The organism is Ruegeria sp. AM9 (assembly GCF_056540565.1).
Genome location: NZ_JBQFWY010000001.1, coordinates 111,173 through 224,869 on the forward strand (window position 1 = coordinate 111,173; position 113,697 = coordinate 224,869).

109 protein-coding genes, 3 tRNA genes and 1 pseudogene (1 of these 113 running past the window's edge) are annotated in these 113,697 nt (G+C 59.1%); 49 read left to right on the forward strand and 64 right to left on the reverse strand.

What is annotated here, in order from left to right; genetic code table 11:
* Window positions 1-2: 2 nt before the first annotated feature.
* Window positions 3-79, reverse strand: a tRNA-Asp gene (locus tag ACR0DO_RS00595).
* Window positions 80-636: 557 nt separating this feature from the next.
* Here ACR0DO_RS00595 and ACR0DO_RS00600 point away from each other — a divergent pair.
* From ACR0DO_RS00600 to ACR0DO_RS00610, 3 genes are all read left to right on the forward strand, one after another.
* Complete coding sequence (locus ACR0DO_RS00600) at window positions 637-2,517, forward strand: M10 family metallopeptidase (RefSeq protein ID WP_480556153.1); 1,881 nt, start codon at window positions 637-639, stop codon at window positions 2,515-2,517.
* A 123-nt stretch (window positions 2,518-2,640) separates the two neighbouring features.
* A tRNA-Val gene (locus ACR0DO_RS00605) sits at window positions 2,641-2,715 on the forward strand.
* A gap of 128 nt (window positions 2,716-2,843) precedes the next feature.
* Entirely contained in the window at window positions 2,844-4,430 is a 1,587-nt protein-coding gene (locus tag ACR0DO_RS00610) for an APC family permease (RefSeq protein WP_480556154.1), read from the forward strand.
* A 32-nt stretch (window positions 4,431-4,462) separates the two neighbouring features.
* On the opposite strand, the gene lon is transcribed toward ACR0DO_RS00610, so the two are convergent.
* The 3 genes from lon to ACR0DO_RS00625 form a co-directional block, all read right to left on the reverse strand.
* Window positions 4,463-6,871: an endopeptidase La gene (gene lon, locus ACR0DO_RS00615; RefSeq protein WP_480556155.1), complete on the reverse strand. Its 2,409-nt coding sequence runs from the start codon at window positions 6,869-6,871 to the stop codon at window positions 4,463-4,465.
* Between the two features lie 213 nt (window positions 6,872-7,084).
* Window positions 7,085-8,215, reverse strand: a complete 1,131-nt coding sequence (tgt, locus tag ACR0DO_RS00620; protein WP_480556156.1) for a tRNA guanosine(34) transglycosylase Tgt — start codon at window positions 8,213-8,215, stop codon at window positions 7,085-7,087.
* 64 nt (window positions 8,216-8,279) lie between these two features.
* A complete protein-coding gene (locus ACR0DO_RS00625; RefSeq protein ID WP_480556157.1) occupies window positions 8,280-9,191 on the reverse strand; it encodes a nucleoside hydrolase in 912 nt (303 codons plus the stop codon).
* Between the two features lie 184 nt (window positions 9,192-9,375).
* Between ACR0DO_RS00625 and ACR0DO_RS00630 the strand changes: the two genes are divergently transcribed.
* The 3 genes from ACR0DO_RS00630 to ACR0DO_RS00640 all read left to right on the forward strand — a co-directional run bounded on the left by ACR0DO_RS00630 (window position 9,376) and on the right by ACR0DO_RS00640 (window position 11,003).
* On the forward strand, window positions 9,376-10,266 hold the full coding sequence (locus ACR0DO_RS00630; protein WP_480556954.1) for an SPFH domain-containing protein: 891 nt from the start codon (window positions 9,376-9,378) through the stop codon (window positions 10,264-10,266).
* Window positions 10,266-10,544 (forward strand): NfeD family protein, encoded by a 279-nt coding sequence (locus ACR0DO_RS00635; protein WP_480556158.1) that lies wholly within the window; start codon window positions 10,266-10,268, stop codon window positions 10,542-10,544. The genes ACR0DO_RS00630 and ACR0DO_RS00635 overlap by 1 nt, the downstream gene beginning before the upstream one ends.
* A 96-nt stretch (window positions 10,545-10,640) precedes the next feature.
* Window positions 10,641-11,003 (forward strand): SUF system Fe-S cluster assembly protein, encoded by a 363-nt coding sequence (locus tag ACR0DO_RS00640; protein WP_170324781.1) that lies wholly within the window; start codon window positions 10,641-10,643, stop codon window positions 11,001-11,003.
* Between the two features lie 224 nt (window positions 11,004-11,227).
* Here ACR0DO_RS00640 and ACR0DO_RS00645 read toward each other — a convergent pair whose 3' ends face one another.
* Window positions 11,228-11,554, reverse strand: coding sequence for a hypothetical protein (locus ACR0DO_RS00645; protein WP_480556159.1), 327 nt, complete (start codon window positions 11,552-11,554; stop codon window positions 11,228-11,230).
* A 180-nt stretch (window positions 11,555-11,734) separates the two neighbouring features.
* Here ACR0DO_RS00645 and ACR0DO_RS00650 point away from each other — a divergent pair, with 180 nt between their 5' ends.
* Window positions 11,735-12,100: a HesB/IscA family protein gene (locus ACR0DO_RS00650; protein ID WP_480556160.1), complete on the forward strand. Its 366-nt coding sequence runs from the start codon at window positions 11,735-11,737 to the stop codon at window positions 12,098-12,100.
* On the opposite strand, the gene ACR0DO_RS00655 is transcribed toward ACR0DO_RS00650, so the two are convergent.
* On the reverse strand, window positions 12,097-13,008 hold the full coding sequence (locus ACR0DO_RS00655; protein WP_480556161.1) for an isopenicillin N synthase family dioxygenase: 912 nt from the start codon (window positions 13,006-13,008) through the stop codon (window positions 12,097-12,099). The two genes, ACR0DO_RS00650 and ACR0DO_RS00655, sit on opposite strands and share 4 nt — an antisense overlap.
* Before the next feature lie 124 nt (window positions 13,009-13,132).
* Between ACR0DO_RS00655 and tpiA the strand changes: the two genes are divergently transcribed.
* A complete protein-coding gene (gene tpiA, locus ACR0DO_RS00660; protein ID WP_480556162.1) occupies window positions 13,133-13,882 on the forward strand; it encodes a triose-phosphate isomerase in 750 nt (249 codons plus the stop codon).
* 175 nt (window positions 13,883-14,057) lie between these two features.
* A complete protein-coding gene (locus ACR0DO_RS00665; RefSeq protein WP_480556163.1) occupies window positions 14,058-14,873 on the forward strand; it encodes an FkbM family methyltransferase in 816 nt (271 codons plus the stop codon).
* 29 nt (window positions 14,874-14,902) lie between these two features.
* On the opposite strand, the gene ACR0DO_RS00670 is transcribed toward ACR0DO_RS00665, so the two are convergent.
* The 6 genes from ACR0DO_RS00670 to ACR0DO_RS00695 all read right to left on the reverse strand — a co-directional run bounded on the left by ACR0DO_RS00670 (window position 14,903) and on the right by ACR0DO_RS00695 (window position 21,989).
* Entirely contained in the window at window positions 14,903-15,214 is a 312-nt protein-coding gene (locus tag ACR0DO_RS00670; RefSeq protein ID WP_170442463.1) for a DMT family transporter, read from the reverse strand.
* Between the two features lie 275 nt (window positions 15,215-15,489).
* Complete coding sequence (locus ACR0DO_RS00675) at window positions 15,490-16,866, reverse strand: TRAP transporter large permease (RefSeq protein WP_170442459.1); 1,377 nt, start codon at window positions 16,864-16,866, stop codon at window positions 15,490-15,492.
* Window positions 16,866-17,543, reverse strand: coding sequence for a TRAP transporter small permease (locus tag ACR0DO_RS00680; protein WP_480556164.1), 678 nt, complete (start codon window positions 17,541-17,543; stop codon window positions 16,866-16,868). Before ACR0DO_RS00680 ends, ACR0DO_RS00675 begins: the two co-directional genes overlap by 1 nt.
* 112 nt (window positions 17,544-17,655) lie before the next feature.
* The gene (locus ACR0DO_RS00685) at window positions 17,656-18,657 is read right to left on the reverse strand and encodes a DctP family TRAP transporter solute-binding subunit (RefSeq protein WP_480442541.1); all 1,002 of its coding nucleotides are present in this window, start codon (window positions 18,655-18,657) and stop codon (window positions 17,656-17,658) included.
* A gap of 372 nt (window positions 18,658-19,029) precedes the next feature.
* Window positions 19,030-20,259 (reverse strand): sigma-54-dependent transcriptional regulator, encoded by a 1,230-nt coding sequence (locus tag ACR0DO_RS00690; protein ID WP_480556165.1) that lies wholly within the window; start codon window positions 20,257-20,259, stop codon window positions 19,030-19,032.
* Window positions 20,256-21,989, reverse strand: a complete 1,734-nt coding sequence (locus tag ACR0DO_RS00695) for a sensor histidine kinase (RefSeq protein ID WP_480556166.1) — start codon at window positions 21,987-21,989, stop codon at window positions 20,256-20,258. The genes ACR0DO_RS00690 and ACR0DO_RS00695 overlap by 4 nt, the downstream gene beginning before the upstream one ends.
* Before the next feature lie 47 nt (window positions 21,990-22,036).
* On the opposite strand from ACR0DO_RS00695, the gene ACR0DO_RS00700 reads away from it, so the two are divergent.
* The gene (locus ACR0DO_RS00700; RefSeq protein ID WP_480556955.1) at window positions 22,037-23,209 is read left to right on the forward strand and encodes a cytochrome P450; all 1,173 of its coding nucleotides are present in this window, start codon (window positions 22,037-22,039) and stop codon (window positions 23,207-23,209) included.
* 6 nt (window positions 23,210-23,215) lie between these two features.
* On the opposite strand, the gene ACR0DO_RS00705 is transcribed toward ACR0DO_RS00700, so the two are convergent.
* Window positions 23,216-23,695: an Lrp/AsnC family transcriptional regulator gene (locus ACR0DO_RS00705; RefSeq protein WP_170329947.1), complete on the reverse strand. Its 480-nt coding sequence runs from the start codon at window positions 23,693-23,695 to the stop codon at window positions 23,216-23,218.
* Window positions 23,696-23,866: 171 nt separating this feature from the next.
* On the opposite strand from ACR0DO_RS00705, the pseudogene cobA reads away from it, so the two are divergent.
* From cobA to infC, 7 genes and pseudogenes are all read left to right on the forward strand, one after another.
* Window positions 23,867-24,613: pseudogene (cobA, locus tag ACR0DO_RS00710) on the forward strand (uroporphyrinogen-III C-methyltransferase); the annotation flags it as partial.
* Window positions 24,613-24,927 (forward strand): DUF2849 domain-containing protein, encoded by a 315-nt coding sequence (locus ACR0DO_RS00715; protein WP_170442440.1) that lies wholly within the window; start codon window positions 24,613-24,615, stop codon window positions 24,925-24,927. The pseudogene cobA and the gene ACR0DO_RS00715, both read left to right, overlap by 1 nt.
* 65 nt (window positions 24,928-24,992) lie before the next feature.
* The gene (locus ACR0DO_RS00720; protein WP_480556167.1) at window positions 24,993-26,657 is read left to right on the forward strand and encodes a nitrite/sulfite reductase; all 1,665 of its coding nucleotides are present in this window, start codon (window positions 24,993-24,995) and stop codon (window positions 26,655-26,657) included.
* Window positions 26,647-27,408, forward strand: coding sequence for a phosphoadenylyl-sulfate reductase (locus ACR0DO_RS00725; protein ID WP_480556168.1), 762 nt, complete (start codon window positions 26,647-26,649; stop codon window positions 27,406-27,408). Before ACR0DO_RS00720 ends, ACR0DO_RS00725 begins: the two co-directional genes overlap by 11 nt.
* Window positions 27,405-27,812, forward strand: coding sequence for a DUF934 domain-containing protein (locus ACR0DO_RS00730; protein WP_480556169.1), 408 nt, complete (start codon window positions 27,405-27,407; stop codon window positions 27,810-27,812). Before ACR0DO_RS00725 ends, ACR0DO_RS00730 begins: the two co-directional genes overlap by 4 nt.
* 108 nt (window positions 27,813-27,920) lie before the next feature.
* Window positions 27,921-28,754: a ferredoxin--NADP reductase gene (locus ACR0DO_RS00735; protein ID WP_170442956.1), complete on the forward strand. Its 834-nt coding sequence runs from the start codon at window positions 27,921-27,923 to the stop codon at window positions 28,752-28,754.
* A gap of 246 nt (window positions 28,755-29,000) precedes the next feature.
* Entirely contained in the window at window positions 29,001-29,462 is a 462-nt protein-coding gene (gene infC, locus ACR0DO_RS00740; protein WP_480442666.1) for a translation initiation factor IF-3, read from the forward strand.
* 63 nt (window positions 29,463-29,525) lie between these two features.
* Here the strand turns inward: infC and ACR0DO_RS00745 are convergent, their stop codons facing one another.
* Window positions 29,526-30,842, reverse strand: a complete 1,317-nt coding sequence (locus tag ACR0DO_RS00745; RefSeq protein WP_480556170.1) for an aspartate aminotransferase family protein — start codon at window positions 30,840-30,842, stop codon at window positions 29,526-29,528.
* Window positions 30,839-31,618, reverse strand: coding sequence for a beta-keto acid cleavage family enzyme (locus ACR0DO_RS00750; RefSeq protein ID WP_480556171.1), 780 nt, complete (start codon window positions 31,616-31,618; stop codon window positions 30,839-30,841). The genes ACR0DO_RS00745 and ACR0DO_RS00750 overlap by 4 nt, the downstream gene beginning before the upstream one ends.
* Before the next feature lie 87 nt (window positions 31,619-31,705).
* On the opposite strand from ACR0DO_RS00750, the gene ACR0DO_RS00755 reads away from it, so the two are divergent.
* Entirely contained in the window at window positions 31,706-32,605 is a 900-nt protein-coding gene (locus ACR0DO_RS00755) for a MurR/RpiR family transcriptional regulator (protein WP_480556172.1), read from the forward strand.
* A 43-nt stretch (window positions 32,606-32,648) separates the two neighbouring features.
* Here the strand turns inward: ACR0DO_RS00755 and ACR0DO_RS00760 are convergent, their stop codons facing one another.
* From ACR0DO_RS00760 to ACR0DO_RS00780, 5 genes are all read right to left on the reverse strand, one after another.
* Window positions 32,649-33,440 (reverse strand): FAD binding domain-containing protein, encoded by a 792-nt coding sequence (locus tag ACR0DO_RS00760; RefSeq protein WP_170442420.1) that lies wholly within the window; start codon window positions 33,438-33,440, stop codon window positions 32,649-32,651.
* Window positions 33,441-33,534: 94 nt separating this feature from the next.
* Window positions 33,535-35,895: a xanthine dehydrogenase family protein molybdopterin-binding subunit gene (locus ACR0DO_RS00765; RefSeq protein WP_480556173.1), complete on the reverse strand. Its 2,361-nt coding sequence runs from the start codon at window positions 35,893-35,895 to the stop codon at window positions 33,535-33,537.
* A 54-nt stretch (window positions 35,896-35,949) separates the two neighbouring features.
* The gene (locus ACR0DO_RS00770) at window positions 35,950-36,435 is read right to left on the reverse strand and encodes a (2Fe-2S)-binding protein (protein ID WP_480556174.1); all 486 of its coding nucleotides are present in this window, start codon (window positions 36,433-36,435) and stop codon (window positions 35,950-35,952) included.
* 139 nt (window positions 36,436-36,574) lie between these two features.
* Complete coding sequence (locus ACR0DO_RS00775; protein WP_480556175.1) at window positions 36,575-37,573, reverse strand: molybdopterin-binding protein; 999 nt, start codon at window positions 37,571-37,573, stop codon at window positions 36,575-36,577.
* Window positions 37,570-38,538: an XdhC family protein gene (locus ACR0DO_RS00780; protein ID WP_480556176.1), complete on the reverse strand. Its 969-nt coding sequence runs from the start codon at window positions 38,536-38,538 to the stop codon at window positions 37,570-37,572. Before ACR0DO_RS00780 ends, ACR0DO_RS00775 begins: the two co-directional genes overlap by 4 nt.
* A 234-nt stretch (window positions 38,539-38,772) precedes the next feature.
* On the opposite strand from ACR0DO_RS00780, the gene ACR0DO_RS00785 reads away from it, so the two are divergent.
* Complete coding sequence (locus ACR0DO_RS00785; protein WP_480556177.1) at window positions 38,773-39,276, forward strand: hypothetical protein; 504 nt, start codon at window positions 38,773-38,775, stop codon at window positions 39,274-39,276.
* Here the strand turns inward: ACR0DO_RS00785 and ACR0DO_RS00790 are convergent, their stop codons facing one another.
* Window positions 39,277-40,533, reverse strand: coding sequence for a vWA domain-containing protein (locus ACR0DO_RS00790; protein WP_480556178.1), 1,257 nt, complete (start codon window positions 40,531-40,533; stop codon window positions 39,277-39,279). It lies immediately after the preceding gene.
* Window positions 40,534-40,591: 58 nt separating this feature from the next.
* On the reverse strand, window positions 40,592-41,500 hold the full coding sequence (locus tag ACR0DO_RS00795) for an AAA family ATPase (protein WP_480556179.1): 909 nt from the start codon (window positions 41,498-41,500) through the stop codon (window positions 40,592-40,594).
* Window positions 41,501-41,622: 122 nt separating this feature from the next.
* Here ACR0DO_RS00795 and pyrC point away from each other — a divergent pair, with 122 nt between their 5' ends.
* Window positions 41,623-42,660: a dihydroorotase gene (gene pyrC, locus ACR0DO_RS00800; protein ID WP_480556180.1), complete on the forward strand. Its 1,038-nt coding sequence runs from the start codon at window positions 41,623-41,625 to the stop codon at window positions 42,658-42,660.
* On the opposite strand, the gene ACR0DO_RS00805 is transcribed toward pyrC, so the two are convergent.
* Together ACR0DO_RS00805 and ACR0DO_RS00810 are read right to left on the reverse strand one after the other, a co-directional pair.
* A complete protein-coding gene (locus tag ACR0DO_RS00805) occupies window positions 42,657-43,952 on the reverse strand; it encodes an MmgE/PrpD family protein (RefSeq protein WP_480556181.1) in 1,296 nt (431 codons plus the stop codon). The genes pyrC and ACR0DO_RS00805 overlap by 4 nt on opposite strands.
* Window positions 43,953-43,989: 37 nt before the next feature.
* Window positions 43,990-44,436, reverse strand: coding sequence for a type II toxin-antitoxin system RatA family toxin (locus tag ACR0DO_RS00810; RefSeq protein ID WP_480556182.1), 447 nt, complete (start codon window positions 44,434-44,436; stop codon window positions 43,990-43,992).
* 72 nt (window positions 44,437-44,508) lie between these two features.
* Between ACR0DO_RS00810 and hpt the strand changes: the two genes are divergently transcribed.
* Window positions 44,509-45,051, forward strand: a complete 543-nt coding sequence (gene hpt, locus ACR0DO_RS00815; protein ID WP_170442387.1) for a hypoxanthine phosphoribosyltransferase — start codon at window positions 44,509-44,511, stop codon at window positions 45,049-45,051.
* On the opposite strand, the gene ACR0DO_RS00820 is transcribed toward hpt, so the two are convergent.
* On the reverse strand, window positions 45,038-46,195 hold the full coding sequence (locus ACR0DO_RS00820) for an amidohydrolase (protein ID WP_480556183.1): 1,158 nt from the start codon (window positions 46,193-46,195) through the stop codon (window positions 45,038-45,040). The two genes, hpt and ACR0DO_RS00820, sit on opposite strands and share 14 nt — an antisense overlap.
* Window positions 46,192-47,142, reverse strand: a complete 951-nt coding sequence (gene lipA / locus ACR0DO_RS00825) for a lipoyl synthase (RefSeq protein WP_480556184.1) — start codon at window positions 47,140-47,142, stop codon at window positions 46,192-46,194. The genes ACR0DO_RS00820 and lipA overlap by 4 nt, the downstream gene beginning before the upstream one ends.
* A 264-nt stretch (window positions 47,143-47,406) precedes the next feature.
* Between lipA and ACR0DO_RS00830 the strand changes: the two genes are divergently transcribed.
* Window positions 47,407-47,955: a peroxiredoxin gene (locus tag ACR0DO_RS00830; RefSeq protein WP_170442379.1), complete on the forward strand. Its 549-nt coding sequence runs from the start codon at window positions 47,407-47,409 to the stop codon at window positions 47,953-47,955.
* Window positions 47,956-48,007: 52 nt separating this feature from the next.
* On the opposite strand, the gene ACR0DO_RS00835 is transcribed toward ACR0DO_RS00830, so the two are convergent.
* Window positions 48,008-48,931: a LysR substrate-binding domain-containing protein gene (locus tag ACR0DO_RS00835; RefSeq protein ID WP_480556185.1), complete on the reverse strand. Its 924-nt coding sequence runs from the start codon at window positions 48,929-48,931 to the stop codon at window positions 48,008-48,010.
* A gap of 44 nt (window positions 48,932-48,975) precedes the next feature.
* Window positions 48,976-50,085 (reverse strand): DUF6456 domain-containing protein, encoded by a 1,110-nt coding sequence (locus ACR0DO_RS00840; RefSeq protein ID WP_480556186.1) that lies wholly within the window; start codon window positions 50,083-50,085, stop codon window positions 48,976-48,978.
* A 241-nt stretch (window positions 50,086-50,326) separates the two neighbouring features.
* On the opposite strand from ACR0DO_RS00840, the gene ACR0DO_RS00845 reads away from it, so the two are divergent.
* Window positions 50,327-50,626 (forward strand): DUF6477 family protein, encoded by a 300-nt coding sequence (locus ACR0DO_RS00845; protein ID WP_170442370.1) that lies wholly within the window; start codon window positions 50,327-50,329, stop codon window positions 50,624-50,626.
* Here the strand turns inward: ACR0DO_RS00845 and ACR0DO_RS00850 are convergent, their stop codons facing one another.
* Complete coding sequence (locus ACR0DO_RS00850; protein ID WP_170442367.1) at window positions 50,627-52,171, reverse strand: trimethylamine methyltransferase family protein; 1,545 nt, start codon at window positions 52,169-52,171, stop codon at window positions 50,627-50,629.
* 154 nt (window positions 52,172-52,325) lie between these two features.
* Between ACR0DO_RS00850 and ACR0DO_RS00855 the strand changes: the two genes are divergently transcribed.
* Window positions 52,326-53,027: a DUF2270 domain-containing protein gene (locus ACR0DO_RS00855; protein ID WP_480556187.1), complete on the forward strand. Its 702-nt coding sequence runs from the start codon at window positions 52,326-52,328 to the stop codon at window positions 53,025-53,027.
* A gap of 5 nt (window positions 53,028-53,032) precedes the next feature.
* Here ACR0DO_RS00855 and ACR0DO_RS00860 read toward each other — a convergent pair whose 3' ends face one another.
* Window positions 53,033-53,470, reverse strand: coding sequence for a GNAT family N-acetyltransferase (locus ACR0DO_RS00860; protein WP_480556188.1), 438 nt, complete (start codon window positions 53,468-53,470; stop codon window positions 53,033-53,035).
* 81 nt (window positions 53,471-53,551) lie between these two features.
* On the opposite strand from ACR0DO_RS00860, the gene guaA reads away from it, so the two are divergent.
* From guaA to ACR0DO_RS00905, 9 genes are all read left to right on the forward strand, one after another.
* Window positions 53,552-55,111: a glutamine-hydrolyzing GMP synthase gene (gene guaA / locus ACR0DO_RS00865; protein ID WP_480556189.1), complete on the forward strand. Its 1,560-nt coding sequence runs from the start codon at window positions 53,552-53,554 to the stop codon at window positions 55,109-55,111.
* A gap of 73 nt (window positions 55,112-55,184) precedes the next feature.
* The gene (locus tag ACR0DO_RS00870; RefSeq protein ID WP_480556190.1) at window positions 55,185-56,087 is read left to right on the forward strand and encodes a DMT family transporter; all 903 of its coding nucleotides are present in this window, start codon (window positions 55,185-55,187) and stop codon (window positions 56,085-56,087) included.
* A gap of 125 nt (window positions 56,088-56,212) precedes the next feature.
* Entirely contained in the window at window positions 56,213-57,388 is a 1,176-nt protein-coding gene (locus ACR0DO_RS00875; protein ID WP_170671229.1) for an outer membrane protein transport protein, read from the forward strand.
* A gap of 100 nt (window positions 57,389-57,488) precedes the next feature.
* Window positions 57,489-58,385 (forward strand): DMT family transporter, encoded by an 897-nt coding sequence (locus tag ACR0DO_RS00880; protein WP_480556191.1) that lies wholly within the window; start codon window positions 57,489-57,491, stop codon window positions 58,383-58,385.
* A gap of 47 nt (window positions 58,386-58,432) precedes the next feature.
* Window positions 58,433-59,305: an ATPase gene (locus tag ACR0DO_RS00885; protein WP_480556192.1), complete on the forward strand. Its 873-nt coding sequence runs from the start codon at window positions 58,433-58,435 to the stop codon at window positions 59,303-59,305.
* A gap of 39 nt (window positions 59,306-59,344) precedes the next feature.
* Complete coding sequence (gene metA, locus ACR0DO_RS00890) at window positions 59,345-60,283, forward strand: homoserine O-acetyltransferase MetA (protein WP_480556193.1); 939 nt, start codon at window positions 59,345-59,347, stop codon at window positions 60,281-60,283.
* A 37-nt stretch (window positions 60,284-60,320) separates the two neighbouring features.
* Window positions 60,321-61,238 carry an alpha/beta fold hydrolase gene (locus tag ACR0DO_RS00895; protein WP_480556956.1) on the forward strand — a complete coding sequence of 306 codons (918 nt, stop codon included), beginning with the start codon at window positions 60,321-60,323 and terminating at the stop codon, window positions 61,236-61,238.
* Between the two features lie 49 nt (window positions 61,239-61,287).
* Window positions 61,288-62,157 (forward strand): polyphosphate kinase 2, encoded by an 870-nt coding sequence (gene ppk2, locus ACR0DO_RS00900; RefSeq protein ID WP_480556194.1) that lies wholly within the window; start codon window positions 61,288-61,290, stop codon window positions 62,155-62,157.
* A 79-nt stretch (window positions 62,158-62,236) separates the two neighbouring features.
* Window positions 62,237-62,851 carry a TetR/AcrR family transcriptional regulator gene (locus ACR0DO_RS00905; protein WP_480556195.1) on the forward strand — a complete coding sequence of 205 codons (615 nt, stop codon included), beginning with the start codon at window positions 62,237-62,239 and terminating at the stop codon, window positions 62,849-62,851.
* Between the two features lie 3 nt (window positions 62,852-62,854).
* Here the strand turns inward: ACR0DO_RS00905 and ACR0DO_RS00910 are convergent, their stop codons facing one another.
* The 11 genes from ACR0DO_RS00910 to ACR0DO_RS00960 all read right to left on the reverse strand — a co-directional run bounded on the left by ACR0DO_RS00910 (window position 62,855) and on the right by ACR0DO_RS00960 (window position 74,619).
* Window positions 62,855-63,913 carry an adenylate/guanylate cyclase domain-containing protein gene (locus ACR0DO_RS00910; RefSeq protein ID WP_170671219.1) on the reverse strand — a complete coding sequence of 353 codons (1,059 nt, stop codon included), beginning with the start codon at window positions 63,911-63,913 and terminating at the stop codon, window positions 62,855-62,857.
* Complete coding sequence (locus ACR0DO_RS00915; RefSeq protein WP_170442332.1) at window positions 63,910-64,278, reverse strand: group I truncated hemoglobin; 369 nt, start codon at window positions 64,276-64,278, stop codon at window positions 63,910-63,912. The genes ACR0DO_RS00910 and ACR0DO_RS00915 overlap by 4 nt, the downstream gene beginning before the upstream one ends.
* 118 nt (window positions 64,279-64,396) lie before the next feature.
* The gene (locus tag ACR0DO_RS00920) at window positions 64,397-65,239 is read right to left on the reverse strand and encodes a glycosyltransferase family 25 protein (protein WP_480556196.1); all 843 of its coding nucleotides are present in this window, start codon (window positions 65,237-65,239) and stop codon (window positions 64,397-64,399) included.
* A 110-nt stretch (window positions 65,240-65,349) separates the two neighbouring features.
* Window positions 65,350-66,570: an aminopeptidase P family protein gene (locus tag ACR0DO_RS00925; protein ID WP_480556197.1), complete on the reverse strand. Its 1,221-nt coding sequence runs from the start codon at window positions 66,568-66,570 to the stop codon at window positions 65,350-65,352.
* A 160-nt stretch (window positions 66,571-66,730) separates the two neighbouring features.
* Window positions 66,731-67,942, reverse strand: coding sequence for an ABC transporter permease (locus ACR0DO_RS00930; protein WP_480556198.1), 1,212 nt, complete (start codon window positions 67,940-67,942; stop codon window positions 66,731-66,733).
* Window positions 67,943-67,947: 5 nt separating this feature from the next.
* On the reverse strand, window positions 67,948-69,219 hold the full coding sequence (locus ACR0DO_RS00935; protein WP_480556199.1) for an ABC transporter permease: 1,272 nt from the start codon (window positions 69,217-69,219) through the stop codon (window positions 67,948-67,950).
* A gap of 66 nt (window positions 69,220-69,285) precedes the next feature.
* Window positions 69,286-70,377, reverse strand: coding sequence for an extracellular solute-binding protein (locus tag ACR0DO_RS00940; protein WP_480556200.1), 1,092 nt, complete (start codon window positions 70,375-70,377; stop codon window positions 69,286-69,288).
* 111 nt (window positions 70,378-70,488) lie between these two features.
* The gene (locus tag ACR0DO_RS00945) at window positions 70,489-71,580 is read right to left on the reverse strand and encodes an ABC transporter ATP-binding protein (protein WP_170442313.1); all 1,092 of its coding nucleotides are present in this window, start codon (window positions 71,578-71,580) and stop codon (window positions 70,489-70,491) included.
* Between the two features lie 149 nt (window positions 71,581-71,729).
* Window positions 71,730-72,437 (reverse strand): maleate cis-trans isomerase family protein, encoded by a 708-nt coding sequence (locus ACR0DO_RS00950; RefSeq protein WP_480556201.1) that lies wholly within the window; start codon window positions 72,435-72,437, stop codon window positions 71,730-71,732.
* Window positions 72,434-73,579, reverse strand: coding sequence for a M24 family metallopeptidase (locus tag ACR0DO_RS00955; RefSeq protein WP_480556202.1), 1,146 nt, complete (start codon window positions 73,577-73,579; stop codon window positions 72,434-72,436). The genes ACR0DO_RS00950 and ACR0DO_RS00955 overlap by 4 nt, the downstream gene beginning before the upstream one ends.
* Window positions 73,576-74,619 carry a pyridoxal-phosphate dependent enzyme gene (locus tag ACR0DO_RS00960; protein ID WP_480556203.1) on the reverse strand — a complete coding sequence of 348 codons (1,044 nt, stop codon included), beginning with the start codon at window positions 74,617-74,619 and terminating at the stop codon, window positions 73,576-73,578. Before ACR0DO_RS00960 ends, ACR0DO_RS00955 begins: the two co-directional genes overlap by 4 nt.
* A gap of 86 nt (window positions 74,620-74,705) precedes the next feature.
* Here ACR0DO_RS00960 and ACR0DO_RS00965 point away from each other — a divergent pair, with 86 nt between their 5' ends.
* Together ACR0DO_RS00965 and argE are read left to right on the forward strand one after the other, a co-directional pair.
* Window positions 74,706-75,890: a M24 family metallopeptidase gene (locus tag ACR0DO_RS00965; RefSeq protein WP_480556204.1), complete on the forward strand. Its 1,185-nt coding sequence runs from the start codon at window positions 74,706-74,708 to the stop codon at window positions 75,888-75,890.
* On the forward strand, window positions 75,887-77,044 hold the full coding sequence (gene argE / locus ACR0DO_RS00970) for an acetylornithine deacetylase (RefSeq protein WP_480556205.1): 1,158 nt from the start codon (window positions 75,887-75,889) through the stop codon (window positions 77,042-77,044). Before ACR0DO_RS00965 ends, argE begins: the two co-directional genes overlap by 4 nt.
* Here argE and ACR0DO_RS00975 read toward each other — a convergent pair.
* Genes ACR0DO_RS00975 through ACR0DO_RS01000 form a run of 6 tightly spaced genes read right to left on the reverse strand, consistent with a single transcriptional unit; the run spans window position 77,041 to window position 82,725 of the window.
* The gene (locus tag ACR0DO_RS00975) at window positions 77,041-77,907 is read right to left on the reverse strand and encodes an urea carboxylase-associated family protein (RefSeq protein ID WP_480556206.1); all 867 of its coding nucleotides are present in this window, start codon (window positions 77,905-77,907) and stop codon (window positions 77,041-77,043) included. The two genes, argE and ACR0DO_RS00975, sit on opposite strands and share 4 nt — an antisense overlap.
* A gap of 28 nt (window positions 77,908-77,935) precedes the next feature.
* Window positions 77,936-79,414, reverse strand: a complete 1,479-nt coding sequence (locus tag ACR0DO_RS00980) for an aldehyde dehydrogenase (protein WP_480556207.1) — start codon at window positions 79,412-79,414, stop codon at window positions 77,936-77,938.
* Between the two features lie 8 nt (window positions 79,415-79,422).
* Window positions 79,423-80,457 (reverse strand): LLM class flavin-dependent oxidoreductase, encoded by a 1,035-nt coding sequence (locus tag ACR0DO_RS00985; protein ID WP_480556208.1) that lies wholly within the window; start codon window positions 80,455-80,457, stop codon window positions 79,423-79,425.
* A gap of 12 nt (window positions 80,458-80,469) precedes the next feature.
* Window positions 80,470-81,378 (reverse strand): flavin reductase family protein, encoded by a 909-nt coding sequence (locus ACR0DO_RS00990; protein ID WP_480556209.1) that lies wholly within the window; start codon window positions 81,376-81,378, stop codon window positions 80,470-80,472.
* Window positions 81,375-82,154, reverse strand: coding sequence for an alpha/beta fold hydrolase (locus ACR0DO_RS00995; protein ID WP_480556210.1), 780 nt, complete (start codon window positions 82,152-82,154; stop codon window positions 81,375-81,377). Before ACR0DO_RS00995 ends, ACR0DO_RS00990 begins: the two co-directional genes overlap by 4 nt.
* Complete coding sequence (locus ACR0DO_RS01000) at window positions 82,126-82,725, reverse strand: amino acid synthesis family protein (RefSeq protein WP_170671205.1); 600 nt, start codon at window positions 82,723-82,725, stop codon at window positions 82,126-82,128. The genes ACR0DO_RS00995 and ACR0DO_RS01000 overlap by 29 nt, the downstream gene beginning before the upstream one ends.
* A gap of 109 nt (window positions 82,726-82,834) precedes the next feature.
* Between ACR0DO_RS01000 and ACR0DO_RS01005 the strand changes: the two genes are divergently transcribed.
* The 5 genes from ACR0DO_RS01005 (at window position 82,835) to ACR0DO_RS01025 (ending at window position 88,821) form a co-directional block, all read left to right on the forward strand.
* Complete coding sequence (locus ACR0DO_RS01005) at window positions 82,835-83,698, forward strand: LysR family transcriptional regulator (protein WP_480556211.1); 864 nt, start codon at window positions 82,835-82,837, stop codon at window positions 83,696-83,698.
* Between the two features lie 77 nt (window positions 83,699-83,775).
* Window positions 83,776-85,026: a sarcosine oxidase subunit beta family protein gene (locus tag ACR0DO_RS01010; protein ID WP_480556212.1), complete on the forward strand. Its 1,251-nt coding sequence runs from the start codon at window positions 83,776-83,778 to the stop codon at window positions 85,024-85,026.
* Window positions 85,027-85,038: 12 nt separating this feature from the next.
* Window positions 85,039-85,326, forward strand: a complete 288-nt coding sequence (locus tag ACR0DO_RS01015) for a sarcosine oxidase subunit delta (RefSeq protein ID WP_480556213.1) — start codon at window positions 85,039-85,041, stop codon at window positions 85,324-85,326.
* Window positions 85,323-88,268: a sarcosine oxidase subunit alpha family protein gene (locus ACR0DO_RS01020; RefSeq protein WP_480556214.1), complete on the forward strand. Its 2,946-nt coding sequence runs from the start codon at window positions 85,323-85,325 to the stop codon at window positions 88,266-88,268. Before ACR0DO_RS01015 ends, ACR0DO_RS01020 begins: the two co-directional genes overlap by 4 nt.
* A 40-nt stretch (window positions 88,269-88,308) precedes the next feature.
* Window positions 88,309-88,821 carry a sarcosine oxidase subunit gamma gene (locus ACR0DO_RS01025; RefSeq protein ID WP_480556215.1) on the forward strand — a complete coding sequence of 171 codons (513 nt, stop codon included), beginning with the start codon at window positions 88,309-88,311 and terminating at the stop codon, window positions 88,819-88,821.
* An 8-nt stretch (window positions 88,822-88,829) separates the two neighbouring features.
* Here ACR0DO_RS01025 and ACR0DO_RS01030 read toward each other — a convergent pair whose 3' ends face one another.
* From ACR0DO_RS01030 to ACR0DO_RS01040, 3 genes are read right to left on the reverse strand one after another with little or no spacing between them, the layout of a single operon-like run.
* The gene (locus tag ACR0DO_RS01030) at window positions 88,830-89,828 is read right to left on the reverse strand and encodes a GlxA family transcriptional regulator (RefSeq protein ID WP_480556216.1); all 999 of its coding nucleotides are present in this window, start codon (window positions 89,826-89,828) and stop codon (window positions 88,830-88,832) included.
* Window positions 89,829-89,877: 49 nt separating this feature from the next.
* Complete coding sequence (locus ACR0DO_RS01035) at window positions 89,878-90,126, reverse strand: hypothetical protein (protein ID WP_480556217.1); 249 nt, start codon at window positions 90,124-90,126, stop codon at window positions 89,878-89,880.
* A 3-nt stretch (window positions 90,127-90,129) separates the two neighbouring features.
* Complete coding sequence (locus ACR0DO_RS01040; protein WP_480556218.1) at window positions 90,130-90,972, reverse strand: alpha/beta fold hydrolase; 843 nt, start codon at window positions 90,970-90,972, stop codon at window positions 90,130-90,132.
* 106 nt (window positions 90,973-91,078) lie between these two features.
* Between ACR0DO_RS01040 and ACR0DO_RS01045 the strand changes: the two genes are divergently transcribed.
* Entirely contained in the window at window positions 91,079-91,948 is an 870-nt protein-coding gene (locus ACR0DO_RS01045; protein ID WP_480556219.1) for a LysR family transcriptional regulator, read from the forward strand.
* 13 nt (window positions 91,949-91,961) lie between these two features.
* On the opposite strand, the gene ACR0DO_RS01050 is transcribed toward ACR0DO_RS01045, so the two are convergent.
* From ACR0DO_RS01050 to gcvA, 6 genes are all read right to left on the reverse strand, one after another.
* On the reverse strand, window positions 91,962-92,573 hold the full coding sequence (locus ACR0DO_RS01050; RefSeq protein ID WP_170442254.1) for a YrbL family protein: 612 nt from the start codon (window positions 92,571-92,573) through the stop codon (window positions 91,962-91,964).
* 145 nt (window positions 92,574-92,718) lie between these two features.
* On the reverse strand, window positions 92,719-94,128 hold the full coding sequence (locus tag ACR0DO_RS01055) for a hypothetical protein (RefSeq protein ID WP_480556220.1): 1,410 nt from the start codon (window positions 94,126-94,128) through the stop codon (window positions 92,719-92,721).
* Window positions 94,125-94,871 carry a methyltransferase domain-containing protein gene (locus ACR0DO_RS01060; RefSeq protein WP_480556221.1) on the reverse strand — a complete coding sequence of 249 codons (747 nt, stop codon included), beginning with the start codon at window positions 94,869-94,871 and terminating at the stop codon, window positions 94,125-94,127. The genes ACR0DO_RS01055 and ACR0DO_RS01060 overlap by 4 nt, the downstream gene beginning before the upstream one ends.
* A 9-nt stretch (window positions 94,872-94,880) precedes the next feature.
* A complete protein-coding gene (locus ACR0DO_RS01065) occupies window positions 94,881-95,267 on the reverse strand; it encodes a GtrA family protein (RefSeq protein ID WP_170671182.1) in 387 nt (128 codons plus the stop codon).
* Window positions 95,264-96,223 (reverse strand): glycosyltransferase family 2 protein, encoded by a 960-nt coding sequence (locus ACR0DO_RS01070; protein ID WP_480556222.1) that lies wholly within the window; start codon window positions 96,221-96,223, stop codon window positions 95,264-95,266. The genes ACR0DO_RS01065 and ACR0DO_RS01070 overlap by 4 nt, the downstream gene beginning before the upstream one ends.
* A 305-nt stretch (window positions 96,224-96,528) precedes the next feature.
* On the reverse strand, window positions 96,529-97,398 hold the full coding sequence (gene gcvA / locus ACR0DO_RS01075; RefSeq protein ID WP_480556223.1) for a transcriptional regulator GcvA: 870 nt from the start codon (window positions 97,396-97,398) through the stop codon (window positions 96,529-96,531).
* Between the two features lie 120 nt (window positions 97,399-97,518).
* Between gcvA and ACR0DO_RS01080 the strand changes: the two genes are divergently transcribed.
* The 8 genes from ACR0DO_RS01080 (at window position 97,519) to ACR0DO_RS01115 (ending at window position 105,662) form a co-directional block, all read left to right on the forward strand.
* Window positions 97,519-98,226: an SDR family oxidoreductase gene (locus tag ACR0DO_RS01080; protein WP_480556224.1), complete on the forward strand. Its 708-nt coding sequence runs from the start codon at window positions 97,519-97,521 to the stop codon at window positions 98,224-98,226.
* A 210-nt stretch (window positions 98,227-98,436) separates the two neighbouring features.
* Window positions 98,437-99,651, forward strand: coding sequence for a tyrosine-type recombinase/integrase (locus ACR0DO_RS01085; RefSeq protein ID WP_480556225.1), 1,215 nt, complete (start codon window positions 98,437-98,439; stop codon window positions 99,649-99,651).
* 277 nt (window positions 99,652-99,928) lie between these two features.
* Window positions 99,929-100,162, forward strand: a complete 234-nt coding sequence (locus ACR0DO_RS01090; RefSeq protein WP_480556226.1) for a helix-turn-helix transcriptional regulator — start codon at window positions 99,929-99,931, stop codon at window positions 100,160-100,162.
* A 3-nt stretch (window positions 100,163-100,165) separates the two neighbouring features.
* Entirely contained in the window at window positions 100,166-100,465 is a 300-nt protein-coding gene (locus tag ACR0DO_RS01095) for a hypothetical protein (protein WP_480556227.1), read from the forward strand.
* A 98-nt stretch (window positions 100,466-100,563) separates the two neighbouring features.
* Complete coding sequence (locus tag ACR0DO_RS01100) at window positions 100,564-101,346, forward strand: DUF7146 domain-containing protein (protein ID WP_480556228.1); 783 nt, start codon at window positions 100,564-100,566, stop codon at window positions 101,344-101,346.
* Entirely contained in the window at window positions 101,343-102,842 is a 1,500-nt protein-coding gene (locus ACR0DO_RS01105) for a DUF3987 domain-containing protein (RefSeq protein ID WP_480556229.1), read from the forward strand. The genes ACR0DO_RS01100 and ACR0DO_RS01105 overlap by 4 nt, the downstream gene beginning before the upstream one ends.
* A 1,807-nt stretch (window positions 102,843-104,649) precedes the next feature.
* Window positions 104,650-105,339 carry a hypothetical protein gene (locus ACR0DO_RS01110; protein WP_480556230.1) on the forward strand — a complete coding sequence of 230 codons (690 nt, stop codon included), beginning with the start codon at window positions 104,650-104,652 and terminating at the stop codon, window positions 105,337-105,339.
* 74 nt (window positions 105,340-105,413) lie between these two features.
* On the forward strand, window positions 105,414-105,662 hold the full coding sequence (locus ACR0DO_RS01115; protein ID WP_480556231.1) for a ParB N-terminal domain-containing protein: 249 nt from the start codon (window positions 105,414-105,416) through the stop codon (window positions 105,660-105,662).
* Here the strand turns inward: ACR0DO_RS01115 and ACR0DO_RS01120 are convergent.
* From ACR0DO_RS01120 to ACR0DO_RS01155, 8 genes are all read right to left on the reverse strand, one after another.
* Window positions 105,654-106,667 (reverse strand): fatty acid desaturase, encoded by a 1,014-nt coding sequence (locus ACR0DO_RS01120; RefSeq protein ID WP_170328728.1) that lies wholly within the window; start codon window positions 106,665-106,667, stop codon window positions 105,654-105,656. The two genes, ACR0DO_RS01115 and ACR0DO_RS01120, sit on opposite strands and share 9 nt — an antisense overlap.
* A gap of 72 nt (window positions 106,668-106,739) precedes the next feature.
* Window positions 106,740-106,946: a cold-shock protein gene (locus ACR0DO_RS01125; protein ID WP_170328727.1), complete on the reverse strand. Its 207-nt coding sequence runs from the start codon at window positions 106,944-106,946 to the stop codon at window positions 106,740-106,742.
* Window positions 106,947-107,576: 630 nt separating this feature from the next.
* Window positions 107,577-107,666 (reverse strand) — tRNA-Ser (locus ACR0DO_RS01130).
* A gap of 90 nt (window positions 107,667-107,756) precedes the next feature.
* Window positions 107,757-110,198: a DUF3772 domain-containing protein gene (locus ACR0DO_RS01135; protein ID WP_480556232.1), complete on the reverse strand. Its 2,442-nt coding sequence runs from the start codon at window positions 110,196-110,198 to the stop codon at window positions 107,757-107,759.
* A complete protein-coding gene (locus tag ACR0DO_RS01140) occupies window positions 110,198-111,232 on the reverse strand; it encodes a cysteine synthase A (RefSeq protein ID WP_480556233.1) in 1,035 nt (344 codons plus the stop codon). The genes ACR0DO_RS01135 and ACR0DO_RS01140 overlap by 1 nt, the downstream gene beginning before the upstream one ends.
* 69 nt (window positions 111,233-111,301) lie before the next feature.
* Complete coding sequence (locus ACR0DO_RS01145; protein WP_480556234.1) at window positions 111,302-112,417, reverse strand: NUDIX domain-containing protein; 1,116 nt, start codon at window positions 112,415-112,417, stop codon at window positions 111,302-111,304.
* A 31-nt stretch (window positions 112,418-112,448) separates the two neighbouring features.
* Window positions 112,449-112,889 (reverse strand): TrgA family protein, encoded by a 441-nt coding sequence (locus ACR0DO_RS01150; RefSeq protein WP_480556235.1) that lies wholly within the window; start codon window positions 112,887-112,889, stop codon window positions 112,449-112,451.
* A 16-nt stretch (window positions 112,890-112,905) separates the two neighbouring features.
* Window positions 112,906-113,697: the 3' portion of a class I SAM-dependent methyltransferase gene (locus tag ACR0DO_RS01155; RefSeq protein WP_480556236.1), read on the reverse strand. It continues 417 nt past the right edge of the window; the window shows 792 of its 1,209 coding nt (coding positions 418-1,209); its start codon lies beyond the right edge, outside the window — the gene reads right to left on this strand; the stop codon is at window positions 112,906-112,908.

Here is a 113,697-nt window from a genome sequence, read left to right on the forward strand (position 1 = left end):
GATGGCGCGGTTGACGGGGCTCGAACCCGCGACCCCCGGCGTGACAGGCCGGTACTCTAACCAACTGAGCTACAACCGCCCGCTGCCCGTTCGTTGCTGAACGTTGGGGTGTATTATGGCTACGGTCGGGCAGCGTCAAGCGGCGTTTTGAAGTTTTTTTCCAGATCGCAAAATTTGTTCCCCGCCGCCGGCGCATATCCCCTGCCAACCGCGCCATTCACGCATTCATCGTGCATTGGGATATGCCACAGCTAAGGGCTGGAATCATTTACCCCAAACACCTGCCGAAATCCCATGAATTCGACCCTGCACGGCACCACATCAAACACGCATAAGATGTGCATCTTTGCATTAATCCGAGCATAAGGATCAATAGAACCACTCCTGTTCGCGACGTCATCCTGCACTCTCTTTTCTGTCGTCATTTTTCGGCCACATTGCGTGTGCATGAGACGACACAGTGTATCAAAACAAAAAAATCTCGGACTATCGGCTTGCACCGGCAAGTTTCGAAGTGAAAGTATCCGAGGAAAAAAGCAGGCCCCGATTTTCCGGGGTGAAATGGAAGGTTAACACAATCCAAGACAGTGCATTGTAGCTGCCCTCTGGTTGTGTTGTGTAAAATGGAAGTAGGAAATGTCAGCTGTAAATGAGTTTTACCCCGGCGCCAGCCTAACCGGTCATGAATATGTCGACGGATTGATTTGGGGGACGTCTTGGAACTTGGGCACTTCGGCCGGAGGCCCCCCCGGTACAATCACGTATTCCTTTGCGGACAGTTCCATACAGGGTTTCGCGAATATGCACGAATACGAAAAGCAGGCCTTCCGCCAAGCCCTGGCCATTATCGAAACCTTCATCCCGATTAAATTTGTCGAAGTTGGGTTCCTCGCGCCTCAGGGCACACCTTATTACGAGAATATTTCGTGGGGTCTTGTGCACTCAGACATCCTTGGCGGAGGCCTGGGCTTTCACCAGGTTCCTGGCGACGAGGGCATCTTTGAACCAGACTTCAACATTCCGACATTGTTCGGGATGTTCTCCTATAACACCCCCCTGTTCAGCCAGGAAGCGCTGGCCATGGGCGGTGAAGGGTTCGCAACCATCGTGCACGAAATCCTGCACGGCCTCGGCCTGGCCCACCCGCATGACGAAGGCGGAAGCTCGACCATTTTCGACGGCGTGACGGAGCCCTTCGGCGATTATGGCACCGATGGCCAAAACCAGGGTGTCTACACGATCATGTCCTATAATTCGGGCTATGCATCGAATGTTCCGGTCACGGACTACACCTATGGTCAGGCAGCGGGACCGATGGCCCTGGATATCGCCGCTTTGCAGGCCATTTACGGTACGGTCGCGCATGCCACAGGCAACGACGTCTACCAAATCAAGGGTACGAATGGCGCGGGAACGTTCTGGAAGGCCATTTGGGACACCGGTGGAAATGACTCGATTTCTGCGATTGGCGTATGGGGCGATGTCTACATCAACCTCAACGATGCCGATCTTGAAGGCAGCGACGCAGGCGGGCAGATTTCATCTGCGGCTGGCGTTGCTGGCGGGTTCACCATCGCCAACACCGTAGTCATCGAAAACGCGTTCGGCGGGTACGGAAATGACTGGTTGGTCGGTAACGAAGTCAACAACTACCTGGGCGGCGGCGTTGGCAACGACACCCTTGCCGGGGCGGGCGGCAACGACTGGATTTTCGGCGGCGCAGGCAATGACACAATTACCGGCGGCATTGGCGATGACACCTTGTCGGGTGACAATGGCAACGACTGGTTTGTAAACAAAGACGGCGACGGCAACGACACGATCGACGGCGGTCAGGGTTTGGACTGGTTGCAGTATACAGGCTCTAACGGGGCCACCGTGGACCTGTCGAACGATGGCGCTCAGAACACCGGCTATGGCATCGACACCATCCAAAACATCGGGCACGTGATCGGTTCCGCGCAGAACGACAGCATCACCGGCGACGAGCTGACCAATTATTTGGTGGGCAATGCCGGCAACGACTTTCTGGACGGCGGCATTAAAAATGACGTCCTGAGAGGTGGTGCCGGCAACGATGCCGTGCTTGGCGGCCGAGGCTGGGATACTCTATACGGCGGCAAAGGTGATGACATCCTGGTCGGTGGCGTCGGGCGGGACGACATGACCGGTGGCGCCGATAGCGACACCTTCGTCTTCAACTCGATCGACGAGGGGTCTGCCATCCGTCAGACCGCCGATCTGATCCGTGACTTCACCCGTGGTGAGGACAAGATCGACCTGAGCGCCATTGATGCCAGCACGGTACTGGTCGGCAACGACGCCTTTGTCTTCAACGGAGAAACCCCGGCGACGAACTCTGATCAGGGCGAGATTTATTTCGTACACAGTGACCTCGAAGGCACCCTGTATGACAGGACTTTCGTCTATGTGGATACTGATGGCGACGAAGAACCTGAGATGATGATCAAACTCGTCGGACTGCACGACCTGACTGCAGACGATTTCATCCTGTAAAGACCTGCCGAAAGGTAACAGGCAGCAGGCTTCTGCTGCCTGTTTTTTGTGTCCGCAATTTCAAGAATTGCGCGTTTGGTGCTCTTGCAAGCCTGTAGAACTCTCTGTATTACGCGTCCTCACGGGTGATTAGCTCAGTGGTAGAGCGCTTCGTTCACATCGAAGATGTCAGGAGTTCAAATCTCTTATCACCCACCATTCCCCTACTTGTACGGCTGCGCTGGTTTTGCCCTGTCCTGACAGGCGCTTGCCAGAAATTGTCGCAACTGCGTATCCTGCCCTGAACGGCCGCATCACCATGCGGCGATGATGGATGGGGTACGGTCGTGGCCAGATTGAAACGGGATATCGGCCTGCTCGGCCTGACCTTCATTTCGGTCGGCGGCATCATCGGGTCCGGGTGGTTGTTTGGCCCTCTTCTCGCCGTTCAGCACGCAGGTCCGGCTGCCGTGATCTCGTGGATCATCGGTGCCGTGGCCATGTTCGTGCTGGCGATCACCTTTGCCGAGATCTCGGCCATGCTGCCGATTCCCGGCGGCATTGCGCGGGTGCCGCAGTTCTCGCATGGCAATATCGTCTCGATGGCGATGGGGTGGACGGCCTGGATCGGCTATAACACCACCGCTCCGATCGAGGTTGAGGCCATGCTGAAATACCTCGCCCCCTATGCTCCGTGGCTGCACACGGCCGAAACCGGAGACCTGACCGGAGCGGGCATCACCGTCGCCCTGTTCTTCATGTTGCTCTTCGTCGCGGTCAACGCGTTGGGCGTCAAGTTTTTCACTCAGGTAAACGCGGCGCTGACTTGGGCCAAAATCGCGATCCCGGTCGTTTTGACTACCTTGCTGATCGTCAATCGTTTCGACGCGCAGAACTTCACCCAGCCAGACGGCTTCGCGCCCTACGGGTTGCAGGGCATCATGGCCGCCGTTTCGACCGGAGGGGTTATCTTTTCCTTTATCGGATTTCGCCACATAGTCGACATGGCTGGTGAGGTCCGAAATCCGAAATTCGCCATCCCCGCTGCGCTGGTCCTGTCCATAGTGCTGTGCGCGGCCATTTATCTGGGCCTGCAAATCGCTTTTGTCGGGGCACTGGATGCCGACATGCTGAAAAACGGCTGGGCCAGCCTTAGTTTCGGCGGCCAAGGTCCGCTGGACGGGGTTATCATCTCGGTCGGGTTTGTCTGGTTTTTGAGCGTTTTGAACATCGGGTCGGTGATCGGGCCGTTTGGCAACGGGCTGGTTGCAACGGGATCAAACGCCCGGATCGCAATGGCTTTGTCGAAAAACGGATTTCTGCCGGAACGATTGATGACGCTTTCTTCATTCGGTGTGCCTTTGTGGGCGCTGGCACTGAACTTTCTGATCGGAGTGCTGTTTCTGCTGACGGTTCCGTTCACCACTGTCATCGCGCTCAACGGTGCCGCAATTGTGTTGTCGTTCGCGGTTGGCCCGATTGCCGTCGTGTGCCTGCGCCATCTGATGCCGGACCACCCACGATCCATCCGCATCCCCGCCGTAAAACTTGTCGCGGTGTCGGCCTTCGCCATCGCAACGCTGGTCGTCTACTGGAGCGGCTGGGACACGGTCTGGCGTCTTGGCATCGCGCTGATTATCGGAATGATCCTGCTGCTGGCGCGGTTCCGTAATCGGCTGGATGAGATGGACGTGACCGAAGCCCTGTGGCTGTTGCCGTACCTGATCGGGATCGGCTTAATTTCCTATCTCGGTCAGTTCGGGGACGGCGCGCTGAAGCAAATCCCGTTTGGGTGGGACATCGCGCTTTGCGTGCTGTTTTCCGCTGTGATCTTTGGGCTCGCGGTACGCTCGGCTCTGCCCGCAGAAAAGTTTCGGGAATACATCGCCGAGGAAGAGATTCTGGACCCAAAAAAACCCATTGTCGGGTTGTAAAAAAGGCGGGGGTGCCCCCGCCTTTGATCTGTTTAATGTGCTGTTGCGGATCGCCCGGCATCTTCGGCCGCCTTGGCCGCCGCTGCTGCGGCCTCTTCCGCCGCCTCATCCCATTCAACCGGCTCCGGCTCGCTGATCAGCGCGTGTTTCAGCACTTCTGAGACATGCGTGACCGGGATGATCTCCAGCCCTTCTTTCACGTTGTCCGGAATCTCGGCCAGATCCTTTTCGTTCTCTTCCGGGATCAGAACGGTCTTGATGCCGCCACGCAGGGCCGCCAGCAGTTTTTCTTTCAAACCACCAATCGGCATCGCGTTGCCACGCAGCGAAACCTCACCAGTCATCGCGATATCCTTGCGCACCGGAATGCCGGTCAGCACCGACACGATCGAGGTCACCATCGCCAGACCGGCACTTGGGCCGTCTTTGGGCGTCGCCCCATCCGGAACGTGGACGTGGATGTCCAGCGTGTCGAATTTCGGCGGCTTCACCCCGATCTGAGGCGAGATTGAGCGCACATAGGACGAGGCCGCGTCGATGGATTCCTTCATCACATCGCCCAGCTTACCGGTGGTCTTCATCCGCCCCTTGCCGGGCAGCTTCAGCGCCTCGATATGCAGCAAGTCGCCACCGACCGATGTCCACGCCAGACCGGTGACAACACCGACCTGATCGTCCTGTTCAGCCAGCCCATAGCGGTATTTCGGAACACCAAGGAACTCATCCAGATTGTCGGGCGTCACGGTGACGTCTTCCGCTTCTTTCTTGATGATCTTGGTCAGCGACTTCCGCGCTACTTTCGCGATCTCTCGCTCAAGATTCCGCACGCCCGCTTCACGGGTATAGGTGCGGATGATTTTTTGCAGCGCCTCATCGGTCAGTTCAAATTCTTTGGCCTTGAGGCCATGGTTCTTGACCTGCTTGCTGATCAGGTGCTGCTTGGCGATCTCGCTCTTTTCCTCTTCGGTGTAACCGGCCAGCGGGATGATCTCCATCCGGTCCAGCAGAGGCCCAGGCATGTTATAGCTGTTGGACGTGGTCAGGAACATCACGTTGGACAGGTCATATTCGACCTCAAGATAGTGGTCCATGAATGTGCTGTTCTGTTCCGGATCCAGCACCTCAAGCATCGCTGAGGCCGGATCGCCACGGAAATCCTGACCCATTTTGTCGATTTCATCCAACAAGATCAGCGGGTTCGTGGTTTTCGCCTTTTTCAGCGCCTGAATGATCTTACCGGGCATCGAGCCGATATAGGTCCGACGGTGGCCCCTGATCTCGGATTCGTCGCGCACACCACCCAGCGAGATGCGAATGAATTCGCGCCCCGTGGCTTTGGCAACCGATTTACCCAAGCTGGTTTTACCCACGCCCGGAGGGCCGACAAGGCACAGGATCGGGCCTTTCAGCTTTTTCGAACGCTGCTGAACCGCGAGGTACTCGACAATCCGTTCCTTGACCTTCTCAAGGCCATAATGATCGGCGTCCAGAATATCCTGCGCCCGGCCCAAATCCTTTTTGACGCGGGATTTGGTGCCCCACGGCAGCGACAGAATCCAGTCCAGATAATTGCGCACAACGGTGGCCTCAGCCGACATCGGGCTCATGTTGCGCAGCTTTTTCAGCTCGCCTTCGGCCTTTTCACGCGCCTCTTTCGACAGCTTGGTCTCGTTGATCTTGGCTTCCAGTTCGGCGACTTCGTTGCTGCCGTCCTCGCCATCGCCAAGTTCCTTTTGAATGGCCTTCATCTGCTCATTCAGGTAATACTCGCGCTGCGTCTTCTCCATCTGGGTTTTGACGCGGGTCTTGATCTTTTTCTCGACCTGCAGAACCGACATTTCGCCCTGCATCAGGCCATAGACTTTCTCAAGCCGCTCGCTGACACTGAGCGTCTCAAGCAGTTCCTGCTTTTGTTCAACCTCGATGCCCAGATGACCTGACACGAGGTCGGCCAGCTTGGCAGGTTCAGTGGTCTCACCGACGGCGGTCAGGGCTTCCTCGGGGATGTTCTTGCGCACCTTGGCATAGCGCTCGAACTCATCCGCGACGGTGCGCAGCAGCGCTTCGGTCGTGGTGACATCGCCCGGAATTTCGGTCAGATACTCGGCGCGGGCTTCGAAAAACTCTTCGTTTTCAAGGAAATCCGTGATCTGCACACGTGCCTGCCCTTCGACCAGCACTTTGACGGTGCCATCGGGCAGTTTCAGCAATTGCAATACATTTGCCAGGACGCCCGACCGATAGATGCCGTCCACAGTCGGATCGTCATCACCCGGATCAATCTGACTGGACAACAGAATCTGCTTGTCGTCCTGCATCACTTCTTCCAAAGCGCGGACGGATTTTTCCCGACCCACGAACAGCGGCACGATCATGTGCGGGAACACCACAATATCGCGCAGCGGAAGTACGGGGTACGAGGAATTCAGAGGCTCTTGCATGCTCAATCCTTATCGTTGGCAAGATGGCTCCGGTCCCTGAATAAGGCAACGCTCGGCCATCTCCTGTCTTGGACGATAAAGGTGGGGCCTCATCGCCCTTTTTCAACCTTACCGTCGTGTATCACGATTCAGAATGACCCGAGGTTTTCCGGACTGCAAGGTATCGCGCCGACATATCCACCATTTTTGCAAAATGGCGCTATCGCGGCGTGATTAGAGCGGCTCGATATCCCCCTGCGCCCGTTGCGCATGAAATTCGGCCTGCCAAGCCTCAAACGTGCCCGCCGCGATGGCGTCGCGCATACCCTGCATGATTTCCTGGAAATAATGCAGGTTGTGCCAGGTCAGCAGCATGCCCGAGATCATCTCGTTCGAGCGAAACACATGGTGCAGATAGGCGCGAGAGTAATTCGAACAGGCCGGGCATGTGCACTGCTCGTCCAGCGGGCGCGGGTCGTCGGCGTGGCGGGCGTTCTTGATGTTCACGACACCATGCCGGGTAAACACCTGCCCGGTGCGGCCCGAACGTGAAGGCAACACACAGTCCATCATGTCGATACCGCGTGCAACGGCGCCAACGATGTCGTCCGGTTTCCCAACCCCCATCAGGTAGCGCGGCCTGTCGACCGGCAGGAAATCGGGGGCGTAGTCGAGACAGTCGAACATGGCCTCCTGCCCCTCGCCCACAGCCAGACCACCGACAGCATAACCTTCGAATCCGATCTGCTTAAGCGCCTCGGCGCTTTCTTCGCGCAGGTCCTTCTCCAAACCGCCCTGCATAATGCCGAACAGCGCGTGGCCGGGGCGATCTCCAAACGCTTCACGCGACCGTTCGGCCCACCGCATCGAGAGGCGCATCGACTCGGCGATGCGCTCCCGATCCGCAGGCAAGGCCGGGCATTCGTCGAAACACATGACAATGTCAGAGCCCAGCAGCCGCTGGATCTCCATCGACCGTTCCGGTGTCAACTCATGCTTGGACCCGTCGACATGGGATTTGAACGTCACGCCCTTTTCGGTCAGCTTACGCAGTCCGGCCAGCGACATGACCTGAAACCCGCCCGAGTCGGTCAGAATGGGCCGATCCCAATTCATGAACTTGTGCAGCCCGCCCAATCGGTCAATGCGTTCAGCCGTAGGGCGCAACATCAGGTGATAGGTGTTGCCCAGCAGGATATCTGCTCCGGTTGCGCGCACGCTTTCGGGCATCATCGCCTTGACTGTCGCCGCCGTGCCGACGGGCATGAAGGCAGGCGTCCGCACCTCGCCGCGCGGCGTCTTGATCACGCCGGTTCTCGCCTTGCCGTCGGTGGCTTTCAGGTCAAAAGAAAAACGCTCGGTCATGGGGTTGCCTCGGGGTCGCTGAACCGGGTGGGATGTGCCCGATCTGCCGGGCCATTGCAACCCGTCAGGGCAGTGACGCGACACGCTCGGTAAACAGTTGCACGACCCCTGCCCCGTCCACATCCCGGCACACGCGGACCGCAGGCCGCGATGGATCGGGACGGGTAGCGCCAATCTCTGGCCCTTCGGTCACCACGCTCAGCCCGGTTTCGACCATGTCGAACATCGGCTCGTGCGTGCAGGCAATCACCGCAGTTGAATCGTGCAGGCCGCACCCTTCGAGCCCGCCAACCTCTTTGTAGAACTTCAGATAGAACTTGGAGATATCGCGCAGAAATCCACCCATATCTTTGGATCGCTCGGCTAGCGCTTCGAAATCGGCGGTCTCATAGAGGGTTTTCAGAGTCACATCCAATCCCACCAGAACGGTTTCCGGCGGCGCGGCAAAGACGATATCCGCGGCCCGGGCGTCGTGATAAATGTTGGCCTCGGCATGAAGGTTCACATTGCCGGGGCAATACACTGCACCGCCCATCACGACCAAACGGCTGATATTGTGCGAGAACTCAGGGTCCAACTGCATCGCCAGGGCGATATTGGTCAGCGGGCCAACCGCACAGACGACCAATTCGCCCTTATGGCGACGCGCCGTATCGACAAGGAACTCGGCCGCAGACACATCGTGGTTTGTGCCGATATCAGGGATTTCAGTAATGTCGCCAAAACCTTCCGGGCCATGCACGTGCTCGGACGGGGTATGATGGCTCTGCCCCAGCGCGTACGAGGCCCCCTCGGCAACCGGTGCGTCCAGACCCAGTTTATCCAGCAAAAACCGCGCGTTGCGGCTGGATTGGTGCACATGCGTGTTGCCAAATACCGTGGTCAGCCCGATCAGGTCGATTTCGGGTGCGGCTGCGGCATAGGCGATTGCCATGGCATCGTCGATGCCGGGGTCTGTGTCGATGATCAGTTTCATCCCTGCCCGATACCGCAAACACCTTGGGATGCAAAGCGGTCACAATCCGAATTTTCCACCCCGCATCCACAACTTCATAGATTTGCATCCACGCCTGTTCACCCCATACCAGAGTTGAAATCGGGCGACTCAATCCCCATATGTATACTATAGTACACAATAAAAGAGGACAGAAATGATAGGCATGAACGAAGACCAGATCGTTGGATTGTTGACGTCGAACATAATTTACGTGTTGGCGGCGGTGCTGATCGTCGTTGTCATTTTCAAGGGCATCAAAATCGTTCCGCAATCTGAGAAATATGTGGTCGAACGGTTCGGGCGCTTGCATTCGGTGCTTGGCCCCGGCATCAACTTTATTGTTCCTTTTCTGGATGTTGCCCGCCACAAGATATCCATTCTTGAACGCCAGCTGCCAAACGCAACGCAGGACGCGATCACCAAGGACAACGTGCTGGTGCAGATCGACACCTCGGTGTTTTACCGCATTCTCGAACCGGAAAAGACGGTATATCGTATTCGGGACGTCGACGGCGCGATTGCAACAACCGTCGCCGGTATCGTGCGGGCGGAAATCGGCAAAATGGACCTGGATGAGGTCCAGTCGAACCGTGCGCAACTGATCGAGCGTATACAAGAAAGCGTCGAAACCGCTGTTGACGACTGGGGCATCGAAGTGACCCGTGCCGAAATTCTGGACGTGAATCTGGATCAGGCAACCCGCGACGCGATGCTGCAACAGTTGAACGCCGAGCGCGCCCGCCGCGCACAAGTGACCGAGGCCGAAGGCCAGAAGCGCGCAGTCGAACTGAGCGCCGATGCCGAGTTATACGCCGCCGAACAAACCGCAAAGGCTCGCCGCATTCAGGCCGAGGCCGAAGCTTATGCAACCGGCGTGGTCGCCAAGGCCATTCAGGACAACGGCATCGAGGCCGCGCAGTATCAGGTTGCCCTGAAACAAGTTGAGTCGCTGAATGCGCTGGGAAAGGGAAATGGCTCGCAAACCATTGTTGTGCCCGCCAACGCGCTTGAGGCCTTTGGCGATGCCTTCAAGATGCTGAGAGGAGGAAAATAATGGCTGATCCCTTCTGGCTGACCTGGTGGATCTGGCTGGCCGCAGCGCTGGCGCTCGGAATCCTCGAGATCGTGCTGCCCGGATTTATCTTTCTGGGCTTTGCGATCGGGGCAGCAATCACCGGGTTGATGCTGGTTATCCCTGGAATGGCTCCCTCGCTGCCGGTTTTGCTGCTGATCTTCGCGGCATTGTCCCTGGTCGCGTGGCTGGTGCTGCGGCGTGTCTACTCCCTGCCCCATGGTCAGGTGAAGACCTTCCGGCATGACATCAACGACTAAGATCTGCGGGCGCCCCTCAGGGGGCGTCATTGCACCTCTGGACGCTGCCACAGGCTTTCCCTATATAATTGCTCAGGAACCAGACCCGAGGCACGAATGACTCATCCGAGTGAACAGCTGGAAGGCACGCCCCTGATTGCGCCTTCATCCATCGAGCATCCCCTGTACGACGCAGTGGTAGAAGCCTGCCGTACGGTCTTTGACCCGGAAATCCCGGTGAATATTTACGATCTGGGTTTGATCTACACGATCGACATCACTCAGGAAAACGCGGTGAAAGTCATTATGACACTGACCGCACCCGGCTGTCCGGTCGCCGGAGACATGCCCGGCTGGATCGTCGAAGCGATCGAACCGGTCGCAGGCGTCAAGGAAGTTGACGTGGAACTGACATGGGAACCGCCCTGGGGCATGGAGATGATGTCGGACGAAGCGCGGCTGGAACTTGGATTCATGTAAGCCGGGCGGAATAAGTCTTTGTCGCAAAAGATTTATTTTTCTGTCATCATCCCGTCGAAAAACCGTTACTTAACTTGAGAATAGTCCCGGCGTGTTGATGCTTGCATCCCATTGAGAGCACAGCGCAGGTCGGGACAAGCAATTGTCCCCCGCTTACCCCGGCCTAGCGACCAGAATAAGAGACCGCTCTTGCCCGAGAGCGGTCTTTTTCTTTTTTTGACGGGTTACTGCACCCCGCACGTTGATTTGATCTCGGCCGCTCTTTCATCCAACGCTTTTACATAATCGCCGGACAGCATAGACAACCTTTTGTTTTCGGTGCCTGTCATCAACCCCAACAATGCACCGGCGGGTGTAAGTGCGGCCACACTTTCAAGCTGTTGATCCTGCGCGTGCTTTTTCTCGGCTGCAATCGCGCGCAAATCGCCTTCGGCAGTGGCGCAATTGACCGGATGTGTTTTTTGCGCAGTTTCGGCCAAGGCCGCACCTGCGATTACCGCAAGAATTGACGCCAAAGCCATGTTTTTGCTGATAACTTTATGCGCAGTCATTTCATCTCACCTTATCTCAATCCGTCTGAAAACCCTTGAGCTCAGCTAAAGTCACCTGATTTCAAAAGGCAAGCGTCATTCCCCGAACGGCAGAAAAGTTAGGTAAGCAGCGCTGCTATGTCTTGAGCCGTTGCCCTCTCAGCACTAAATTGGAGTCTACGCGCGACAACGGAGATCACAATGTTCGGCATTCCCGGCAAACAGGCCGTGACCATGACGCCCAAAGCGTCAGAGCAGATCGTCCGCCTGATGAAATCAGGTGGTCATGCTGGTCTGCGTATTGGCGTCAAGAAAGGCGGTTGCGCCGGCATGGAATACACCATGGACTATGTCGATCAGGCTGACGCGAATGATGAGGTCGTGGAACAGGACGGCGCGCGGGTCATGATTGCTCCGATGGCGCAGATGTTCCTGTTCGGGACCGAGATCGACTATGAGGTCTCGTTGTTGGAAGCCGGTTTCAAATTTCGCAATCCGAACGTTGTCGACGCCTGCGGGTGTGGCGAGTCGATCAAGTTCGACGAGGGGCTGACGCCCCAATCCTAAGATGCCTGAAGATGGACGTAGGTCTCATTGAACCGGCGAGTCAGATGCTCGCCAGCGCGAATGATCTGGCCTGAGTTTGGCGGTGCAACATTGGTATCGTAGGACGGATTGAAAAACAGCGGCACCGACAGCCGCTCCTGCGCACCGCCGACCACACGATGCAGCGTTGCCTTGACCTGCCCCGCCGTCCAGAACTCCAACATCTCACCGAAATTGATGATGAAGGTCCCTGGCGCGGCCTCGACCTTTGCCCAGCTTTGGTCGGGCATCCTAACCTCAAGCCCCGAGGTGCCGTCGGTCGCCAGCAGGGTCAGGCAGCCGTAATCCGTATGCGCGCCGATGCCAAAGTCGCGATCTCCTGCCCAGTCCGGGCGCTGCGGATAGTAATTGCCGCGCAGCAGCGCCATCGGCGTATCAAACGCGGCATCAAAGCTGTTCTCTGCGCGCCCCAGCGCCACCGCAATCGCACGCAGAACCCGCATCGTGACCGCGCAAGCATCTGTGTAGTAGGCCCGGATTGTTTCCCTGAACGCGGGCGGGTTATCCGGCCACAGGTTTGGAGCGTAGACACCCAGATCCGCGTCGGCGTACGGACTGTTCGCAGGCAATTCATAGCCGCAGTCGAACACTTCCTTAAAGTCAGGATTTGCTTCCGGATCGACCTGCTCGGACCGTGGCGCGCCCCAGCCCCGGTTGGCCCCGGTCAACGCCATATCGACCCGTTTCTTCTGGGCCTCGGGCAAGTGAAAGAACGTGCGATACGCGCCCAGAACCTGACGTACGCGGTCACCGTCCAGCCCGGTGTTCGAGACGGTCAGGAACCCCACTTCACCCACCGCGCGCAGCAACTTGCCAAGCTCGGCGGGATCGCGTTGGTCCAGCTTTGTCAGATCAAGGTTTTCAATCATACGCCCGTTCCTTTCTGCGCGCGGACACTGCCGTTTTGCGGTCCGCTCTGCAACCGGAATTGTCAGTCCGGACTGGCGATGCTATCCGGTTTGCAGAACACCGATACTTAAGGGAGATTGGGACATGCGGCGTAAGCTGGCGGCTGGCAATTGGAAAATGAACGGAACCACGGCAACGCTGAGCGAATTGGGGGCTCTGGCCCGTGCCTTCCCTGCTCCGACCGTGGACGTACTGATCTGCCCACCCGCCACCCTGCTGCACCGCGCCGCCGAGGCCGTGCGGGAAACGAGAATCACCGTCGGCGGACAGGACTGCCATGCGGCGACGTCCGGCGCGCATACCGGCGATATCAGCGCGGACATGCTGGTGGATGCCGGGGCGAACGCGGTCATTCTGGGCCATTCCGAGCGCCGTGAGGATCACGACGAGCAGAACGAAGACGTGCGCGTCAAGGCTCGTGCGGCCATGGATGCCGGGCTGAAGGCGATCATCTGCGTCGGCGAAAGCCTGGAGCAGCGCGAGGCCGCCAATACGCTGGACATCATCGGAGGCCAGATGTCGGGCTCGATCCCTGACCAATCGACGGGTGAAAACCTGATCGTCGCCTATGAACCGATCTGGGCCATTGGCACCGGCAAGGTCCCCACGCTGGACGAAATCGGAGAGGTTCACGACTTTATTCGTGCCCGCCTAGAACGGCGTTTCGGTGAAGGCGTCGGCCGCTCGGTGCGTCTGCTTTACGGCGGCTCGGTCAAACCATCCAACGCGACCGAGATCTTTGACGTGTCAAACGTGGATGGAGCGCTGGTCGGCGGTGCCAGCCTGAAGGCCACGGACTTTTCCGCAATTGTCGAGGCATTGGAGAAAGCCTGAGCGCGACTCATCGATTTTATCCTGCGGGAAAAGAACTAGTTGAATTCGCTCGCCTCATCGCCAAACTCCCGCATGAGGAACATGACCCGGACCAGAATCAAATTTGATCTGCAGCAGTTTTGCTTCCCGGCACACCAACCAGATACCGAGCACTCTCGCCGATTTAAGGAACATTATGAAAAGCAGTCAGCGCCACCCCAGCAAGATTTCGCTTCTTCAACAGCTTCGCGACGCCGAATTTCCCATCGAATGCGTGCTGGATGTCGGCATCCACTTTGGCACACATGAATTGATGGCGGCATTTCCCGAAAAGAAGCACTATCTGTTTGAGCCCATTGAAGAGCATTTCGACTCCATCGAAAAAGTCTACAGCGACGCAAAAATTGACTACGAGCTCAACAAAGTCGCGGTATCCAATGCTGACGGGACTGCGCAACTGACGGTCTCCACGGTCATGCAGGGGCAAGACGTCACTCATGCAAGGTTCGCACAGGGCGAAGCACCGACCGAAACACTACGCACGGTACCGACGCTAAAGCTCGATACCTTTGTCGTGGAACAGGCGCCGGCTGCTCCTTTCCTGTTGAAAATCGATGTCGACGGGGCCGAAGAAATGATTCTGGAAGGTGCTCAAGAAGCGCTGAAGCAGTGTTCGGTCCTGATCCTTGAATCTCCGCGGGAAAGATTGTTCGAGCGAATGCAACTGGCGATGGCCGCCGGTTTTGAGCTCTTGGAGATAATCGACCTGTGCTACTATAGCGGCTATCTGGTTCAAGTAGACCTTGTGTTCATCAACCCAAAATACGCGCCTGCTGACTATGTAGACATCCTCAAAGGTGGGTTTTCCATCGACAAATGGCACAACTACAATCCGGGAACCAAAGAACCAACGGCCCCGGAACGCGTTGAGTCGCGTCAAACATCACCAACAGACGGGGCCAAACCCCGTAAAAAGCGCGGGCTGTCCCGATTGTTCAGGAAACGCAAATAGCAACCTGACTCACCGAAGATCCGGGGCTCTTACGCGATCTTCATGACAATCAGGCCTGACACGATCAGGACCGCGGCGCCGATGCGTAAAGGGGTCAGGGCCTCACCCAGAAACGTCGCGCCGACCAGAAACGCACCCACCGCGCCGATACCGGTCCAGATGACGTAAGCCGTTCCAAGCGGCAGCGTACGCATGGCAAGGGCCAGCAACCCGAAAGAGCCGATCATGGACACGCCCATGACGGCCGTTGGCCACAACCGGGTGAAACCGGCCGATTGCTTCATGGCCACGGCCCACACGATTTCAAGCAGGCCAGCGAAAAGCAGAAAAATCCAGGACATTAGGATACCTCAATCCAGTTCGGGTCGTCCCGAATGATCACCCAATGCGGGGAGGTCGTCCTCTGACCTTCAGGTAAGACGTCGCGCCCGGCGTTCAAGGGCGCAAGGTCTGTTGAACCAAAACAACTACAAAACCGTAATGCTCCGGTTACGTCGCGCGCTTTTCGCCGCCGCCGCGCGTTTGGGGTCAGCAATACCTGCCCAAATACAGCACCTGAACGAATAAAGCCGGACCCTTGCGCGGACCCGGCTTAACTCTTGTTTGTCAGAACCCGTTAGTTGGTCACGATTTCCGGCCCCATGAAGGTGTTGGGCAGGAAGGTCGATATCCACGGGATATACGTCACCATAATCAGGAAGACGAACAGCACCGCCAGGAACGGCAACGCCGCCTTTACGACTTTCATCATCGGCATCCCGGCCACGCCAGATGTCACGAAAAGGTTCAGACCGACCGGAGGCGTGATCATCCCGATCTCCATGTTGACCACCATAATGATACCCAGATGGATCGGGTCAATGCCCAGTTCGATCGCAATCGGGAACACCAGCGGTGCCACGATCACCAGCAGGCCCGAGGGTTCCATGAACTGACCACCGATCAGCAGGATGACGTTGACCACGATCAGGAAGGTCACAGGCCCCAGACCCGCCGACAGCATGGCGCTGGCGATGTGCTGCGGTACCTGTTCGTCCGTCAGCACGTGCTTGAGGATCAGCGCGTTGGCGATCACGAACAGCAGAGTGACGGTCAGCTTGCCGGCCTCGAACAGCGTGTGCTTGGTATCGGGGTGGAAGAAGGCCGTCACCAGCGCATAGGGTTTCTTCATCAGCGGCAGGTTCGGCGTGCCCTCTTCCGTGCTGAGCGGGCCCATGTCCTTGTAGACAAAGCAGGCGATCAGGAAGGCATAGACAGCGGCCACCGCTGCGGCCTCGGTTGGGGTGAAGATACCGCCATAGATACCGCCCAGAATGATCACGATCAGGAACAGGCCCCATCCGGCCTCGCGGGCCGAGGTGAAGATCTCTCCCCAGCCTTTCCAGTCGCCCTTGGGCAGGTTCTTGACCTTGGCCATAACGTAGATGGTGATCATCAGCATCAGACCCGCCATCAGGCCCGGAATGACACCCGCCAGGAACATGCGCCCGACCGACACCTCAACGGCTGCGGCGTACACAACCATCACGATAGACGGCGGGATCAGGATGCCCAGCGTACCGGCGTTACAGATCACACCGGCGGCGAATTCCTTGGAGTATCCAACCTGACGCATCCCGGCGATGACGATCGAACCGATAGCCACCACAGTTGCCGGAGATGAGCCCGAAAGCGCGGCAAACAGCATACAGGCAAATACACCCGCAATCGCCAGGCCGCCCGGCAAATGCCCCACACAGGCAATCGAGAACCGGATGATCCTCCGCGCCACGCCGCCCGTTGTCATGAAGGACGAAGCCAGAATGAAGAACGGGATCGCCAGCAGTGTAAAATGCCCCTCGAACGCTTCGAAAAGCGTGCCTGCGACCGAGGCCAACGAACTGTCGGAATAAATCAGCAGGAACAGGGTCGAGCTGAGGCCCAGAGCCACCGCAATCGGAACCCCGATCAGCAGCAGGCCAATGACCATCGAGAAAAGAAGTACTACGTCCATCAGTCATGCTCTCCTTGCTGAGCCCGGACCTCTTCGATCTCGTCCTCGACTTCGTGGCTGGCGACGATACGGTCGGTCTCACCACGCCATATCTGCACGGCGACCTGTGCAAAGCGGATCACCAACAGCAGCATCGACAGTGGCAGTATGAAATAAGGAACGACCTTGGGCAGTTTCTCGTATGACTCGCCGTAGTTGATCATGTCTTCCAGAAACCGCAGCGGCGCGACCATGGGGATGTCGTCAACCTCGTAGAAACTCTGACTGCGGGCATCGAAGTTGAACCCCGTCGGGAACCAGCGGCCCGAGGTGGGCGGCAGGTCGGCGAACACCGCCCAATAGTCATAGGCGCCCTTCAGCATCAGCAGCGAGAACACCAGGCAGCAACCAACCGCGATCAGCGCCAGAATCCGGCGCGGTGCCGGGGCCAGCATGTTCAGGATGGCATCCACACCCAGATGCGCGTGCTTTTTCACCGCATAAGACGCGCCCAGCAGCACCAGCCAGCCAAAGGTGAACACCGTCAGCTCAAGCGCCCACAGGATGTTGGAATTAAATACGAACCGCGCGATCACGTTGGCAAAGGTCACGGCCGTCATCAGGCCCAGCAGCAACGCGATCAGGGTTTCTTCGATATGGTCGACCAGCCCGCCTTGGCCGGGTTTCGCACCAGACATCTTTCTGTCCCCGCATTTTTTGTGATGAGAGTGTTTGGGGCGGGCCTTTCATGGCCCGCCCGGCCTGCGCGTCGATAACTCCCCAGTCCCTGACGCGCGGCCTGAACCGGGATCAGAACCCGGCGTTGATTGCCTGAGCGGCGTCGATCTTGTCCTGACCCACGTCGTCGGCGAACTTGTCCCAAACCGGTTTCATCGCATCGACCCAGGCCTGACGCTGTTCGGGGTTCAGCTCACGAATGATACCGCCCGCATCGGTGATCGAGGCTTTGGCCGCTTCGTTCACTGCAAAGGCTTCTTTGTTCCGGGTTTCGGTCACTTCGGCCAGAATGGTCAGGAACTGGTCACGGACTTCCGGGTCCAGGCTGTCCAGCCAATCAACCGAGGTCACGACCAGATAGTCGATGATACCGTGGTTGGTCTCGGTGATGCCGTCCTGCACTTCAAAGAACTTCTTGCCGTAGATGTTCGACCAGGTGTTCTCCTGCCCGTCCACAACGCCCTGTTGCAGCGCGCCGTACACTTCCGAGAAGGCCATCTTCTGCGGACTGCCACCAATGGCTTCCATCTGCGCAACCAGCACGTCCGAGGACTGCACGCGGAACTTCAGGCCCTCCGCATCAGACGGGGCCTCCAGAGGTTTGTTCGCGGACATCTGCTTCATACCGTTGTGCCAGAAGGCCAGCCCTTGCAGGCCGCGGCGCTGCATGCTGTCCTTCATCGCCTGACCGTCGGCCGAGGCCTGGAACGCATCCACGGCTTCGATGTTCTTGAACATAAACGGCAGGTCGAACAGACGGAACTGCTTGGTGAACTTTTCGAATTTCGACAGCGAGGGCGCGGCCAGTTGCACGTCGCCCTGCAGCATCGCCTCCAGCACCTTGTCGTCGTTATACAGCGTCGAGTTCGGATAGACCTCAATACACATCACGCCGTTCATCTCGTCATTCACGCGCTGTTCCAGCAGCGATGCCGCGATGCCCTTGGGGTGCTTGTCCGAGTTCGTCACATGCGCGAACTTCACGACAATCTCGCCGTCCTCGCAGGCCGCCATGCCTGCTGTTGCAGTTACGGTCAGTGCAATTGCCGTTGCAGCCGTTGTCAGGAATTTCATCAGTCTTTTCCTCCCAGACTTCCTCATTCGTCCCATTGGCACCTGCTTGGTGCCGTATGAAGCGAAGTGAACCGAATCGGAGGTTATGGCTCAACGTTTTGTTTTCCGTCGCGCAATTGCAGAATTTATCTCATTAAAACAGCGCGCTAAAAGGAACAAATCAGACTTCCCTTTTAAACCCTATCATCCATTGTGCGAATTTTCGCACAAACCCCACACCTCTTGTGCGGAAATCCGCACTCTTATCGAATCAGTTCCACAGAATCATTCCGTTGACAGATCACGCCACGCGCAGCCCGCGCCAGCGGGCTGCCCGGCCCAACGCCTTTAACCGCATGTTAATGCGGTCAAAGGGGGCGGGAGACATTCTGATCACCTGCGATAATCTTCCGGGCGAATCTGGTACCGGGCCAGCTTGTCATAGAACGTCTTGCGCGGCAGCTTCAGCGCCTTTGCCGCATCCGAGGCCTTGCCATTGTGCCGACCCAAAGCCGCGATAAGCAATGAACGCTCCACACGCGCCATCTGCTCGCTCAAGCCCAGATCATTGGCCTGCGCGACCTCTTCCGGCATCCCCAGCACAAAGCGCATGGCCGCCGACATCAGAGAACGCGCGTTCCCCGGCCAGTCGCTGGCCATCAATGAGGCCAGATATTCCGAAGAAATCTCAGGCTCCGCAATGCCTGCCTGCTCGGCCGCCTGCGCTACATAGTGGCGAAAGATCACCGGAATGTCCTCGGGCCGCTCGGCCAAGGACGGGATACGCACCCGCATCACATCCAGCCGATAGAACAGGTCCGCATGAAATCGCCCCTCTGCCGACAAGGCAGCCAGATCCGCCGTCGTGCCAGCCAAAATACGCGCGCCGACACCCTGCTCGACCGCTTCCAGCGCAGCGTATTGCGTCGCCTCGGGCATTGCCGATATCTCATCCAGGAACAGCGACCCTCCGGCCGCATCCTCGCAGACCTGAACCAACGCATCGGGCGTCAGGCCGGACGACGGTCGCTTTACAAACGGCCCTTGCCCCTGCGGCGACATCAGATGCACGACCTCGGCCACTTTGGAAATCCCACTGCCCGCAGGACCGGTGACCAGAACCTCGGCTCCGGTGGGTGCGACGGTCCGTACGCGCTCTCTCAACGCTTCGGCCTGCGCGGACAGGCCAAACAACAGGCGCGCAGCGGGGTCGCCACGTTCCAGCTCGTGTTTCAGCGCGCGCTGTTCCAGAACCTCCGCACGCGAGGCAAAAGCCTTACCCAGAACTTCAAGAAGATCAGCCGCAGCACAGGGTTTTTCCAGAAAATCATACGCCCCCTGCCCCATGGCGCGCACGGCCATCGGAATATCGCCTTCACCGGTCAACAGGATAACCGGCAGATCCGGATCAACGTCGTGTGCATAGGTCAGCAGATGAAACCCGTCCCGGCCCGGCATCCGGATGTCCGACACGATCACACCGGGAAAATCGGCACGGATGTGATCCTTGGCGGCCACAAACGACCCCGCCGTGATCGGGGCGTAATCAGCCAGTTCCAGCGTCTGCGCCAGCGCTTCGCGCACGGCTGGGTCGTCATCGACCAATAAAACCTTGCGGGTCATGCCACCTCGTCTTCCCGGTAATACTCAAGCTCAACGGTGAACACCGCGCCGGTCTGCGCGTTCGAACCGCGAATATTCCCCCCGAAACTCTGGACCAGACCATACGAGATCGAAAGGCCCAGCCCCATCCCCTCGGACGACCCAACCGCCTTGGTCGAGTAGAAGGGTTCGAAGAGTTTCTCGGTGTTTTCAATGCCCGGACCGATATCGCGCACCGTAACAGTCAGCCTGTCTCCGGCCTCGATCGCGATGCGGATAAGGCGCTCATTCTGCTGACTCATCGCATCCACGGCGTTGTTGATCAGGTTGACAAACACCTGCACCAACCGCACCTCGCCGCCCCACGCATGAACCGGCCCGTCGGGCGGCTGCCAGTCCATCGTCACCCCTTCGGCGCGCAGCCGCGCCTCGGTCAGCTCCACAGCCGTGTCGATCACCTGCACCAGATCGACCTTGCCCATCGGTTCGCTTTCGTTGCGGGCAAAAGCGCGCAGGTTCTTGATGATCCGGGCCATCCGAGCGGCCATGTCGGAAATGCGCGTCAGATTCTCGGCAGCCTTTTCCTCGCGCCCCCGCGTCAGGAAAGCCGTCCCGTTATCGGCAAACTGCCGGATCGCCATCAGAGGTTGGTTCAGTTCATGACTGATGCCCGCCGACATCTGCCCAAGGGCGCTGAGCTTCCCGGCCTGAATAAGCTCTTCCTGCGCGTGTTTCAGCGCAGTTTCCGCTTCCTGCCGCTCGTGCACCTCGCGCCGCAAAGCTGTGTTGGCTGCGGTCAAGGCGCGGGTACGCTGTGCAACGCGGCTTTCCAGAACCGCGTTGGCTTCGGCCAGAGTTCGCCTGCGTTCCGTCGCCAGAAACAGCAATGCGCCGAAGGCCAGACAGATCGCCGCAACAGTTGCCGCCTGCAACCCGGCCAGACGGCGGGCGGGGGCAACATCGACCAGCACCTCTGCCGTCATGTCTATCACCGGCAGATCAAGCATCAGATGCAAAGCGCGGTTTGGCAGGTAACGACCCCAGTTGAGCCTCCACAGTTCATGCGGCCCGACCCAGGTCGAAGCGAAAGCAACTTCTCCGCCGTCTGGCGGCGTCAGCCCCTGTTGCCCGTCGGCACGATGCCAGAACAACAGATCGGACCGGTTCGAGATAAAGACCACTCCGTCGCCATCGGTAAAGAACACCGCCTCGGTGCTGCCACGCCAGGTCTGTTCCACATCCTGCACGTCCGCCACGACCATCAACGCGCCTTCTACCCGGCCCGAGGCATCAAAGGCGGGGGCCGCATAGGAATAGATCCGGTCGCCGCTGATCGGCAGTACACCATGTGCGCTGCCCAACGCCCCCTGAAGCGCGCGCTGAAAGGCAGAGTGCCCGGCCATGTTGCCTTGCTGGACGGGCTGCGCCGAGACCAGAACCTGACCGTTCCGGTCCAGATACATCATGTTCACGGCTGCGGTCTTGTCGGCGACATCCAGCAATATCGACCGAGCAACCTGTTGCTGCGCTGGCGTTTCAAGCGTTCGCAGGGCGGGATGATTTGCCATCAGCACGGCCAGTTCCTGATAGACCTGCATCTGCGTGCTTAACCGGTCGGCGGCCAGTTCAAGATCGGCCTCGGCCTTTTCGCTCAGCTGCGACAGCGCCTGCCGATAGCCGTAAGACCACACTCCGGCGGACAACAGCCCGACGGCACACAGAAATCCAAGGATCACCCAAAGCCTTTGCATGGTATAGGGTCTTGCATTCAGCGCGCCGCATGGCAAGTCTGCGCCGCATGAAGACATTGTCCCAGTCCCCACTTGATCCGGATTTCGTGCAAAATCCCTATCCGTTTTACGATAGAGCCCGAGCCGAGGGCGATTTTTTCTTCTGGGGCGAATATGACAAAGTTGCAGCGGTTTCACACAGGTCGGTTCAGACTTTGCTGAAGGACCGTCGTTTTGGCCGTGAAGCGCCTGCCGAGTTGAAACCTCCCGCTCCTTCTCACCTTGCGGCGTGGTGGGTCACAGAAGAAAACTCTCTGCTGGAAGTCGAACCGCCCCGGCACACGCGCATCCGGTCTCTGGTCACGCGGGCCTTCACGTCGCGGGCGATAACAGCTCTGGAGCCGTCGATTCAATATCTCAGCCACAGGCTGATGGATCGATTTCCCGATGCGCCTTTTGATCTGCTTGACGCCTACTGCACACAGGTTCCGGTGATCACGATTTGTCGCCTTCTGGGCGTACCCGAAGACATGTCGCCCAGCCTGTTGCGCTGGTCTCATGCCATGGTGGCAATGTATCAGGCCGGTCGCACGCGTCAGACCGAAGACTCTGCAGAGACGGCCGCCCGGGATTTCACCGCTTTCCTAAGCGACTACATCGAAAAACGCCGCACCGACCCGCGCGACGACCTGATCACCCGCCTGATCGCTGCCGAGGAAAACGGCGAGAAACTCTCGCATGACGAGCTTGTCGCCACCTGCATCCTGCTGCTGAACGCCGGGCATGAAGCAACGGTTCATTCGCTGGGAAATGGCGTGAAGACTCTGCTGCAAATGGGAATCGACCTACGCGCTCATGCGATAGACGGATTGGTCGAAGAAATTCTACGCTACGACCCGCCGCTGCACATGTTCACCCGATATGCCTATGAAGAGGCCGAGCTATTTGGCCATACCTTCAACCGTGGCGATGAGGTTGCGCTGTTGCTGGGGGCCGCAAACCGGGACCCATCGGTCTGGGCCGATCCGCACCGTTTCGACCCCACCCGATCGATCGTGACCAATACCAGCTTCGGCGGCGGGTTGCATTTTTGCGTCGGCGCCCCACTGGCGCGGCTGGAGATGCGGATTGCCCTGACAACCCTGTTCGACCACTGCCCAAACCTGCGCCTGTGCGCCGATCCGGAGTATTCCAACACCTACCACTTCCACGGCCTGACCCGGCTGATGGTTCGGGCCTGATTATCCTTAGCTTTCGATCAGCGCGTTCAGCGGCAGCATGGTGGTGGATTTGATCTCCTCCATCGACAGCAGCGCGGTCACGTTGTGGACGCGCACCTCGGAAATCAGGGTCTGATAGAATTCGTCATAGGCCCGTGCGTTCTTGACCCGCACTTTGAGGATATAGTCGATGTCACCGGCCAGCCGGTGCGCCTCTTGCACTTCGGGGCGATCCCGCAGGGCTTTGAGGAACCGGCGCTGCCAGTCGGCCTCATGTTCCGAGGTTCGGATCAGAACAAAAAAAGTCGCCTCGAATCCCAGCGCTTCGGCGTCCAGCAGAACGGTCTGCTGGCCGATGACACCGGCCCCTTTCAGCTTGCGAATGCGATTCCAAACCGGGGTCTTGGAACTGCCGACACGGGCTGCTATTTCGTCCAGCGATTGGCTGGCGTCGCGCTGTAGCTCGACCAGAATTTTCCGATCCGTGTCATCAATCCGCACCGACATTCCAATTTCCCCTTCGTTTCAAAACTCACGTCCCGCCTGAAGCCGTTGACGGAACGTTTGTTCTTATTTAAGCGCCCATATAGCGTAATACCGGGAATATTTCCTATATTGCAGGTCAAGTCAAACCAAGCGGAACCACAGATGCAGCTTACGCATTCATATGATGGCACAGGGCACGTCGACTTTGTCGGCGCCGGTCCGGGCGATCCGGAATTGCTGACGCTCAAGGCGCTGAATGCCTTTGAGCGCGCTGACGTCGTTCTGCATGACCGCCTGATCAGCGCCGAGGTTCTGGAACTGGCGGGCAAATCCGCTGTTCTGGTTGATGTCGGCAAAGCGGGCTTTGGCCCCTCGTGGAAACAGGAAGACATCGACGCGCTGCTGGTCGATTACGCCGTGAAAGGCCACCATGTCGTTCGCCTGAAATCGGGTGACGCCACCGTGTTTGGCCGTCTGGATGAAGAGATCGAAGCGGTGGAGGCTGCAGGCATCTCGTGGCAGATCGTGCCTGGCATCACCGCAGCATCGGCTGCGGTCGCAGGGATTGGTCAAAGCCTGACCCGCCGGGGCCGCAACTCCTCGGTACGGTTCCTGACCGGCCACGACATGAAAGGCTTTGCCGATCACGACTGGACCGCGCTGGCGCGTCCCGGTTCGGTGGCGGCAATCTATATGGGCAAGAAATCCGCCCGCTTCATTCAGGGCCGCCTGATCATGCACGGCGCCGACCGCGACACGCCCGTGACTCTGGTCGAAAACGCCTCACGCCCCGATCAACGCGTTCTGGCCACCACTCTGGACCAGCTGCCCACCGATCTGAACGCCGCCGAAATGGACGGCCCCACCCTGACCTTTTACGGCCTCGCCCCGCGTCAAGCGGCCAAGGCCCTGACCGAATTCAAGAAGGAGCACGCCTGATGGCCCGCGCTTTTACCCCCAAAGTCATCACCGCCAACGACCTGTTGGAAGGCGACGTTATCTACTTGACCGAAGACGACCGCTGGTCGCGTGAGTTGTCCGATGCCGAGTTGATCACGGACGAAGCCCACGCGCAGGTCCGTCTGCTGGACGCCACCCGTCAGGCCAACAAGATCGTTGGCGCCTATCTGGCCGACGCCGTCGCAGGCGACAACGGCCCCGAACCCACTCATTTCCGCGAGGAGTTCCGCCGCACCGGACCCTCAAACTATGCCCATGGCAAGCAGGAAACAGCAACGCAGCCCCGGGCCTGACCCTCGGCCCTCTCTCTCCCCTTCATGGCCCCAAGGTTCGGGGCTGCAACCAAGGACAGCTAATCATGTATCGCTACTCCGAGTTCGACACAGCATTTTTGGCAGAACGTAACGCGCAGTTCCGCGCCCAGGTCGAGCGCCGCATTGACGGCTCGCTGACCGAAGACGAATTCAAACCCCTGCGCCTGATGAACGGCCTGTATCTGCAGCTGCACGCCTACATGCTGCGGGTCGCCATCCCCTATGGCACGCTAAACAGCGCGCAGATGCGCCAACTGGCCCTGCTGGCCGAGAAGTGGGACAAGGGCTATGGCCACTTCACCACCCGCCAGAACATCCAGTACAACTGGCCGAAACTGAACGACGTGCCGGATATGCTGGACGCGCTGGCCGAGGTTGGCATGCACGCCATCCAGACCTCGGGCAACACCATCCGCAACGTGACCGCCGACCATTTCGCCGGTGCCGCCGCCGATGAGATCGCCGATCCGCGCCCCTATGCTGAATTGCTGCGCCAGTGGTCGACCGACCACCCGGAATTCCAGTTCATGCCGCGTAAGTTCAAGATCGCCATCACCGGCTCGGAAAACGACCGCGCCGTGATCAAGGCGCATGACATCGGCCTGCAACTGGTCGAGCGTGACGGCGTTCTGGGCGCCCGCGTCATCGTCGGTGGCGGTCTGGGCCGTACGCCCATGATCGGCAAGGAACTGTCCGAGTTCGTCGCCTTTGACGACCTGCTGGCTTATCTGGAAGCCACTGTTTCCGTGTGGAACCAGATCGGCCGCCGCGACAACAAGTACAAAGCGCGCATCAAGATCACCGTGCACGAAAACGGCATCGACACCATCCGCGCCAAGGTCAACGAGCGCTTCCTGCAGGTCCGCCCGCAGTTCAAAGGCGCCGACATGACCCTGCTGGACGAGATCAAAGGCCACTTTGCTGCGCCTGCCTTCCGCGAAGGTTCGGTTGCGTCGTTCGAGAGCGCCTACACCAACGATCCGGTCTTCCGCTCGTGGGTCGACACCAACATCGCGCCGCACAAAAACGCGGACCACGCGATTGTCACGATCTCGATCAAAAAGCACGGCGCGACACCGGGTGATGCGACGGCTGAACAGATGCGCGTAATGGCCGATCTGGCCGAAGAGTTTGCCTATGACGAACTGCGCATCAGCCATGAGCAGAACGTGATCCTGCCGCATGTCCACAAGTCGGACCTGCCCGCGATCCACGCGAAGCTGAAAGAATACGAACTGGCGACCGCCAATATCGGCCTGATCAGCGACATCATCGCCTGCCCGGGCATGGACTATTGCGCGCTGGCGACGGCGCGCTCGATCCCGGTCGCTCAGGAAATTGCGACCCGCTTCGAAGACCTGAAGCTGGAGCATGATATCGGTCACCTGAAGATCAAGATCTCGGGCTGCATCAACGCGTGCGGTCACCACCACGTGGGCCATATCGGTATCCTGGGTCTGGATCGTGCAGGCGTCGAAAACTACCAGATCACTCTGGGCGGTGACGGCACCGAGAACGCTGCCATTGGCGACCGCACCGGTCCGGGCTTTGCCTATGACGAGATCGTGCCCGCCGTTGAGCGTATCGTCGACACGTATCTGGAACAACGCGAAAGCAGAGAGGAAACATTCCTGCAGACCTATCGTCGGGTGGGCATGGCGCCGTTCAAAGCGGCCCTCTACCCCGAGGCGCAGGCCAATGCCGCTTGACCTGATCCAGACGGAACAGGGTAAGGATCGCGCTGAACTGACCGAAACGGTCAATGCGCTGAACGCCCAGTTCCGCCACCACAGTGCACATGACGTGATGCACGGCGCCATTGAAAAGATCGACGAGCTTGCTCTGGTCTCAAGCTTTGGTGCGGAATCGGTGGTATTGCTGCATATGGCCGCCGTGGTCGACAAGATGACCCCGGTGCTTTTCGTGGACACCCAGATGCTGTTCACCGAAACGCTGGAATACCAGCAGGAGGTGAGCGAACGTCTGGGCCTGAAAAACGTCCATGTCATCCGTGCCGAGGACGAGGATGTGCAGCGCGAAGACCCCTATGGCGCGCTGCGCCTGCGGGATACGGATGCGTGCTGCAATCTGCGCAAGACCTTCCCGCTGCAGCGGGCCTTGGCGGGCTATGACGGCTGGATCACGGGACGCAAACGGTTCCAGTCGGGCACCCGCGCCGCGCTTGACTTCTTTGAGGTCGAGGACGGCACCGGCCGGATCAAGGTCAACCCGCTGGCCCATTGGGCGCCCGAGGATGTGCGTGCCTATATGGATGAAAACAACCTGCCCCGGCATCCGCTGGTGGCCAAAGGATACCCCTCGATCGGCTGTGCGCCCTGCACCTCGCCGGTCAAAGAGGGCGAAGACCCCCGCGCCGGACGCTGGCGCGACCAGAACAAGGAAGAATGCGGCATCCATTTTGTCGATGGCAAGACGGTGCGCGCCGGAGAGAAAACATGAACGTAATCGTATCGGATACGGGGTTCGCCCCCGATGACTGGACCGACGGCTTTGTCACGCTGGAAGACGCGGCCAATGATGTGGTCGCGCTGGATGTGGCCTCGGACACCGACCCGGATGAGCTTATTGACCGCCTGGGCGGCGCGCAGATGGTGCGCGTGGACTTTCCGTCCTCGGCCGATGGTCGCGGCTTTACCATTGCCCGCGTTCTGCGGCTGAACGGCTATACCGGCCGTCTGCGCGCCAAAGGGCACGTGCTGGCCGATCAATACGCCATGGCCCGCCGGAGCGGCTTTGACGAGGTCGAGATCGACGACGCTCTGGCCACCCGTCAACCCGAAGATCAGTGGCTGGCCCGCGCCAACTGGAAAGACCACAGCTATCAGGCCCGCCTACGCGGCTAAGCCCGCCATCGCCAGCTTGAGAAAGGACGTGGGGGCAACTGCCCCCTTTTCCTGACTTGGATCAAAGATTAAACGGAGATGTCGGTTTACCTCACCGACAGTGAAACGATGACAGAGATGAAGCCCGTGACCGAAGCAACCGCCGTGAAGGCCCCCGTTCTGCCGGACGCGCAGACCGTCAAAGAAGTGAAACACTGGACCGACAGCCTGTTCTCGTTCAAGGTGTCGCGCCCTGCCTCGCTGCGGTTCCGCTCGGGCGAGTTCGTGATGATCGGCCTGTTGGGCGACAACGGCAAACCCCTGCTGCGCGCCTATTCGATCGCCTCGCCGTCATGGGACGAAGAGCTGGAGTTCTATTCGATCAAGGTGCAGGACGGTCCGCTGACCTCGAAACTGCAGCACATCAAGGCGGGTGACCAGATCATCCTGCGACCCAAACCCGTTGGCACGCTGGTCCACGACGCTCTGCTGCCCGGCAAACGCCTGTGGTTCTTTGCCACCGGCACCGGCTTTGCGCCCTTCGCCTCGCTGCTGCGCGAGCCGCAAACCTATGAGGACTACGACGAGGTCATCATCACCCATACCTGCCGCGAAGTAGCAGAGTTGGAATATGGCCGTCAGTTGATCGAAAGCATCCGTCAGGACGAAATGCTGGCCGAGCTGATTGGCGAAGGTTTTGCGGACAAGATCCGCTACTACCCGACAACGACCCGCGAAGAGAGCCCCAAGATGGGCCGTATCACCAACCTGCTGAAAGACGGCACCGTATTTGCTGACCTGGGCATCGAGGGCGGTATCCAGCCAGAAACCGACCGCGCCATGGTTTGCGGTTCGCTGGCCTTCAACCTGGACATCAAGGCCATCCTTGAAGAGTTCGGCCTGCGCGAAGGTGCCAATTCCGAGCCCAAGGAATTCGTGATTGAAAAGGCCTTTGTCGGCTGATCCAATCGCGCGGGCCGCTGCAATGGTCGTGGCCCGCGCATAAACCTGCTGTTAAACCTGATTTATTCAGCCCATTCGGCAAGGTTGGCGCTTGAATCAGGACGCGCAGCAGTCTAAATTCCGGGCTCGAAATTCTGCAATCATCAAAGGAATGAACCCATAGCCCGCAGACCTCACAACGCGCCGCCGCAACGAGACACTGGCCCGCGCGTCAATGAAAAGATCCGTGCCCCCGAAATTCGCCTGATTGGCGCTGATGGTGACAATGTCGGGGTGGTTCATCCCGCCAAAGCCATGCAACTTGCGGCCGATGCCGGCCTTGATCTGGTTGAGATTTCGCCCAACGCGAACCCGCCGGTCTGCAAGATCATGGACTTCGGCAAGTTCAAATATGAACAGCAGAAACGCGAAAGCGAAGCCCGCAAGAAGCAAAAAGTCATCGAGGTGAAAGAGGTCAAGTTCCGGCCCAACACCGACACCCATGACTATGACGTCAAAATGCGGAACGTGTTCAAGTTTTTGGAAAACGGTGACAAGGTCAAAGTTACCCTGCGCTTCCGTGGTCGTGAGATGGCGCACCAAAATCTGGGCCGCGAGCTGCTGGAACGTGTAGCCGAAGACGTCAAGGATCTGGGTAAGATCGAGAACATGCCCAAGATGGAAGGCCGTCAGATGATCATGATGATTGGGCCTCTGCCGCAGAAATAAGGTTGTAATCCGACCCAAGTTTCAAGGCCCCCTCATGCGAGGGGGCTTTTCTTTTTCGGACCGTCAGATCACCGCTGATATCGCTTTGCTCAGCTTTCCGACCAACTCGTCAATCTGCGCCTCTTCGATGATGAACGGTGGTGCCAGAAGGATATGATCGCCCTTCCGCCCATCGCGAGTGCCGGACATCGGATAACAGATCAGACCTTCGGCCAAAGCGGCCTTTTTGATCTTACCCGCCACTCCGAGCGCAGGGTCGAGCGGCGTTTTGGTGTTGCGATCAGCGACCAGTTCAATACCCCGGAACAAACCACGGCCCCGAATGTCCCCGACATTGGGATGTTGTCCCAATGCAGCCTCAAGCGCCGATTGCAGCGTGTCGCCCATGACGCCCGCCCTCGCAGGCAAATCACGCCCGGTCAGTTCGCGGACAACGGCCAGTGCCGCCGCAGTCGCGACCGGGTGGCCAATATAAGTGTGACCGTGCTGAAAAAATCCGGACCCATCGCGGATCGCATCGTAAATCCTGCCGGTGCACATCATCGCTCCGATCGGCTGATAGCCGGCCCCCAACCCTTTGGCGACGCACAGGATATCCGGCGCCACCTCGTCATGATCGCAGGCAAACAGATGACCAGTCCGACCCATGCCACACATCACCTCATCCAGAATCAGCAGCACGCCATACTGGTCGCAGATTTCACGGATGCGCTTGAAATACCCCTCGACCGCAGGCACGGCACCCAAAGTCGCTCCGACGACCGGTTCCGCCATAAAGGCCATCACGGTCTCGGGACCCAGCCGCAGGATTTCAGCCTCCAATTCATTGGCCACCCGCTGACCGTAGTCATGGCTGCTCTCATTGTCTGGCTTTTCCGCGTATTCATAGCACGGCGCTATATGAGTCATGTCGATCAGCATCGGCGCAAATTGCGCACGTCGCCACGCGTTCCCTCCGGCCGACAAAGCACCCAGAGTATTGCCATGATAACTTTGCCGCCGGGCAATCACATGCCGCCGCTCGGGCTGGCCGATCTCCAGATAATACTGCCGCGCCAATTTGATCGCCGCCTCGGTCGCCTCGGACCCGCCCGAAACGAAATACACACGATCCAGATCGCCCGGCGCCTTTTCAACCAGCAAATCCGCCAGCGCCTCGGCCGGTTCCGAGGTCATAAAACCAGTGTGGGCAAAAGCGATCTTTTCCACCTGCTCCTGCACGGCCCGGATCACCGCCGGATCGGAGTGGCCCAGACAGGACACGGCAGCGTCACCGCAATCCAGATACCGGCGACCCTGTGCGTCGATCAGATAGCACCCGTCTCCGCCCGCAGCGACCGGCAGGTCCGATTTCGTGTGGCGTGGAAATACGTGACTCATTCGACTGCCCTTTCCAACATGGCAACAAGCGCCGTCACCGACGCGGCATTGTCTTTCCAAAGGTTTCCGTCCTGATCGGTCAGGCTGTTTTCAAAGCCCACCCGAACGTCTCCGCCGTGCCGGGCCGCGTGCGCCAGACACGCATGTTCCTGCGCGCCAAAAGCGCAAACCATCCAGGGCGACGCGGCTTGGGGAAACTGGTCCAGATCCTGCGGCGAGGATTGCTGACCGGACGTATACCGCCCCAGAACCAAAAGACGGTCCACCTGACCGTCCCGCACAACCCCGGCTTCGAGCCACTGCACCAGCAGCGCGGCGTCTTCGGCATCGTAGAGAATATGCTGCACCCGCGTTCCCTGCTCGACGCACAGCCCATAGACACGCGGGGCCAGTTCGGGCGCCCGCGCAATTTCCCGCACGGACACCGAGGCCCAACCGGGCCGCACCCGCTCCAGACAGGCCAACTGGGTAGGCACATCGAACAAGCCCGCAGCCTCGGTCGTGATCTGAACGTCCATCTCCGGAACAACCCGGCGCAGTTCAGCCATCGTTTCCAGATAATGACCGGCGTCCAGAGAGTGCTGCCCCCGCATGTCCCGAATGTGCAAATGCAGCCCATGCGCACCAGCTCCAAAACAAGTACGCGCGGTCTCAACAATCTGATCAATGGAAACGGGCAATTCCGGATGATCCGAGCGCCCCCGCCGCGCACCATTCGGAGCGACGAGCACATAGGGACGACGGGCATTTTCGGGTTTTATTTGCGTGTCTGACATGCTCATACCTCGGGTAGCATTTGCCATCTAATCCAGCGCGCGGCGTTTTTTACTTGTTATTTTCATAACATTTGTTTTTCTGCACTGATGGAAAACACGCCAAACCAGATCACCGACCGCTTGCGTCATGATATCGGGCAAATGCCTTCCGCCCTGCAAGCCGCCGCTAAGTACGTCATCGACCATCCCGGAGATTTCGGGCTGGACCCGATCCGTACTACGGCGACCAAGATCGGCGTCAGCTCGAATGTTCTGGTCCGGCTTGCGCAACGCATGGGTTTTGACAGTTTCGAAGCCTTCCGCGCCCCTTTCCGCAACGCCTTGGTCACAGACCGTGAAGGCGAATTGGGGCAGGATTGGTTAACCACCCTGCAAACCCAAGACGCCTTCAGCAACACGCAGGCCAAACTGGCGCAGAACGAACAGAATGTCGTCGCCCGATCCTTACGCCTGATGAAACCCGAAAAGACGCGCGAGGCGGTCCGGCACATCAAGGCATCCCGCAGGTGTTTCGTCACGGCGACGCGCGCAAGCTACGCGCTGGCCTATTACTTTTCCTATACGGGCCGAATGGCACATCCGGGAATCCAACTGGTGCCGCGCCATATCGGGTCCGCCGCCGATGACCTGCTGGATGCCGACCAAAACGATTGTCTGGTCGCCGTCACCGTCCACCCCTATTCCGCAGACACCATCCAATCGATGCGGTTCGCGAAACAAAGAGGGCTGCGCCTGATCCTGATCTCGGACAGCGACGTGATCGCCCCCGGGGTCGAGCCCGACATCGCCTTCACCGTCAGCACCCGCGCCCTGTACCCGTTTTCCTGTTTCACCGGAGCAATGGCGGTGCTGGAATGCCTGTTGGGCCACCTCTTCGATGCCGGAGGCGACGCGGCCCGCCAGCGGATCGAAGCCTATCAAAAAGCGCGCGAGGACACCGGAGCCTATTGGCAACCTGCCAAACCACCAAGACTGCGCCGCACGTAAAAAGCCCCGGCCTTTAACCGGGGCTTTGCTCATTCACTGCGTCTTACATGCAGGCTTCGACAGCCCGTTTGGTCATGACGCCGACCAGATGCGCACGATATTCCTTGCTGCCATGCAAATCGGCGATCATGTTGGCCGGGTTGATACGCAAATCCGTCAACGCATCCGCACGGAACTCTTTGTTCAGTGCCTCCTCGGCCTCGGACCAACGGAACACACCGTCTTCGCTTGCACCCGTTACAGCGACACGTACGCCATCGGCAAACCGCGCGACGTAAACACCCACCAGAGCAAACCGCGAGGCTGGTTGCAGGAACTTCTGATAACTCGCCGCCTGCGGCACCGGAAACCGGACTGAGGTGACAATCTCACCCTCGTCCAGCGCGGTGGTGAACATACCCTCAAAGAAGTCGTCGGCCGCGATCTGCCGCGCATTGGTAACGATTGTCGCGCCCGATCCCAAAACAGCAGCGGGATAACAGGCCGCCGGATCGTTATTCGCAATCGACCCGCCAATAGTTCCGCGGTTACGCACTGCCGGATCACCGATCTGGCCCGCTAACGCAGCAAGGGCCGGATAGCTGCCCGCGGCCTCGGACGCGACCGAGGCATGGGTGGTCGCCCCGCCAACAGCCACCGAGCCGTCATCTTCAACGCAGACACCCTTCATCTCGGCAATCCCGCTCACCGACACCAGCTTGGATGGTGCCGCCAGCCGCTGTTTCAGCGTCGGGATCAGGGTCTGCCCACCCCCCAACGCCTGCGCATCCTCGGCCCCCAATGCAGCGACCGCATCAGCAATGGTCGAGGGTTTCTCAAACTCGAAATTATACATTTCGTCTTCCTTTCCGAAAGGCACTCCGCTGCCCTTCATCTTTTTGGAAATACTCCGGGGAGCGCGAGGGGCTGGCCCCTCGCACCCCAACCCCTCAGCTGTTCATCGCCGCCCAGACGCGCGACGGGCTTACCGGCATGTCGATGTGATCGATCGCCTTGCCACCCGAATTCAGCGCATCCAACACGGCATTGACCACCGCTGGCGGAGACCCGATCGCCCCGGCCTCACCACAGCCCTTCACACCCAGCGGGTTGTGCGTGCACGGCGTCTGGCTGGAATGATCGACGCCATAAAACGGCACATCGTCCGCGCGCGGCATGGCGTAGTCCATGTAAGAGGCGCTCAGTAGCTGTCCGTTCTCGTCATAGGCACAGTTCTCAAGCAGCGCCTGCCCAATGCCCTGACCGATACCGCCATGCACCTGACCATCCACGATCATCGGATTGACGATATTGCCAAAGTCATCGGCGGCCGTGAAGGCCTCGATGCTGACCTGACCGGTCTCGGGGTCGACCTCGACCTCACAGGCATAAGCGCCAGCGGGGAAGGTAAAGTTGGCCGGGTCGTAAAACGCGGTCTCCTCCAGCCCGGGTTCAACTTCCAGCGGGAAGTTGTGCGGCACATAAGCCGTCAGGGTCACGTCGCCCCAAGCCACCGACTTGTCGGTGCCCGCAACGCTGAACTGGCCATCCTTCAGCTCGATATCCGCCTCGGACGCTTCCAGCAGATGGGCGGCGATCTTCTTGGCCTTGTCGATCACCTTCTCAGTGGCCTTGACCATGGCAGAACCGCAGACCGCCAGCGAGCGCGAGCCATATGTCCCCATGCCAAACGGGATCTTCGAGGTATCGCCATGCACGATCTCGACCATCGATTCATCGATGCCGATCATGTCGGCCACAACCTGCGGGAAGGCAGTTTCATGCCCCTGCCCATGGCTGTGCGCTCCGACCATGACGCTGATCGAGCCGGTGGCATTCACCCGCACGGTAGCCGCATCATAAAGACCCGCCCGAGCCCCCAGCATGCCAACGATGTTCGACGGAGCAATGCCACAGGCCTCGATATAGCAGTTGATGCCCAGACCGCGCAGCTTGCCCTTGGCCTCGCTCTGCGCCCGGCGGGCGGCAAAACCGGCCAGATCGGCGGCAGCCTCCAGCTTGTCCATGGTCCCGTTGTAGTCCCCGGTGTCATAGGTCAGCGCCACTGGCGTGTCATAGGGGAACTGGGTGACAAAGTTCTGACGGCGCAGGGCAATCGGATCGACCCCCAGCTCGCGCGCGGCCTTGTCCACCACGCGTTCCAACTGGAACGTCGCCTCGGGGCGGCCCGCGCCGCGATAGGCATCCACCGGCACCGTGTTGGTGAACATCGCCTTCACATTCACCTGAATGACCGGCGTCTTGTAGTTGCCTGCCATCAGCGTGCCGTGCAGCCATGTGGGCACGGAACTGGAGAAGGTCGACAGATACGCTCCCAGATTGGCAAAGGTATTGGTCCGCAGACCGATGAAGTTGTTGTCCGCATCCAGCGCCAGTTCGATTTTGCTGACATGGTCGCGGCCATGGGCATCCGACATGAACGCCTCGGACCGGCTGGAGGTCCACTTCACCGGCCGATTGCAGGCCTTGGCAGCGAAGGTACAGAACGCCTCTTCCGCATAGTGGAAAATCTTGGTGCCAAAACCGCCGCCCACATCCGGGGCCACCACGCGGACCTTGTGCTCGGGCAGGCCCAGCACAAAGGCGCACATCAGCAGGCGGATCACATGCGGGTTCTGCGAGGTGGTATAGAGCGTGTACTCATCCGTCCCACGCTTATACTCACCCACGGCCACGCGCGGCTCCATCGGGTTGGCGACCAGGCGGTTGTTCACCAGATCCAGCGTGGTCACATGGGCCGCATTGGCGAAGACCTCATTGACCTTGGCGTCGTCGGCCTCGCCCAGCTGCCAGTCATAGCAGATGTTGTTCTTCAGATCGTCATGGACCAGCGTCGCGCCCTCTTGCGCGGCAGCCTTCATATCGATCACTGCGGGCAGTTCTTCGATGTCGACGTCAATCGCCTCGGCCGCATCGCGGGCCTGCTCGAGGCTATCGGCCACAACGGCTGCGATGGGGTCGCCCACATGGCGCACCTTGCCTTGGGCCAGGATCGGGTGCGGCGGTTCCTGCATCGGCGCGCCGTGCTTGTCGGTCACCTCCCAGCCGCAGGGCATCCCGCCCACGCCTTCGAAGTCCTTGCCGGTGAACACCTTGACCACGCCCGGCATACCCTCGGCGGCCGAAATGTCCACGGATTTGATCCGGCCATGCGCGATGTCGGACCGCAGAAAATGCACATAGGCCTGTCCGGCCACGTTGATGTCGTCGGTGTAATTGCCTGCTCCGGTCAGAAAGCGCACGTCCTCGCGCCGCTTGGAACTGGCTCCGATGCCACTGTCTTTGGGCATTGCTTGTTCTCCTCCCTGGAAAAGAATTTTCGTCGAAAATTCTCGCCCGCCGCCTTATTCGGCAGCGATGTTGGAAACGTCCTGACCGGATGCGGCCATGATCGCCTTGACGATGTTGTGATAGCCGGTGCAACGACACAGGTTGCCTTCCAGATACTTCCGTATCTCAGCCTCAGACGGGCGCGGGTTGTCTTTCAACAGCGCCGCAGCGCTCATCACCATGCCCGGCGTGCAGAACCCGCATTGCAGACCGTGATGATCCTGAAAGGCCTGCTGGATGTCGTTCAACGAGCCATCGGCGTTTGCCTGACCTTCGATCGTGCCGACCTCGGCCCCATCAGCCTCGAGCGCCAGCATATTGCAGGATTTGACTGCCTCACCGTTCACGTGGACCACACAGGCGCCGCATTGCGCAGTATCGCAGCCTACATGGGTCCCGGTCAGCGACAGGTGATCACGCAGAAAGCTGGACAGCAACGTCCGGCCCTCGACATCACCGCTCACGGATTTACCGTTCACGGTCATTGAGACCTGTGTCATATGTTCCTCCCAAAATGAAACTCTCCCTGCGCCGAGTTAAACACGGGAATTTTTGTTTGAGAACAAAAATATTTAGCGACTGTTTTGGTCAGTCACTTGGGCAGTCATCATAGGTAAAGCGCGGTCTTGAAAAGGCAAATTATCGCCGCGACGCACGCGGCTGCGGTCGTGTCGGGATTTCCTTGAGCAGCCCGCCAACGCCCATCGCCGCAATATCCGCGCCGGTCGTCGCGATCCCGCAGGCGACCCGCGACAGGACCCAATCCGCCCCGTTCAACGCCGGAGACCGCGCACATCCCGGCAACCCGATCACCGGGCGTTCGCCGAGCCCCCCCAGAAACAGCAGGTTCCCCGGATCGACCGGCATTCCGAAACGGTCCACCTGCCCGCCTGCGGCACGGAGTGCCTGAGGCGCCACGTCGGACACATCCGAGGTGGCCGAGCCGGTCAGGATCATCACAACATCGCCCTGCGCTTCCATGATGGCCCTCGACAGCGCCTCTGTCTGGTGCGGGACAATGCGGATATCGGCCAGTTCCAACCCAAGGGCCTCCACCCGCCCCTGAATCGCAGCAATGCCTTTCTCGTTCGGTGGCCCGCCGGGAATGTCGGTTACCACCAGCCCGGCGTTTCGGTAGACCGGCGTGGCGAGACGGATCGCACCCTTCGCCAGTCGCGACACCTCAAGAACGTCTCCGCCCGGAACGGCGTAGGAAATCACCTTGATCGTCGCAACCATGCCGCCCGCGCTCATCTGCTGGTATTGCGGTACAGTGGCCACGGTGATCATCGGGTTGACCTGATTGAACGCCTCGAGCGCCGCGACATCCAGAACCGCAACCCCCGGCCCATCTGCCAACAGGTTCACCCGGCCGGTGAATGGTTGTGTCACCCGCAACGCTGCAGCGCTGGGATCGGGGACCAGTGCGTCGGCCAGCCTCCCGGCCGCTTTGTCTTCGTGACAGTCTCCGGGATCCAGTTGGGCGACCGTGACTGAACTATGTCCGGCTGCGGCCAATGCCGTCTGGTGCTCGGTGGTCAACAGAAGGCCCTTGCGCAGTTTTGTATCACCGACCTTAACGGAATGAGCCAGGATTGCTCCGGCAGCCTGATCGACGGGAATGGGGCCGAACTTCACGCTTTGCCCCGCAAGACGGCTGTCATTTGCGCCAGTATGGACACCGCGATTTCCGACGGGTCTGCGGCGCCGATGTCCAAACCAATCGGGCCGTGGATACCCGCGATCTGTGCGTCGGTGAAACCGGCCTCTTTCATCCGCACCACCCGTTTGGCATGGGTCCGGGTCGAGCCCAGAGCGCCGATATAGAACACCCCTGCCCGAAGCGCAGATTGCAGCGCCGGATCATCCAGCTTGGGGTCATGGGTCAGCAGCACCACGGCCGTCCGCGCATCCATCCCCAGCTTGGCAACCGCCTCGTCCGGCCAGTCGGTCAGGATCGTTTCACCGGGAAAGCGCGCGCTCGAGGCAAAAGCATCGCGTGGATCGATGATGGCCGAATCGTACCCGGCGATCCGCGCCATCGGCACCAATGCCTGCGCGATATGTACCGCGCCAACGATGATCAGCCGCAACGGCGGGTTATGCACCGCCACAAAGGTCTGACCGTCTTCCTCGAACCCCGACCGATCCATACGCAGCCGGTTCGCATAGGCGTTGCGCCGCAGAGCGCGATGACCGGTTTCGATATTCACCTCATAGGCCAGGGGTTCACGCCGAGCGCGGGCGTCGACCAGTTCGCGCAGCATCGGTTCGGGCAGCACCTTGCCCACCGGTTCGACCAACACACGGATGGTTCCGCCACAGGCCAACCCGACGGCAAAGGCATCCTCGTCGCTGACGCCGAATTCCAACAGCCGCGCCTCGCCCTCGTCGATCGCTTCCAGCGCCTCGACGACGACCGCGCCTTCGACACAGCCGCCCGAGACAGACCCTTCGATACGACCGTCCCCGGCGATGACCAATTGAGCGCCCACACGCCGCGGCGCACTGCCCCAGGTCTCGACCACCGTGGCCAATGCGACAGGTCTTCCGTCTCTGTACCAGCGCAGGGCCGTTTCGGGGCTGTTGTCGAATCTGTCCATTGCACCCTCCCGGAGTGTTCAGCCCCAACATAGGCAGGTTTGACGCGATGAAAAGGAACCCATGCCCCGCGAGGTGTTGCTGGGTTCCAATTTATCGGACCTTCGGCACGATAAAGCCCAGGAACCCTCGGTTTACGCAAAGGATTGATTGTCAGCAGGCCTGATTCTAGCCTACACGCGCGGCTGGTGCATTCCAGTATGCGCATATTAATTTTTCACAAAGGAGACAGAGAGTTGAAACGCATTTTTACACTCGGAATGGCAATCGGTCTGCTGGCGTCGACTGCGGTCAGCGCGGATACTTTCCTGCGTTACGGTGAAGTCGAGGGATGGAAAATCTTCATCGATGAGGAGAAAAAATCCTGCCTGATCGAAGCGGTAGATGACTCGGAAAACGTGGTTCAGATGGGGCTGACCGAAGACCGTAGCGTCGGCTATGTGGGTGTGTTCACCAAGGCCAAGACCGACATCAAGCGCGGCGAGAAAGAAGCCGTGGCCATCCTGCTGGGAGACAACATCTATCTGGGTGAGGCCACCGGTATGAAGGGCAATATCACCAAAGGGTATTCCGGCGGATATGTTCTGTCCGATGACCCTCAGTTCGCCGAGGATATCGCCAAGCAGAAGGTCATGGTCGTGTTCCCCGAGAAAGAATTTGCCTTCACCGTCGATCTGACCGGCACCTACAAGGCCATGGAAATGGCGCGGAAGTGCAACGAAGAACAGGTGGGCGGCTAATCACCCCGAAAGCGCGGTCATCAGCCGCGCTTTCTCACCGACGTCGTCGGGTTGTGAGATGACGGCGGCAAGGTCCTCCAGCGACGCAATCGAGTGCCCCGCGCGGAAGCTGTCCACATGCGGCAGCATCGCAGCGACCCCCCGCGCCTTGGGAGCGAACCCATCCCAGCGCAGCAGCGGGTTGAGCCAGATCAGACGGCGTGCAGACAAATGCAGCCGGTCCATTTCCTTTCCCAATGCCTCGGGGTTACCACGGTCCAACCCGTCCGAGATCAGCAACACCACCGCCCCCTGCCCCATGACTCGGCGCGACCAGTCACGGTTGAACGCGTGCAGGCATTCTCCGATCCGCGTACCGCCTTCCCAGTCCTGCGCCTCGGCCCCGGCAGCGGCCAGCGCGGCATCCACGTCGCGCTGCTGCAGGTGGCGGGTGATATTGGTCAGCCGTGTGCCGAAAGTGAAGGCATGGACCCTGGCCCAACCGGCGCCTTTGGCGTTCGAAACCGAGTGCAGGAAATGCAGGATGATCCGGCTGTACTGGCTCATCGATCCCGAGATGTCGCACAGCACCACAAGGTTCGGCCAGCGCGGTTTGGGCTTCAGGCGCGCGATATTGCGCAGCTCTCCACCGTGGCGCATCGCAGCGCGCAAGGTGCGGGCGCGGTCGATGCGATTGCCGATATGGCTGGCTTGACCCCGCCGGGAGTCGATGGGTTTCACCGGCAACGTCAACCGCGCCAGCATACGTTTGGCCTGTGCGATCTCGCTCGTGCTCATCTGTTCGAAATCCAGACTGCGCAGCCGTTCCTCGGAGGACGCGGTTTTCGAGGCGTCGATCTCCAGCTCGGTCTCTTCTTCCTGCTCGACCGCCTCGGACAAGTCGCGTTCAACGCCGTCCAGCAGCGCTTCGGCCGCGCGTTTTTCGGCCGGATCGGCCTTGCGTTCCTCCTGCACGCCACGGATGGCGGGCAGCATCATGGCCATCATGTGTTCCATGTAACGCGGGTCGCGCCAGTACAGGCGAAAAACCTGTGCGAACACCGCCCGATGCTCAGGCCGGCTGACGAAACAGGCGTGCAGGGTCCAGTAGAAATCCTGCTTTGCCGTGAACCCGGCCGCCTGCACGGCGCGGATCGCGTCGACCACCCGCCCCGTTCCAATCGGCAATCCGGCCTTGCGCAAGGCCCGCGCGAAATGGGTGATGTTCTGCGCCAGTTTCGGGTTGTCGGGAATATCGAGGAGGAGTTGTTCTGCCATCAGGCGTCATGGGGGCGCTGCCCCCATACTCCCGGAGTATTTGGGAAAAGATGAAGCATCAGGCCGGTTCCAACGTGGCTTTGGCCTCGTCCAGAATCCGTTTCGCCTCTGACCCCTGCAGTTTCTGGATGTCGTCCTGGTACTTCAGGATCGCGCCCAGCGTGTCGCCGATCACCTCGGGGCTGAGGTTGATCACATCCAGTGCCAGCAGGCATTTGGCCCAGTCGATGGTCTCGGCCACGCCGGGTCTCTTGAACAGGTCCTCGGTGCGCAGATGCTGGACAAAGGCTACTATCTCACGGCTGAGCGCCTCGGCGGCCTCGGGGGCGCGGGCGTGCAGGATTTCGATTTCGCGGTCGAAATCGGGGTAATCGACCCAGTGATAAAGACAGCGGCGCTTCAGCGCGTCATGCACCTCGCGCGTGCGGTTCGAGGTGAGGATGACGATGGGCGGTTCCGGAGCTTTCACGGTGCCCAGTTCAGGGATGGTGACCTGAAAATCGCTGAGCGCCTCAAGCAGAAAGGCCTCGAATGGTTCGTCGGTGCGGTCCAGTTCGTCGATCAGCAGGACCGGGGCGCCATTTTCATCCGGGCGCATCGCCTGCAGCAGAGGGCGTTCGATCAGGTACTCGTCCGAGAACAGCTCATCTTGCAACGCGCCACGATCCGCACCGCCCGATGCCTCGGCGGTTCGGATTGCCACCATCTGCGCCGGGAAGTTCCATTCGTAGACGGCGGACGAAGCATCCAACCCCTCGTAACATTGCAACCGGATCAGGCGCCGGTTCAGGCCTGCCGCCAGCGCCTTGGCGATCTCGGTCTTGCCCACCCCGGCCTCGCCTTCCAGAAACAGCGGACGGCCCAGTTTCAGCGACAGGAACACAACCGTGGCCAGTGCCCGGCCGCAGACATAGCCCTGCGCGCCCAGCATGTTCTGAACGGCGTCGATGGAATTTGGTTGCATCATGTCATGTCTCTCCCTCGGCACAACAGGTCACGGCGGCGCGCGCGCGTCAAGGCCATGGTCTTTCCAAGCGGCGCGTTGACAAGGCCTTTCCCGCGCGCGGCCTGTATGATAGCGGAGGCGCCATGACCGATAGCATCACGATCCGCCGCCCCGACGACTGGCACCTGCACCTGCGCGATGGCGCGATGTTGCAGGCCGTCCTGCCCGAAACCGCGCGCCATTTTGCCCGCGCGATCATCATGCCCAATCTTGTACCACCGGTCGTGCGCGGCGATCAGGCCGCCGCTTATCGCGACCGCATCATGGCCGCCCTGCCCGAAGGCATGACGTTCGAGCCGCTGATGACCCTGTACCTGACCGAGGACACCGATGCGGACGATGTGGCCGCGGCCCATGCCAGCGGGCTGGTCAAGGCGGTGAAGCTGTATCCGGCGGGGGCCACGACAAACTCGGCCTCGGGCGTGCGGGACTTCGACAAGGTGCGTCCGGTGCTTGAGAAGATGGCCGAGATCGGTCTGCCCATGTGCGTCCACGGTGAAGTTACCGATGCAGAAATCGACATCTTTGACCGTGAGGCCGTGTTCATCGACCGTGTTCTGGACCCGATCCGCAAGGCCACCCCGGGCCTGCGCGTGGTGATGGAGCATATCACCACCGCCAACGGCGTGGACTATGTGAAAGCCAACGATACCGATCTGGGCGCAACCATCACCGCGCACCATCTGATCATCAACCGCAACCACATTCTGGTGGGTGGCATCAAGCCCCACTACTACTGCCTGCCCGTCGCCAAGCGGGAAGAGCACCGGCTGGCGTTGCTGGCCGCTGCGACCTCGGGCGATGCGCGGTTTTTCCTGGGCACCGACAGCGCACCGCATACAGATGCGAACAAGGAAATGGCCTGTGGCTGCGCCGGGTGCTTCACGGCGACAAACACCATGTCTCTGGTGGCCGAGATGTTCGAACGCGAAGGCACTCTGGACAAGTTGGAAGGGTTTGTTTCGCTGAACGGGCCTGCCTTCTACCGCTTGCCGGTCAACGAGGACACCATCACCCTGACCAAGGGTGAGCCCGTCGTCTACCCCGGCAAGATTGAATCCGGCGACGGTCCTGTAACCGTCTTTGATCCGGGCTTCCCGCTGCACTGGCGCGTGGTCTAACCCGCCAGTCTTTTTGCCAGATCGCGGGCGCGGCCACCGGTGCGCAGCATCGACCAGATCGCGTCCGCCTCTTCGCTTCCGATAAGCTTGGCGGCCTTGCCGCGCACACGGTCTTCGCGGTCTGCTAAGCTCATCGGCGCCAACAGATCATGGGTTGCCTCAAGCCGTGCACCGTCGCGGCGCAACAAGGTCAGATGCGCCTGCGTTTCTGACAGCGTTTCATCCGCTTCGACCGACACCCGATCCCGCAAGGACTTCAGGCGTGGGTCAGCGCAGGTTTTATCCGAGTAGCTGGCGGGCAGCGCCGTGTCATAGCCAAGCGCCTGCATGGCAATCACCGTCCGGTACGAAAACTTCGCCCCCAGACCGGTGGTCGGAGATATCTGGTTGCATACGCTCATCCAGCGCGGATGGGTCTTGACCTTGATCTCGGCCACTTCGGGTTCAGCAATGTCCAGATCGCGCGCGGCCTCAAGTGCGGCGTGCAGGCCGTGACAGCAAGCGTGGAACTTGTGGCTGATGCTCTCGAACAGCCATTCCTCGCCCAACCCGTCCAAAGCGGTTGGGGCATCCCCCTTACCGCTATGCGTCGCGCCAAAGCCGTACGGCCCCTCCAACGCATCCGTGTTGGGTTCAAAGCCTTTTGCGACCAGCAAGGCGGCTTCAACACCGGCCGAGGCCGCAAGACCAGCGTTATAAGGTTTTCCCATCGTGCCAAACTGCGCCTTAAGGCCTGCGGCACGGGTCGCCGTCAGACCAAGCACCTTACGCATTTGTGCAACCTCAAAGCCCAGGATGCGGCCCGCTGCAACGGCTGCACCAAACGCGCCTGCTGTCGCAGTCTGATGGAATCCGGCCTGATAGTGGTCGCGGCCCAGCCACAGACCCATGCGGATCGAAACCTCCATCCCCACCAGCGCGGCCTCGAGGAAATCAACGAGAATGCGATCATCCCATTCGGTCACCGCCAGAACGGCGGGTAAAACAGCAACCGATGGGTGGCCGATATGGGCGAAATGCGTGTCGTCGTAATCCAGCGCGTGGGACACTGTACCGTTGACCAAGGCCGCTCCGCGCATTGGGGCCGCTCCGCCGCCGAACAAATGCGCCTGTGCAGCGCCCTCCTCGCCCAACACGAGGTCACGCACGGTTTTTGAGACCGTCTCAGCAGCCCCGGCGCGCCCCACGGCAACCCAGTCCAGAACGGACAGAGAGGTAACGACCCGTGTCTGCAAAGTCGTCTCGACAGGACCTGCCGCGAACGCAGCCAAAGAAGTGGAAAAATCGCTCATGGGCGCAGTCTAGCGTGCGCCGTTTGCGGGTAAAGACCTAGTGGTACAAATCCGCCGCACGAGCTTCGAAGGCCTGAACGATCCGGTGCATGGCTTCGTTGAATACGACGCCAATGATGCCCTGCAGGATGGCGTTCTTGAATTCGAAATCCACATGGAAGGACACGTTGCACCCGCCATCGGGCGCGTCCGCGAACTGCCAGTCGGACTTCATGTATTTGAAGGGGCCGTCCAGGTATTCAGTGTCGATCTTCATCTGGTCGGGGAACAGCGTCACCCGGCTGCCGAACCTTTCACGGAACACCTTGAACGAGATGACCAGATCCGCCTCCATCACCTGCGCCTCACCGGCGGCATAGGTCCGTCGGATGCGGGCGGCGGCACACCAGGGCAAAAACTCGGGGTATTTCGCCACATCCGCAATCAGATCGTACATCTGTTGCGCCGTATACGGCAGGTGGCGGGTTTCCGAATGGGTAGGCATGGCGTCCGGTATTAACAGGTGACAATGGCGCGTGATTTCGTATGTTGCGCGCCAAAGATCAAGGGGGCAGCGATGAGCGACCGCGCATATGTGATAGATGAGATGATCTCGGCCAAGGCCATCGCCGCCCGGATCGAGGAACTGTGCCGTGAGATCACCGCCGAGTTCGGCAATACTGACAAGCTGGTTGTTGTTGGCCTGCTGCGCGGCAGTTTCGTCTTCATTGCTGATCTGGTGCGGGAACTGGACCTGCCGATCGAGGTGGATTTTCTTGAAGCCTCTTCTTATGGGGATTCGATGGAAAGCAGCCGGGAAGTTCGCATTCTCAAGGACTTGCGCGGCGCAATTGAAGGCCGCGACGTTCTGGTCGTCGAGGATATCGTCGATACCGGTCACACGCTGAACCACGTGACCAACCTGCTGCGCAGTCGCAAACCCGCGCGGCTGAGATCCATCGCCCTGCTGGACAAACCCAGCCGGCGCGAGGTTGATTTCCGCTCCGATTGGATTGGCTTCGAAATACCGGATGAATTCGTCGTGGGTTACGGAATCGACTACGCGCAGCGCAATCGCAACCTGCCATTCATTGGCAAGGTCCGCTTTACCGAGGGCTAAGCGGCCCCAGCACCTGCTGAATCGCAGCAAGGAAAACCCCGGTTCCCACCGGGATCAGCGCATCCGGGAAATCGTAATCGGGGTTGTGCAGTTGCGGGTGATCCACGCCCGAGCCAAGCCAGAACATCGCAGATTTGGCGCCCTTGCCGAACTGTCCGAAATCTTCCGAGAACTTTTGCGGGCTGGGTGTCAAGGTGCAGGGCACCCCCATTTCGTTGCAAGATCGGCTGAGAACATCAACGGCCTCGGGCGCGTTTACGCAGGCCTCGAACACGTCTTCATAAACGATTTCGCACCCCAGCCCTTGATCCGAGGCAATCCGCACCACCAGCGCCTCGGCCTCGTTCATCAGGTCCTGCATCCGTGCGTCAGCGACGGTGCGCAGGGTCACCCAAAGCTCGGCCCGGCCGGGGGCCACGCCAAAAGTCGGTTCGCCCAGACTGGCATGGGTCACGGTCGTCAGGGCAAACTCGGCATCCAGAGGCCCACCCTTCCCCATCTCCGCCAGTTGCGGCATCAGAGTGGCCAGCGCCTCAGCCGGTGAAATCCCATCCTGAGGCGCAGCCGCGTGAGAAGTCTTGCCGGTCAGAACGATCTTCATACCACGCGAAGCACAATTGGCAGGCCCTTCGCACAGCAACACATCCCCCTGCGCCACGCCCGGTAGGTTATGCAGCGCAAACACATAGTCGGGCGCGATTTCGGCAAACGTTGGGTCGGCCCGAAAGGCGATGGCCCCCTGCCCGGTTTCCTCGGCCGGTTGGAAAATCAAAACCACGCGGCCCGTTTCCGGGCGCGTTTGGGCCAGATGCTCGGCCACGCCCAGAACCATCGTCATATGGCCATCATGCCCACACAGATGCCCCTTACCCGGAACACGCGAGGCATAATCCGCGTCAGAGATTTCCTGTATCGGCAACCCGTCCAACTCGCACCGAATGGCAACCGTTGGTCCGGCCTGACCGCTGTCGAAAACGCCCGCCACACCATGTCCGCCGATACCTGTCAGCACCTGATCAGCACCTCGGGCGCGCAGTTCATCCGCAATCCGGGCAGCGGTTTGTTCCTCCTGCCCGGAAATCTCGGGGTATTGATGCAATTCGTGGCGCAGCCAGGTCAGCCGAGCAAGTGTGTCGGGGGTCACCCTTGCTCCAGCTTTTTCTGACGGGCATCGCGCAGGCGGGCAAAGTCATCCCCGGCGTGATAGGACGACCGGGTCAGAGGCGTCGCAGATACCATCAGGAATCCCTTGCCAAAAGCGGCCTTTTCGTACGACGCGAACTCCTCGGGCGTGACAAAACGATCCACGCCATGGTGCTTTGGCGTCGGCTGCAGATACTGGCCGATGGTCAGGAAATCGATGTCGGCGGCGCGCATATCGTCCATGACTTGCCGGACCTGTTGCTCGTCCTCTCCCAAGCCGACCATGATGCCGGATTTGGTAAAGATCGACGGGTCCATTTCCTTTACCCGCTGCAACAGCCGCAGCGAATGGAAATAGCGCGCACCGGGGCGCACTTCGGGATAGAGGCCCGGAACGGTTTCAAGGTTGTGGTTGAATACGTCCGGTTTTGCCTCGACCACAACTTCCAGAACCGAAGGATCACATTTCAGGAAGTCAGGCGTCAGAATTTCGATCGTCGTCTTCGGCGAGCGATGACGCACCGCACGGATGGTCTGCGCGAAGTGTTCTGCCCCACCATCCGTCAGGTCGTCCCGGTCCACCGAGGTAATGACCACGTGGTTCAGCCCCAGCTTCTGCACCGCATGCGCCACCCGACCGGGTTCGAACGCGTCCAGATCGTCAGGGCGACCGGTCGCGATGTTGCAGAATGTGCAGCCACGGGTACAGATTTCGCCCATGATCATCATGGTGGCGTGGCCCTGGCTCCAGCATTCGCCGACATTCGGGCACCCGGCCTCTTCACAGACCGTCACGAGGTTGTTCTCGCGCATGATTTTGTGGGTATCGGCATACCCTTTCCCACCTGGGGCCCTCACCCGAATCCACTTGGGTTTTTTCGGCTGCGCATTGTCTTGGCGATGCGCCTTTTCGGGATGACGTTGTTCGGGGATCTTCAGATCACGCACGGTCGGCTTTCCTGACTTTGGGTCACTTTGCTTCGACATAATATAAACTGCAGCGCTTAGCTACGCCACCCGTGCATAGCTGCCATAACAGCGCACTATGCATTTGCAGAAAATCACCGGGCAAATCGCGGTAGAATTCCATTGAAAACAGCGTGCTTTGCAGCATTCGCCAGAATTCGCACTTGCCGCAACAATGGCGTTGAAGCCAATTTAGAACTGTTTTAAATCTTCGACAGTTCACAGATGAATCACAGGAAATTGAGCATGAAATCCGGTACCAACCTGCCCGACGTAACCTTTCACACCCGCGTCCGTGACGAGGCCGTCGAAGGCCCCAACCCGTTCCGTTGGGAAGACAAGACCACCGCAGATTACTTTGCCGGCAAACGGGTGATCCTGTTCTCGCTGCCCGGTGCGTTCACCCCCACCTGTTCGACCTACCAGCTGCCCGGTTTTGAAAACGGCTATGCCGAATTCAAGGAAAAAGGCATCGACGAGATTTACTGCATGTCGGTGAATGACAGCTTTGTCATGAACAAATGGGCGCAGGATCAAGGCCTGAAAAACGTCAAGGTCATCCCGGATGGCTCGGGTGAGTTCACACGCAAAATGGGTATGCTGGTCGACAAGGACAATCTGGGCTTTGGCATGCGCTCGTGGCGCTATGCTGCCATCGTCAACAACGGCGTGGTCGAGGCATGGTTCGAAGAGCCCGGCCTGATGGACAACTGCCCCGAAGATCCCTATGGCGTGTCCTCGCCGGAAAACCTGAAAAAGCACCTGGACGAAGCCAAAGAACCGGCTCTGGCCTGAGCTTTTCAGCGATCCAATACAAAAGACCCGCCATCGGCGGGTCTTTTCGTTTTCAGGAGCGGGTGGCAGTTACGATTTCTTCACCAACCCGTTGGATGACCTGGGCCAGCCCGTCGAACCAGTCCTCTCCTCCTGTCGACGCACGCCGCACCAAGCCAACGGTCCGCGCCGGTTGAGGCGTGCTGAAGCGCATCAGTTTCAACCCGGGCACAGCCTCGGATTCCGACCGCGCGGCAAGCTCGGGCATCAGGGTCAGACCAAAGCCTTCGGCAACCAGTCGCGACAGGGTTGCCAGTGAGGACGCACCCATATTGATCAGCCCGCTGCTGCGGTCTTGCCCGCAGACATCAAGCGCCTGATCCGTCAGGCAGTGGCCATCATCCAACAACATCAATTGTGCGGTTTGCAGGTCCAGCGGTCGCAGGGCCTCGGGATTTGTTGCCATCCCCTGCAGACGCGCCGTGCTTCCGGCCAGAAGGAACCGATCCTGGAACAAGGGCAGCTCGAAAAGTTCACTTCCACCAACCGGCAGGGCCATGACACCAGCGTCGATTTCCCCGGCACGCAGCATGGTCAGCAGGCGCTCGGTTCTGGCTTCGCGCACCTGCACGCGCAGCGACACGTCCGAGGCACGCAATCCGGCCAATACGCCAGGCAGCAGATACGGCGCAATCGTCGGAATGATGCCAATCGCCAGCGACCTATGCCCGCCGGACCGGTCCCTGGCGAATTGATCCAGCCTGTCGGCGGCCCCCAGAACCTGACGCGCATGGTCCAGCACGTCGCGCCCCAACGGAGTCAGCAGGATGTCGCGGGCCTGCCGTTCAAACAGCGGGCCGCCCAGACTTTCCTCCAACGCCTTGATCTGCACCGACAAGGCGGGCTGAGACACATGGCAGGTCTGCGCCGCCCGACCGAAATTTCGCTGTTCGGCGACGGCGCTGAAATACTGCAATTGTCTGAGAGTGAAATTCATAACCTGTGACTATCACTTGACTGCACAAGCGCAACCAAAACATATCACCCGATCATACGATTGCGCTCTGACTGGCATTCGTAATGCCGCTTGAGTCGCTGCAGCGCGATCCGCAGCACGATCTTGCCCGACCGCGCCGACCAGCCCATGCGTTTTTCAGCCAGCTCCAGCCCCTCAAGATAACAGCAGCAGCGCAGCGCCACGTCACTCAGCCCCGGCCCGAGATCCGACAAGGCATGTTCCACACGATCCCGCGCGTCGGACGAACCCCGCCCGCCATGGGCCTCGCTTTTGAAACTGCCGCGCCCTCCGGCGGTCAGGAAATGATCCCAGTTCTGCGCGACCTGCGGACCGATTTGCGCTAATTCAAAATCCTCACGCAGACGTTCGCCCGCTGCCACCAGCGATTCATCCAGAAACGGTTTGCCATCCCGATCCCGTCTACGTGCTAAAGCAATCAGGGGACTTTCCGCCGCGCTATAACGAATGCGCCTTGGCCGGTCGAGTTTTGCAGCCGCGCCCTGCCCTGGCGCCATTTGAGCCTGGAAAGAAGCGGGTGCTTCGGCCATGCCAAATTCACTGCGTTCACGTGCCTTGTTTTCGGCCTCGGCAATCAGACGGCTCAGCGCGGTCCGGCCCGCGGACGAAATGCGATAACGCGATATCCGGCCCGGATTGTCACAGGAAATCCAGTCCTTCAGGGCCAGTGCCTGCGCGATCCTGCACTCAACCACGGCGGTTCTGGTGGCCCCGGTGTCGCCGGTGTCGCGGACCACAACCGCCTTGTCCATTTCCTCGGCCACCGCCAGAACCGATCCCGTTTCACACAACCGCCGGAGAATACGCAGGGCTTCACGGTTGAATTCCTCGTCCCTGGCGGCTGCGGTGTCCTCTTGCGTCGCTGCAAACGTGTCGCCTGCGCCGGCTTCCGGATCGGCAAAATGCGTCTCGGCCAGCGATTGCAGCGCAGCATCCACCAAAGGATCGTCCCGCCGCATTTCGATCCGTCTGATCTGTCTGAGAATGGTCGAAGCATGGCACCCCGCGGATCGCGCGATATCGCGGATCGACTGGCCGGTCTCTGTGTGGGCAAGATATCTCTGCGCCCCCTCAGGTACCCAAGCCGGAATGGTGAAAGCCATGTTGTTTTCCATAGTTCCTTGCCCTCGTCGAAACACCAGTCTGTTCTCAATCGCCCCCGATGAGTTCGTTAACCAATTCTAACTAGGGTTGCTTTCGTTACTCGTTCGTTAACCCACGTGGACAAGAACCAGATTTGATTCAAAAACATAAACACTCATGAAGTCAGAGTTCGGCGCGAGCCCAATCAAGGAAACACCCGCTTAGGTTGTGTGACAAACGGGGCAACTTCTACTCGAACAAGGAACCCCCGAGATGCAGGACCTGATGACCATGATTACTACCCTCCGCCGCCCCCGCCTGTTGGCACGGGCCGCGAAATTCGGGGCGCAGGACTATGACCGGGAACGTCATCTGCAACGTATTCTGGGATACGGCGCGCTGCCCGGCACCGGTGCGGCACTGGTTCGGCTGATGGAAATGGAGCGAGAGGTTAACGCGCAGCGTCTGGAAGAAGACGCAGCCTATTCGCTGGTGCGTCATCTGGACTTGCTGATCGCATTGCTGGGCGAGGCGCAGCTGTATCAAGCCAGCCGCGCCTCGCAATATCAGTGATCAGGTGAAGGCATCCGGCATGGATGCTTTCTTTTCCGCCACGTATTCGTTCAGCGCGGCGTTGATTTCCGGGTCGAGTTGCGGCTGCTGGTAGTTCGCCAGCAGATGCTCGACCCGCGTGGCGGCCAATGTCCGCGTGTCGCGCGCGCCTTCGTCTTCCCAGGTCTCGAAGGGCTTGTAGTCCAGCAATTCGCTTTTCCAGAACGCATCTTTGAAGTTGGCCTGAGTATGGGCGCAACCCAGATAGTGGCCACCGGGGCCAACTTCGCGAATTGCTTCCATGGCCTGCGCGTTCTCGTCATAGGCAACGCCTTTGGCCAGACCGTGCAGAACGCCCAACTGATCGGCATCCATGACGAACTTCTCAAAGTCCGCAACCAGGCCGCCTTCCAGCCAGCCACACGAGTGCAGCATGAAGTTCACACCGGCCATCAGACCCATGTTCAGCGAGTTCGCGGTTTCATACGCAGCCTGCGCATCCGGCAGTTTCGAGCCGCAGAACGATCCGGCCGAGCGGAACGGCAGGTTCAAGCGCCGCGCCAGCTGACCCGCGCCATAGGTGACCATAGACGCCTCAGGCGTACCAAAGGTCGGCGCGCCCGAGTTCATGTCAATCGACGACACGAAGGCACCAAAGATCGCAGGAGCACCCGGGCGGATGATCTGGCTGTACGCCACGCCGGCCATGACCTCGGCCAGAACCTGCGTCAGCGTACCGGCAACCGAAACCGGTGCCATCGCCCCACCCACAATAAAGGGCGAGATGATGCAGGCCTGATTGTTCTTCGCATAGACCTCAAGCGAGCCCATCATCACATCGTCGAAGGTCATCGGCGAGTTGATGTTGGTCAGCGAGGTCATGACAGTGTTTTCCTGCACGAACTCTTTGCCGAACAGGATTCCACACATATCAATCGAATCCTGCGCGCGGCTGGGATCGGTGACCGAGCCCATGAACGGCTTGTCCGACAGGGTCATGTGCGCCATCAGCATGTCCAGGTGACGCTTGTTCACCGGAACGTCGGTCGGTTCGCATACGGTCCCGCCCGAGTGGTGCAGCCACTTGGACATATAGGCCAGTTTCACGAACTTGTTGAAATCGTCCATGGTCGCATAGCGACGACCGCCATGACTGTCGCGCACGAACGGAGGTCCATAGACCGGCGCCAGAACCAGATTGCGACCGCCGATGACAACCGATTTCTCGGGATTGCGGGCGTGCTGGGTAAACTGGCTGGGCGCTGTCTTGATCAGTTCACGCGCCAAACCGCGCGGAATGCGCACGCGCTCACCGTCAACATCGGCGCCAGCGTCTTTCCAACGCTGCAGCGCGGCCGGATTGTCAACAAAGTTGACGCCAACCTCGGCCAGAATGGTTTCCGCGTTGGCTTCGATGATCTCCAACGCCTCTTCGTTGAGAACCTCGAAATTCGGAATATTCCGTTCGATGTACTTCGCCGTTTCGATACGAACCGCGGTGCGCTCGGCCCGGCGGGCGGCTCCGCCACCGCCTCTGGCTCTGCGTCGGGTGTTTGCCTCTGCCATGAGATAATCCCGTTAGTATGTTCACGTTGCAAATTGTGTTACCGGAACCGCCAATCACACCAGAAGTGGATTGCGGCGCAATAGGGGTAAAAGCGACATGTGGGCCACTTCTATTTTGTTTTGACCCATTTCCCCTGATGTTCATGATAGGGATATGGAATCGGAAACGCAAAAAGCACCCTCTCCTGAAGCTGAACGAAAAACCCTTGATGCGGCTGAAATTGGCGCCGTTGCACACCTGTACAGGGGCGAGGTTTACCGCAGCACCATCTGGCGCACGAGATTGGATACCACGACGAACTGGGCGGTTGTCACGCTAGGTGTTGCGTTGTCGATTTCCTTTTCCTCGCCCGAGGCCTCGCCCCTGCCGCTGGTCCTTGTCGGCGTGCTGATCATCCTGTTCCTGATGCTCGAGGCACGGCGCTATCGGTATTTCAACGTGTGGCGCGCCCGCGCAAGGTGGCTGGAAACCCATTTCTATGCGCCGCTGCTGTATGACGGCGATCTGCACATGGAGGAGAACTGGCAAAAGGTTTTGGCGCAGGACTATCTGCACCCGCGCTACCACGTCAGCCTGATGGTCGCGATCGGGCGGCGAATTCGCAGGAACTACCTGTGGATTCTATTGATCCAGAGCCTGGCCTTCTGCGTAAAGATTTCGGTCCACCCCAGCCCGGTCGAGAATTTTTCGCAGGCCATCGACCGTGCCGACGTCGGCCCCATTCCCGGCGAGGCACTCATCATCACGGGCATATTCTACATATTGTGCTGGTCCGCCATCGCGATCTGGAGCTACCGGGCGGATGTGAGCCGCGCCTCTCACCGCGGTAGTGAAAAGTCGGAATCAATGGGCTGATCTGTTCAGATTGCTTTATTCAGGGCCACGGAATTGCCGGTGACTTCGGTTTCTACCCAACCCAGATGCGCATAAACCGCGCGCGTATCCCGCATAAGACGGTGAGTACGCAATACCATACGCGAACAATCCGCCTCGCGCGCTTCGGTCTCAGCCAGCGCAAGCAGTCTTCCGGCGACGCCCTGCCCCTGGGCCTTTGGCGAAACGGCCAAGTTAAAAACCTTCATCTCGTCACCTTGTCGCGCGAAGATGATCACTCCGGCCAACTCGTCATCCATCAGGGCCAACACCACCCGATGATCCGAGATATCCTGCTCAATACCCGCAGTCACATCCGGTAAATCGGCAATGATCTCGCGCGCTTTCGAATAAGCCGCCGCGATGCAGTCAATGATCACCCCGGCGTCTTCCTGTGTCGCGTTCTCGAAACGAATTGCCGTCATTGATCCGGTCTCCCACTGTATCTGGCTGGAAACGCCTTCATAACGCTTGCACATAGACGCCGCGCGACCTAAGAGCCAGTCATGAGCCAGACATCCCATGACCGCCTTCTGATCATCGACTTCGGCAGCCAGGTGACGCAGCTGATCGCACGCCGCCTGCGCGAGTTGAATGTCTATTGCGAAATCCACCCCTACCAGAAAGTCACGATGGACTTCGTGCGCGAAATGGCGCCAAAGGCCGTGATCTTCTCGGGCGGGCCCGACAGCGTGACACGCGAGGGTTCGCCCCGCGCCCCACAAGAGATTTTTGACTATGGCGTGCCGATCCTTGGCATTTGCTATGGCCAGCAGGTGATGATGCACCAACTTGGCGGCAAGGTCGAAAGCGGCCACGGCACCGCCGAGTTTGGCCGCGCCTTCGTCACCCCGAAAAGTCAACTGGACATTCTGGGTGGCTGGTTCGCTGACGGTGACGAACAAGTCTGGATGAGCCACGGCGACCATGTCAGCGAAATCGCCCCGGGGTTTGAGGTCTTTGGCACCTCGCCCAACGCGCCTTTTGCGATCACCGCCGACACCAGCCGCCACTTCTATGCCGTTCAGTTCCACCCTGAGGTGCACCACACCCCGAAGGGCGCGAAACTGTATGAGAATTTCGTCAAGCTGGCCGGGTTCGATGGCGACTGGACCATGGGCGCCTATCGCGATGAAATGATCCGCAAGATCCGCGAGCAGGTCGGCGACAAGAAAGTCATCTGCGGCCTGTCCGGCGGCGTCGACAGTTCGGTCGCGGCGATCCTGATCCACGAGGCGATTGGCGATCAGCTGACCTGTGTGTTTGTTGACCACGGGTTGCTGCGCAAGCACGAAGCCGAAGAAGTCGTCGGCATGTTCCGCGATAACTACAACATCCAACTGATCCACGCGGATGAAAGCGACCTGTTTCTGGGCGAGTTGGACGGCCAGTCCGACCCCGAGACCAAGCGCAAGATCATCGGCAAGCTTTTCATCGACGTTTTCCAGAAACATGCCGACACCATCGAAGGCGCCGAGTTCCTCGCGCAAGGTACGCTGTATCCTGACGTGATCGAATCGGTCTCGTTCTCGGGCGGACCGTCGGTCACCATCAAATCGCACCACAACGTCGGCGGCCTGCCGGAAAAGATGGGCCTGAAGCTGGTCGAGCCCCTGCGCGAGCTGTTCAAGGACGAGGTCCGCGCCTTGGGTCGTGAACTCGGCCTGCCGGCCAGCTTTATCGGCCGTCACCCCTTCCCCGGACCGGGTCTGGCAATCCGCTGTCCCGGCGAGATCACCCGAGAGAAACTGGAAATCCTGCGCGAGGCGGATGCGGTCTATATCGACCAAATTCGCAAGCATGGGCTCTATGACGAAATCTGGCAGGCCTTCGTGGCCATCCTCCCCGTCCGAACGGTAGGCGTGATGGGCGACGGGCGAACCTATGACTATGCCTGCGCCATGCGGGCGGTGACCTCGGTCGACGGCATGACCGCTGACTATTACCCGTTCACCCACGAATTCCTTGGCGAAACCGCCACGCGGATCATCAACGAAGTCAAGGGCATCAACCGATGCACCTATGACATCACCTCGAAACCTCCGGGAACGATCGAGTGGGAATAACGAAAAGCCGGGCATCGTCCCGGCTTTTTTGTTTAAGTTCAGTCAGAAACCAGCGATTCCCGCAGGCAGGTGAATGGACAGCAGCAAACCGCAGATCGGCAGGGCCGCGCTTTGGATGACCGGGGCAATTGCTTCGTTCTCGTCCATGGCCATTGCCGGTCGAGAGCTGAGCGTCACCCATGACACTTTTGAGATCATGTTCTACCGCAGCCTGGTCGGCATCTGCGTCGTGACACTGATTCTGTCGCTGACCGGCAAATGGCATCAGGTCTCGACATACAGGCTGGGTCTGCACGGTATCCGGAACCTGATGCACTTCACCGGCCAGAACCTGTGGTTCTATGCGGTCACTGTCATCCCTCTGGCGCAGGTTTTTGCGTTGGAATTTACCCAGCCCATCTGGGTCATACTGCTGTCGCCGCTGCTGTTGAAAGAACGGCTGACGCCGGTTCGCGTGCTTTCCGCCCTGATCGGCTTTGCCGGCATCCTGATCGTTGCCCGCCCCGGTGCCGTCCCCCTGAGCGCAGGCGTACTGACGGCCGCTCTGTCAGCGGTTTTCTTCGCCCTGACAACCATTTCAACCAAGACCCTGACGCAGTTTGCCAGTATCGGCTGCATCATGTTCTGGCTGACTGTCATGCAGGCGATTCTGGGCCTGATCGCGGCGGGCATCGACGGACAGATTGCCCTGCCCACACTCGCCACGGCGCCTTTTCTATTACTCGTGGGCCTGGCCGGCCTTTTGGCGCATTACTGCATCACCAACGCGCTGGCCATCGCCCCTGCAACCGTGGTGGTGCCATTCGACTTTGCCCGCCTGCCGACAATCGCGGTGATCGGCATGATTCTGTATCACGAGCCATTGGACCACTGGACCCTGCTGGGGGCCGCCGTGATCTTTTCCGGCATCTTTATGAACGTTCAGGCTGAGAATCGTAACAGTTTAGCAACAGATTCACACCACAATCAGCAGTAATAACGCACCGTCACCAGTTGACGGTTCAATAGGCCTTAAGAAAGTATCGAGCACCACAAGTCAGGTCGATCGTAACCACTCAATAACCCGTGCCTGACCTACAGGAGACCTTAAGGGAGGACATGATGAAAAAAGCGCTATTACAGGCGTGCGCACTCAGCGTTGGGGCGACTGCGGCCTATGCAGGCGGCCTGGATCGCAGCGGCCAGGGCATCAACCTGATCTTCGAAGAAGGATCGGTCGCTCAGTTCCGGCTTGGATACACCAACCCAAGCGTTAGCGGCAGCTTGCTTGATGCAAACCCCGGCAGCCCGACAAATGGACAAGTTGTGGACTCGGGCAGCGTGGCGAATGATTTCTTCACCCCGCATCTCGGCTACAAAACCGCACTCACGGAACAGCTTGATTTCGCAATCATGTATGATGAACCGTTTGGGGCTGACATCGAATACGCGGATGACTATCCGCTGTCCATCAACCCCGTTCCGTTCGGCCGCACCGGCAATACTCTGAAAGCCAAGGCAGACACCGAAGCGATTACCGCCCTGCTGCGCTATAAGTTCGACAACGGGTTCAGTGCAATCGGCGGCGTGCGGGCGCAGCGCGTAAAAGCCTCGGTCACGGTCCCTGCTGCTGCGGGGTACGAGGTATCTTCGGATCGGGACATCGCTTTCGGCTACGTTGTCGGCGTGGCATGGGAAAAGCCCGAGATCGCGGCACGTGTGGCACTCACCTACAACTCGAAAATCTCACACGACCTGTCGCAGAACGAGTCGTTCAACCCGCTCCCGATCCCGCCGGTCCCGCCGGGAACCGTTGCGTCGGTTGACACATCCAGCGAAATCGAAACGCCCCAGTCCATCAATCTGGACTTCCAGACCGGCGTTGCACCCAAGACCCTGCTGTTTGGTTCGATCCGCTGGGTGGACTGGCCGCAGCTGAACTACTCTCCGCCAGCGTATATTGGCATCGTCGGCAGACCGCTGGTTGACTACGACGACGCAACATTCACCTACTCACTCGGCCTAGGCTACCAGTTCACCGATCAATTCGCCGGCGCTGTGACGCTGGGGTACGAAACCGACGAGGGCGAACCGGTGTCCAACCTCGGACCCACGGACGGGTTCTGGAGCATCGGTCTGGGCGGCACATATACGCTTGAAAACGCGCAGATCTCCGGTGGTGTTCGCTACACCGACATCGGTGATGCGACTGCGGATGGCGGATTTGGCCAGACAGCCGACTTCAGCGGCAACAGCGCGTGGAGTGTCGGTTTCCAGATCACCTACTCGCTGGGCTGATCCAACGCACCAAGAACAGACGAACCCCGCTTTTCCGGCGGGGTTTTTCTTTGCGCAAGTTTCGGGTCGAACGGATGCGCGGGGGATGCGAAAAGATCGCATGGCTGCACAAAAACACCTCACACCGAAAGCATGGGCCGAGCTTCTGTTGCTGGGCCTGATCTGGGGCGCATCGTTCCTATCAATCCGCATCGCGCTGGACACGATTCCGGTGATGACCTCGGTGTTTCATCGGGTTTTCTGGGCCATGCTGGTGCTTTGGCTTGTGGTGAGATTTCGGCGGCTGGCCGTTCCCCGCAGCCCGCGCGTTTGGCTGGCATTTCTGGTCATGGGGCTACTGAATAACGCAATTCCGTTTTCCCTGATGGCCTGGGGGCAGCTTTATATCGAGACCGGCCTGACCTCGATTCTGAACGCGATGACGGCCATTTTCGGGGTCATCGTCGCGGCACTGTTTTTCAAGGACGAACGCCTTAGCCGGGGACGAGCGGTTGGAGTTGGACTTGGATTTCTGGGGGTGACGATTGCCATCGGGATACGCAACTTTGCCAGTTTCGATCTGCAGAGCATGGCGCAACTGGCCATCATCGCAGGCACGGTATCCTATGCGCTGGCCGGTGCCTGGGCGCGGGTCACCTTGTCCGACCTGCCGCCCGTCGTCGCCGCAGCCGGTATGCTGACCGGATCGACCTTGCTGATCCTGCCGATCACGCTGGTCGTTGACGGCGTGCCAAACCTGGACCTGCCCCTGATCACATGGGCAGCAATTGCCTATTACGCCCTGATTGCCACCGCCGGAGCCTATCTGCTGTACTATCGGGTTCTGGCAATGGCGGGCGCAGGCAACCTGTTGCTGGTCACGCTGGTCATCCCTCCGGTCGCGATCGTGCTGGGTGCGGTTCTGCGGGATGAGGCGCTGCCCCCACAAGCCTTTCTGGGCTTTGCGATCCTTGCGCTGGGGTTGCTGATCCTCAATCGCGCAGGCGCGCGCGATTGACGCCGCCCGCTGCCCGTTTTAGCTAGGTCAAAAAGGGACAGCAGACGATGATCTACAGCTCGGCAAAGGACTGGCGCCACGCGGCGCGGAAAAAGGTGCTGTTTTTCGGCATGTCGGGGCTGGGCAAGACCTATGTGTCCAACGTCCTGCGCGATTCAGGCGACTGGTTCCATTACTCGATCGATTACCGCATCGGCACGCGTTACATGGGTGAATACATCGCCGACAACGCCAAGGCCGAGGCAATGAGAGTCCCGTTCCTGCGCGATCTCCTATTGTCGGATTCGATCTATATCGGCTCGAATATAACATTCGAGAACCTGACTCCGGTGGCCGCCTATCTGGGCAAGCCCGGCAATCCCGATCTCGGCGGGATGGAGTTGCACGAATACCGCCGCCGGCAGGAACAATTCCGTCTGGCTGAAATCCATGCCCTGCTGGACACTGAATATTTCATCGACCGTGCGCGGCGTCTGTATCAATACCCGAACTTCATCTGCGACACGGGTGGATCGATTTGTGAATGGGTGGACCCCAATGATCCGGCCGACCATGTTCTGTCAGATTTGTCCCGTCAGACCCTGATGATCTGGATACAAGGCGATGAGGACCACACCGCCGAACTGATCCGCCGCTTTGATAAAGCGCCCAAGCCGATGTCCTATCAGCCCGAATTTCTGACCCGCGTCTGGGGCGACTACCTAACCCTGAACGATTGCCAGGCCGAGGACGTGGATCCCGACGCCTTTATCCGATGGACCTATGCGCAGGCGCTGGCGCATCGTCAGCCGCGCTATCAGGCGATGGCCGAGAATTGGGGGGTCGCCGTTACCGCCGACGACATGCACAAGGTGCGCGACGCCGCTGATTTCGATGAGTTGATCGAACGCACCCTTGAGACCCGCGCGAACCGCGCTTAATTTCCGCTTCTACAGTTTAACTCCAAAGGCTTGCACCTGATGCCGATCAAGATTCCCGCCGACCTTCCTGCTTTTGACGTCCTCACAAAAGAGGGCGTCTCGGTCATGGCCGAGGATCAGGCGATGCGTCAGGACATCCGCCCCCTTCGGATCGGGTTGCTGAACCTGATGCCTAAGAAAATCCAGACCGAAAACCAGTTCGCGCGCCTGATCGGGGCGACTCCGCTGCAGATCGACCTATCATTGATCCGCATGACCGAGCATCGCACCAGAAACACCGCGGCCGAGCATATGGCCGAGTTCTACCGCCCCTTTCGGGACGTCAAGGACGAGAAGTTTGATGGCCTGATCATCACTGGCGCTCCGATCGAGCACCTGGATTTTACCGACGTCACCTATTGGAACGAGATGCGCGAGGTGTTCGAGTGGACACAGACCAACGTGCATTCAACCTTTGGCGTCTGCTGGGGCGGGATGGCAATGATCAACCATTTCCACGGCGTCCGGAAACACATGCTGGACGCCAAGGCCTTCGGCTGTTTCCGCCATTCGAACCTCAACCCGGCCTCGCCGTTCCTGCGCGGGTTCTCGGATGATTGCGTGATCCCGGTCAGCCGATGGACCGAGATGAAGCAGAATGAGATCGATGCCGCAAGCGGGTTGGTGACCTTGCTGGGCAGTGATGATGTAGGGCCGTGTCTGGTCGAGGATCAGGCGCACCGCGCTCTCTATATCTTCAACCATTTCGAGTACGACAGCGACACTCTGAAACAGGAATATGACCGCGACGTTGCCAATGGCACGCCGATCAACGTGCCGATGAACTATTATCCGGACGACGACCCGACCCAGACACCGCAGAACAGATGGCGTAGCCACGCACATTTGCTTTATGGCAACTGGATCAGCGAGATTTACGGTACGACCCCCTACGACATCAACCGGATTGGTGTCGATCAAACCGATCTGAGGGCCTGAACCAGTGCTACGCGTCGGCATCATAGTTCTGGCCGTGATGGTCATGCTGTGGGTCGTCGCAACCTGGCGCGCGGTCCGGAACGAGGCCCGCGCCGAAGCGGCCTTTCCCCCCGAAGGTCAGATTGTTGAGGTCGATGGCATTCCCGTCCATGCCGTTGTGATGGGCGAAGGGCCGGACGTGGTGCTGCTCCACGGCTCCAGCGGCAATACACGCGACATGACCTTTGCGCTGGCCCCAATATTGGCCGAAAACTACCGCGTCATCGTGTTCGACCGCCCCGGATTGGGCTACAGCGACAGCTTCAACCCGGACGGAGAAGCCATTGAAGAGCAAGCGGAAATTCTGCAAAAGGCCGCCGCCCAACTTGGGGCCGGCAAACCTATCGTTGCAGGTCAAAGCTATGGCGGATCGGTATCGCTTGCATGGGCGGTAACGCGACCTGACAACATTTCCGCGCTGGTCCTGATCGCACCTGCGGCGATCCCGTGGGAGACGCCCTTGGACGGTTTCAACCGATTGGCTTCCACCTCAGTCGGCAGCGCGGCAACCCTGCCGCTGATCACTGCTTTTGCTCCCGATTGGTATGTCGAACAGGCGCTGGACCGGGTGTTCGCGCCGCAGACAGCCCCCGAGGGTTATGCCGATCACTTCGGCCCCGGCCTGACCATGCGCCGCGCCTCGATGCACGCCAATGCCAAACAGCGCGCCAACTTGCTGGAAGAGGTGACAGCTCTGCAACCCCGGTATGGCGAGATCAACGTCCCCACCGAAATCGTTCACGGCACCGCCGATGACACCGTTGGTCTTGAATGGCATTCACACCGGTTGATCGACGAAATCCCCGGTGCCGAACTGATTGAACTTCCAGGCATCGGGCATATGCCGCAGGTCGTGGCAGCGCCCGAGGTTGCCGCCGCTATCGACCGCGCCGCGCAACGTGCGGGTTTGCGTTAAGCTCACGGCTAATCCATAGTAGGATATGGATTTTATGGCGAGGTAGCACATGGCCCGTTCCGAGAAAGGTTCCATTGAAAAGTACTTCGAAAAGGACGCCCCGAAAGAGGTGCGTTCAGCCATCGAAAAGTCCGAAAAGGACGACATTCTGAACCCGACCTACCCTTACGACGAACGCATGAAGCGTAAGGAGTACGAAAAAGAGATGGAAAAGCTGCAGATTGAACTGGTCAAGATGCAGTCATGGGTCAAGGAAACTGATCAACGGATCGCCCTCATATTCGAGGGCCGGGACGCGGCTGGCAAAGGCGGCACGATCAAGCGGTTCCGCGAAAACCTCAACCCGCGCGGCGCGCGCAACGTTGCGCTCAGTAAACCTTCGGATACCGAGCAAAGCCAATGGTACTTCCAGCGCTACATCCAGCATCTGCCGTCGGCCGGTGAAATCGTGTTCTTCGACCGCAGCTGGTACAACCGCGGTGTCGTCGAAAACGTGTTTGGTTTCTGTACCGCAGAACAGCGTGAACGGTTTTTCAGGCAGGTTCTACCGCTGGAAACCGGGTTGGTGAATGACGGGATCACCCTGTTCAAGTTCTGGCTGAACGTCGGCCGCGCCGAGCAGCTGAACCGGTTTCTGGCGCGCGAAACGGACCCGCTGAAGCAGTGGAAACTCAGCCCGATCGACGTGGCCGGTCTGAACAAATGGGACGAATACAGCCAATCGATTTCGGAAACCCTGACCCGCAGCCATTCCGAGCATTGCCCGTGGACCATCGTTCGGTCCGACGACAAGAAACGCGCGCGGCTGGCGGCCATTCGCACGGTGCTGCACGCGCTGGACTATGATGAAAAGGACGAGGGCGCCATCGGGCCGAATGATCCCAATATCTGCGGCGGGCCGGAAATCTGGGATGCGTGACCAAGAGTGGACGAAGACCACAACGCGGATTATGTCATGTATTCCGACAGCTTAAACAGCAAAGGCACCTGAAACAGGGATGACGAAACGCGGGTATCACCACGGGAACCTGAAACAGGCTCTGATCGAGGCTGCGCTGTCTTTGATCGAGGAAAAAGGCCCGACGGGCTTTACCCTGTCCGAGGCTGCCAAAACTGCAGGGGTTACCCCGGCTGCGGTGTATCGGCATTTCCACGGGCGCGAGGACCTGATCGCGGAAGCCGCCCGTCAGGGGTTTGAGATGTTCGCGGATCTGATGCAATACGCCTATGACAAGGGCCAGCCCTCGGCGCTGGCCGCGTTCGAGGCGACGGGCCGCGCCTATCTGGCCTTTGCGCGCAAGCATCCGGGTCATTACATCGCCATGTTTGAAAGTGGCATCTCAATTAACCGCACGCCCGAACTGGCGCTGGCGGCGAACCGGGCGAAAGCGATGCTGGAGAAAGCGGCCTCGGATCTGTCACAGCACATCCCGCCTGAAAAACGCCCGCCCGCGTCGATGTTCAGCGCCCATATCTGGGCCATGAGCCACGGCGTTGTCGAACTGTTCGCCCGCAATACCGGCGCAAGCTCCCCCTTCCCGCCCGAGGATTTGCTGGAGTCCGGAATCGGCATCTATCTGCGCGGTCTGGGGCTGGTTCCGCAGGACGATTAAGGGTCAGAAACGCGACAACGGTTGCGGCACGCTAAGGCCCGAGGTCACGTTGATCAGGTCCATCTCGCCCATACCCTTGATGTCCACGCGCCCAATGTCCGAGACCTGAAACTCGTCGATCAGCGCGTATTTCATCTCTTCCGGAGCAACGATATTCATAGGATTTGCAAAGACTTGCAGGCGCGCGGCAATATTCACCGCCGGGCCGAACACGTCATAGACGTATTTCTGTATTCCCACGACCGAGCCCACAGCGGCCCCCATGCCCAAACCAATCCGGGCCTGCCATTTATGCGGATGGCTTTCATTGCGCCGCTCGAGATATCGCAGGAACCGCACCGCGCAATGCGCCACGGCGGTCGCATGATCCGGCGTCGCATCGGGCATACCCGATACCGCAAGATAGGCATCACCGATGGTCTTGATCCGCTCACACCCGAACTGTTCGACGATGCGGTCGAAGGCGGTGAAAATATCGTTCAACTCGCTCAGGGTCACGGTCGGGTCGGTCTTGGCCGCGAAATCCGTGAAGCCCACGAAATCCAGCATCACCACCGACACCTGATCGTATAGCTGCGGCGTGACCACGCCAAACGTCTTGAACTCTTCGTACACCGCGCGTGGCATCAGGTTCAGCAGCAGCCGTTCCACCCGTTCCTTTTCGCGCTCCAATTCACGCGTGTTGCGCTCGACCATGGTCGAGTAGCTGTCGATCATGCTTTCCAATTCGCGAATGCGGGTGATGTTCTGGCATTCGACAACCAGAACCTGTTCAGACAGGCCATTTGCCAACGAAACGGTCGTCGCGAAAATAAGCGTTCTGCGCTTTGGCTTGATCTGAAGTTCAACCGAATACCGCAGGCCGGATTGCTTTACGTCCTCCAACTCGCGCGGATCAAGCGACGGAATCAAATCCAGCAGCGTCTGCCCGTCCTCTGGCTTTCCGAACCATTCCGCGAATGGCCCGTTGTGAAAAACAAAGCTCAAATCCGAAGCGCGCACGACTGCAACACCAACTCCGATCGCCCGAAGCAGCTGTTCGTTGATGGCCAGAATACTCATGCGGCGTCGCGCGCCACAATGATCGCGCGTTTGGCCTCGATGGCACTAAGGGCGATCTTGATATGGTTTTCCTCCATACCATGCATGGCCAGCGCCTCGCCGAAAAGCTCAGCCATCTCATCAAAATCCGCATGAGAGATATTGAGGTGCCGGTGAACCGCTTCGATCCGATCATCACTGAAGGATGCAGGCCCGCCCACCAAGGAAGACACGAACTTGGTTTGGTGGTCGATCAGGCGCGGCATATCAATGTCTTCGAAATGGCCGCCGATCTGATCCGATTCCAAGGCCATTTCGTAGAATGTCATCACGATCCGGCTGATGGTTTTGAACCCGCCGTATCTTTCATAAATTGTCTGCCCCACACCAAACACCCAAACGTTAACCACAAACAACACTGCAAGGTTATATCAAATTGACAGTTTTGTTAACGCTAATACGTTGCGGCGCTGATACCAAGGGATATCCGGGCCCAATTTACGGTCAAACGCTCAGGTCATCGGCGCAGGGAATGAACCCCACGTACCCGCCATCCGCCAGCAAACGCCGCTGAGCGCCCGCGCGCCAATACAGTTTGCGCCCAGCGGCTTGCAGCTCGCGCCGGGCGCGGAACCACAAAGGCCCCTTGTCCAGATCACTGTTGGTTTTCTGGTCCTGCGACCGCTCACTGACCTTGACGGTTTCTGCGGTCTGATCCTGTTGCTTGGACCAGATCATCTGGACCCCCACGGCCGGAAAGCACTGGTACATACGCCAATCTGGGCGCGGAATCGAAATGAAATCATCAAGGTGGTCTGAATACCTCTCGGACCAGGACAACAGTTTTCGACAGGCCGCTTGGGTGACGACATAGGCGGCCGCGCTGGGGGCCATTTCCAGCATCGGTCTGACCGGGACATCCGCGACCCTCTGCAACGGACCAAACCGCATGGACCGCGGAGAGTAGTCCAGCTTGATGAGGTCAAACCCGTCTCCGCCATCCAGCAGCGCAGTAATGACCTTCCCGGCTTGGGCAGACATTTCAACGTCATCTTCAAAGACCGCAACCGCCTTCAAACCCTGAGCCACAGCGGCCTGCCAAACGGCCCGGTGACTTTCGAAACAGGCGATTTCGCTTTGTTTCAGTCCCCAGCGGCTGCCGGTTCCGGGGGCATAGCCATTACCTGCAAGCGCTCCGGGGAGTTGCCCGTCAACCGCACTGAATCGTTGCGCGCCGACCAAACCTGTGTGAGCGAACTGAGCTTCCATGAAAGAGGCCCTTTCGGGCACCCGATCGAGGTTGATAAAGCACACACCCGTTCCCGATGGCAGTTCGAATTGTCCCACGGCATATCCTTTCCAGCAGTATCGTCAGATACACACCGCCGAACCGGACAATCAACCCCGCCCTCGGGTTGGATGTCGGGAAGGGTCGGCGACCCTTCCCTGCAACGCTGTCAGGCGCTGATCGTGTTATGTTCCGGCCCGTAAGGGAAGCCGGTGATATTCTCGGCGCCGGTTTCTTCAACGACCAGAATGTCATGCTCACGGTACCCGCCTGCGCCCTTCTGGCCCTCGGGTATCCACAGCATCGGTTCGATCGACACAACCATGCCCGGCTCCAGCACCGTGTCGATATCCTCGCGCAGTTCCAACCCGGCCTCACGGCCATAGTAGTGGCTGAGAATGCCGAAGGAGTGGCCATAACCAAAGGACCGGTATTGCAGCAGCCCTTCATCTGCAAAGAAGCGGTTGATCTCAGCCGTGATACCCGAGCATGTCGCACCGGGTTTGATCAGGCTCAGACCAAGCTCATGTGCGGCAACGTTGGCCTTCCAGATACGCAGGCTTTCGGCATCGGGTTCGCCAAGGAACAGGGTCCGCTCCAAAGCGGTGTAATAACCCGAGATCATCGGGAACGTGTTCAGCGACAGGATATCGCCCTTTTGCAGCGCCCGTTTGGTAACCGGGTTATGGGCGCCATCGGTATTCAGGCCAGACTGGAACCAAACCCATGTGTCACGGTATTCGGCGTCCGGATAGGCGCGGGCGATTTCCGCTTCCATCGCGTCCCGACCGGCCATGGCAATTTCGATCTCGGTCGCACCTTCACGGATCGCGGCATGGATGGCCGCGCCACCAACATCAGCCGTACGCGCACCGCCCTTGATCAGTTCGATCTCTTCGGCGGATTTCACCATCCGCGCTGCCATCGTATCGGGTGCGATGTCCACCAACTCTGGCCCGCCGAGCATGTCCAGCGCGGTGTCGCGCATGGCCAGTGTCATGTGATCACCTTCGATACCGATCCGCCCTACCGAGCCGATCAGGCTGGCCACAGCGCGCCAGTAATTGTTCCGCTTCCAATCGGTGTAGATCACGTTTTCCTCGACCGAGCGCCGCCACGGCTGGCCCGCGTCGATATTCGCCGACACGGTCGTGCATGCGTCTTGAGTCACCACGCAGCCATAAGGACGGCCGAACGCGCAATACAGAAAGCCCGAGTAATAGGCGATGTTGTGCATCGACGTGAGCAGTACGGCCGGGATATCGCGCGCTGCCATCACCGCGCGCAGGCTGGCCAGACGGCGGGCGTACTCTGCCTTGCTGAAAGGCAGCGGAGCCTTATCGCCATTGTGGCAGGTGAAGAACTCGGGGCGATTTTGCAGATCAGTCATTTGGTCTCTCCTCAATGCCGGACAGGCAAAGCCCGGCCACAAGTCCCGGCGTTCAGGACAAGCGGCCTCGGGAACCGAGAGCCATGCACCCCGCCTAACGTCACGACGCCATCGTGACCGGAGTGCATGGTGAAATCGCTAAATCAGCTTTCGAGTCGCGTCAAGCCGGGCTGAGGCCCCGCAGACGTTCGGACCGACGCCGCAGCAGTTCGACCGTGGTCAGCAGCGCAATCGAGATCACCACAAGGATCGTTGCCACCGCCAGAATGGTCGGGCTGATCTGCTCGCGAAGACCGGTAAACATCTGCCACGGCAGCGTTTTCTGACTGGCCGAACCGACGAACAGCACCACCACAACCTCGTCGAACGAGGTGATGAAGGCGAACAACCCGCCCGAGATCACGCCCGGCAGGATCAGCGGCATCTGGATCTTGAAGAAGGTCCGCACCGGCCCTGCCCCCATATTCGCAGCTGCGCGGGTCAGCGATTGATCGAACCCGACCAATGTCGCGGTCACCGTGATGATCACGAAAGGAATGCCCAGAACGGCGTGCGCCAGAATGACCTTCACATAGCCCACAAAGTTCTTGTCCATGCCCAGCGTGCCCTCAAGGAATCGCCCGATGTCACTGTAGAAAAAGAACATCCCCGTCGCCGAGATGATCAGCGGAACGATCATGGGCGAAATCAGGATACCCATGATGGCCCGGCGCCCAGGAACATGCGATTGACTGAGGCCGATGGCCGCCAGCGTCCCCAGCGACACCGAGATAAATGTCGCAATCGGCGCAATGATCAGCGAGTTCTTGAAGCTGCGCTGCCATTCATTGTTGGTGAAGAAATCGCGGTAATGCTTCAGCGAATACCCCTCGGGGTCCAGACGCAGCATTTCAGGCGTGAAGGTGAAAAAGTCCTGTGCATTGAACGAAAGTGGCAGCACCACAAGGATCGGCGTGATCAGGAAGACAAAGATGGCCCCGCAGATTACGCGGAACAGGTAATGCTCGAACACCTGCCGACCCGTCAGATAGGGCAACAGCTTCTGCCGATAGCGCCCCTCGTACAGCCAGAAGATGAAGAAAGCAAAGAACCACCCAGCCAGCAGCCCGACGATCAGGCCGGTAATTCCGGCAAAGAAAAACCCGATCGCGGCAAGCCCCAGAACGGTAATCCAGCGCGCGACACGTTCATTGTCGAGCACGGTGATATAGACCCAGGCCAGCCCTGCCATCAGTGCGGCGCCGATCAGGATACCCAACAGGACATTGCCCTGCCCAGCTCCGACGAACATACCGAGGAAACCTCCGGCGATGGCGACTGCCGGCAGGACGACCGACAACGGTTTGCGGGATATAGGTGTAAGTGCAGCCATGATCTTTATCCCAGTTTCACGTTATCGATGCCCACGATCTTGTCGTAGCACCAGTAGAGCAACAGAACGACCGCCAGCAGGATCGTCCCCAACGCCGCCGCCAGACCCCAGTTCAGCGAGGACGAGATGTGGTAGGCAATCCGGTTCGAGATGAAGACACCCTTGGTGCCGCCCACGATCTCGGGGGTGATGTAGTAACCGATGGCCAGAATGAATACGAGGATGGACCCCGCTCCGATGCCCGGAATGGATTGCGGGAAATAGATCCGCCAGAAGGTTGTCCAGTTGGTCGCCCCCATCGACTTGGCCGCACGGGTATAGGATGGCGGAATGGTCTGCATCACCGAATACATCGGCAGGATCATGAACGGCAGCAGGATGTGCGTCATCGCAATGATCGTGCCGAACTGATTGTTGATGATCACAAGCCGCGCATCGTCCGCGACCAATCCCAGCCAAACCAGGGTTTCGTTGATCACGCCCTGCTGTTGCAACATGACCTTCCAAGCAGAAGTTCGCACCAGCAGCGAGGTCCAGAAAGGAAGCAACACAAGGATCATCAGCAGGTTCGACACACGCATGGGCAGTGTCGCCAGCAGATACGAAACCGGATAAGCCAACAGAATACAGGCACCGGTAATGATCAGCGACATCATCAGCGTGCGGCCGAACAGTTTGATCAGAATCTGTTTGTCCTCGGGCTGCGCCTGCGCGCCCTCGGGCGTACGACGCATGTCAACAGCGTTCAGGAAATAGCCATTGGTGATCGGGACCGCATGGGTCTTGATCGTGCGCCAGGTCTCGACATCGCCCCAGCCGTCGTGAATCTCGATCAGCTTTTCCTTGAAAGGCGCATCAGCTTCGGGATCCAGGCGCTTGATACTGCGACCTGATTTACGAAACATCGAAGACATGCCGGTCTGTTCATAGTTCAGACGCGTTCCGAGTCTCGTATGCGTCTTCGCCTCAACAGCTGCGACCATGTCCTTAGTAAAGGCAGCGTAAAGGGCTTCGTCGGGCAGTTCACCGCTCTCGGCATCCCAATTCTTCAGCTCGACCACAGTCAGTGGGAGCGTTTCTGCGACGATGCCGTTTTCAACCGACCGTAACAACATCGACACGATCGGGATCACGAACGAGAGCATTACAAACAGCAACAAGGGCGCAACAAGGGCCAGCGCCCGAAGTTTGCGGCGGCGCAGGGATCGCGCCAGCGATTTCTTCAGTGGCGTGCCATCTGCGGCCAGCATCGGACCGGATTGAGTAGCGTCAGTCATCTGCGTCCCTTGGTCTTTGGTGGGTCGGGGCCATTGGCGGCCCCGACCTTGCGTATCAAGACAGGCTTATTGTGCCAGCCATGCCTGGAATTTCGCGTCGATATCGTCGCGGTAGTCAGCCCAGAACTCGTAGTTGTACAGGAACGTGTTCTTGGCGTTTTCCGGATCGGTCGGCATGTGCGGTGCCATATCTACACCAAGCTCAGCGTGCTGACTTACAAGAGGAGCCGAAGAGGCCCGAGCCGGACCATACGAAATCCATTTGGCCTGATCCGCCAGGCGCTGCGTGTCGGTCGCGAACATGATAAAGTCCAGCGCACGTTTTTGGCGTTCTTCACTCAGACCCGTGGGGATGATCCAACCGTCTAGATCGAACACTTGCGCATCCCACAACATTTCAATGGGTTGGTCCTGCTCAACAATTGCTGAGAACAAGCGCCCATTATACGAGGATCCGATCGAAACTTCGCCATCCGCTAGAAGCTGAATCGCTGTTGCGGAATCCGGCCACCACACAACGCTGTCCTTAATCGTGCCAAGCTTTGCCAAAGCCTGATTTTGGCCTTCCTCGGTAGCCAGCACGTCATAGACATCTTCCTTTGCCACGCCATCGCACAGCAATGCCCATTCCATATTGTTGATTGGGCGTTTTTCAAGACCCCGTTTTCCGGGATAAGCATCAAGATCGAATATCGCACAAATATCTGCTGGCGGATTATCACTCAGCAAATCCGCACGATATCCAAAAGTGGTCGAGTACACGATTTGCGGAATAAAGCACTCGCTCACAATCATATCGCCAAAATCTTCAGAGGCAGGCGTACCATCGGGCGCTGGTGCCAACATGGTGTCCGGGTCGATCTCCATCGCGAGACCTTCATCGCACAACCGAATTGCATCTGACGCGACAACGTCGACCACATCCCAAGTGATGTTGTCTGCCTCGTTCATAGCGCGCAGTTTGGCTACAGCTTCAGGTGAGCTGTCGTCATTCAAAATGGTAATGCCGGTCTTTTCCGAATAGGGCTCGTGATACGCTTTGAGCTGCGATTTGGAGTATGCCCCGCCCCACGAGACGATCGTCATCTCTTCGGCCATCGCGCCACCGGCAACTGCGGCAATCGCACTCGCCAGAAGAGTGGTTTTAGTAACTTTCATTGTTAACTCCCTGTTATACCCGTTAATTTTAGCTTTGAAGATCGGATCACGGGGCAACCCGATCATCTGATGTCCCGCGCACCCGGGCGGATCACACGGGGAATTCCAGTATCAGGCGTCCAGCGCCCGGCAATCCTGAGCCAGCCAGCCGATCTCGACCTCCTGGCCGGGGCGCAATCTAACCGCATCCGGCGCGTTCCGGGTCTTGATGATGAAGTCATCATTGCCCGCCACAGACAGGCGGAAGCGGAACACGTCGCCCATGTAGATGAACTCTTTCACCGTAGCCTTCAGCGTATGCGCATCGGCGTGCAAACGGTCCTTGTTGAACTCGACGCGTTCGGGGCGGATTGAAACCTTGGTGCGTTCGCCCGCATTGTGGACGTTCACCGGCTTGGCATCAATTTCGGATCCGTCATCCAGAACCACCACGCACGAATCGCCGTCTATTGACTTAACAACACCTTCCAAAGTGTTGTTTTCACCAATGAATTGCGCAACAAAGCTGTTCTCGGGCTCTTCATACAACAGGTCCGGCGGAGCCAGTTGCTGAATACGGCCGTCGTCGAACACGGCGACACGGTCCGACATTGTCAGTGCCTCGGTCTGGTCGTGGGTCACATAAACGGTGGTGATCCCCAGTTCGTGTGCCAGACGGGTGATTTCGAATTGCATATGCTCGCGCAGTTGTTTGTCCAGCGCGCCCAGCGGTTCGTCCATTAGAACCAGCTCTGGTTCGAACACCAGCGCACGCGCCAGGGCGATCCGCTGCTGCTGACCACCGGAGAGTTGTGCCGGGCGGCGGCTGCCAAAGGCCCCCATCTGCACCATATCCAGTGCCCGCTTTACCTTTTCCTCGCGCTGATCCTTGCCCATCTTCCGCACTTCCAGCGGGAACGAGAGGTTTTCGGCCACGGTCATATGCGGGAACAGGGCGTAGTTCTGGAACACCATCCCGATGCCACGCTTATGCGGCGGGATGTTATTGATCGGCTTCCCGTCCAGCATGATTTCGCCATGCGTGGCGGTTTCAAACCCGGCCAGCATCATAAGGCAAGTTGTCTTGCCGGACCCCGACGGGCCCAACATTGTCAGAAACTCACCTTTTGGCATTGAGAGGTTTAGATCTTTTACAACGAGTACTTCACCATCATAAGACTTCTGGACACGCTGAAACTCGACGAACGCTGCGTCATTGGACATATACCGACTTGGCTCCCTGTGCGGTCTGTTGTTTGCCCGGTTTATCCGGATCTCAAAGACCTATTGGCCTCATTAAAGGACATGCGAGACGCAGCGCGCAACCAAAATGTGACAAAGGTCAGACATTTTCGGTTGCGTCTGTATCACCACTAGGCTGAATTCAGGTCCCGCATGTGCCATGCAAGGCTTTGATTGCTGGACAAAACCGGCTTTTTCAGGCGGCTTTCGATTTCCGGGATAGCATCAAAAGTTCTTAAATTCGTGCAGCTTATGAAGACCGCTTCAACTGATGTATCAGCCCCGAGTTTCAGCGCCGCATCCACCACGGAACGCTGCGAAATGCGCACAACTTTCGATTCTTCCGCCTCTCCGAATGAGCCGAACACATCCATAACAACCCCATTTTCAGCAAACGCCCGGCGCAGCGGTTCGTTCACTTCTTCGATATAGGGTGACAGCAGTGCGAATTTCGAAACACCCAAATGCGCCGCACAGGCGGATGCCGCCCGCAGAGGGTTCGTGACCACAGCCGTATTGCAGGTTTTCCGAACCATCCGTTCGATCTGGTCGGACCCGATAACCGAACTGGCCGATGTGCACCCGTATCCGACCACCTTGTAGGGGCGAATCTTGGGCAACAGGTCCGCGGCGGCAGGCAGGGCTTTCTCCATTTCCGCCAGAGTGTCTTTCGTCACCTCTGCCCCGCTAGGAATGCGCGACACATACACCGGCGCACGCTGGTCGGCGAAATAAGCGTTGAACTCGGGCTCGATCGTCTCGTCGGTTTGCAAGACGATCAACCCCATCGGCGTGGCGTCTGGATCGTCCTTTTCCAGCTTGTAGGGCAGATAACTCATATCTCGGGCAACTCCGGGCCGATTCTGGGGCTGATGAACCGCGGTGCCCCTTCGGTGATAACTATGTTCTCCTCGTGCACGAGGATTTTGTCGCCGACCGCAATGCCGGGTTCCAGCGTCAGAACCATACCCGGTTTAAGAACCGTATGATCGGAGGGGATCAGAGAGGGCCATTCCGTCAGCGACATTCCCAAACCATGCCCCAGCCTCCCCGCGCCAGTCTCACCCGAGGTGCGGGACAGCACCTTGTTCATGACGTGAAACAGATCTGACGCTGTTGCACCTGGGCGCGCAGCGTCGAATGCGGCGTCCGAGGCTTCGATCAGCGTTGCATAGGCATCGCGTACCTGAGTGCTGGCTGCTCCGACCGACCAGTTGCGGTCGAAGTCGCAGAAATAGCCGTCCCAAACCAACCCAGTATCCAGCATCAATACGTCACCGGGTTGCAGCGCCGTGGCGCGGGCCGGTGAGATCACATCCGTATACCCGCCCTGCCCGGCCCCGCCAGCAAGGTACGGCACCCAATCTGCGCCCTCATCCAGACACAGCATCTGAAATCGGCGGAAGACCTCGTCCAGTGCAGCGCCTTCCCGGGCAATCTCGGGCACGCGCTGAAAAGTCCGCCCGGCAATGGCGCAGGCGGTTTCGATCTTGGCAATCTCGGCTGGGGTTTTGACCATCCGAAGAGCGCGGAGAATTCCCCCATCACTGCCCAAACGGCGTGCACCAAGCGCCTGCTGCAACCGGTTCAGGTCGGCGAGCGGCATGCGGACATGGGTTTCGTGCCCGTCCGGCAGGCCAATGGCTGCATCCGCCGGACATACCTCGCGCAGAGTGTCAGCCAGCAGGCTGACACCGTCGTCGTCCAGATCCGGTGCGCTCCAGGCGCGGATATCATCCACCCATGTCTGCGCCATCAGAGCCTCCCCGATCGACGGGATCACGGCAATCGGTTTGCCCGCTGCGGGAAGGACCAGAAACCAGGGGCGCGTCGGGCTTTCCCAAAAGCGGGTGAGGTAGCCGGTGAAATAGCGTATCTCTGGCTCGGTCGTCAGCAACAGCGCCGACAGGCCCGCCTGCTCCATCAAGCGCTGTGCGCTGTCCGTTCGCGCGCGGAATTCGGACGCCTCAAAGCCCCTCATTCAGCGATCTCGGACAGGAAGCACAAGACACGGGCATCAGCTCCGATGCCCAGAGCCTCGCGCACTTCGGGATTCATGACAGCCGCAACCCCCGCTCCGCCTGACGCGGTGGTGGCGATACCGGCTGCGGTCATGGCCGGAAGATGCCCGGTCACTTGCGCATCGGAAAGGGTCAGGAACCTGTCTGCATCACGGGCCAACCCGTTCAGAGCGATCAGTGACGGTTCCTTGCAATCCAGCCGCCCCATCACGCTGTCGGGGCCATCGGCGAAAACGCAGGCGCCGGCCTCGATACTGGCCTGCAACGCCGGGGCCGCATCAGGTTCGACCACGATGATCTGCGGTGCGTCCCCCCAGACGGTTCGCGCATAGGCCGCAACCGCGCCCGCCATTCCACCGACACCGGCCTGTAACATGATATGAGTCGGCACCTGCGGGCATTGCCGGGCGGCCTCGGCCGCCATCTGCAAATACCCCTCCATCAGTGTATGCGGCAGGTCGTAATAACCTTCCCACGAACTGTCTGAGAGCAGGATCCAATCGTTATCCCGCGCCGCTTTGCTGGCGGCGTCCATGCTGGCGGCGTAATCCGCCCCCTCACGCACAACCTTTGCACCTTGTTCACGCAGGCGTTCGGCAAAAGTCTCGGGCACGGTATCAGCGATATAGACTACGGCTTCAGCCCCAAACCTGCGCGCGCCCGAGGCCACGCTCAGCCCGTGATTCCCCGCACTGGCCGTAACATAGGTGCGACCGGGCAGCGTTGTGTTGTCCGGCGTCTCGGCAATCTCCGCCGCATGGCGCGCGATAACATAGGCCGCGCCCAAGGCCTTGAACGACCCCAGCCCCATCCGTCCACGTTCATCCTTGACCCAGAGGTGCGCGACATCCGCCAGCCCCGGAACTTCGGTCAATGGGGTCTCGTCAGCGGACAGGCAACGCGCGATCAATTCCGAGGCGCGGGCCACATTCGTAGACGGAAACGGTGCGCCCTCGATCAGTTTCTGACCGGCGCGATACGGGTTGGATGTGATTTTCAACTGAACGTCTTCCCTGTGTTGCCCATTGACGTGATCGGATTCGTCTAGTTCTGTCAACAAAACTCAGACACCGCACGGAGCATCTCATGGCCCATGCCGATCCGGCTTTCAGCCAGGCTGAATATGATCGTCGGCTGAAAAAGACGCGCGCGGCCATGGCAGCCGCAGGACTGGACGCGCTGTTTGTCGAGGATCCATCGAACATGGCGTGGCTGACGGGGTACGAGGGTTGGTCCTTCTACGTGCATCAGGGCGTTCTGGTCCTGCATGACCGCGATCCGATCTGGTGGGGCCGCAATCAGGATGCCAACGGCGCACGGCGCACAGTCTGGATGCCGGATGACCGGATATACGGCTATGCGGACCACTACGTGCAATCGACGCTCCGACACCCGATGCAGGACCTTGCAGCGCTGATCCGCGACTGCGGGCTGACTGCGGGCCGGATTGGGGTCGAGTTGGACAACTATTACTACTCGGCCAAGGCGCATCTGACCTTGCTGTCAGAGCTGTCACAGGCCGAACTGGTCGACGCGAACGCGCTGGTGAACTGGCAGCGCGCGGTGAAGTCCGGTGAAGAAATTGCCTTGATGCGCAAGGCTGCCCGGATTTCGGAACACGTGATCGACGGCGTGCTGGAGCGGGTTGAACCGGGACTACGCAAGAACGAGTTGGTTGCGCAGATTTACCATGATGCGATCTCGGGCGTGGGCAACGATTGGGGGGACTACGCCGCCATCGTTCCCCTGCTGCCTTCGGGTCCGGATGCCGCGGCGCCTCATCTGACATGGGACGGCGCGCCCTTCAAATCCGGCGAGTGTACGTTCTTCGAGCTGTCCGGCTGTTACCGCCGTTATCACACACCCTTCTGCCGGTCCGTCTTTCTGGGCCAGCCACCCGACCACCTGTTGCGAGCCGAGGCAGCACTGGTCGAAGGGCTAGAGGCCGGATTGGATGCCGCCCGAGCGGGCAACCAAGCGCGAGACATCGCGCTGGCGCTGGCCGCGCCGCTGGAACGCGCCGGGATCGAGCGCGGTGCGCGCTGCGGCTATCCGGTGGGCCTCAGCTATCCACCCGATTGGGGTGAACGCACCATATCCCTGCGCCCCGAAGATGAGACCGTTCTGGAACCCGGCATGACCTTCCATTTCATGCCCGGCCTCTGGATGGACGATTGGGGCCTTGAGATCACCGAGTCGATCCTGATCACCGAAACCGGACCTGCCGAGTGTTTCTGCAACCGGCCCCGCAAACTGTTCGTGAAACCATGACCCTGCTCAGAACCACCGAAATCCTGGCAGACCTGATCGCCTTTGAAACGGTCTCTGCAGACAGTAACCTTGAGATCATCCGCTATCTGACCGAACGGCTTGAGGCGCTGGGCGCGCGGTGCGTTGAGACGCGGGATGCGACCGGAGCCAAAGCCAATGTCTTTGCCACGCTGGGGCCGGACATGCCCGGAGGCATCCTGCTGTCCGGCCATACGGATGTGGTTCCCGTGGCCGATCAGGACTGGACCACCGACCCGTTTCAGATGGCCGAGCGGGACGGTCGGTTGTATGGTCGCGGCACCTGCGACATGAAGGGGTTCATTGCCGCTGCGTTGGCCTTTGCCGAGACGCTGGACACCAGCAAACTGACCCAACCGCTGCATTTTGCCTTTACCTATGACGAGGAAACCGGCTGCCTGGGCGCGCAGAACCTTGTGGACGACCTGTCCGAACGCGGTATCGTTCCGGACATCGCCATCATTGGTGAACCCACCGAGATGCGGGTGATCGAGGGGCATAAGGGTTGCTTCGAATACACCACCAGCTTTGTCGGACTAGAAGGCCACAGCTCGGCCCCAGATGACGGTGTGAATGCCGCAGAATACGCGGCGCGCTATATCGGCAAGCTGCTGGAATTACGCCACATCCTGAAATCTCGCGCCCCGAAGGGCAGCCCGTTCGAGCCGCCCTGGACCACAGTCAATGTCGGGCGCATCTCGGGCGGCGTTGCCCATAACGTCATCGCCAGCAAGGCCGAGGTCGCATGGGAAATGCGCCCCGTGCAGTCCAGCGATGCGGAACTGGTGCGCAAAACTCTGTCGGATTACGTGCAGCACACCCTGCTGCCCGACATGCAGGCGGTCCACCCCGAGGCCAGCATAAATCAGGAGGCCGTGGCAGAAGTTCAGGGGCTTGAACCTATGGACGAAAACGCCGCCCGGGAACTGGTCGCCGAACTGACCGGCGCCAATGGTACGGGCGTCGTCGCCTTCGCCACCGAAGCCGGGTTGTTTCAGCAACTGGGCGTACATGCGATAGTCTGCGGGCCGGGTTCGATCACGCAGGCGCACAAAGCGGATGAATATGTCGAGATCGAACAGCTCGACCTGAGCTGCCGGATGTTGAACCGTTTGGGGCGTCGCCTGATGTCCTAACCCGTCCCATGGGTCCGGTCATAGGCGGATCGCGGTGGCTGAACATGCGCCGCGCGGGCGTCTTCGCCCGGATCATAGACCTCCATCACCAGCGGGTAACAGGCCGCTGCGTCCGAAGAATGCTCGGACGAACAGTCGCCGCCGGGACAGGCCGAAAGACCGACAATTAGATCAATCTCGGCGTAGAATTCCAAATAGTCCCCCGGACGCACCGGACTGGCCTTCATGAAGTACTGGCCGGTGTCGCGTGTGAAGCCGGTGCACATGAAGACATTGAGCACATCATGGACCAGCATCTCGGCCTCGTGCAGCGGCAGATCGCAATGGCTGGCCAGCGCGCGGGTCAGGTTGGAATGGCAGCAATAGTGATAGTCATCGCCAGACAGCAACCGCCCGGTATAGGGATCGCAGCGGGTGCCAATCACGTCATGAACCGAGCCGCCAAAGGCATCGAACCCGTACCAGTCCAACGTATCGTTCACGATGGTTGCCATTGGCCGCATATAGGGAAAGCTCGACCACATGCGATCTCCCGTCGACAGGTGGGTGCCGTGCAACGCGCGGGTCTTGCCGGAATAGAACCTCTCAGTCAGGTCGTGCTTGTTCCACATATTCAAGTCACCGACCTGAGGGCCATCGACCGACAACACCCGAACAAACGCGCCAGCAGGCACGTCGATGCAGGTGGCATCCCGAGGCGCGGCGGTGGCCTCGGCCGTTTTGCTGGCCCCTGCCCGCAGCGTGGTTAGCGCAGCCAAATCCGGCTGCTCCAACGTCTCAGGCGGGTAGCAGATGACCGGAGGAATGGCCTTGCGCTCATTCGCGTCCGCTGGTGCCGCGAAATTCGGTTTCTCCAGTTTCATAAGCGCCCTCCCGTGCGTTTCCACAGGCTTAGCGCATTACAAACGGGTTCGCCATCGGCTCTTGCGCGGTGCTGATCCAGGTGGTTTTGGTCCGGGTGTAATCGAGGATCGCCTCGACCCCGGCCTCGCGCCCATAGCCTGACTGATTGAACCCGCCAAACGGCGCAATCGGTGAGATCGCGCGGTAGGTATTCACCCAGCAAATCCCCGCCCTGATCCGTTTAGATACCCGATGCGCCCGCGCCAGATTCTGCGTGAAGACGCCCGAACCCAGCCCGTAGGGCGTGCTGTTCGCCAGCGCGATGGCCTCGTCTTCGGTGTCGAAAGGAAGCAGAGACATGACAGGCCCGAACATCTCAACCTTCAGCGTTTCGGTCTCGGGTGAGGTGCATTGAACCAGTGTCGGCGTCATGTAGTTGCCTGGCCGATCCGCAGGCGCGCCGCCAAAACGGATCACCGCGCCCTGCCCTTGCGCCGAGGCCAATGTCGCCTCGATCTTGCGCACCTGCGCTGCGGTGCACAGCGGGCCGACATGCGTATCGGAGTGTAGCGGATCGCCCAAGCGAATAGCACTGGCTTTCTGTTCGATCCGTTCGATCAACGGCTCCAGAATGGACCGATGCACCAGACCGCGCGTCCCTGCCACACAGCTTTGACCGGACGCACCAAAGTTCCCCGCAATCAGCCCATTCGCAGCACCGTCCAGATCGGCGTCGTCAAACACGAGGATTGGGGACTTGCCACCCAGTTCCAGTGAGGTCACTGCAAAGTTTTCTGCCGAGTTGCGCACCACATGCCGCGCGGTTTCCGGCCCTCCGGTAAAGGCGATCCGGTCGACATCGGGATGACGCGTCAGCGGAATGGCGCAGTTTTCAGCGTCACCGGTGATGACCGAGACGACGCCGGGCGGAAACCCCGCCTGTTCGATCAGACGTGCAAATTCCAGCATCGGCGCAGGCGCAATTTCCGAGGCTTTCAGCACCACCGAACACCCCGCAGCCAAGGCCGGACCCAGCTTGGTGGCCGTCAGGAACATCTGCGCATTCCACGGCACGATGGCCGCAACGACGCCGATCGGTTCGCGTGTAGTGAAGACATGCATGTCGGGCTTGTCGATGGGCAGCACCGTGCCCTCGACCTTATCCGCAAGCCCTGCGAAATAGCGGTAATAGTCCGCCACATATCCCGTTTGCGCCGAGGTTTCCGCCAGCAGTTTACCGCTGTCGGTGGTCTCCAACTCTCCGAGACGTTTGGCGTTTTCGGCTACCAGATCAGCCAGACGATACAGCAGCTTACCCCGCGCGGTTTGTGTCATGTCCCGCCATGCCGGATCGTCCAGAACCCGTTTGGCTGCGGCAATAGCGCGATCAACATCACCGGTCGAGGCGCAGGCAAATGTCGCCCACCCCTGCCCGGTCGCCGGGTTTTCCGAGGTCATGACCTGACCATCCGACCCCTCGGTCCAATCCCCATCAATGAACAACTGAAAATGCGGTAGGTTTCCCATAGTGATCCTCACTGAAAGGCTGGCATGACGTCGTCGATGAACCGCGCCAGCGAGGCGCGTTTGCGATCGTTGGTCATGCCGCTGTCGACCCAGAACGAAAACTCATCATAGCCCAGATCTTCGTAACGTTTGATCCGGTCGATCACTTGCTGCGCGGTGCCGACGGTCAGGTCACGGCCCAGTTTCTCGGTTGTGTACATCGGGTTTGCGTCCATTTCCTCGGATGAGATCGGTTCGATCAACCCCTGCTGAATGGGTCGTTTGTTCAGGAACCACGCGCCGAAATAATTGTAATAGCGCCGCAAATCCTCGACCCCCTGCGCCACATCAGCATCATCCTTGCCGACATAGGTGTGGTGCAACAGCATGATCTTGGGGCGCGGCCCGGCATAGCTGTCACAGGCATCGTTGAAACGGCCCATCAGCGTCTCGATCTCTTCCATCCCCTGCCACAGCGGCGTGACCTGAATGTTGAAACCGTTGTGCACACCGAATTCATGGCTGTTGGGATCACGCGCCGCGATCCAGATCGGAGGGCCGCCATCCTGCAAAGGTTTCGGGGCAGAAGTCGTTGCCGGGAAGGAATAGAACTCGCCATCATGCGCGCAATCGCCCTGCCATATCTTCGGCAGCAGAGGCGTGGATTCGCGCATCTTTTGACCGGCCTCCCACGCGTCCATGCCCGGTGCCAGACGCTCGTATTCAAAAGAATAGGCGCCGCGTGCGACCCCCAATTCGATGCGGCCCTTTGTGATCTGGTCCGCCGCTGCGGCCTCGCCCGCCAGTTTGATCGGATGCCAGAATGGCGCGATCACCGTCCCCGTGCCCAAACGGACATTCTTGGTGTGATGCGCGAGATCGACCAGAGGCAGGAACGGGTTGGGTGCAATGGTGAACTCCATCCCGTGATGCTCACCCGTCCAGACCGCGCGCATCCCGCCGTCGTCGGCCATTTTCGCCAGACCGACGAATTCATCATAGAGAACGTCATGCGGCTGGTCGGGCGTCAGACGCTCCATATGGGCAAACAGAGAAAACTCCATCATCCGGCTCCTTTAGCGAAAATTGTGAATGTCGCCCCGTTCCGCGTCACCCAGATACAGGGCGAAATCGCCGGTCTGAGCCTCACGCGCAAAGCGGGTCATCATGTGGTGAATGCCGGGGGTGGCATAGGTCAGGTTGGGCAGGTCCTCGACCGCGACCCAACGGGTATTTTCGGTCGGCGCGGCCTGTTCGGCCGAGGCCAGAAAGAACGTGTAGTGCAGCTTGGTGTCGGCATCGTTGAACGCGGAGTAAACCTGATCGATCCGCACAGGGATACCACGCTCGGCCAGTCCTTGTGCCAGCCTGTTTCGCTGGCCACCGGGTTCAGCTCCGGCGACCTGAACCGGGCGGAAGCGACCGTCATGATGTTCCAGCAGAACCTTGTCACCGGACGTGATGATGGCCCCGCAAAGCGTCGGCACTTTCGAGTCCATCTCGCGTTCCAGACCCAGGCTGAAATACGAGCCGCTTACATAACCAAGGCCGTCACCCGCAGCGTGCGTGAATTCAAGCACCCGCCCCATCAGAATGGTGTGGTCGCCCGCCGGGATGGCCTGATGGGTTTCACAGCAGAACTGCGCCAGTGCTCCGTCGATCAGTGGCAGGTCGTGCACTCCGTTTCGGTGGGCCACTTTCGCGAACCGATCCCCCTTGTATCCGGCAAAGGTATTCGACACCTCCTGTTGACCCTCGGCCAGGATATTGACGGCGAAGTGCCGACAACCGGTGAAGACTTCGTAGCTGGACAGGAATTTCCCCGGACAGACCAGCAACAGCGGCGGATCAAGGGACACGGAGGAAAAGGAATTGGCCGTGAACCCGACCGGAGCACCGGTCGCATCGCGCGTTGTCACCACCGTCACACCGGTCATAAAGCTGCCGAAGGCATCGCGCAGGGCGCGTGGGTCAAGCATCGTCATGGCAAGCACTCCTGCAGAAAGCGCAACAGGCTGGCGTTGACCGCATCCGCATGGGTCATCGGCATCATATGCGCGGCGTTCGGGATGATCTCGGCCCGTCCCTTGGGTGCGAGCCCAGCCATGTCGCGCGACATTCGAGGGGTTGAATTCGGCTCATCCGCGCCAGTCAGAAACAAAGCCGGGCATTTTATTGCGGCCAATTGCGCCTTGGTCGGACCATCGCTTTCGGCGAACACCGTGTAGGCCGCCTTGTAGGCGCGCGGATCGACCTCTTGCAGCCAACGCGCGCAGGTGTCGCGTTCCGCCGATGCATCCTCGGCAAACCACCGTTGCAGAGTGACCGTCGGATCGTTTGGATGCTTCTCGTCCAGCGCATGCGCGCGCGACAGGACCGCTTGCCGGGCTGTTTCAGGCCGTTGAAAAATTGCGTTCAGGGCGGCGGTGCCTTTGACATTCGGATTTCCCGAGGCCCCAATGTAGGTCGCAATCAGAGCCCCCATCGAATGCCCGATCAGTACCGCGGGTTCCTGTATGAGCGCAGCAACGGGCGCGGCATAGCTCTCCAACCCATCGACCGCAGTGAACGGGGTTTCGCCATGCCCGGACATATCCGGACACAGCACGCGATACCCGGCAGAGACCAGCGGCTCGATCTGTGCGCCCCACGCCTCGGCCCGTAAGCCAACGCCATGCAGCAGAACGACCAGCGGCCCTGTACCCGCGTCAATCGCGGCCAGTTCGCCGTATTCAGACCGAGGCCGGGTTGTCCACGTCATGACCCAGATCCTTCAAATCCTGATACCGGTCTCCGATCCGATGATGAGGCCGCCCCGAGGTTGCGCCGCCCAGCACGATCACCACCTCATCCGCGCGCGGGGCATCGGGAATGGCGAACTGCAGCGTCAGGTAGTGAGACCGGCGACCCGCATCGTTCTTGTCCATCAACGGAACCATGATCGGCGCGTTTGCAGGGCCACGCGTGTTGGTGAAGGACAGGTAGGATTTCGCCGCCACCGCCTGCCGGAAATGATTGCCAAAATGTAGCGTGTGGATCAGGCCCGAGGCGTGCTCGACTTCGCCGTCCAGCCCCACCACCGCGGCCTTGCCATAGGCTTCGATGGCGTCGCCGCTGCCCGCCAACGCGATCATCCGGCTGGTCAGCTCTTCGCCCAGAATCGGCGCAAAGCTCAGAATCTCGGGCCGCAGATCTTCGACATAACGACCCGCCCAGGGGTTCGACACCACCGCCGCAACCGCAAACATCCGCCACGGGCGCTCGGCCTTGCGAAATCCTTCGACCAGAACCTCTTCGTCATAGGTCACGATTTTCCGAATACTTGGCTCCACGAGCGCCCCCTTTTTCTGTCGTTGACAAACTATCCTCGCCTAGGGGCCGCTTTGACAAACGAAAGAACTTTGGTCTTAGGTATTAGTGACTCTAATATGTAGGTTACCAATGTCGAAATCCCTGCCCCCGCTGACGTGGTTCAGATCGTTCGAAGCTGCGGCCAGACGCCTGAGTTCGACCGCCGCCGCCGAGGAAATCGGGTTGACACAATCCGCCGTCAGCCAGCAGATCAGGTCGTTGGAAACCCGGTTGGGCGTGGTGCTGTTTCACCGTCATGCGCGCGGGCTGTCCCTGACCGACGAAGGCCGCAAGTTGCTGCCACAGGTCGAGGCCGCGCTTGAGATGTTACATTCCGCCGCCTCGCCCTATCTGGCCGAGGAACGGGCGCGGCATATTACCGTTGCGGCCTCGGTCAGTGTGCTGGAATGGGTGATTTCCCCGGCCTTGCCCCGGTTTCAACAACAGAACCCTGATACGTCCGTACGGTTCGTCAGCACAATCTGGCCGGATGAGTTCGCCGCCTCACGCGCAGATGTCGAAATACGGTTCGGGTCGGAAAAGCAGGTTGGTCGGGATGCAACGGCATTGCAACCAAATCACCTGATCGCGGTGAAAGCACCGCGCCTTTCGGGTGACCTGCCAGACCTTCCCCTTATCGGAACCGTTGGTACATCGGACAATTGGGGGTCGTGGGCCGAGGCGACCGATCTGCCGGTCGGCGCCCCTGCGTTCTATGTCGATTCCTACGGCCTTGCTCTGCACCTTGCCACGACAGGCAACGGCGTCGCGTTGGTCAACGCTCTGATCGCCGATCACGCCCTGCAGACCGGTCAGGTCGTACTTGCATCAGATGCCTCGGCCCCGGCCAGCGAAGGGTATTTTCTGGCGGTGCAGCGCCGCTCGCCCGAGGTCGATGCCTTTGTGCAGTGGTTTACCGATATTCAGCGCAAAGAGACGCGTCACCAAGTCTGATTCAACCAAACCGATGTCGCATCTGAGGATATTCAAACCGCTCATAATAGTGAATTCTGGAAAAAAAGGTCCGATTCATGCGATACTCCGGCTTTCGAGTCATCAAAGAGGCGCTTACCGGCCACAAAGGGTGGAAACCGGTCTGGCGTGAGCCCGAACCCAAGGCGCATTACGACATCGTCGTCATCGGCGGCGGTGGTCATGGACTGGCCACGGCGCATTACCTGTCCAAGGTTTACGGTCGGCGCAATGTGGCCGTGGTCGAAAAGGGCTGGATCGGTGGCGGCAATGTAGGGCGGAACACTACCATTGTCCGCTCGAATTACATGCTGGACGGGAACGAACCGTTCTACGAGTTCTCGATGAAACTGTGGGAAGGGCTTGAGCAAGACCTGAACTACAACGCCATGATGAGCCAGCGCGGGATCATCAACCTGTTCCACACCGACGGCCAGCGCGACGCCTATACAAGGCGCGGCAACGCGATGATCCTGAACGGCGCGGATGCCGAGCTTTTGGATGCCGAGCAGGTGCGCAAGGAACACCCCTATCTGAACTTCGACGACGCCCGCTTTCCGATCAAAGGCGGTCTTGTGCAGCGCCGTGCAGGGACAGCCCGCCACGATGCGGTGGCCTGGGGCTTTGCCCGGTCGGCGGATATGCACGGCGTGGACATCATCCAGAATTGCGAGGTCACCGGCCTGCGGATCGAAAACGGCAAATGCCTGGGCGTCGAGACCACCAAGGGCTTCATCGGCGCGACCAAAGTGGGTTGCGCGGTTGCCGGCAGTTCCAGCCGTGTGATGGGAATGGCTGGGATGCGCCTGCCCATCGAAAGCCACGTCCTGCAGGCCTTTGTATCCGAGGGCCTGAAACCCGTTCTGCCCAGCGTCATCACCTTTGGCGCGGGCCACTTCTATGTCAGCCAGTCCGACAAGGGCGGGCTGGTCTTTGGCGGCGATATCGACGGCTACAACACCTACGCGCAACGGGGCAACCTGCCGGTCGTCGAGGACGTCTGCGAAGGCGGCATGGCCCTGATGCCGATGATCGGTCGTGCCCGCCTGCTGCGGATGTGGGGCGGCGTTATGGACATGTCGATGGACGGTTCGCCGATCATCGACCGCACCCCGGTCGATGGGCTCTATTTCAACGGCGGCTGGTGTTACGGCGGGTTCAAGGCGACCCCGGCCTCGGGCCATTGCTTTGCACATCTTCTGGCGAAGGACGAACCGCACCCGGTCGCCACCGCCTATCGCCTCGACCGGTTCAAGACGGGTCGGATGATCGACGAAAAAGGCGTGGGCAACCAGCCCAACCTGCACTGAGGGGACTGTTCCATGATTATCAACCATCCCCTTCTAGGCCCGCGCGACGCCTCGGAGTTCACCTATCTGGGCGACGCCTCCTTGATCGACCGCCCTGATTGGCAGGCCGAAAACGCGGCCGATGCGTTCTATGAATATGGCTATCTGCGCGACAACCCCGCCGGTGAGCATCAAGAGCTGTGGTATCACGAGGCCGGAGACCGTTCGTGGCTGGTCGTTACGCGCAACACGCTGACGCATGAGATTTCAAAGGTGGAACTGGCCCGTGATGTGGCCCACGCGCGGGGGCGATCCAAATGACGCAGGGCAACAGGCTTGATGGCGGTCAGATCGACCATAGCACTGCACTGACCTTCCGGTTCGATGGGCGCAGCTATACCGCGCATCCCGGCGATACTTTGGCCTCGGCCCTGCTGGCCAATGACGTCCGGCTGATCGGGCGGTCGTTCAAATATCACCGTCCGCGCGGGTTGCTGACCGCAGGGTCAGAGGAACCCAACGGTATGGTCGAGTTACGCACCGGTGCCCGGAAAGAACCCAACACGCGTGCCACCACGGTTGAGATGTTCGACGGGCTTGAGGCACACTCACAAAACCGCTGGCCCAGTCTGAAATTGGATACGCTGGCGGTGAACGACACGTTCTCCAACTTCCTTTCGGCGGGATTCTACTACAAAACCTTCATGTGGCCTGCTGCGTTTTGGGAAAGGCTCTACGAGCCAATAATCCGTCGCGCCGCTGGCTTGGGGTCTCTGTCGAAGGAGGCCGATCCGGACGAGTACGACAAGGGTTTCCGCCACTGCGACTTGCTGATCATCGGGGCCGGGCCAGCCGGCCTGATGGCGGCCTTGACCGCGGGTCGGGATGGCGCCGATGTCATCCTGGCCGATGAGGACTTCGCTCTTGGTGGGCGTTTGAACAGCGAGACCTTTGCGGTCGGCGACCGCAGCGCCTTTGACTGGGCGGCGCAGGCGGTGGCGGAACTGTCTTCGATGCCCAACGTCCGCCTGATGCCGCGCACAACCGTGATCGGCGCATTCGACCACGGTATCTACGGCGCGGTGGAACGGACCGGGGACCACCTGCCCACCCTGCCCGCAGGCAAGCCGCGCCAGATCCTGTGGCGTATCTATACGCAAAGGGCGCTGCTTTGCGCCGGGGCAACCGAGCGCCCGATCGCTTTCGAAAACAACGACCGGCCTGGCATCATGATGGCAAGCGCCTTGCGGACCTATGCCAACCGGTTCGCAGCCACGGCGTCGCACCGCGTGGCGATCTTTACCAACAACGACGGCGGCCACCGCACCGCCTCGGATTTGCACGCCAAAGGTGTCAAAATCGCCGCCGTGGTGGATGTGCGCGGCAACGCGCCTACCAGCTATGACTATGAGGTCCTTAAAGGCGCGCAAGTCGTCGACACCAAAGGGCGCCTTGGGCTGACCTTTGTCGAAGTTGCGATGCCGGACGGATCAACCCGCACGCTGGACTGCGGCGCACTGGGCGTGTCCGGCGGCTGGAACCCGAACGTCCACTTGACCTGCCACCAACGCGGACGCCCGGTTTGGAACGACGCGCTGGCGGCTTTTGTTCCCGGTGGCGAACTGCCTGTGGGCATGTCCGTTGCGGGCGCGGCGAACGGGATCATGTCAACCCACGGTGCCCTGCAATCCGGTGCCGAAGAGGCGACCAAGGCGCTGGACCTGACCGGTGCCCTGCCCACGCTGCCCGAGACCGAGGACGCTCCGGTCACGCAAACACCTTTCTGGTACGTGCAGGGCTGCAAGCGCGCCTGGGTGGATCAGCAGAACGATGTGACCGTTAAGGACGTCAAGCTGAGCTATCAGGAGGGTTTCCGTTCGGTCGAGCACCTGAAGCGCTACACCACGCTGGGCATGGCAACCGATCAGGGCAAAACTTCGAATATCACCGGGCTGGCGATCATGGCGGAAGTGGCCGGTAAGTCGATCCCCGAGGTCGGCACCACGATTTTCCGTCCGCCTTACACGCCGGTTCCAATCGCCACTTTCGCGGGTCGTATGAAGGGGCAGGACTTCCACCCGACACGCCTGACGCCTTCGCACTATTGGGCCAAAGAGCGCGGCGCAGTGTTTGTCGAGGTTGGCAACTGGCTGCGCGCGCAGTGGTTCCCCCAGCCCGGTGAAACACACTGGCGGGAATCGGTGGACCGTGAGGTGCGCCAGACCCGTGCCTCCGTCGGCGTGTGTGACTGCACCACGCTGGGCAAGATCGACGTGCAGGGCACAGATGCAGCCGAGTTCCTGAACCGCATCTATGCCAACGGCTTTGCCAAACTGGCCGTGGGCAAAACCCGATATGGCCTGATGCTGCGCGAGGACGGCATGGTCATGGACGACGGCACCGCGGCGCGGCTGGCCGAGGATCATTTCGTCGTCACCACGACCACCGCAAACGCCGTAAGCGTCTATCGCCACATGGAATTCGTGCGCCAATGCCTGTGCCCGGACATGGACGTGCAACTGATCTCAACCACCGAAGGCTGGGCCCAATACGCCGTGGCCGGACCGAACGCGCGCAAGCTGCTGCAAAAGATCGTCGACCCCGAGTTCGACATCTCGAACGAGGCATTCCCCTTCATGGCCTGTGGCAACATCACCGTCTGCAGCGGGTTGCGGGCGCGGCTGTTCCGGATCTCGTTCTCGGGCGAGCTGGCTTATGAGATCGCCGTCCCCTCGCGCTATGGCGATGCGTTGATGCGGCGTTTGATGGATGAGGGCGAGGAGTTTGACGTTGTCCCCTACGGCACCGAGGCACTGGGCGCGATGCGGGTCGAAAAAGGTCATGCGGCCGGCAACGAGTTGAACGGCACAACAACCGCACTGAACCTTGGATTGGGTAAGATGGTGTCTAAGAAGAAGGACAGCATCGGCTCGGTCCTCTCGGAACGTGAAGCACTGGTCGAACCGGATGGGCTGCGGCTTGTGGGGATCAAACCTCTGCAGGCCGAGGATAAGATCACCGCGGGCGGACATCTGATGAAGGCTGATGGCCCCGTCGATGCGGTTCATGATCAGGGCTATGTCACCTCGGCCGTATATTCGCCCATACTGAACAGCAATATCGGGCTGGGTCTGGTCAAAAACGGGGCGGCAAGGCTGGGTGAGAAAATGCGGCTGGTCTCTCCCCTGACCGATCTGACGGTTGAAGTGGAACTCGTCTCGGCCCATTTCGTCGACCCTGAAGGAGAGCGTCTGCGTGCATGATCTTGTTGCAATAACCGCCCTGGGTGGATCTGAGCCGCGTGTGAACTCTGTTGGGGGCGTCACATGCACCGAAGTCCCCCAAGTTGCGCTAGCGTCGCTCGCTGCGCGTGCAGGGCTGGAAACCAAAGCTGCCGAGGCGCTGGCCCAGCTGATTGACGCGCGCCCGCCGGAAGCTGGCCGTTGGGCTGGCGCGGCGGTCAACGCGTTTTGGTCCGGGCCGGATCAATGGATGATCGAAGCCCCCTATGATAGCCACCAAGACCTCGCGGATCAGGTCAAGGCGGTTGTCGGGGATGCGGCTTCGGTGACGGAACAGACGGACGCGTGGGCGCGGTTCGATCTGAGCGGTGAAGACATCAAAGCGGTGTTGGAACTGCTGTGCCAACTTGATCTGCGCAAGTTTGATGAGGGCAGCGCCGCGCGGTGTGCGATCCATCATCTGGGCTGTTTCGTGCTGTGCCGAACGCCCGAGATGGTCAGCCTATACGGCCCGCGATCCTCGGCCGGATCACTGCACCACGCCATCGTCATGGCAATGCGCGCGGCGCTGTAAAACAGCCCTCAGACCGAGGGCAGAGGCGCGTTGTCCTCGACCCGAAAACGGTTGATGCGGCGTCTATCCTCGCTGGGGCTAAGCCCGAAGGCCGCGCGGTAATGGGTCACCAGAGGTGAGACCGAGCTGTATCCGACGGCCTCAGCGATCACCGGGATCGGATCTTTGGTGTAGACCACCATCTGCCGTGCCGCCTTCATCCGCATGGCGCGGTAATAGTGGCTGGGGCTTTGGCCCGTTGCCTGCTTGAAGGCGCGCTCGATCTGGCGAGGCGTGACACCCGTCCGCTGCGCCACGTCCGCGATCGAAATCGTCTGGCTCAAATGCGCCGCGAACAGCGCGACGCAACGCGACACCAGTGGCGGCAGGCTGTCGCCCGTACCCGGCGTATTGGCGCTGGGCACCTGCTGTCGAACCCCTGCCCCGCGCATCATCGGATGCTGGAACCAACAGGCGACCTCATGCGCCACGTCGCCACCCAACCGGTCCTGAATCAGATGCAGCGCCAGATCGAAACCTGCCGCAGCTCCGGACACGGTGTATCGGTTGGCGTTCCGGACGATCACTTCGCTGCGGGCATCCATGTCGGGAAACTCGGCCTCGAACGCAGCCTCATAGCACCAATGGACCGAAACCGGGTGACTTTGCATGACGCCTGATCGCACCAAGGGAAAGACCCCTGCGCTGATGCCGCCAAGAACCGTGCCGTGTCGACCAAGGCTGCGCAACACGCCATTCCCGGCCGTCGGTTTATCGAAAACCGAGGTCGGGCTGCTGAGCAGGAACAGAATGTCGATGTTCTTGCAGTCGGCCAGCGACCGTTCAGCCTCGAACCCGACACCGGCGCTGGATTGAACCTTTTGACCGCGCTCCGAGATCAGCGACCAGCAGAACGCCTGTTGCCCGGCGATTTCGTTGGCCGCCCGCAACGGCTCAATCACCGAGGTCAGGCAGGCCATGGGAAAGCCGTCAAACAGCAGAAAGCCGATCTCGATTCTGTTTTCCATGCGCATAGGGCTGTCCTAGCAGGAAATCTGCACCAGCCCTATGCGAAGTTTACGCCCAGCGGATCAGCCCAATTACGGCCGAGGTCGCATAGAACCCCTGCAGCGACAGAAAGGTCCAGCGCCGGTCAATCACCGCCCACGCAGCGAACAGTCCAGAGGATACCAGCAACAGCGCAAAGCCCAGAAGTTCAGCGCCTGTGTTCGATGCGATCAGCAAGGCATAGGCCATGGCCAGAACCGATCCGGTGACCTCAAACACGGTCGTCAGACCACGACGAGAAGTGTCGCTCTTTGCCATGTTTCACCCTTTCCGCTTGAGGAAATCGACCAACAGGGCCGAAATCTGTTCCGGCTGATCCTCCATCGCGAAGTGACCGCAGTCTTTCAGAATGTGCAACTCCGACCCCGGAATGATGTCGTGCAGCTTATGCGCCCAGTCGACCACCTGCCACGCGTCATCCGCCCCCCAGATCAGTTGAACCGGCAATGCGCCGAGTTTGGCATAGTCGATGCAGTTGGTGTGCTTGGGGTCGTAGTGACGGACCTGATGCTGGAACAGGCTGCCTTGCCCGATGGGTCCGCTGATAAAATCCAGATATGTTTCCAGCGCCGTATCGGCCAAGCGCTGTTTGTTTGCCACGGCCGAGAATAACCACTCGCGAAAATGCTCTCGATGCTGCGCATCCGGTGCGTCAATCAAAGGCTGCAAGCCCAATTGCATCTGCTCTTTGGTCCGCTTCGAGGGCCAGCTGTCAAAGCTGACGACGTCGATCATGGTCAGTGACCGCACCCGGTCAGGCGACTGAACCGCAAACCGCGGGGCTATCGCGCCGCCGATGTCGTGCGAGATCACGTGCAGGTCATTCAACCCCCACAGGTCCAGCAACCCCTCAAGGATCGGAACCTGCGCGGTAACCGATGTATCGACTGAAGGGTCCCATGGGCGCTCGGACAGGCCAAAGCCCAACAGGTCATAGACATGAACCTTGTAGCCGGCCCCGACCAGTTTCGGCAGCACGTTGCGCCAGATATAGGACGAGGACGGCGTGCCGTGGATCAGCACGACGGGTTCTCCTGCACCATGAATGCCATGGGCGATGCGGGAATTGTTGATCAGAGCGTGGTCGGTGACGAGATGTGACATGGTTGGTCTCCGGTGATTCGTCTTTTCACATGACTAAACTGTCGCTAGGATGTGACTCAAATGAATGATGATCATTCTTTCATCTGTTTTTGTCATGGATGCGCCAATGAACGAACGTCTGGAGATTGATGCCCTTCGGGCCTTGCTCGCCATCGCGGCCCATGGCGGCGTGACGCGGGCGGCGGAACATCTGGCGCTGTCGCAATCGGCGGTCAGCCACAAGATCCGGCGGTTGGAGCAGGCGCTGGACTGCGATCTTCTGGCCCGCCGCGCCGGAGGCCCACTTTTCACCGACGCCGGTCAGCGGCTGTGCGAATACGCCCGCAGGATCACCGAATTGCATGACGAGGCCCTGGCGGCGCTGGGTAAGAAGCCCCTGTCCGGCACCATCCGGCTGGGCATGACCGAAGACACCACCACCAGCGGCATCGCCCGAATTCTGGGACGGTTCACGCGGCTCTACCCCGACGTTAAGGTTCGGACTCGCACCAGCCAAAGCCTGAACGTTCAGGCCTGGCTCAAGGCCGGAGAGTTGGACGTGGCGGTCATGCAGATCTTTCGCCGGGACGTGTCACCCGACGACCTGATCCTGTTCGAGGATGATCTGCATTGGGTCAAATCGCCGGAGTATCGCATCGACCTCACCGCCCCGGTGCCGTTCCTAGCCTTTGACAGCCAGTGTTTTTTTCGGCAATGGGGCTTGCGCCACGGGCCGCATCGGTTCGACAGTGTTCTGGAATGCCCAAGTGCCGCCGGTATCCAGTCGGCGGTGCGTTCAGGGCTGGGTGTGGCTCTGCTGAACGGCCTGCATGTCACCCCGGATATGGAGATCATCGCCGATCTGTTCCCCGACCCGCCCGGCATTGCCTATGTCGCGCGAACGCACCTGAAACGCCGGAACCCTGCGGCGATGGCATTGATCGAAGAGATCCGCAAAGAGGTCGAAAACACCGTGCCCCTGCGCATCGCAGGCTGAACCCGGCGCTTTGTCAGGGGACGTCCAGCCTGAACCCCTTGGTCATGCGCTCTCGGCGGCGTTGGATCGATTTGTGGAAAGCCCATTTGCTGAACAGGGCCAGAGGGAACATCACCCTTTCGCCCAGACCGTCGATGATGACCAGCTTTCCTCCTCGTTCATGCGCGCGAACGATGTTTTCGAACCCCATGTCACCGACAATGATCTGGCCCCGCTCCAGATCGTCCAGCAGTTCCATGAACTCTTGATGCAGCCGCTTCCGCGCTGACTGGTCGTTTTTAAACGCCACCAGTTCAGATTGCATAGTCGGCGCCAGCCCGCCGTCCGGGCCGGTCAGCTTTTCCACCACGATCGCCGGCCCCAATGAGGTCGGAGCATAGCCTGCGAACCGCGCCAGACGTTCGATTTCCGGGCATCCGCGATTCAGCGCGGCAAGGTATTCGTTCGCCTCGCGATTCCACTGCCGAAGGTTGCCATAGCGCCATTCAGAATAGCGCGGCAGCACGTGCTTGCGTTCCGGCTCATCAATGCGGACCTTCAACAGCTCACCCTCAAGTTCTGGGTGCTGGAAAATCTTGTAATTGCGGCTTTCCCGCAAGGGCGTGAGGCCACTCAGGTCAATCATACTTACCGGGTCCTGTTCACGAAAAACACACGCCTGTCAGGGCGATGGTTCTGAAATCAGCCCCCTTCATAAAACGTTCTTATTTCCGTTACAATTGACCTTTTGCCCGCCCAGCACAGTCGGAAGGGGCAGGCGTCAAACCGTCTCAGGAAACGGCATCGGGGGCGGGCAGCAGAATGAACACATCTTGCCCCACAGGTTTGACGACCGGATCATCTTCTTGACCTTTCAGGTCGAAAGGCGGTTCTACATTCATGCAACCCTTTGGCTTGTCATCGCAGATAAACACCGCGGCCCCTGTCAGATAGGCCAGCCGAAGTTGCAGCCCCCGGGTTTGTTGAATCGCCGCCTTTCGCGCGCCGTGAACCGCCATATAATCCCCAAAGACATAAATGGTGTCAGTACCGTCCGGCACAGAGCTGGCCATTTTCCGGGTCGTGTCCTGCCACGGCGGGAAAGCAAAGAACGAAGTCTTCGCGATTGCCAGAATGTTGAACAACAACACACATAGAATTGCGATACGGGAAAGACTCAACCATCTGCCGCCGGACTTCGACAAATGAACGGCAACAGAGACGATACAGAAGCCGAACAAGATCCAAACCCAACCCAAAGTCCGAAGCGGCACCTGAACACCGGACATCAGGGCCTTGCCCGCAAGCGGTGCCAGCCCAGCCAGAACGGCCGCAAGAACGGCGACGGCAACAAACCTGTTCCAAACGAACAAGGCCACCCAGGCTGCCAGGAACATAAGCGGAATGACGACACCGTGCTTGGCAACACCCCCACCCATCTGGTCGAGGGACTTGTGCAGGAAAACCTTCTGCTTTTCGATATTCGCCATCAGATCGGCAAAGGAATGCACCTCGGTCGGGTTGCGCCATTGGGCAACCGGAATGCCGAAAACCCCGTGATAGATGTAGTTCAGCGAATAGACCGCCAGCACACCCAGAGCGAGGCTGACAACGAACACACCCAACGTGATCGCCATGCTTTTATAGGTTTTGGGCGCCTTGCGGGACAACAGAACCAGCGTAAGCAACAGAAACGGATAGGTCGTATAGGCCATAAAGGACAACGGCACCGCCACGACCAAAAGAGCAAGCACCGTGCGATGCCGCAGAAACACGACCGCCACCGCAAATAGCGCAACCACCCAGACGCCTGGCAACAGCGTATTGAACCAGAATGACATCAGATAGGCGGGGATCGAAAGGGCCACGAAAATGGCAAGAAACCCCTTGTACCAGCCATCAACATCGCGATCCAAAAGGCTCAACGCCGTAGCGGCTGAGAAAAGCGACCATCCAACCAAGTAGAGGATAAGATGCACCGGTGACGGCAGGAAAAACGGCCGGAACTGCCACCAGTAGTTCAGCCAGCGCCCCTCATCCAGCGTCTTCAGCAAGGCCGCCGTACGCGTGCCCAGCAGCGCCGGAAAATCGTCGTGCCGGACAAACGGGTCTTCGATCAACGGCAGATACGCCAGGATCATCACCGAAAAGCACAGCACGAACAGACGTGCAAACTCGTGCCCCAGCGGTCGGGTACTCATTCCTTCCCCCCGTATGAGCGCGCAATGATCGATGCCCGCGCCTGCGCGATCGCCGTGACGGTTGTGCGTGGCAAACGGCGCACGACCATCTTCCGCAGGTTCCAGCCGAAAGAGCCCACCTCTTTCAGCGCACCGGTAACTTTGGTCTTCAGCACTTCGGGCGGCAGTTTCGCGGCGCCTGCGTCATTGGCGTAGAGAACCGAGTTGTACCGATACCAGGGCTCGATGCTGGTGTCGCCGAACAACTCGGGACGCAGGCAGTCATAGGCGGAGTAGCCGCGTTCGGCGAACAGATTTTGCCAGAACGAAAGCGGCTGTTCGTTGATGTGGAATTCGCCGCCCTGCCCCGGCACCGCCGCCGAGAACAAGACCAGATCCGCATGGGTCGTAAGGCTTTGGACCAAGCTGACCGAGGCCTCATGCGGCAGGTGCTCTCCGACTTCCAGCGACTGTGCCAGATCGAACCGCCGCCCCAGATCGATTGGCGCAACAAGGTCCTTTCCGAAAAACGCATCTGACGGGATCGCCAGCCGTTCGCGGTCTACATAATGGCCGTCTACGCCTGCGATATCCGTACAGCCAGCCGCCGACCATTCCGACAGCCAGACCCCCCGGCCGCACCCGAAATCGACCACGCTTTCCGGTTTGATCCACGACTGCAGACACCGGATCAGGCTGTTGGCCGAACGCCGCGCGCCCTGGTCGATATAGTCAAAGAACTCATTGGAATAGATATGCGACATGTCTGATCTCTAGATTGAATTTCGCTCGCGATAGACCCAAAGGCGAAGGATCACAAAGTTGAGGATCGGCAGGACCACAACAACCGAAGCAGCCGAGACGGTCTCAGGCAGCCCAAGGCGCGGCCCGACGATCCCGGTAAGGGCCGAAGACACAACCAACCCGACCCCGATCATGCAAAGAAAGCGCCCGAACTGCGCCGGGGCCGCCAGAGGTTTGCCAAAAGTCCATGCGGTCTGGCCGACATACTGGATCAGGATTGCCGAGCCAAAGGCCAGCAGGTTGGCAATCCAAGGCGAACCCAGCAGGTGCAGCAGGCCCAGATACGTCGCCATGTAATAGGCGGCCACCCCGGTCCCGACGACCGCAAAACGGAATATGCGGCGGCGTTCGGTCATTGCTGTCTGACAATATGCTCAACGACGGGCTCAACCGCGTCCCCGGCCTGCTCGTCCACGAAGAACAGCGGCCGGCCCTTGGCCTCGACGTAAAGACGGCCCAGATATTCGCCCATGATGCCAAGCGTCAGCAACTGGATACCCGAGAAAAAGCTGATGATCAGAACGGTCGAGGCCCAACCTGCGACCGTGTTGTAAAGGATCAGCGACCCGAACACGTAGACGCCCATCAGGGCGGCAACGATCAGGGTCAGAAAGGCCATCCGTGTCGCGATCTGCAGCGGCTTGATCGAGAAACTGGCCAGCGCATCAAAGGCAAACCGGATCATCTTGGACAGCGGGTACTTGGTTTCGCCCGCCACACGCGGATCGCGGATATATTCGATACCGATCTGCCGGAACCCGGCCCAGGCGAACATCCCGCGGATGAACCGCGCGCGCTCGGGCATTTGCAGCACCGCGTCCAGCGCCCGCCGGGTCACCAGACGAAAATCGCCGGTATCGTTGGGAATCGGAACATCGGACAGCCGGTTCAGCACGCGATAGAACCCGTGAGCCGTGACCTTCTTGAACCAGCTTTCCCCCTTGCGCTCGCTGCGGCGCCCGTAAACCACGTCATAGCCGCGATCCATCATTGCCATCATGTCCGACAACAGCTCGGGCGGGTCCTGCAAATCGGCGTCGAGCATGAAAATCCGCTCACCCTTGGCCGCCATCAGCCCGGCCGTCAGGGCCACCTGATGCCCGCGGTTCATTGACAGTTTCAGACCACGGATCGCGGAATGCTCCCGGCACTGCGCGCAAATCGCGTTCCATGTGTCATCGGTCGAACCGTCATCGACCAGCACAATCTCGGTGTCGCCCTGCCAAGCGTCGGTTGCAGCGATCAAGCGCTCGACCAGCATGGGGATCGAGGCCTCCTCGTTCATGCAGGGAACGACAACGGACAATAACATTGAACCTCCGACCGAGATTTGTGTCCGACCCCCGCGATCAGGTCGCGGTTTTCGGAACTGGCTGCTCGTGCTTTTTTGTTTCACTTATGGTTGCGGCTCTTGATATCTCAACAATCGGCTTTCGCTAATTGGCCGGCGCGAAATTTCGGGGGGTCGTTACCGTTGCGACACATAACCCGACCCAAAAACCCGCGATGAGGATGGCCGCGCTTAATTCTGCCGCAATTTTGCACCCGTGATATGGCAGCAATACGCCCTTCCTGCGGCATTGGTCGGGTTGCTTGCCGATCGTGGTGCCGGTTTTCTCAGACCTGCGCAAGCAGCCACGCACGTACGGCGGCAACGATCCCAGGATTTCTGGGCGCGCGTGGGGCGACGACATGATACCCCTCCTGCACTGCGGTCGAAAACAAGACCGGCTGGCACAGACGCTTTGCCCGAAGATCGTCCTCGACAAATTCACGGTTGGCCAGCGCCACGCCCTGCCCGGCAATCGCGGCATCGATGGCCAGAGAAGTCTGGCTGAACGCCATCGTCTTCAATCCGGCTGGCGGCGCCTCTCTCAATGCCGCCTCAAGAAACAGGGGCCACTGGCCATGTGTGTCTTCCAGCAGGGTATGTCCAAGCAAATCTGCGGGTGACCGGATCCTGCCCTCCAAAGCCAAATCGGGATGACACACCGCGATCAGATCGGCGGCAAACAACGGCTCGGCGATCAGCCCCGGCCCAAATGGCGGTTTCCCCTGCCGCACCGCGATATCCACCCCATCCGTCTGAAAGTTCGCCAGCGCGTTCGACGCGTCCAAACGCAGCCGGATTTCCGGGTGATCCTGCGCAAACGCCCCCAACCTTGGCACCAGCCAGCGTGTAGCAAAAGACGGTGTCGTACTGATTGTAACAACGACGTCCTGCGGCGACAGGTTGGCCGTTGCCTCTGCCATCATGTCGAAGGCACGGCGGATCGGAGCAAGATATTTCCGGCCTTCATCCGTCAGCGACAGACCTCTCGGCCTTCGGTCAAAGAGCTTGATATGCAACAATTCCTCTAGGGATCGTACGTGTTGAGCGACAGCGCCCTGCGTGACGCCAAGTTCTTCGGCAGCACGGCTGAAGTTCAGGTGGCGCCCTGCGGCCTCAAAAGCCTTCAGCGCGTTCAGGGGCGGCAGTTTGCGCATTTCCTGTCACAGACCTTGCAGTTTTTCTACAGGGTTAAGACAGAATTACTGATTGGTCAAACGTCTCACCCTGCCCCATTTTGACTACGGAATAGGAACACCAGCGGAACGGGGTAAAACATGGCCGATAAGAAAGTTGCGATCATCATGGGCGGCGGCAGCGGTATGGGCGCAGAAAGCGCGCGCCGACTGGCAGCCGATGGGGTCAACGTCGCCATTCTATCGTCTTCGGGCAAGGGCGAAGCCCTGGCGGCTGAGCTTGGCGGTATTGGTATGACCGGCACAAACCGGTCCAGCGCGGATATGCAGCATCTGGTGGATGCGGTGATGGACAAGTGGGGGCGCGTGGATGTGCTGGTGAATTCGGCCGGCCACGGCCCGCGCGCGCCGGTTCTGGAGATCAGCGACGCAGACTGGCGCGAAGGGATGGAGGTCTATTTCCTCAACGCCGTACGCGCCACGCGGATTGTCGCGCCCATCATGATCGAGCAGAAATCCGGCGCGATCATCAACATTTCGACCTTCGCCGCGTTCGAGCCGGACCCGGTCTTCCCGACCTCAGGCGTGATGCGGGCCGGGCTTGCGGCTTATAGCAAGCTGTTTGCCGACAAATACGCCCCCGACAATGTGCGCATGAACAATGTGCTGCCGGGGTTCATCGATAGCCTGCCCGAAAACCCGGAATGGAAAGCACGCATCCCGATGGAGCGCTATGGCAAGGCCTATGACGAGATCGCCGCCACCGTGGCCTTTCTTGCCTCGGACGGTGGCGCATACATCACCGGCCAGAACATCCGCGTCGACGGGGGCATTACACGCTCGGTCTGATATCGGCCGTACTGCTCCAAAAAATGTGGGGTATGGCGGAGAGACAGGCAGCCACTCAGTGATCCAGGGCGGTCCGGAGGATGCCCATAAGATCATTATAATAAACAGTTTTTTTTACTTTAGTATCCAGAATGGTCTTGCGAGTTCCGATGAAATCCAGCATCAAATGGGGGATAAAGTGACGGACAAGAATACGGACTACGCAGCAACATGACAGCAGGCAAACCCTTGACAGCAACCTTTGTCAAAAACATCACCAAGCCAGGGAAATACTTCGACAACAGCCGCTATGGTTTGTTTCTAAGAATAGACAAAGAGGGCCGCAAGTATTGGATTCAGCGGATCGTAATTTCCGGCAGGCGACGTGAGATCGGCCTTGGGAACTTCCCCCTTGTCACATTGTCGATGGCACGGGAACAAGCGGTTGAGAACAAGCGTAACGCCTATCTAGGTGGCGATCCGCTGGCAGAGAAACGTAAAGCCAAAATGGACACAGACTTTGCCAGCGTTGTCGAAAAATACCTGGAAGCCAAGCTCGCGGAATTCCGCAGCGAAAAGCACAAGAAGCAATGGCGCGCGACACTGGACACCTATGCGATACCGGTGATCGGCCACAGAGCGGTTGAAACCATCGACGTCACGGATATCGTGTCAGTCCTCAAACCGATCTGGGAAGAGAAAACGGAAACTGCCAGCCGCTTACGCGGTCGCATTGAAAAGGTCTTGTCCTGGGCAACCGTGAACGAGTTGCGCATTGGCGACAATCCGGCGCGCTGGAAGGGCAATTTGTCCGAAGTCCTGCCCAAGCCAAGCAAGGTTACGACCGTCAAACATCACCCTGCGCTGGCACATAAGGATACCGGGCGCTGGTGGGCCGATCTGGCAAGCCGAGACGGCATGTCTATCAAGGCGCTGCAATTTGCGGCACTCACAGCCTCGCGCTCCGGCGAGATACGGGGCATGACTTGGGATGAAGTGGACTTTGAGGCGGGTCACTGGACCATACCGGCGGCGCGTATGAAAGCACGCCGACAGCATCGCGTTCCACTGACCCCTTCCATGGTCGCTTTGCTGAAAGAGCTTCCTCGGCTCGAAGGCTCGCCCTTTGTGTTCTTTGGAGCCAAGGGCGGGATGTTGTCCAACATGGCAATGTCATCCGTGATGCGAAAGATGCACCAAGCCAACCTCGCGAAAGGCGGTGCTGGTTACTTTGACGCCAAGAGTAGATCACCTGCCGTGCCGCATGGTCTGCGTTCAACCTTCCGGGATTGGGCGGCAGAAGAGGGTTATGATCACCACATGGCGGAACTGGCACTCGCCCATAACGTCGATAGCATGGTCGTGCGCGCCTACCGCAGAACCGATGCCTTGGAGCGCCGCCGCAAAATGATGGTTGCCTGGGAAAAATTCTTGAAAAAAGAATAGAGGAAAATCAGTCGCTTAGAATTTCCGTCCAAAAAAAGCGCAATTCATATGAATTCCCGTACCTAATCCCCCAAAACTGCTCGTAACTTTCTGTAAAATATAGGTTTTGACCTGCCATCGGGAGCCCGTTGGCAGGTGTTTTTTCCTGTGCTTATTCGGACTTACGCGGCGCTTACTGGCAGTTGGCGCTTCGTGTCGGCCCCGATGCGCCAACATCGGAACCGACGGGAAGTTAGGAATTTAGAGCAATCCCTGCCTTCCTCGATACTGCCGACAATTGGTCGCGTCAAAAGAAATGGCGCGGCGCTTGAAGGGGCATATTGAAGTGCAAGACAAAATCTATCGCAGGCCAGATGTGGAATCTCTGGTGGGTCTTTCTCGATCCACCATCTACGCCATGATCGCAGACGGTTCGTTCCCGAAACCTATAAAGCTCGGAAAACGGGCTGTGGGCTGGCGTCAGTCAGATGTTTTGACCTGGCTGGAAAGCCGCGCAAGCGAGGCGGTGTGAACAATGGTCGATACACTGCAAGCAACAACTATCGAGCAAAAGACCGATCACAGGGAAACCTCAGACGTCTACCGTGGCGAATTGTTCCGTCGCGGTCGCTACCGTGTCGCGGCCTGCCGGGACGGGATGCAATGGTTGTTCCAGCGCCAGCGGTTCGAATTTACGGCTGGTGGGGCAGCCTGGGACACGTTGGGCTACTGCGTAACCCGGAAGGCTCTAATTGGACTCCACCAGGCGTATAAAGCGCCTCAGCATGAAAAACTGCAGGCCCTGCCCAAACGCTTCAAGCGGGAGGGCGTGTAGTGCCAGACGCAGAAACAATTACGAACGCCCTGGGTGGGCGCTGGTCTGGCCGGTCTGGCATTGCCTGTTGTCCAGCCCATGACGACCGCTCACCCAGCTTGAGCATCGCAAACGGACATTCAGGTCAGCTTTTGCTGACCTGCCATGCCGGGTGCAGCTTTGCGCACGTACTGGACGCGCTCAAAGGTCTGGGACTGGCAGGCAGTCAAGAAGAGTATGTGCCACGCGATAGCGAAGTTGTGCGCAAGAACCGTGAAGAGGAACGCCGCCAAACTCAAAGGCGGGCAGAGGTTGCTCAATCCGTTTGGCAAGAGGCGCAACCAGTTTGCGGCACACCCGGCGAAATCTACCTGCGTAAACGTGGGATTGCATGCCCGCTGCCGTCTTCCCTACGTTACCTTGATAGGTGTTGGCATCCGGCAGCCAAACGGGTGCCCGCCCTTATAGGGTATGTAGGTGGAACTGACACATTTGCCCTGCATCGGACGTATCTACGTATAGATGGCGCTGGTAAAACGGACCTCTCCCCAAGCAAGGCCATGCTTGGGGCAACCAAGGGCGGTGCGGTTCAACTCTCCGATGCATCTGGGCGGCTTGTGGTGACAGAGGGTATTGAAACCGGGCTGTCGCTGCTCTCCGGCCTATTGGATGGCCCTGCAACAGTGTGGGCGGCATTGAGCGCAAGTGGCATGAAATCCCTGCACCTGCCGGAACACCCTGGCGAATTGGTGATTGCGCCCGATGGCGACGCCGTTGGCCGGGAAGCCGCGCAAGTGTTGGCACACCGCGCCTATGCCTTGGGCTGGCGTGTCTCATTGCTGCCCGCCCCTGATGGCTATGACTGGAATGACGTACTGACGGGAAAGGCAAAAGCGCAATGACAATCCATCCAAAAGAAGAGAGTTTTGCGCCGGACTGGCCGGAACCGGCATCGCGGTTCTTGCGTGATGAACGCGCCGCTGCGCCCAGGCTGCCTCTGGAAGAGGTCTTTGGACCAAAATGGGCGCAATGGATAACGGTTGCGGCAGAGGCAAAGTCATCACCACCAGACTACATCGTGGCCGCTCTGTTGGCAGTTGCCGGATCACTGGTCGGCAATACCCGTTGGGTGTCTCCCTGGGCGGGGTGGTCGGAACCCCCAATTCTGTGGACGATGGCAATTGGCCTACCGTCCAGCGGTAAATCACCTGGTTTGGATGCTGTGCTGACACCGCTTCGCAAGGCCGAGCGGGAACTCCGCAAGACATCCGAGGGCGAACTTGCTCAATGGCGCGAGGCGGCAGAGATCGCCAAGATTGCGGAAAGCACTTGGAAAGAAGCAACCAAGGCCGCGATCAAAGATGGGTCAGCGCCACCGGAGCGACCTGATGCGGCCAATCCTGGTCAAGAACCGTTCCTTCCGCGTCTCTGCGTAGCTGACGGCACCGTGGAACGCTTGGCCGTGATCCTGGAAAAGCAGGCGCGTGGGACTTTGGCGGCGCGGGATGAGCTGGCCGGGTGGTTGCAAGGCATGACGCGCTATTCCGGCGGTGGTTCGGATCGGCCTTTCTGGCTCGAAGCCTACGGCGGTCGTGCCTATACGGTCGAACGTATGGGGCGTGATCCCGTATACATAGACCAGCTGTCTATTGGTGTTGTTGGTGGCATCCAGCCAGACAAGCTAAACGGCTTGCTGATCAACTCTGACGATGATGGCTTGTTGGCGCGGTTCACGCCGATCTGGCCTGACCCCGTTCCGATACAGCGCCCACAATCCATTCCCGATGATGCGTTTATCGAACGGGCGCTCACCAGGCTCCTATCCCTACGTATGGTAACGGACGAGTACGACGTGACGCGGCCTTGGCTCATTTTGTTTACGGAAGAAGCTCGCGACCATCTCGATACGTTACGTAGCTATGTAAGGGAATTGGAGGCCAAGGCAGAGGGGCTGTTGCTCTCGTATATAGGTAAGCTCCCCGGCATGACCATTCGGCTTGCCCTTGTGTTGTCTTACCTCGATTGGGCAACAGGGATCGAAGACGAGACGCACCAGATCACGTCTGCGGATTTTGAGCGGGCGGCGTTGTTTGTCACATCCTACGCTTTGCCAATGGCGCAGCGCGCTTACGCAAGTGCGTCGCTGTCCAAGGCTGAACGGGCCGCACGGCGGTTGGTGGCTGCAATCCGGGAACAAGCCTGGGAGCGCTTTACATCCCGCGAGGTCTTGCGCCTGGATCGGTCGGGGTTGGCCACCGCCAGTGAGTTAAATCCAGCCCTCAAAGTGTTGGAAGAAGGCGACATAATCCGTTTGGTGGAACAACCGTCAGGTGCAGCGGGCGGGCGGCGCTCTCGACTCTACATGGTCAATCCGATGATCCACTTGGCGAACCAGTGAATAGCCCCAATGACAAAACCGACAAAACTGACAGAACCCATTTACAGACAGGTTTTGTCGGTTATGTCGGTTTTGTCGGAAGAGGTTTTCGCCGGCCAGACGGGAAGCGGTCCTTCGCTGCATCCGTTTCCAAGGGCACAGATGCGGACAGAACGGCCGTTCGCGCTCATCGTCGCGGAGTCCGTATCCAGCCCAAAACGGACATTCACAATTAGACTTTGCAATTCCCGAGAAGCGTAACAGATCAACCATTTGCTCGCGCCGCGAGTGCTTGCGCAGCATCAGCTCGAAGGAGCGGCACGAATGTCGCTGCGTTGCTGCTGATGACGTCAGGCCAGTCATTCATAGCCACGAGGGAACCTTGATCACGTACCGCTCTTTCGCCGCACTCATGCTCGACAAGAGAGACGCGGACTCAAGCTGCCATTCGCTGCTGGTCCGACCCCCAAACCCTACAACAACAGATTAATGCCAAGTAACTTCTTTCGGCCGTTCACCAGGCTACTTGGTCACGTGCTTGTTTCAAAACCACCTGCCTTGGCAGTACTAGCGTTGCGACGAGGGAAACTTCCTTGACTCTATTCTGGCTAAGGACCACAAACGTGCATTGGTAAAAATTACTCGACGCCGCGATGCTGCCGGCTTCGATGATCCAATGGCCTTCAGACTAACTGTAGCATGTGCCCCAGCATAGGAACGGGTTTCGCTGGGGTCTTCGCGATGAGCTCGTTCCTCGCAAGCATTCGCAATTGTCACCTGACATGCACCAGTCATTGCGTGACCCATGAAAGAAGGCGCCGTATGAACAGCACAAGGCTCATAAATTGCGTGCTTGATGCCCGATAGATCAGGTCTCAGGCTCAGTTTCAATCAGTCGTTCATCGTGTTTACGCGCTGCATTCTTTGTCTGATCCCGACACTCTTGGTGTTGCTCTCAGGAACGCAGCTTCCTGCCCAAGTCGGAGGCAATGCCGATGGATCGGTTTGTGACGAAGGTTTCGAAAACAAGAACGGATCGTGCCAAAGAACAGACGTACCAGAAAACGCATATTTGACGGGTAGCTCCTATGGTAGCGGCTGGGAATGCAATCACGGTTTCCAGAATGTCGGAGAACTCTGTGAGGAAATAAGAGTTCCTGAAAATGCCTATCTTGCATCAACCGGAGATCAGTGGGAGTGCAATCGGCTGTTCCAGCGTGTCGGAGAACTCTGTGAAGAAGTGATGGCACCTCAAAATGGATACGTCGAAACCCGGTTTGGCGTGCAGGAAATACACTGCAACTGGGGATTTCGTAAGGAGAACCAGGATTGTGTTGCGATAAATGTCCCGAGCAACGGCCGCCTGACTGACAAAAACAGCGCGGATGGTTGGGTGTGCATCAGAGGTTACAGGGCAGCGGATAGCGGCTGTGAGCCCGTGGCAGTTCCACAGCATGCATACCTTGCGCCTGAAACTTATTCCGGATGGAAATGCGAACGTGGTTTTCGCGCAAACCGGGACAGGTGCGTTGCGATCCTCGTCCCTTCAAATGCTCACTTAAATCGAAGAGGTGATGGTTGGGAATGCAATCGGCCGTTCACACGACAGAACGATACGTGCACCGAAAACATGCCGCGAAAATAGGTTGCTGGAAATCAATATCGCCTGACAAATCCGGAAGGACCAAGCCGTGAACCATAACTCGATTGACGAAAACCTTGGCAAAATGCTCAAGGCCGAAAGGGCACATCGCTGGTCCTACAGAGTAAAGATGTTTATCGCGTTATTGGTGTTTGTTGCGACCATAATTGTGGTGGTGTTTCTCTGATGCGCAAAAATGCCCCTCAAGTAACCCTTCACGGTTCAAAGATGTCAGCTCGTGGTCTGGAACAAAGAGCATTTCAGGATCGCAGTGTTCGTGAGTCGCGGAACGCTGACGTAGCAGGAGTGATTGAAGATGAATTTGGAAAGTACTTGATTAAGGCCGGCATCCTGAGCGGTAACAGCGTTGCGCGCGCATTCCCCAAGCCACCAGCTAAAACACAGGCAATGATTGCTGATGCAGTTGGCGAAACACCGGCATTGGCCATTGAAGCATTGAAAGAAATTCTCGAAGAACGAGACAGGAAGCGTAGCGGTCAACGCCGTTTGGAGGGAAACTCCGGCACCTTCGTTCCCAGTGAAAGAGAATATGCAGAGGCATTACGCCAGATCAGGCTCACCCCTGCGCAGGTAACAATGCTCAAAGCACTTACAATCGCAGGCAAGGAAGGCCTGACTATTGGTCACTTGTCTCAGGCAGCCGGTTACAAATCGCGCGAGGCCTCCATCAAGGTCTTTAAGAAAATCGGACTATTGATTGCTGAATATCTGGAACTCGAACTTCCCGAAGCCGGATCGGCACAGAATGATGGCGCCGCGCAGGTTCTGGCATTTTCTCACATCGAAAGTGACGATGAGCCAGCAACTTGGATTATGCATCAGGAACTGCGCGATGCTGTTCGCTCGGTTCTATGATGTACGTTCCAGCGCCTGCTTTTGAAGCGAACTCAAAACCGGAATAAATGCACGAAAGGTTGCACACGTAGCTTATGTTGGAGAAAAAACCATATCCGCTAGAATTGATCTATGTACCTATGAAACGTGCAAAAACACTTGATCAGCAAAAAGTCCTGACACTGGCCGAAGATATTCTGAAGAACGGCCAGAAGACCCCGATCCAGATACGCGCTGACAACAAAAGGTTCGTGCTGATTGAAGGCCTTCACCGACTAGAAGCCATCCGCGCCCTAGGAGGTGATACCGTCGAAGCCTATTTGGTCCGCGCCAGACTACACTAAATACCTATTGGAATTGGCGTTCGACAAAGCCTCGGAAAATGTCAGCAGACGTTGACTTTTTTCATCCCAAAGATGCAACCGTGCGCAATGAAGGCTCTCAAATAAAGTAATACGCTGGCAATCTTCCAACTCAGAATGGTCACGCAAAACCTCGTTTAGCCGATAAAACGGTATGCGGCTGGCGAGATGGTGAACATGGTGCACACCAATGTTGCCAGAGAACCACCGCAGGATGCCTGGCAGGGCATAGTGAGAACTGCCATAGAACGCGGCGTTCTGAAGGTTCCAGCCCTCTTCCCGATCCCAAGTCGTGTGTTCGAACTGGTGTTGAATGTAGAAAAGCCAAATACCAATGGATGATGCGACAATCACGGTTGGCAGGAAAACACACGCCAACACCTCAAAGCCTCCGGCCCATAAAATCAGAGCCAATAACCCTGCAATTGCGGCGTTTGTTCCCATCGCACTTGCCCAGTACAGCCAGCCCGACCGCATGAAACCAACAGGTAAGCGGTATTGAATAAAGAACGTATAGATCGGCGCAACACCGAACAGGACGACTGGGTTCCGGGTCAGACGATACGCGGCACGCCCGAACCAATTCCGTTTCAGGTATTCCTCAATGGTCAATGTAGGGATATCACCCATACCACGCCGATCAAGGTTACCGGTTGAGGCATGGTGAATCGCATGGCTTTGCCGCCAAACGTCATAGGGTGTCACGGTAAGAACACCTAGAACCCGGCCGGTCCAATTGCATGCGTTGCGGTTTCTGAAGAAAGATCCATGACCACAATCATGCATAATGATGAAGATACGGACCAGAAATGCGGCATTTAGGACGGCCAGCAATATTGCGATCCAGACGCTAAATGATAACGCAAACCACGCTAGAGCCCATAGCGCGAATAAGGGGACAACGGTGATCGCAATTTCATAAATACTGCGCTTCGCATCGGGCACACGGTATTGCGCGAGCGCCCGCGTCCAGTCTTTTGGTTGCAACTTACTTGTTCTCCAACGGCTTATAGTTGCCCATTGTGCAAACGGGCACCCAGAAAGGATGCCCGTAAAAGGTCAGGCCAGTGCCAGATTGGCGGCGCTTTCGCGCCCGTCACGGCCAGCTTCGACGTCAAAAGTAACCTTTTGACCGTCTTTCAATTCGCTAAGGCCGGAACGTTCGACTGCTGAGATATGTACGAACACGTCGCGTTTGCCGTCTTCAGGCTCGATAAAGCCAAAACCTTTGGTCGAGTTGAACCATTTTACTGTGCCATTTGCCATGGTGGAAGTCTCCTAATACTTGCCGCCCGCATCATTGCGGCGACTCGGCGTGGTCGGTCTGAATCGAAAGACTGAACGCCGAATTGGGGAGACAGCAGGTCGAAAAAGAAAAACGTAAGCCGTGTGTATATGGACTTCGAGTACGCACGATACAAGCCTTGATGCAGGGGAGGGTAACAGAGAAATCGAGCCTGTCTGGCTTGGAACCTAGCAAGTTGAGATGACGCCGTATCTCTGCGATCCAAATGCGAAGGCGTCTTGGGTAGGCGACACAGAAGATTAATGACCGCTTTTGAGAATCTATCCTACTACATCCGAGACAGCGATAAGCGTCAGTTTTGATGCCGTAGCGAGACTTTGCAAAGTCTGCTTTCTGCGCATTGCCGTCGTTAGCGCGGACTGCAGCACCCGGTAACTTTGGGTTCTGACCCGACGTCAGTCGCGCATTGCACGAAGGTCCGGTGTGGGGCGAGGCTCAAAATCCGGCCATCCCAGCTAAAGAGTGGGCGGTAACTGAACTTGCCCAAAATTCAAAAGTGAGGCTTGCCATAGATAGGGGGATTAAATGGGGGATATTAAAATCCCCATACGAGTATAATTGTTAAAAATCATTACCTTATATAAATTTAGTGGCGGAGAGACAGGGATTCGAACCCTGGAGACGGTTTCCCGCCTACACACTTTCCAGGCGTGCGCCTTCGACCACTCGGCCACCTCTCCGTGGGCGCGATATTTGGACCATCGCCGGGGGATTTGCAAGGGGCGATTAAAGCGAAAATTCAACCTTCCGCAGTTCCGCTGCAGACGCGGTTAAATCTCGTCGCCGTCCCCGTCACCCAGATCGGCCTCGGTCATGTCAACAGGAGCAGAGGACGGCGGATTTGACGCCGGTTTTGTGGTCTCGGCCTCGGGTTTCTGCTGCGGCGCTGAGGGCTGCCCCTGCAACGCTTCGGGGTTACGCAGCCAGACATCGCGCTGTGCGAAGGGAATCTCAATGCCTTCCTCGACAAAGCGGCGGTTGATCTCATGGTTCATGTCGGATTTCACCGACAGCACCCAGTTCACATCGCGCAGAATGGCGCGAATCTCGAAATCCAGAGAATCCGCACCAAAGCCCTGGAACACCACGCTGGGGGCCGGATGCGCCAGCACCATCGGGTGCGAGTTCGCCACTTCGCCCAAGATTTTCTCGACCACGCGGGTGTCAGTGCCATAGGCCACGCCCACAGGCACGATGACCCGCCCAATGGTGTTGCCGCGGGTATAGTTCGTAACCACACCGCTGATCAGGTCCGAGTTCGGAACGATCACATCAGTCCGGTCAAACGTCTCAATCCGCGTGGACCGCACCGAGATGTCACGCACATAGCCCATCATCCCGTTCACATCGATCCAGTCCCCTTTCGAGATCGGGCGTTCGACCAGCAGGATGATGCCCGACACGAAGTTCGACACGATGGTCTGCAGGCCGAAACCGATACCAACCGACAGCGCACCGGCGACGATAGCCAGCGACGACAGGTCAAACCCGGCCACCATGATGGCAATAAGCGCCGCCAGAAATATCCCGACATATCCGGTGCCGGCCGCAATCGCGTTCTGCCCACCCGGATCGATGCTGGTTTTCGGCAGCAACGAATTGCGCAGCCCGCTTTGCAGCAAGCGTGTAAGGCCATAGCCGATTGCGAACACGACTAGGAAGGTAAAGAAGTTGCTGGGCGAAATCGTGACACCACCGATATCGAACCCCAGCAGCAGCCGCGACCAGACCTCAAGCAGGTCGGTTTGCCGCGCGCCCCAGTACAGCGCCAGAACTGGCAGGGTAAGGATGGCAAGGACAAAACCGGCCAGTACGGAAAACAGCGAATCCCGCGCAGACTCGCCCTGCCCGCTCAGCCAGCCGTAGACCGAGGTCAAAAAGCGATGGAAGATCGCCAAAGCCGCAAACAAAACCAGCGTTTTCACTGCGGGGAAGACAATTGCTTCGGCTGCATTGGTATAGCCGACAAGCGCCAGGATCGGGCTGGCAATCCCCAGCAGGAACAGAGCCCGGCGCAGGAATTCCACGATCTGCGTCAGGCCGGCACTGCGGGGCGTTTCACTTGCCTCGGCGTCGTCCACAACCGGCTTGCTGGCCCGGATGCGGCGGATACGCAGCAGGATCATAGCGGTGCCAAAAACCACCGGAAAGCTGATGACTGCCCGGGTCGCGTCCGAGATATTCTCGATCTGATCGAACAGCAGCCCGAATTCATACGCGATCAGAAAGATCGCCAGAATGTCCAGATACACCCGCAACTCGGTAACATTCTTACGGGACAGGCGATTGAAGCCCTGTGCCGCCTGCGTCAGATACAGCTGACGTCCGATCCAGTCGTAGTAAAAGATAAGGGCGGCCCAATACGGTAGGTTCTGGATCAGCAATGTGCCACGCAGCCCCAGAAGACCGGTCATGATGACCGCCTGCACCATCAGCCAGACGCCCAGCCAGGGCAACAGGATGCGCAGCAGCGATACCAGAAACGACCACACACCAATGCCGCGCCCGCCAAGGCTGCGCAGGTATTCGCCCGCAGCCTCGGACCAATAGCGCCCGTAATACAGCAACACACCCGCAGCGAGGGTCAGGAACAGAATGCCAAGGCCGCGATCTCTCAGACGGTCCTGAACGATATTGGCCTTCAGGTTTTGCGCAGATTCACCGATCAGGCCGCGCACGGAGTCGACAAGGTCGGTCCAGGCCGGGCCCCAATATGTCGGGTTCATCGGGGATGGCCCGCGTTCCAGCAGCTCTTTCTTCTGCCTGTCGCGAAGCAACTGATCGATCTCGCTGATCAGGCCATTGGCGCGGCTGAAGGCTTCCTCCGAGATGATCCGCGGAACCTGCAGGCTGGTCAGCTGGTCTTCCAGATGGGCCCGCAATCGGGCAATTTCCTCGGGCTCGGTCGCGTCGCCTTCCGGCGCCGGTCCAAGGGCCTTGATCTGAGCATCCAGAGTCTGGATGCGATCCGTATTGGCGCTGCGCGCGCGGTTGAAATCTTCACGGTAGGTGTGGATTTCGGACCGCAAATTCTCGAGCGCCGCGTTCGAGGTCCGGTCGGCTTCGATTTCGGTCTCGGCGCGGTCCGCCGTTGCAAGCCACTTCTGGTAATACTCGCTTTGCTGATCAGATAGCTCGGCGGCAAGAGGGCCGCCCAGCATGGTAAAGCAAACCAGAAAGAGCGCAAGAAACAGGCGGACCTGCCGCAGCATCATACGTCCTCGAACACGCCGGGAATGCTGCGCGGGGCTTCGGTCATCCAATCCGGCACCGGCAGTTCCTTTTCACGCAGGAATTCGGGGTTGAACAGTTTGGACTGATAGCGCGTGCCATAGTCGCACAGGATCGTCACGATAGTGTGGCCCGGTCCCAGATCCTTGGCCAGACGCACAGCGCCCGCCATGTTGATCGCCGTCGAACCGCCCATGACCAGACCTTCCTCGCGCAGCAGGTCAAAGATATAGGGCAACGCTTCATTGTCAGTCATCTGATAGGCGTAGTCGGGTTTGAACCCTTCGAGGTTCTTGGTGATGCGCACCTGCCCGATACCTTCGGCGATCGAGCTGCCCTCCATCGCGATCTCACCGGTGGTGTAGTACGAATAAAGCCCAGCCCCCATCGGATCGACCAGAGCGATCTTGACCCCTTTGGGCTGCAGCGCGTCGGCCACACCGGCCAGCGTCCCGCCCGAGCCCACTGCGCTGACAAAGCCATCGACCTTGCCGCCGGTTTGCTCCCAGATTTCCGGGCCGGTGGTTTCGACATGGGCCTGACGGTTGGCCACGTTGTCGAACTGGTTCGCCCAGATCGCGCCGTTGGGTTCGGTCTGCGCCAGTTCCTCGGCCAGACGGCGCGAGTAGTGCACAAAGTTGTTCGGGTTGCGGTATGGTGCGGCCGGAACCTGCACCAGTTGCGCGCCCGCCAGACGCAGCATGTCCTTCTTTTCTTCCGACTGGGTTTCCGGGATCACGATCACCGTCTTGAACCCCATCGACGCACCAACCAGCGCCAGACCGATGCCGGTATTGCCCGCCGTGCCCTCGACAATTGTTCCGCCGGGCTTAAGCTCGCCCCGCGCAACGGCATCGCGGATGATGTAAAGCGCCGCGCGATCCTTGACCGATTGACCCGGATTCATGAACTCGGCCTTGCCCAGAATTTCGCACCCGGTCTCTTCACTGATGCGCTTCAGTCGGATCAGCGGTGTTTTCCCGACTGCGTCGGCAAGGTCTCGTGCAATGCGCATGGCGCCCTCATATCATTACGTATCAACGAAGATTTACAGATGCCTTGCGACAACCACAAGCGGCGATCCTCACCCCCGCAGACGGTCGCGATGCCGGGCCAGCCAGTTGGCCAGCGACAACAGGGGCAAATCCTTGAATTCGTTATTGTCCACCTTTTGCATAAAGGTGCCATAGGGCAGGATTTGCGTGCGGATATCCTCACCCTCAGACGCCAGCCCGCCATTGTCGATCGTCCGGGTCAGATCACCCAGCCCGACATAGAGGTAAACAAACTCGGTCGACGACCCGCTCGAGGAATAGGCCCCGCCCGCATATTCCAATGCGTCCAGCGTCACCTGGGCCTCTTCCTGTGCTTCACGATAGGCGGACTGTTCCGGAGTTTCTCCGGGATCAATCATGCCGGCCACCGGCTCCCAAATCCACGGCTCGGGATCGTCGATCAGAAACACCGGCGCGCGGAACTGTTCGACCAGCAGAACCGTGTCGCGGACCGGGTCATAGGGCAGAACGACCACGGCGGCCCCCTGCATCAGCCCGCTGCGCTGCAAAACAGGCCCCATCGTCCCGTCATGCTGCCGATGCTGCACCTCCAGTTCTTCCACGCCGAAATAGTTAACATAGGCATGCTTGTGGCTTTGGACGATGACGTCTTTGGCCGTGTCGCGCGGATCGCCGGTCCGACGCTTGCGCGCGGCCAGGCGGGCCCAAGCACGGGTGCGGATCGGCGCGAAGTTGCGGGCAATCGTCGAGGCGTCGACCCTGCCGTAGTAGGCAAGCTCTTCCTGTGCGGCCAGCAGGGTCACATCGGCCCATTCATCGACCCAGCCCTGCAACGACCATGGCCCATTCGGTGTCCAGAGGCCGGGTTCCGGGAAAAACACACTCGCCGGGGCTATTGCCCCATCAGCAAGCGTCACGTCCAGCGGGCTGAGGTCGTAGTCAAACCCGCCCTCGTAATAGGCCAGCCTGTTCAAGTCCTCTTGGGTAAATCCCTGCACTAGCAGACCTTCGGCTTTGCTGCCCTTTTCCGAAACAATCATCGGAAAAGCCTGCCCTGCCACGGCATAAACTGCATGATCTCGCAAGCTGGCCTGCGACACCGTCAATTGCGACAAGGGGCGGCCCAGCACAAGCTCAAGCAGCGGCTGGTGCCTGAGCGTGCCGTAAAAGAACAAATTGGACACTAAAGAGAAACTCGCGCTGAATTCCAGAGGGTTACCGCCAGCGGCGGCTGGCTTCTTCGGTTGCAAGACCGGCGATAAGTGCTCCGATCACCAAAGTCCACAGAATTTCCGGCGCCAGCAGAAGTCTGCTGTAATCGACACCAATCTTGAAGATAGAGATCAGCGCCTCGAACGGCCCATCATACCGATGGCGCATGGCCAGTTTGATCATTTCATTGCAGCCCTGAACAAAAAGGCCCCAGAACACAAGCGCGGCAATACCTGTCAACCCGTTGTTGACCGCTCCGGTCCAACCCCGGCCAACCCGCTTGCCCATGATCATCCAGCCACACACCAACCCGATGACCATGTTCACAATTGTAAAATAGCCGTAATCCTTACCCTCTTCGCCGTTGGTGACAATCATGCTTGATACGAGAAAGGCCACCACCAACAGACAAATTGCAGCAACGAGACGCGGAGCACTGGGCATTCGGTATTTCCGTTTGTTAACTGGGTTTTGCTATAGTGATCTGTGTCACATCGCAGTTGCCAGTGTCAAAGGCTGCGCCACATGCGGTCAAATAATAGTTCCACATGCGGCGAAAACGCTCATCAAACCCCATTTCGGCAATTTCGTCCCATTTCTCGTTGAACGTGTCGTACCAACGACGCAGCGTCAGATCATAGCTTTTGCCGAATTCCCGGGATTTCACCACGTCCAACCCGGCCCCGGAAACCTGTTCTTTCAGGATCGTAGGCGTCGGAAGCATTCCGCCCGGAAAAATATATTTCTGAATGAAATCAACGCCGTTCTTGTAAATGTCCCACCGGTGATCCGCGACGGTGATGATCTGCAACGTCGCCTGCGCACCGGGCTTCAGGCGCTCGCGCACGGTCTCGAAGTAGACCGGCCAGTATTTCTGTCCGACGGCTTCGAACATCTCGATCGAGGCGATCCCGTCATACTGCCCCTGTTCGTCGCGGTAATCCTGCAACTTGAACTCAACCAAGCCAGAAAGACCCGCTTTTTCAATCCTTTGGCGCGCAAAGTTTAACTGCTCCTGACTGATCGTCAAACCTGTGACCCTTAGGCCACGCTCTTTCGCGGCATATTCTGCGAAACCACCCCAGCCGCAGCCGATCTCCAGGATGTGGTCTCCGGGCTTAGCGCCCATTTCATCGACCAGACTGGCGTATTTCGCGGTTTGTGCGTTTTCCAGACTTTCCTGCCCCGTCTCGAACAGCGCGCTGGAATAAGTCATCGTATCGTCCAGCCACAAACCATAGAAATCATTCCC

Excerpts from the sequence above, each read along its gene's own strand:
- ACR0DO_RS00685 (WP_480442541.1), bottom strand. The coding sequence starts at position 18,657 with ATGAAATTCCTGACAACGGCTGCAACGGCAATTGCACTGACCGTAACT.
- ACR0DO_RS01030 (WP_480556216.1), bottom strand. The coding sequence starts at position 89,828 with ATGGAAAACAGAATCGAGATCGGCTTTCTGCTGTTTGACGGCTTTCCC.
- ACR0DO_RS00665 (WP_480556163.1), top strand. The coding sequence starts at position 14,058 with ATGAAAAGCAGTCAGCGCCACCCCAGCAAGATTTCGCTTCTTCAACAG.
- ACR0DO_RS00845 (WP_170442370.1), top strand. The coding sequence starts at position 50,327 with ATGCAGGACCTGATGACCATGATTACTACCCTCCGCCGCCCCCGCCTG.
- ACR0DO_RS00855 (WP_480556187.1), top strand. The coding sequence starts at position 52,326 with ATGGAATCGGAAACGCAAAAAGCACCCTCTCCTGAAGCTGAACGAAAA.
- ACR0DO_RS00850 (WP_170442367.1), bottom strand. The coding sequence starts at position 52,171 with ATGGCAGAGGCAAACACCCGACGCAGAGCCAGAGGCGGTGGCGGAGCC.
- ACR0DO_RS00680 (WP_480556164.1), bottom strand. The coding sequence starts at position 17,543 with ATGTCTGGTGCGAAACCCGGCCAAGGCGGGCTGGTCGACCATATCGAA.
- ACR0DO_RS00675 (WP_170442459.1), bottom strand. The coding sequence starts at position 16,866 with ATGGACGTAGTACTTCTTTTCTCGATGGTCATTGGCCTGCTGCTGATC.
- ACR0DO_RS00795 (WP_480556179.1), bottom strand. The coding sequence starts at position 41,500 with ATGATGCAACCAAATTCCATCGACGCCGTTCAGAACATGCTGGGCGCG.
- ACR0DO_RS00780 (WP_480556176.1), bottom strand. The coding sequence starts at position 38,538 with ATGGACAGATTCGACAACAGCCCCGAAACGGCCCTGCGCTGGTACAGA.
- ACR0DO_RS00985 (WP_480556208.1), bottom strand. The coding sequence starts at position 80,457 with ATGGAGTTTTCTCTGTTTGCCCATATGGAGCGTCTGACGCCCGACCAG.
- ACR0DO_RS01135 (WP_480556232.1), bottom strand. The coding sequence starts at position 110,198 with ATGCTGCGGCAGGTCCGCCTGTTTCTTGCGCTCTTTCTGGTTTGCTTT.
- ACR0DO_RS00945 (WP_170442313.1), bottom strand. The coding sequence starts at position 71,580 with ATGTCCAATGACGCAGCGTTCGTCGAGTTTCAGCGTGTCCAGAAGTCT.
- ACR0DO_RS00635 (WP_480556158.1), top strand. The coding sequence starts at position 10,266 with ATGGCTGATCCCTTCTGGCTGACCTGGTGGATCTGGCTGGCCGCAGCG.
- ACR0DO_RS01055 (WP_480556220.1), bottom strand. The coding sequence starts at position 94,128 with ATGAGTACCCGACCGCTGGGGCACGAGTTTGCACGTCTGTTCGTGCTG.
- ACR0DO_RS00760 (WP_170442420.1), bottom strand. The coding sequence starts at position 33,440 with ATGTATAATTTCGAGTTTGAGAAACCCTCGACCATTGCTGATGCGGTC.
- ACR0DO_RS00980 (WP_480556207.1), bottom strand. The coding sequence starts at position 79,414 with ATGGGAAACCTACCGCATTTTCAGTTGTTCATTGATGGGGATTGGACC.
- tpiA (WP_480556162.1), top strand. The coding sequence starts at position 13,133 with ATGCGGCGTAAGCTGGCGGCTGGCAATTGGAAAATGAACGGAACCACG.
- ACR0DO_RS00910 (WP_170671219.1), bottom strand. The coding sequence starts at position 63,913 with ATGAGTATTCTGGCCATCAACGAACAGCTGCTTCGGGCGATCGGAGTT.
- argE (WP_480556205.1), top strand. The coding sequence starts at position 75,887 with ATGACCCTGCTCAGAACCACCGAAATCCTGGCAGACCTGATCGCCTTT.
- ACR0DO_RS00725 (WP_480556168.1), top strand. The coding sequence starts at position 26,647 with ATGCCGCTTGACCTGATCCAGACGGAACAGGGTAAGGATCGCGCTGAA.
- ACR0DO_RS00730 (WP_480556169.1), top strand. The coding sequence starts at position 27,405 with ATGAACGTAATCGTATCGGATACGGGGTTCGCCCCCGATGACTGGACC.
- ACR0DO_RS00935 (WP_480556199.1), bottom strand. The coding sequence starts at position 69,219 with ATGACTGACGCTACTCAATCCGGTCCGATGCTGGCCGCAGATGGCACG.
- ACR0DO_RS00840 (WP_480556186.1), bottom strand. The coding sequence starts at position 50,085 with ATGGAAAACAACATGGCTTTCACCATTCCGGCTTGGGTACCTGAGGGG.
- ppk2 (WP_480556194.1), top strand. The coding sequence starts at position 61,288 with ATGGCCCGTTCCGAGAAAGGTTCCATTGAAAAGTACTTCGAAAAGGAC.
- ACR0DO_RS01005 (WP_480556211.1), top strand. The coding sequence starts at position 82,835 with ATGTCGAAATCCCTGCCCCCGCTGACGTGGTTCAGATCGTTCGAAGCT.
- ACR0DO_RS00995 (WP_480556210.1), bottom strand. The coding sequence starts at position 82,154 with ATGACGTGGACAACCCGGCCTCGGTCTGAATACGGCGAACTGGCCGCG.
- ACR0DO_RS00735 (WP_170442956.1), top strand. The coding sequence starts at position 27,921 with ATGACAGAGATGAAGCCCGTGACCGAAGCAACCGCCGTGAAGGCCCCC.
- ACR0DO_RS01035 (WP_480556217.1), bottom strand. The coding sequence starts at position 90,126 with ATGGCAAAGAGCGACACTTCTCGTCGTGGTCTGACGACCGTGTTTGAG.
- ACR0DO_RS00835 (WP_480556185.1), bottom strand. The coding sequence starts at position 48,931 with ATGAATTTCACTCTCAGACAATTGCAGTATTTCAGCGCCGTCGCCGAA.
- ACR0DO_RS00700 (WP_480556955.1), top strand. The coding sequence starts at position 22,037 with ATGAAGACATTGTCCCAGTCCCCACTTGATCCGGATTTCGTGCAAAAT.
- ACR0DO_RS01020 (WP_480556214.1), top strand. The coding sequence starts at position 85,323 with ATGACGCAGGGCAACAGGCTTGATGGCGGTCAGATCGACCATAGCACT.
- ACR0DO_RS01110 (WP_480556230.1), top strand. The coding sequence starts at position 104,650 with ATGCGCAAAAATGCCCCTCAAGTAACCCTTCACGGTTCAAAGATGTCA.
- metA (WP_480556193.1), top strand. The coding sequence starts at position 59,345 with ATGCCGATCAAGATTCCCGCCGACCTTCCTGCTTTTGACGTCCTCACA.
- ACR0DO_RS00625 (WP_480556157.1), bottom strand. The coding sequence starts at position 9,191 with ATGAAACTGATCATCGACACAGACCCCGGCATCGACGATGCCATGGCA.
- ACR0DO_RS01125 (WP_170328727.1), bottom strand. The coding sequence starts at position 106,946 with ATGGCAAATGGCACAGTAAAATGGTTCAACTCGACCAAAGGTTTTGGC.
- ACR0DO_RS00875 (WP_170671229.1), top strand. The coding sequence starts at position 56,213 with ATGAAAAAAGCGCTATTACAGGCGTGCGCACTCAGCGTTGGGGCGACT.
- ACR0DO_RS00930 (WP_480556198.1), bottom strand. The coding sequence starts at position 67,942 with ATGGCTGCACTTACACCTATATCCCGCAAACCGTTGTCGGTCGTCCTG.
- ACR0DO_RS01065 (WP_170671182.1), bottom strand. The coding sequence starts at position 95,267 with ATGACCGAACGCCGCCGCATATTCCGTTTTGCGGTCGTCGGGACCGGG.
- ACR0DO_RS00645 (WP_480556159.1), bottom strand. The coding sequence starts at position 11,554 with ATGACTGCGCATAAAGTTATCAGCAAAAACATGGCTTTGGCGTCAATT.
- ACR0DO_RS00955 (WP_480556202.1), bottom strand. The coding sequence starts at position 73,579 with ATGAGGGGCTTTGAGGCGTCCGAATTCCGCGCGCGAACGGACAGCGCA.
- gcvA (WP_480556223.1), bottom strand. The coding sequence starts at position 97,398 with ATGCGCAAACTGCCGCCCCTGAACGCGCTGAAGGCTTTTGAGGCCGCA.
- ACR0DO_RS01115 (WP_480556231.1), top strand. The coding sequence starts at position 105,414 with ATGTTGGAGAAAAAACCATATCCGCTAGAATTGATCTATGTACCTATG.
- ACR0DO_RS01015 (WP_480556213.1), top strand. The coding sequence starts at position 85,039 with ATGATTATCAACCATCCCCTTCTAGGCCCGCGCGACGCCTCGGAGTTC.
- ACR0DO_RS01040 (WP_480556218.1), bottom strand. The coding sequence starts at position 90,972 with ATGTCACATCTCGTCACCGACCACGCTCTGATCAACAATTCCCGCATC.
- hpt (WP_170442387.1), top strand. The coding sequence starts at position 44,509 with ATGAGCGACCGCGCATATGTGATAGATGAGATGATCTCGGCCAAGGCC.
- ACR0DO_RS01045 (WP_480556219.1), top strand. The coding sequence starts at position 91,079 with ATGAACGAACGTCTGGAGATTGATGCCCTTCGGGCCTTGCTCGCCATC.
- ACR0DO_RS01060 (WP_480556221.1), bottom strand. The coding sequence starts at position 94,871 with ATGTCGCATATCTATTCCAATGAGTTCTTTGACTATATCGACCAGGGC.
- ACR0DO_RS00905 (WP_480556195.1), top strand. The coding sequence starts at position 62,237 with ATGACGAAACGCGGGTATCACCACGGGAACCTGAAACAGGCTCTGATC.
- tgt (WP_480556156.1), bottom strand. The coding sequence starts at position 8,215 with ATGACCGAGCGTTTTTCTTTTGACCTGAAAGCCACCGACGGCAAGGCG.
- ACR0DO_RS00790 (WP_480556178.1), bottom strand. The coding sequence starts at position 40,533 with ATGGCAGAACAACTCCTCCTCGATATTCCCGACAACCCGAAACTGGCG.
- ACR0DO_RS00990 (WP_480556209.1), bottom strand. The coding sequence starts at position 81,378 with ATGACGATGCTTGACCCACGCGCCCTGCGCGATGCCTTCGGCAGCTTT.
- ACR0DO_RS00810 (WP_480556182.1), bottom strand. The coding sequence starts at position 44,436 with ATGCCTACCCATTCGGAAACCCGCCACCTGCCGTATACGGCGCAACAG.
- pyrC (WP_480556180.1), top strand. The coding sequence starts at position 41,623 with ATGACCGATAGCATCACGATCCGCCGCCCCGACGACTGGCACCTGCAC.
- guaA (WP_480556189.1), top strand. The coding sequence starts at position 53,552 with ATGAGCCAGACATCCCATGACCGCCTTCTGATCATCGACTTCGGCAGC.
- ACR0DO_RS00765 (WP_480556173.1), bottom strand. The coding sequence starts at position 35,895 with ATGCCCAAAGACAGTGGCATCGGAGCCAGTTCCAAGCGGCGCGAGGAC.
- ACR0DO_RS00715 (WP_170442440.1), top strand. The coding sequence starts at position 24,613 with ATGGCCCGCGCTTTTACCCCCAAAGTCATCACCGCCAACGACCTGTTG.
- ACR0DO_RS01010 (WP_480556212.1), top strand. The coding sequence starts at position 83,776 with ATGCGATACTCCGGCTTTCGAGTCATCAAAGAGGCGCTTACCGGCCAC.
- ACR0DO_RS00885 (WP_480556192.1), top strand. The coding sequence starts at position 58,433 with ATGATCTACAGCTCGGCAAAGGACTGGCGCCACGCGGCGCGGAAAAAG.
- ACR0DO_RS01050 (WP_170442254.1), bottom strand. The coding sequence starts at position 92,573 with ATGATTGACCTGAGTGGCCTCACGCCCTTGCGGGAAAGCCGCAATTAC.
- ACR0DO_RS00650 (WP_480556160.1), top strand. The coding sequence starts at position 11,735 with ATGTTCGGCATTCCCGGCAAACAGGCCGTGACCATGACGCCCAAAGCG.
- ACR0DO_RS00870 (WP_480556190.1), top strand. The coding sequence starts at position 55,185 with ATGGACAGCAGCAAACCGCAGATCGGCAGGGCCGCGCTTTGGATGACC.
- ACR0DO_RS01095 (WP_480556227.1), top strand. The coding sequence starts at position 100,166 with ATGGTCGATACACTGCAAGCAACAACTATCGAGCAAAAGACCGATCAC.
- ACR0DO_RS01105 (WP_480556229.1), top strand. The coding sequence starts at position 101,343 with ATGACAATCCATCCAAAAGAAGAGAGTTTTGCGCCGGACTGGCCGGAA.
- ACR0DO_RS00630 (WP_480556954.1), top strand. The coding sequence starts at position 9,376 with ATGAACGAAGACCAGATCGTTGGATTGTTGACGTCGAACATAATTTAC.
- ACR0DO_RS00655 (WP_480556161.1), bottom strand. The coding sequence starts at position 13,008 with ATGATTGAAAACCTTGATCTGACAAAGCTGGACCAACGCGATCCCGCC.
- ACR0DO_RS01085 (WP_480556225.1), top strand. The coding sequence starts at position 98,437 with ATGACAGCAGGCAAACCCTTGACAGCAACCTTTGTCAAAAACATCACC.
- ACR0DO_RS00770 (WP_480556174.1), bottom strand. The coding sequence starts at position 36,435 with ATGACACAGGTCTCAATGACCGTGAACGGTAAATCCGTGAGCGGTGAT.
- ACR0DO_RS00940 (WP_480556200.1), bottom strand. The coding sequence starts at position 70,377 with ATGAAAGTTACTAAAACCACTCTTCTGGCGAGTGCGATTGCCGCAGTT.
- ACR0DO_RS00975 (WP_480556206.1), bottom strand. The coding sequence starts at position 77,907 with ATGAAACTGGAGAAACCGAATTTCGCGGCACCAGCGGACGCGAATGAG.
- ACR0DO_RS00965 (WP_480556204.1), top strand. The coding sequence starts at position 74,706 with ATGGCCCATGCCGATCCGGCTTTCAGCCAGGCTGAATATGATCGTCGG.
- ACR0DO_RS00805 (WP_480556181.1), bottom strand. The coding sequence starts at position 43,952 with ATGAGCGATTTTTCCACTTCTTTGGCTGCGTTCGCGGCAGGTCCTGTC.
- ACR0DO_RS01150 (WP_480556235.1), bottom strand. The coding sequence starts at position 112,889 with ATGCCCAGTGCTCCGCGTCTCGTTGCTGCAATTTGTCTGTTGGTGGTG.
- ACR0DO_RS01140 (WP_480556233.1), bottom strand. The coding sequence starts at position 111,232 with ATGCGCATTGCACGAGACCTTGCCGACGCAGTCGGGAAAACACCGCTG.
- ACR0DO_RS00670 (WP_170442463.1), bottom strand. The coding sequence starts at position 15,214 with ATGTCCTGGATTTTTCTGCTTTTCGCTGGCCTGCTTGAAATCGTGTGG.
- ACR0DO_RS00640 (WP_170324781.1), top strand. The coding sequence starts at position 10,641 with ATGACTCATCCGAGTGAACAGCTGGAAGGCACGCCCCTGATTGCGCCT.
- ACR0DO_RS00600 (WP_480556153.1), top strand. The coding sequence starts at position 637 with ATGTCAGCTGTAAATGAGTTTTACCCCGGCGCCAGCCTAACCGGTCAT.
- ACR0DO_RS00705 (WP_170329947.1), bottom strand. The coding sequence starts at position 23,695 with ATGTCGGTGCGGATTGATGACACGGATCGGAAAATTCTGGTCGAGCTA.
- ACR0DO_RS01070 (WP_480556222.1), bottom strand. The coding sequence starts at position 96,223 with ATGTTATTGTCCGTTGTCGTTCCCTGCATGAACGAGGAGGCCTCGATC.
- ACR0DO_RS00690 (WP_480556165.1), bottom strand. The coding sequence starts at position 20,259 with ATGACCCGCAAGGTTTTATTGGTCGATGACGACCCAGCCGTGCGCGAA.
- ACR0DO_RS00880 (WP_480556191.1), top strand. The coding sequence starts at position 57,489 with ATGGCTGCACAAAAACACCTCACACCGAAAGCATGGGCCGAGCTTCTG.
- ACR0DO_RS01080 (WP_480556224.1), top strand. The coding sequence starts at position 97,519 with ATGGCCGATAAGAAAGTTGCGATCATCATGGGCGGCGGCAGCGGTATG.
- ACR0DO_RS00830 (WP_170442379.1), top strand. The coding sequence starts at position 47,407 with ATGAAATCCGGTACCAACCTGCCCGACGTAACCTTTCACACCCGCGTC.
- ACR0DO_RS00750 (WP_480556171.1), bottom strand. The coding sequence starts at position 31,618 with ATGTCAGACACGCAAATAAAACCCGAAAATGCCCGTCGTCCCTATGTG.
- ACR0DO_RS00745 (WP_480556170.1), bottom strand. The coding sequence starts at position 30,842 with ATGAGTCACGTATTTCCACGCCACACGAAATCGGACCTGCCGGTCGCT.
- ACR0DO_RS00755 (WP_480556172.1), top strand. The coding sequence starts at position 31,706 with ATGGAAAACACGCCAAACCAGATCACCGACCGCTTGCGTCATGATATC.
- lon (WP_480556155.1), bottom strand. The coding sequence starts at position 6,871 with ATGCAAGAGCCTCTGAATTCCTCGTACCCCGTACTTCCGCTGCGCGAT.
- ACR0DO_RS00695 (WP_480556166.1), bottom strand. The coding sequence starts at position 21,989 with ATGCAAAGGCTTTGGGTGATCCTTGGATTTCTGTGTGCCGTCGGGCTG.
- ACR0DO_RS00895 (WP_480556956.1), top strand. The coding sequence starts at position 60,321 with ATGGTCATGCTGTGGGTCGTCGCAACCTGGCGCGCGGTCCGGAACGAG.
- ACR0DO_RS00720 (WP_480556167.1), top strand. The coding sequence starts at position 24,993 with ATGTATCGCTACTCCGAGTTCGACACAGCATTTTTGGCAGAACGTAAC.
- ACR0DO_RS00950 (WP_480556201.1), bottom strand. The coding sequence starts at position 72,437 with ATGAGTTATCTGCCCTACAAGCTGGAAAAGGACGATCCAGACGCCACG.
- ACR0DO_RS00925 (WP_480556197.1), bottom strand. The coding sequence starts at position 66,570 with ATGACTGATCTGCAAAATCGCCCCGAGTTCTTCACCTGCCACAATGGC.
- ACR0DO_RS00860 (WP_480556188.1), bottom strand. The coding sequence starts at position 53,470 with ATGACGGCAATTCGTTTCGAGAACGCGACACAGGAAGACGCCGGGGTG.